The sequence below is a fragment of the Curtobacterium sp. MCSS17_015 genome, from assembly GCF_003234265.2.
In the GTDB taxonomy this organism is placed as follows: domain Bacteria; phylum Actinomycetota; class Actinomycetes; order Actinomycetales; family Microbacteriaceae; genus Curtobacterium.
Genome location: NZ_CP126256.1, coordinates 1,655,772 through 1,771,114, shown reverse-complemented (window position 1 = coordinate 1,771,114; position 115,343 = coordinate 1,655,772). Strand labels below are relative to the sequence as shown.

Sequence of the window (115,343 nt, the reverse complement as noted above, 5' to 3'; positions counted from 1 at the left end):
TGTCGACGCGGGACGACCTGCTGCCGGACGAGTGGACGGAGCGCCTCGCCCAGCTGCAGGGGAGCGTCCGTCCGGCCGCAGCCGACGAGGTCGCCGCGCTGCTCGAGGCCGAACTCGGTGCGCCGGTCACCGAGGTGTTCGCCGCCTTCGACCCCGACACGGTCGCGGCCGCCTCGATCGCGCAGGTGCACCGAGCCCGCCTCGCCGACGGCACCTCGGTGGCTGTCAAGGTGCAGCGGCCGGGCATCGACGCAGCGGTCCGCCGGGACGTCGACATCGCCCTGCGGCTCGTGCGCTTCCTCACCCGGACGTCCGTGCAGGCCCGACAGCTCGGCGTCGTCGAGGTCGCCGAGCAGTACGGCGCCGACCTCGTCCGACAGGTCGACTTCTCCGCCGAGCTGCGGAACCTCGAGTCGCTGCGGGCCGCGCAGGCCCGGAGTGCCCGTCCGGACGAGGTCCGGTTCCCCGAGCCGTACCGGCACCTGTCGAGTCGCCGCGTGCTCGTGATGGAGTTCCTGGAGGGCGACACGCTCAGCGCGATCCGCGCCGAGCGCTCCGCCCGCGACCTCGACGAGCCGATGCGGACGATCCTCCGCGCGTTCCTCCGGCAGGTCGTGTTCGACGGCGTCTACCACGCCGACCTGCACCCGGGGAACGTGCTGGTCCTGCCCGACGGGCGGCCGGCGCTCATCGACTTCGGTTCGGTCGGGAGGCTCGACCCGGGTCTCCGGGACACGGTCCAGGAACTCCTCGCCGCCTACCTGCAGGACGACACCTCGCGCATCGCCGACGCGGTGCTCCGGATGGCGCCGGTGCGGGACCCGGAGGACGAGGCCGACTTCCGTCGGGACCTGGCACGGTTCGTCGCCGAGGAACTCGGCCCGGGTGCGCGGATCGGGGTCGAGACGGTGGACGACGCGGTCGAGGTGTTCGGCCGCTACCGGCTGCGTGCTCCGGCCGACTTCGTGGCGGCCGCTCGCGCGCTGGCGATCTTCGAGGGCACGCTCCGCACGCTCGCACCGTCGTTCGACCTGCTCGAGGAGTCGCGCGGCCTCGCGGCGGAGCAGATCCGGGACCAGCTCCGGCCCGCCGCGGTGCGGACCGTCCTCGTCCGCGAGCTCTTCGGGCTGGTGGCCTCGGCGCGGCGGCTGCCGCGCCGCATCGACAAGATCACCGAGGCGGTCGAGGCGGTCGAGGCGGGGCGGCTGTCGGTGAACGTCCGGCTGCTCAGCGACCGACGCGACCGGCAGGCCGTCTCCGGCATGGTCCGCCGGGTGTTGCTCGTGCTCCTGGGAGCCGGGGCGGGCCTTGTGGCCGTGGTCTACTTGGCCGCGCCGGCCCGACCGACGGCCGTGATCAGCACGCTCGTGGCCGGGGCGTTGCTCGGCGGCACCTGCGTGGTGCTGCTCACGTGGGCTGCCGTCGACGCGTGGTTGGCGCGCCGACGGCAGTAGGCCGGTCCGGTCCGGTCCCGGCACGCCGGGCCCCGTCCGCTACACTCGTCCGGGGCTCCACGAGCCTGGACACCTTCACAACACCATCGAACGGAAGACCCATGGCGAGTACCACTGACATCAAGAACGGCGCCGTTCTCATCATCGACGGGCAGCTCTGGTCGGTCGTCGAGTTCCAGCACGTGAAGCCGGGCAAGGGCGGCGCGTTCGTGCGCACCAAGCTCAAGCAGGTCGTCACCGGCAAGGTCGTCGACCGCACGTTCAACGCCGGCGCGAAGATCGAGACCGCCACGGTGGACCGTCGCGACTTCCAGTACCTCTACGAGGACGGCGACTCGTACGTGTTCATGGACCAGGACACCTACGACCAGGTCAACGTGCCCGCAGCGGTCGTCGGCGACGCGCGCAACTTCCTGCTCGAGTCCGCGCAGGTCACCATCGCGATGAACGAGGGCAACCCGCTCTACGTCGAGCTCCCGACCTCGATCGTCACGACGATCGAGACCGAGCCGGGCCTGCAGGGCGACCGCTCCTCCGGTGGCACGAAGCCGGCGACGATCGTCACGGGCTACCAGATCCAGGTCCCGCTCTTCCTCGAGTCCGGCACCAAGGTCAAGGTCGACACCCGCGACGGCAACTACCTCGGCCGCGTCAACGACTAGGCGCTGACCGTATGAGTGCTCGTTCGAAGGCCCGCAAGCGCGCCCTCGACATGCTGTACGTCGCGGAGGTGCGCGAGCTGCCGATCGCGGACGTCCTCGCGACCGAGACCGTCCGTCACCTCGACCAGCCGGAGCGCGCCTCCAGCTGGGACTACGCGCGGCAGATCGTGACCGGCGTCGACGAGGCCCGGTACGAGATCGACGGCGTCATCTCGGACCACGCGCAGGGCTGGACGATCGCCCGGATGCCGGTCCTCGACCGCTGCATCCTGCGGATGGGCGTGTGGGAGATCCGGTTCAACCCGGAGGTCCCCGACGCGGTGGCGATCGCGGAGGCCGTCGAGCTCGCGCAGTCGCTCTCCACCGACGACTCGGCGAGCTTCGTGAACGGCGTGCTCGGCGCCGTCGCGGGTGGCCGTGGACCGTCCGGTCGGATTGTCGCGGAGGACCAGGAGTCCCGCTAGGCTCGAACGCAACCAGCATCCTTTGATGCCGTCCAGTGAGGCGGGGGTCGTCCAGAGAGACGAGGAAGGAGGTCGGCGTGGGTACCAGAACGGTCCTGCAGCAATCCGACATCACGCGTGCCGTGACACGCATCGCACACGAGATCCTCGAGGCCAACCACGGCGGCTCGGACCTCGTGCTGCTCGGCATCCCGACTCGCGGAGCCGTCCTCGCCGAACGGCTCGGGCGCATCCTTGCGGACATCGAGCCCGGCTGGGAGTCGGCCGCCGGTGGCATCGGCAGTGAACGGGTCGGCGCCCTCGACGTCACGATGTACCGCGACGACCTGCGCCGTGGCATGGGACGTGCACCGCACCCGACGGTCATCCCGGCGGGCGGCGTCGACGGCAAGGTCGTGGTCCTCGTCGACGACGTCCTGTACTCGGGCCGCACGGTCCGCGCCGCGCTCGACGCCCTGCAGGGCATCGGGCGACCGCGCGCCGTCCGCCTGGCGGTCCTCGTCGACCGCGGTCACCGCGAGCTGCCGATCCGTGCCGACCACGTCGGCAAGAACCTGCCGACGGCGGGGGACGAACGGGTCTCGCTGCACCTGACCGAGACGGACGGCGTCGACGACGTCGTCATCGAACAGGGCGGTGCGGCATGAGGCACCTGCTCTCCACCGCCGACCTGTCGCGCGACGACGCCATCGGGATCCTCGACGTCGCCGAGGAGATGGCCGAGGTGAACACGCGCGAGGTCCGGAAGCTGCCGGCGCTGCGTGGTCGGACGGTCGTCAACCTCTTCTTCGAGGACTCGACCCGCACGCGCATCTCGTTCGAAGCCGCCGCCAAGCGGTTGTCGGCCGACGTCATCAACTTCGCCGCGAAGGGCTCGAGCGTCTCGAAGGGCGAGTCCCTCAAGGACACCGTGCAGACCCTCGACGCGATGGGCATCGACGGCATCGTCATCCGGCACGGGGCGTCCGGCGCCCCTCGCGTCCTGGCCGAGGCCGATTGGATCGACGTGCCCGTCGTCAACGCCGGCGACGGTACACACGAGCACCCGACGCAGGCGCTCCTCGACGCGTTCACGATGCGCCGCCGGCTGCACGGCACGGCGAGCCGCGGGCAGGGCCTCGACGGCGTCCGCGTGCTCATCGTCGGCGACGTCCTGCACAGCCGGGTCGCCCGGAGCAACGCCTGGCTGCTCGGGGCCCTCGGCGCACACGTGACCTTCGCCGCCCCGCCGACGCTGCTGCCCGCGGTCGACCGCCCGTTCGGCGCCGCCGTGCACCACGACCTCGACGCCGCCCTCGCCGAGGACCCGGACGTCGTGATGACGCTGCGCATCCAGCAGGAGCGGATGAACGACGCCTTCTTCCCGAACCCGCGCGAGTACACCCGACACTTCGGGCTCACGGCCGCGCGCTTCGCCCGGTTGCCCGAGCGCACGCTCGTGATGCACCCGGGGCCGATGAACCGCGGCCTCGAGATCGCCGGTGTCGCCGCCGACGACCCGCGGTCGACCGTGGTCGAACAGGTCGCGAACGGCGTCTCGGTCCGGATGGCCGTGCTCTACCTCGCCCTCACCGGCGACCACCAGAAGGAGACCGTGGCATGACCGCACACCTCATCCGCGGCGCGCAGCTCGTCGACGGCTCGCGTGCCGACATCCGCCTCGAGGGTCCGCTGGTCACCGCCGTCGGTCCCGGTCTCGACGCCGCAGGTGCGACCGTGGTCGACGCGGACGGGCTGCTCGCCCTGCCCGGGCTCGTGGACCTGCACACGCACCTCCGGGAGCCCGGTCACGAGGAGTCCGAGACCGTCCTGTCCGGCTCACGGGCCGCGGCCGCCGGCGGCTTCACGGCCGTGAACGCGATGGCCAACTCGTCGCCGGTCGCCGACACCGCGGGCGTCGTCGAGCAGGTGCAGGCGCTCGGGGACGACGCCGGGTACGTCACGGTCCGTCCGATCGGCGCCGTTTCGCAGGGGCTGCAGGGCACGCACCTGTCCGAGATCGGTGCGATGGCGACCTCCCGCGCGAAGGTCCGGGTGTTCTCGGACGACGGCTCGTGCGTCGCCGACCCGCTGCTCATGCGCCGGGCGCTCGAGTACATCAAGGGCTTCGGCGGGGTGCTCGCGCAGCACGCCCAGGAGCCCCGCCTGACCATCGGTGCGCAGATGAACGAGGGCCGGCTGTCGTCGGAGCTCGGCCTGACGGGGTGGCCAGCGGTCGCCGAGGAGTCGATCATCGCGCGGGACGTCCTGCTCGCCGAGCACGTCGGTGCGCGCCTGCACGTCTGCCACGTCTCGACCGCCGGCAGCGTCGAGGTGATCCGGTGGGCGAAGACCCGTGGCATCGACGTCACCGCCGAGGTCACACCGCACCACCTCCTGCTCACCGAGGACCTCATCGCCGGACACGACGGCGCTCCGGGCTACGACGCCCGGTACAAGGTGAACCCGCCGCTCCGCCGGCGCGAGGACGTCGAGGCGCTCCGCGCCGCCCTCGCGGACGGCACGATCGACATCGTCGCGACCGACCACGCCCCGCACCCGGCCGAGGCGAAGCACTGCGAGTGGTCGGCGGCCGCGAACGGCATGGTCGGACTCGAGTCCGCGCTGCGCGTCGTGCACGCCGCCGTGGTCGAGGACGGCCGACTCGACTGGGCCGACGTCGCCCGGGTGCTCTCGAGCGCCCCGGCCCGGATCGGTCAGGTCGAGGGCCACGGCCACGCGATCGCAGAGGGAGCCCCGGCCGAGATCACGCTCTACGACCCCGCCGCAGGCCGCGAGTTCTCGGTGGCCGACCTGCACGGGCAGTCGCAGAACTCGCCGTACCTCGGTGTGCCGCTGCCGGGCCGGGTCGTGGCGACCTTCCACCACGGCATGCCGACGGTGCTCGACGGGCAGCTCCTCGACAGCGAGACCGTCGCCGCACGAGCGGCAGCGGCACGGGTGGCGACGGCATGAGCGGTGACGCGGCACGCTGGCTGCTGGGCGGGGTCGTCCTGCTCGCGGTGGCCGCGCTGTTCGTCGCGATGGCCCGCACGTGGCGGACGCGCAGCCGACGGCAGGCGGAGGCCGTGCCTCCCGTCCCGGTGCCGGCCGACCGCGGCGCCGCGACCGGTTCGTGGGACGGGTTCACCGTCGCGACGACGCGCGCCGACCAACCGCTCGAACGGATCACGGCCGGCGGGCTCGGGTTCCGCGGACGGGGCGGTGTGACCGTGCACGCGACCGGCGTCGTGCTGCACCACGCCGGTACGGACGACCGTTGGATCGCCCGCAGTGCCGTCCGCGGCGCCGACCGGGCCACGTGGGCGATCGACCGCGTGGTCGAGCCCGGCGGACTGGTCCGACTGCGATGGACGGCGACCGGCGCCGCAGCAGCGACGGACCTCGACACCTACTTCCGGTTCCCGGAGGGCGACGCGGAAGCGCTCACCGCCCTGCAGGCACTGGTGACGACGAACGACTCCCCGCAGACCGCGGGCGAAGGGACGAACTGATGACACGCGAACGGGCCGTACTGGTCCTCGAAGACGGCACCCGGTACGACGGCTGGGCCTACGGCGCCCGTGGGCGCACGCTCGGCGAGGTGGTCTTCGCGACCGGCATGACCGGGTACCAGGAGACGCTCACCGACCCCTCCTACGCCGGGCAGATCGTGGTGCAGACCGCACCGCACATCGGCAACACCGGGGTGAACGACGAGGACCCCGAGTCCCGCCGCATCTGGGTGGCCGGGTACGTCGTCCGCGACCCCAGCCGCGTCGTGTCGAACCACCGGGCGAACGCCTCGCTCGACGAGCACCTCGTGCGCGACGGCATCGTCGGGATCTCCGGCATCGACACCCGTGCCCTCACCCGGCGCATCCGGGACGCCGGTGCGATGAAGGGCGGCGTGTTCAGCGGTGCCGACGCCGCCCTCGACGCCGACGAGCAGCTCCGGATCGTCACCGAGCAGTCCGGCATGACGGGCAAGAACCTGTCCGCCGAGGTCTCCACCGCCCAGGAGTACGTCGTCGCGCCGGTCGGTGAGCGCATCGGCACACTGGCCGTCCTCGACCTCGGCGTGAAGGCGTCCACCACCCGGTACCTCTCCGAACGGGGGTTCGAGGTGCACGTGCTGCCCCAGGACGTCACGGTCGAACGGCTCCGCGAGCTCGACCCGGACGCCCTCTTCTACTCGAACGGCCCCGGTGACCCGGCCGCGTCCGACGCGCAGGTGTCCCTGCTGCAGGAGAGCCTCCGCGACGGTCGGCCCTTCTTCGGGATCTGCTTCGGCAATCAGCTCCTCGGCCGCGCGCTCGGTTTCGGCACGTACAAGCTGCCGTTCGGCCACCGCGGCATCAACCAGCCGGTGCTCGACACGACGACGGGCAAGGTCGAGATCACCAGCCAGAACCACGGCTTCGCGGTCGACGCCCCGGTCGGCGAGACCCTCGAGTCGCCGATCGGCTTCGGTCGGGTCGAGGTGTCGCACTACTCGCTCAACGACAACGTGGTGGAGGGCCTCCGCGCGCTCGACATCCCGGCGTTCAGCGTGCAGTACCACCCCGAGGCGGCCGCCGGACCGCACGACAGCATGTACCTCTTCGACCGCTTCCGGGACATGGTGGTCGCCCGTCGGCAGGGGGCGCCGCTCGACGCCGCCACCGCCGACGCCACCACGCCCGCCGCAGACCCGACGAACGGCTCCGACACCACGAAGGAGGGCAACTGATGCCCAAGCGCTCCGACATCAGCTCCGTCCTGGTCATCGGCTCCGGCCCGATCGTCATCGGGCAGGCCGCCGAGTTCGACTACTCCGGCACCCAGGCGTGCCGTGTCCTGCGCGCCGAGGGCGTCCGGGTCATCCTGGTGAACCCGAACCCGGCGACGATCATGACCGACCCGGACTTCGCCGACGCCACCTACATCGAGCCGATCACGAACGCGTCGCTCGAGGAGATCATCCGCATCGAGCAGCCGGACGCGGTCCTCCCGACGCTCGGCGGGCAGACCGCCCTGAACGCGGCGATCGCCCTCGACGAGGCCGGGATCCTCGCCGAGCACGGCGTCGAGCTCATCGGCGCCAAGGTCGACGCGATCCAGCGCGGTGAGGACCGCCAGCTCTTCAAGGAGCTCGTCCTCGAGTCCGGTGCGGACGTGGCCCGCAGCCACATCGCCCACACGCTGGAGGAGGCGAAGGAGTTCGCGAAGGACCTCGGCTACCCGCTGGTCGTCCGCCCGTCCTTCACCATGGGTGGCCTCGGGTCGGGCTTCGCGTACACCGAGGAGGAGCTCGTGCGCTTCGTCGGTGACGGTCTGCAGTCCAGCCCGACGACCGAGGTCCTGCTCGAGGAGTCGATCCTCGGCTGGAAGGAGTACGAGCTCGAACTGATGCGCGACAACGCGGACAACACCGTCGTCATCTGCTCGATCGAGAACGTCGACCCGGTCGGCGTGCACACCGGCGACTCGATCACGGTCGCCCCGGCGCTCACCCTGACCGACCGCGAGTACCAGAACATGCGGAACATCGGCATCGACATCATCCGTCGCGTCGGCGTCGACACCGGCGGCTGCAACATCCAGTTCGCCGTCGACCCGTCGAACGGTCGCGTGATCGTCATCGAGATGAACCCGCGCGTCTCCCGCTCCTCGGCCCTCGCGTCGAAGGCCACGGGCTTCCCGATCGCGAAGATCGCCGCGAAGCTCGCCATCGGGTACCGGCTCGACGAGATCCAGAACGACATCACGCAGGTCACGCCGGCGAGCTTCGAGCCGACGCTCGACTACGTCGTGGTGAAGACCCCGCGCTTCGCATTCGAGAAGTTCCCGGCCGCCGACGCCACGCTCACCACGACCATGAAGAGCGTCGGCGAGGCGATGGCCATCGGCCGGAACTACGCCACCGCGCTGCAGAAGTCGCTCCGCTCGCTCGAGAAGCGCGGGTCGAGCTTCCACTGGGACGTGTCGGCCGACGAGCTCGACAAGGCCGCCCTGCTCGAGAAGTCGAGCATCCCCACCGACGGCCGCATCGTCACGGTCCAGCAGGCGCTCGTCGCCGGCGCGACCACCGCCGAGGTCTTCGCGGCGACCGGGATCGATCCCTGGTTCATCGACCAGATCGTCCTCATCAACGAGGTCGCGGACGAGGTCCGTGCCGCCGACGCGCTCGACGCCGACACCGTCCGCTGGGCCAAGGAGCACGGCTTCAGCGACGCCCAGATCGCGGCGCTGCGCGGCATCACCGAGCAGGAGGCCCGCGACGCCCGGCACGCGCTCGGCATCCGCCCGGTCTTCAAGACCGTCGACACCTGCGCCGGCGAGTTCCCGGCGCTCACGCCCTACCACTACTCGTCCTACGACACCGAGACGGAGGTCGCCCCGAGCGACCGCAAGAAGGTCGTCATCCTCGGCTCCGGCCCGAACCGCATCGGCCAGGGGGTCGAGTTCGACTACTCCTGCGTGCACGCGTCCTTCGCGCTGAGCGACGCCGGGTTCGAGACGATCATGGTGAACTGCAACCCGGAGACGGTCTCGACCGACTACGACACCTCGGACCGGCTGTACTTCGAGCCGCTCACCACCGAGGACGTCCTCGAGGTCATCGAGGCCGAGCAGGCCTCCGGCGAGGTGGTGGGCGTCGTCGTGCAGCTCGGTGGCCAGACGGCGCTCGGGCTCGCGAAGCCGCTCGAGGCCGCCGGCATCCCGATCCTCGGCACCAGCCCGGACGCGATCGACCTCGCCGAGGAGCGCGGGGCGTTCTCGCGCATCCTCGAGGACGCGGGCCTGCTCGCGCCGAAGAACGGGACCGCGCACGACCTGGCCAGCGCCACCGAGGTCGCCGAGGGCATCGGCTACCCGGTGCTCGTCCGCCCGTCGTTCGTGCTCGGCGGTCGCGGCATGGAGATCGTCTACGACTCCGCCGCCCTCGCCGACTACTTCGACCGGATGGCCGACCAGGCGATCATCGGCCCGGAGCTGCCGCTGCTCGTGGACCGGTTCCTGGACGACGCGGTCGAGATCGACATCGACGCCCTCTACGACGGCGAGCGACTCTACGTCGGCGGCATCATGGAGCACATCGAGGAGGCCGGCATCCACTCCGGCGACTCGTCCTGCACCCTGCCCCCGGTCGGCCTCGGCCGCGCCGAGATCCAGGCCGTCGTCGACGCGACCGAGGAGATCGCGCGGGGAGTCGGCGTCCGTGGACTCCTCAACGTGCAGTTCGCCATCGCCGCGGGTGTGCTCTACGTCCTCGAGGCGAACCCGCGCGCCAGCCGGACGGTCCCGTTCGTCTCGAAGGCGCTCGGCATCGCCCTCGCGAAGGCCGCGTCGCGGATCATGACCGGCACGTCGATCGCCGCGCTGGTCGCCGAGGGGATGCTCCCGGAGCGCGACGGCGCGTTCGTGCCGGCGCAGGCCCCGGTCGCCGTCAAGGAGGCCGTGCTCCCGTTCCGCCGCTTCCGCACCACCGAGGGGCAGGTCGTCGACTCCGTGCTCAGCCCGGAGATGCGCTCCACCGGTGAGGTCATGGGCATCGACCGGGACTTCCCGCGGGCCTTCCTCAAGAGCCAGGAGGCCGCGTACGGCGGTCTGCCCACCGGCGGCACGGTCTTCGTGAGCGTCGCCGACACCGACAAGCGCGCCATCGTCCTGCCGGTGCACCGCCTGCAGCAGCTCGGCTTCCGGATCATCGCGACCGAGGGCACCGCCGAGGTGCTCCGCCGCAACGGCATCCTGGTGGGCACCGTCGGCAAGTACAGCCAGGGGCAGGAGAGCGTCGTCGACCTGCTCGCCCGCAACGAGGTCGACATCGTCATCAACACGCCGAGCGGCGCGTCCGGTCGCGCGGACGGGTACGAGATCCGCGCAGCCACCGTGGCGGCCGACAAGCCGCTGTTCACGACGATCTCGCAGCTCGGCGCGGCGGTCGCGGCGATCGAGACGATCGGGACGCCGCACAGCGTCCGGAGCCTGCAGGACTACGCGCTCGAGCGAGCCGGCTGGTGACGTCGGGACGTGACGGAGGCCCGGCTCCCTTCGGCGTGCGGCTCGCCGCCGCCATCGAGTCGCGGTCGGCGCTCTGCGTCGGTGTCGACCCCCACGCCGCCACCCTGGCGGCGTGGGGGCTCGGCCGTGACGAGGCGGGCCTGACCGCGTTCGGCGCGACGCTCGTCGACGCGGCCGCAGGACGGGCGGCGGTGGTGAAACCGCAGATCGCGTTCTTCGAGGCCGCCGGGGTGGCGGGCTTCCGTGCGCTCGGCGCGACGATCCGTCGGGCGCGCGATGCGGGCCTCCTGGTCGTGGCCGACGTCAAGCGCGGCGACATCGGGTCGACCGGGGACGACTACGCCCTCGCCTGGCTGGACCGCGACGGCCCGTTCGCTGCGGATGCGATGACGGTGTCGCCGTACCTCGGCTACGGCTCGCTCGGCGGCACGATCGGTGTCGCCCGCGCGAACGGTGCGGGCGTGTTCGTGCTCGCCGCGACGAGCAACCCGGAGGCGCGCGTGCTGCAGACGGCCGTGCTGGCGGAGGGCCCCCGTGCGGGGCGGACCGTGGCGGCCGGTATCGTCGTGGACGTGGCAGACGAGAACCGGACGACGGCCGACCAGGCCCTGGGTGACGTCGGGCTGGTGCTCGGCGCGACCCTCGACCTCGACGACTTCGGCATCACCGCTGACGAGATCGGCTCCGCGCCGGTCCTCGCACCGGGCTTCGGTGCCCAGGGTGCCCGGATCGAGGACCTCCGCGCGCTGTACGGCAGCCGTGCCGAGCAGGTCCTGGTGAACGAGTCCCGCGGGCTCCTCGGCGACGGGCCGGACGGGGTCGCCGCGCTCGTGGCGGACCGTGCCGACCGGATCGCGGTGGCACTGGGGACGGCCGCGTGAGCGAGCAGCGGGCCGGAGCGCCCGACGCCGGGGACCGCGCGGAGCTGCCGGCACACCGCAACCCGCCCGAGGTGGACCGCGTCGCCGCCGCCAAGGCCGCCGTCGCCGCCCGACGCGCGCGTGCCGCCGTGAAGGCCGCCGTCGCCTCGGGGGACCGGTCGCCACTCGAGGTGGCACGGTCGGCCTGGTCCGAGGACGCGTCCGTGGTCGAGGCGACCTCGGCCGAACGGTCGCTCCGCGTCCGCGACCTGCTGACGAGCCTGCCCGGCGTCGGACCGGCCCGCGCGGACGCCGTGATGGGAGCGCTGCGGATCGCGCCGTCGAAGCGTCTCGGCGGCCTCGGCAGCCGGCAGCGCACGGAGCTCGCGGACTGGCTCGCCGCCCGCGGCCGGAAGCGCGCGGCGTCGAAGCTCGTCGTGCTCGCCGGTCCGACGGCGGTGGGCAAGGGCACCGTGAGCGCGCACATCCGCGAGCAGTACCCCGAGGTGAACCTCAGCGTGTCGGCGACGACGCGCAAGCCCCGACCCGGTGAGGTCGACGGCGTGCACTACTACTTCGTCGACGACGACGAGTTCGACCGGATGATCCGCGACCGGGAGCTGCTGGAGTGGGCGACGGTGCACAACTCGTACCGCTACGGCACCCCGCGCCCGCCGATCGACCGGGCGCTCGACGCGGGTGAGAAGGTCATGCTCGAGATCGACCTGCAGGGCGCCCGCCAGGTGCGGGACGCGATGCCCGAGGCGGTCCTGGTGTTCCTGCTCCCGCCGACGTGGGACGAGCTCGTGCGTCGGCTCATCGGCCGCGGGACCGAGTCCGCCGAGGAACAGGCGCGTCGTCTCGAGACGGCGAAGGTGGAGCTCGCCGCGCAGGACGAGTTCGACGTGCGCATCGTGAACTCGGATGTCAGCACGGCGGCACGTGAGGTCGTAGACTTGTTCTCTGCGCCCTGACGGGTGCACCGACGACGAGGAGCAACCCCATGGCCAACCCCCAGGGCATCATCGACCCGCCCATCGACGACCTGCTCAGCAAGGTCGAGTCGAAGTACGCGCTCGTGATCTTCGCCTCGAAGCGCGCACGCCAGATCAACGACTACTACGCCGACCTGCACGAGGGCTCGCTCTTCGACAACGTCGGCCCGCTCGTCGACTCGACGATCGACGACAAGCCGCTCTCGGTCGCGCTCCACGAGATCAACGAGGACAAGCTGACCGTCACCAAGCAGCAGCAGCCCTCCGCCTGATCCGGTGACGAGCGCACTCCGTCTGTTCACGTCGGAATCGGTGACCGAGGGCCACCCCGACAAGATCTGCGACCAGATCTCCGATGCGATCCTGGACGCCCTGCTCACGGTCGACCCGCACGCACGCGTGGCCGTCGAGACGATGGTGACGACCGGACTCGTGCACGTCGCTGGAGAGGTCACCACCTCCGGCTACGTCGAGATCCCGCAGCTGGTCCGCGACGTCATCACCGGGATCGGGTACGACTCGTCCGACGTGAGCTTCGACGGCCGCACCTGCGGCGTCGAGATCTCGATCGGCGCGCAGTCGCCGGACATCGCCCAGGGCGTCGACGAGTCGCTCGACTCGCGCTCGGGTGCCGGCGTGGACCCGCTCGACCGCCAGGGTGCCGGTGACCAGGGCATCATGTTCGGCTTCGCGACGAACGAGACGCCCGAGTACATGCCGGTCGCCATCTGGCTCGCCCACCGCCTGGCCGAGAAGCTCGCCGCGGTGCGCAAGTCCGGTGAGCTCACGTACCTGCGCCCGGACGGCAAGACGCAGGTCACCGTCGGGTACGACGGTGTCACGCCGAAGACCGTCGAGACCGTGGTCCTGTCGACGCAGCACGCGCCGAGCGTCACGCTCGCGCAGCTGACCGCCGACATCACCGAGCACGTGATCCGTCCGGTCCTCGACCTCGTCGACCTGGACTCGTCGCACGTCGACGTCATCGTGAACCCGACCGGTCGGTTCGAGATCGGCGGGCCGCAGGGCGACGCCGGCCTCACCGGGCGCAAGGTCATCGTCGACACCTACGGCGGGGCCTCCCGGCACGGCGGCGGCGCGTTCAGCGGCAAGGACCCCTCGAAGGTCGACCGCTCGGCGGCGTACGCGCTGCGTTGGGTCGCGAAGAACGCGGTCGCGGCGGGGCTCGCCGACCGGCTGGAGGTCCAGGTCGCCTACGCGATCGGCCGCGCCGCCCCCGTGGGGCTGTACGTCGAGTCCTTCGGCACCGGCCACGTCGACGACGCGACGATCGAGGCCGCGATCCGCCAGGTGTTCGACCTGCGCCCGGCCGCGATCATCCGCGACCTCGACCTGCTGACCCCGAAGTACGCGCAGACCGCGACCTACGGTCACTTCGGTCGGGAGCTGCCGGGCTTCACCTGGGAGCAGCTGGACCGCGTCGAGGAGCTCCGCACCGCGGCAGGACTCGTCCCCGCCTCCGCCTGAGGCCCTCGTGGCCACCGTCGCGCGTGTCGTCCTCGACTCGCCGCTCCCGCAGCTCGACCGCCTGTTCGACTACCGGGTGCCGGCCGAGTTCGAGGACGACTGCGTGCCGGGCGTGCGCGTGAAGGTGCCCCTCCGATCCGGTGCCCGGATGACCGACGCCTACGTCGTCGAGGTCGTGCCGGACGACGCCCTGTCACCCGAGAACGACTTCCCGGGTGAGCTGAGCGCAATCGAGGAACTCGTCAGTCCGGTTCCCGTGCTCGCGCCCGAGGTCTGGCGGCTCGCCCGGGCGGTGGCCGACCGTGCCGCCGGGGTCGCGAGCGACGTGCTGCGGCTCGCCGTGCCGACCCGACAGGTGCGCCCCGAGAAGGCATGGCTGGCCCGGGACCCGGAGCACGTGCCCCCGCCGGTACCCGCCACGGCCGTCACGGGCTACGTCGACGGTGCGCTCGAGGCCGTCATCGACACGGGTGGCCGTGCGGCGGTCAGCGCGATCCCGCACCCGGTGTTCCTCCTCCCGACGGCCGAGGCACCGGCACCGGGCGCCGAGGACGACGCCCCTGCCGACATCGACGACGACGGCGACGGCGACGGCGACGGCAGCGCTGTCAGCTCCGCCGGTACGTCCGGGGCCGGCGACGAGACCGAGGTCCACGACGGCACCGCGGGCGTCGCCGCGCCCCGGTCGGACGCTGCCCGCGGTCCCGAGCCCACCGCCGGGGAGCGCTCCCCGGGTGTCTGGGTGCCGGGATGGGCCGCGACCCTGGCCCAGGCCGCGGCACACACCCTGGCAGGCGAGCGTTCCGCCGTCATCGCCGTGCCGGACTTCCGCGACGTCGCCGACCTCGAACGTGCCCTGCACGTGCTCGTGCCGGCCGAGCGGGTCGTCCGGTTCGACGCGAAGCAGACGAACGGGCAGCGGGCGCGAGCGCTGCTCACCGCCCGCACGCACCCGGTGGTCGCGATCGGCAGCCGGGCCGCCGTGTACGCCCCGGCGTCCGGACTCGGGCTCATCGCGCTGTGGGACGACGGCGACCCGTCCTTCGCCGAGCAGCGCGCGCCGTACGTGCACACCCGCGATGTCGCCCTGGTGCGGACCGCGCAGTCGGGTGCCGCGCTGCTCATGCTCTCGCACGCGCGGAGCACCGACGTGCAGCGGCTGGTCGAACTCGGGTGGTTGCAGGAGGTCGCGCCGCACCGGGCCCGCGTGCCGAAGGTGGTCCCGACCGCACACCAGACCAACGCCGACGGCTACGCCGCGCAGGCCCGGATCCCGAGCAGCGCATGGCGTGCGGCACGCGAGGCCAGCCGGGCGGGCCCGGTCCTGGTGCAGGTGTCGAACCCGGGCTTCGGCACGGGGCTGGTGTGCGCCGAGTGTGGGGAGCGGGCGCACTGTCGCGTCTGCGGTGGTCCGCTCGGCAGTCCGCACGCGGGTGCCACCCCGCAGTGCCGGTTCTGCGGGGCCCTGGCCGCCGGGTACCGCTGCCCGACATGCGGCAACGGGAAGCTCAAGCCCGTCGGGCAGGGCGCCCAGCGGACCGCCGACGAACTGGGCCGCGCGTTCCCGAACACCCGGATCGTGGTGGCGGACGGGTCCCGCCCGATCGACGAGGTGCCGGCGCGCCCCGCGGTCGTCGTCGCGACCCGCGGTGCCGAGCCGGACGTCGCCGGCGGCTACGCGTGCGTGCTGCTCCTCGACGGCGAGCGCATGCTCGCCCGCGAAGGGCTGCGCGTGCAGGAGGACGTCCTCCGGGTCTGGGCGAACGCCGCGGCGAAGGGCGCCGCGGGGGCTCCGGTCTACCTGGTCGGCATCGGTGGGAAGCTCGCGAACGCGATGGCGCTCTGGCGGCTCGACCTGCCCGCGCACGACGAACTGGCCGACCGCCGGGAGCTGTTCTTCCCGCCGGCGGTCCGGGTCGCCACCCTCACCGGCACGGACGAGGCCGTGACCGGCGCGGTCGAGGCCCTCGGCGACGCCCCGGTCGGCCCGGTCCTCGGTCCGGTGCCGGTGGAGGACCCGACGCCGGGCACCGTCCGCGCCATCGTGCGGTTCCCCTACGGCCACGGTGCCGAGGTCGCTGCGACGCTCAAGGCCGAGGTGATCCGGCGCTCGTCGACCCGTCGGGTGGTGGCGGGTGGCAACAAGCGCCGGGCAGCGCCGGCGCTCCGCGTCCGCATGGACGACGCCGAACCGTTCTCCGAGGTCTGACGCGCGCAGACGAGCGCGATGGTGCCGGCGGACACACGGGAGGCCCGTGGCGTTCCCGCCACGGGCCTCCCGTCCAGCCGCCGACCACGAGGTCGGCGATCCGGTCGCTACGCGCGCACCGGAGCGCGACGACCGCGCGACAGCACGACGCCGAGCGCGACCATGCCGATCGCGAGCACGAGGTGCAGCCAGTTGTCGGCCGAGTTGAGCGGCACGAAGTTCGCGGCGCTGTCGCTGCCCGCGGTGAAGAGGCCGTAGATCCAGAGGACGAAGTAGATGACGCCGCCGACCACGAGGTAGAGGCGGGAGCCGCTCGCGCGACGGGCCGCGAGGATCCCGACGACGCCGAACAGGAGGTGGACGATGTTGTGCAGCACCGACACCTGGAAGATGCCGAGCAGCATCCCCATGGAGTCGTTGCCGGCGCCGCCCAGGTCACCGGTGGTGAGACCGGGGATGAAGCCGGCGATGCCGACGACCAGGAAGACGATGCCGACGACGAGGGCGCCCTTCTGCACGGGCGTCTCGGCGAAGCTGGTGGGTGCGGGGGTGGACAGTCGGTCTGACATGGTTCGTTCCTTTCAGGGAATTGCCTGTGAAGGTACCCGTCCGGGGCACTGGGCGTTCGCGGTCTCCGCGCCGAACGGACGACGGCACGACACCGACGACATGAGGACGGCGGCTCGGAGGGCGACCGCCGGTGCTGCCGTCCTCCGTGACGACCGGGTCGTCAGCGCGGCTGCGCCGGGTTCGTCGGGTCGCCGTGCGACGGCGGGTTGATCGTCGGCCCGGCGGTCGCCGGGCTGACGGCGGGGGAGCCGGAGCCGCCCTGCTGGACCTCCGGCAGGTGGTCGGGGACGCTGCCGGCCGGTTCCGCCCCGGCTTCGAGCGCGGCGATCCTCGCGGTCAGGACCTCCACGACGGGCAACCGGTCGCCGTGCGCGTGCTCGTGCTCGAGCAGGGTCTGCAGCTGGCTCCGGTCGAGCGGCCGCACGTGTTCGGCGAGGTTGCCGAGCGGCAGGTGGTCGAAGTCCGGCAGGGGGAGTGCGTCGGTGGTCATGGTGCTCCTTCCGTCGAGGTGACCGTGACCGTAGGCACGGTGGCCTCAGCGTCCGTCCAGGAGCCGCGCCGTGGGAGACTGGAGCCCATGCGTCTCGTCGTCGCCGGCAGCCCCGCTGCTGCGGTCCCCACCCTCCGCCGTCTCGCGGCGTCCGACCACGAGATCGCGGCGGTCCTGACCCGTCCGCCGACGCCGCAGGGCCGGAAGCGCGTGCTGACACCCACCCCGGTCGCGCAGGTCGCCGCCGAGCTCGGGCTCCCGGTGATCGAGGCCGCTCGTGTCGACGACGCGGTCACGGCTCGCATCGCGGACCTCGGCGTCGACCTCGGCGTGATCGTCGCCTACGGCGCACTGCTCCGTCGTCCGGCCCTCGACGCGCCCCGACTCGGTTGGGTGAACCTGCACTTCTCCGACCTGCCCGCCCTCCGCGGTGCCGCTCCGGTGCAGCGCGCGGTGATGGCCGGTGCGACGACCACGGCTGCCACGGTGTTCCAGCTCGTCGAGGCCCTGGACGCCGGTCCCGTGTTCGCCTCCGAGCCCTTCGCCATCGACCCGGCGGCGACCTCCGGCGACGTGCTCGCCGCGATGGCCGAGAGCGGTGCCGGACTCGTCGCACGGGTCGTCGACGCCATCGCCGCCGGCACCGCGGTCGCCACCGAACAGGTCGGCGAGCCGACCACCGCGCCGAAGTTGACGCTCGAGGACGGCCGCGTCGACTTCGTCGCACCGGCCGCGGCCGTGCACGCGCGCCTCCGGGGCGTGACCCCGGAACCGGGAGCGTTCACACACCTCGGCGACACGCGGGTCAAGCTGCTGCGGGCCGAGCGGTCCCGACCGGGAGGCCCGGGGGACGACGCCCCGGCCCTCGCGCCCGGTGCGCTCCGGCTCGACGGCGGCACGCTCCTGGTGGGGACGGCGGACGAGCCGCTGGTCCTCCGCGAGGTGCAGCCGGCCGGCAAGAAGGCGATGGACGCCGCGGCCTGGGCCCGAGGGCTCGGACCGCTCGACGGGAAGGTGCTCGCATGAGCGCGGAACAGCCACGGTCTCGGGGCCAGCAGGGCGATGGCGGCGGTCACACCGGCGGTCGGCGTGACGTCGGCCGCCGCGACTCCGGGCCGCGCAGCGGCGGACCGGGCGGCGGCGGACGGCGCGCCGGTGGCCGCCCGCAGGCACCGCGCCAGGTGAGTGCCCGACGCGTCGCGTTCGACGTGCTCCGCGCCGTGCAGGTCGACGACGCGTACGCCAACCTCCTCCTGCCCACGCGCATCCGCCGCGCGGGGCTCAGCGCCCGCGACGCCGGCTTCGCGACCGAGCTGACCTACGGCACCATCCGGATGATCGGGCGGTACGACGCGGTCGTCGCGGTCGCCTCCGGACGGCGCGCGGACCTCATCGAGGCCGACGTGCTCGACGTGATGCGCCTCGGCGTCCACCAGCTGCTCGCGATGCGGACGCCCACCCACGCGGCGGTGTCCGCCACGGTCGAACTCGCGCGCGAGGTCGGCGTCGCCCGTGCCACCGGTTTCGTCAACGCCGTGATGCGGAAGGTCGCGGCGAAGACCCCGGAGGAGTGGGACGGCCTGGTCACGGCCGGGCTCGGCGGAGACGCCCTCCTGGCGACGCGCTGGTCGCACCCGGTGTGGGTCGTGTCCGCGCTCCGGGACGCCCTCGCCGCGGAGCGCTCCCGCGACGAACTCGTGGCGCTCCTCGCGGCCGACGACGAGGCACCCCGCGTGCAGCTCGCCGCGCTGCCCGGGCTCGCCACCGAGGACGACGTGGCGGCGGCGACCGCGCGGACGACGTCCGACGACCCGTCGGGTGCGGACGGGCCTCCCGGCGCGGAGGACGCGACCGCGGACGGCACCGACCCCGCGGACGGCACCGACCCGGCGGACGGCACCGACCCTGCGGACGGTGCCGAGCCCACCGTCGGCTCCACCTCCGTCGCCGGCGACGACCTGCCCGTCTCACCGGTCGGCATCCGTGGGGTCACCGGTGACCCGGCGCGCGTCCCCGGCGTCGTCGCCGGCCGGCTCCGCGTGCAGGACGAGGGCTCGCAGCTCGCTGCCCTCGCGCTCTCCCGCTCATCGGACGTCCGACCGGGCGAGCGGTGGCTCGACCTCTGCGCCGGTCCGGGCGGCAAGGCGGCGCTCCTCGCGGCCGAGGCCGCGCAGGCCGGTGCGACCCTCGTCGCGAACGAGCTCGTCCCGGCCCGGGTGGGGCTCGTCCGGGAGGCCCTCCGCGACTTCCGCGACACCGTCACGGTGGTCGAGGGCGACGGCCGCCGGTACGGCCAGGACGGCTCCGGCGTCACGTTCGACCGCATCCTCCTCGACGCCCCGTGCACGGGACTCGGCGCCCTCCGTCGTCGTGCCGAGGCGCGTTGGCGGAAGCAGCCCGAGGACGTCGCCGAGCTCGCCGCCCTGCAGGAGGAACTGCTCGAGGCCGCGGTCCGCGTCCTCGCCCCGGGCGGCACCCTGGCGTACGTGACGTGTTCCCCGCACCTGGCGGAGACGCGCGGCCAGGTCGACGCCCTGATGCGTCGACACGGCCACGAACTCGAGCAGCTCGACACGGCGTCCGTGGTCCGGTCGGTGGCCGCACGGGACCCGCAGGTCGCCGACGGTCGGACGGTGCAGCTGTGGCCGCACCGCATCGGCACCGACGCGATGTTCATCGCACTCGTCCGCCGAACGGCGTGAACCGCGGCCGGTAGGCTCGACGGGTGACGATCCGCATCTCGCCGAGCATCCTGTCCGCCGACTTCGCGAACCTCGAGCGCGAACTGCAGCGCATCGGGACCGCCGACATGGTGCACGTCGACGTCATGGACAACCACTTCGTCCCGAACCTGACCCTCGGCCTGCCGATCGTGCAGCGCCTGCAGCAGGTCTCGCCGGTGTCGCTCGACGTCCACCTGATGATCACCGACGCCGACACCGAGGCCCCGAAGTACGCCGAGACCGGGGCGTCCAGCGTGACGTTCCACTTCGAGGCCGCGACCGACCCGGTGGCCACCGCGGCCGCGATCCGGTCGAACGGGGCCCGCGCGGCCGTCGCCGTGAAGCCCGGCACGCCGATCACGCAGGTCCTGCACCACCTCGACGCCTACGACATGATCCTGCTCATGACCGTCGAGCCCGGGTTCGGCGGCCAGGCGTTCATGTCCGAGGTGATGCCGAAGCTCGCCGACGCCCGGGCCGCGGTCGACGCCTCCGGGCTCGACGTCTGGCTCGAGGTGGACGGCGGCATCGCGGTCGACACCGTGCCCGAGGCCGTCCGGAGCGGTGCCGACACCCTGGTGGCCGGGTCCGCGGTCTACGGCGGGGAACCGGCAGCACGGATCGCCGATCTCCGTTCGGCGGCGCAGCGTGCCCTCGCGGACCGGTAACCTGAGAGCGTGAAGACGTTCGACGACCTGTTCGCGGAACTGACCGAGAAGGCGCGGACGCGCCCGGACGGCTCCGGCACCGTCGCCGAACTGGATGCCGGCGTGCACCAGATCGGCAAGAAGATCGTGGAAGAGGCCGCCGAGGTCTGGATGGCGGCCGAGTACGAGGGCGACGAGCGCACCTCGGAGGAGATCTCGCAGCTCGTGTACCACCTGCAGGTGCTCATGATCACGAAGGGCCTCACCCCGGCGGACATCTGGCGACATCTGTAGGGAGCGCTGGTCCAGCGCGTCGCAGATCCGTCACCGACCCTCCTCCAGGAAGCAGACCTGATGCTCCGCATCGCCGTGCCCAACAAGGGCTCCCTGTCCGAGACCGCCTCCGAGATGCTGCGGGAGGCCGGGTACGCCGGTCGCCGTGACCCGAAGGCGCTGCACCTGCTCGACGAGCGCAACGGGGTGGAGTTCTTCTTCCTCCGGCCGCGCGACATCGCCACCTACGTCGGCTCCGGCGCGCTCGACGTCGGGATCACCGGCCGGGACCTGCTGCTCGACTCCGGGTCGGCCGCGCACGAGGTCGACGCGCTCGGGTTCGCCGACTCGACGTTCCGCTTCGCCGGCACCCCCGGCCGCTACGCCAGCCTGCAGGACCTCGAGGGCGTCCGGGTCGCGACCAGCTACCCCGGCCTGGTCGGGGAGTTCCTCGCGCAACACGGCGTCTCCGCCACGCTCGTGAAGCTCGACGGCGCGGTCGAGAGCGCGGTCCGGCTCGGTGTCGCGGACGCCGTCGCGGACGTGGTGTCGACCGGTAGCACCCTCCGCGCCGCGGGACTCGAGATCTTCGGCCCGGTCATCCTCGAGTCGACCGCGCTCCTCATCACCACCGACGAGACGATCGCCGGGATCGACGTGCTCCGTCGTCGCCTGCAGGGCGTCCTCGTCGCCCGCGGGTACGTCATGCTCGACTACGACATCCCGTCCGCGCTGCTCGATCAGGCGACGGCGATCGCCTCGGGCATCGAGTCGCCGACCGTCTCACCGCTGCACGACCGCGACTGGTCCGCCGTCCGCGTGATGATCCCGCGCGAGGACGCGAACCTCATCATGGACGCGCTCTACGACCTCGGCGCGCGGGCCATCCTCGTCAGCCCGATCCACGCCGCACGCCTGTGACCGACGCGCCCGTCGCGACCGCCCTCGGCGGCGTGTCCGTCCGTGTCATCCCGTGCCTCGACGTCTCCGGCGGCCGCGTCGTCAAGGGCGTCAACTTCCTCGACCTGCAGGACGCCGGCGACCCGGTCGAACTCGCCGCCCGGTACTACGAGCAGGGCGCCGACGAGTTGACCTTCCTCGACGTCGGCGCCACGGTCGAGAACCGGGCGACGATGTGGGACACCGTGACCCGCACCGCCGAGCAGGTCTTCATCCCGCTCACCGTCGGGGGCGGGGTCCGGAGCGTCGACGACGTCTCGCGCCTGCAGCAGTGCGGTGCCGACAAGATCGGCGTCAACAGCGCCGCCATAGCCCGCCCGGAACTCGTCACCGAGATCGCCGACCGGTTCGGTTCGCAGGCGGTCGTGCTGTCGCTCGACGTGAAGCGGTCGCCCAGGACGGCGTCCGGCTTCGTCGTCACCACGCACGGTGGACGCACCGAGACCGACATCGACGCGATCGCCTGGGCGCGGGACGCGGTCGAGCGCGGCGCGGGGGAGCTGCTCGTCAACTCCATCGACGCGGACGGCACGAAGAACGGGTTCGACCTCGAGCTCGTCACCGCGGTCCGCGCGGTGTCCTCGGTACCCGTGATCGCCTCGGGAGGCGCGGGCCGTGTCGAGCACTTCGCCCCGGCCATCGACGCGGGAGCCGACGCCGTCCTCGCGGCGAGCGTGTTCCACCGCGGCGAGATGACCGTCGGCGACGTCAAGGACGCGCTGCGCGCCACCGGTCACGTCGTCCGCTGAGCCGACGCGACCGAGCGGGGCGGGCCTCCCGGCCGCACGGGCGACGGACGGGCGGTGCGCCGGATGCGCACCGCGCCGGGCCGTAGGCTGGTGGTCTCATGACCGACAGCACCAGCACCAGCACCGAAGCGGTCCTCGACCGCGCGCGCTTCGGTGCGGACGGACTGCTCCCCGCCATCGTGCAGGAGGAATCGTCGAAGGACGTCCTCATGCTCGGCTACATGGACCGGGAGGCCCTCCGCCGCACCCTGACCGAGGGCCGGGTGACCTTCTGGTCGCGGTCCCGGCGCGAGTACTGGCGCAAGGGCGACACGTCGGGACACGCGCAGTACGTGCGGGGCGCCGCCCTCGACTGCGACGACGACACGCTGCTCGTCACGGTGCACCAGGTGGGGGCCGCCTGCCACACCGGCGCGCACCGGTGCTTCGACGTGGACCCGCTCGACCCGGTGACCGCCTCGGCGCCGGAGGACCTGGCCGACCCGGCCTCGGGAGCGGACCGATGAGCGACGCGCCCCGCACCACCGTCCGCGCCGACTTCGACGACCGGATCGGCGCCGGTCACCGGGTGCTCCCCGTCGTCCGCGCGCTCTTCGCGGACAGCGAGACGCCCGTCGGTGTCTACCGCAAGCTCGCGGACGGACGAGCCGGGTCGTTCCTGCTCGAGTCCGCCGGGCAGGGCGGGCTGTGGTCGCGCTGGTCCTTCGTCGGTGTCCGCAGCTTCGGTGTCCTGACGCAGGAGGGTGACCGGGCGGCGTGGATCGACACCGGGCTGTCGGTCGAGCGTGCCGTCGGGTCGCTCGAGGGCGCTCCGCTCGACGTCCTCGCCCGCCTGCACGAACGGTGGGCCACACCCCGCGTGCCGGGCACCCCGCCGCTCGTCGGCGGCACCGTCGGGTTCATCGGCTGGGAGGCAGTCCGGCAGCTCGAGCACCTCCCCGCCGCGCCGCCGGCCGACTTCGAGGTGCCGGGGCAGGCGCTGTCCTTCGTCTCCGAGCTCGCCGCGCTCGACCACCGCACCGGGCTGGTGCTCCTCGTCGCGAGCGTGCTCAACGACGGCACCGACGACGCCGACACGCTCTGGACGGACGCCCAGGCCCGGCTCGACCGGATGCAGGCCGACCTCGTGCAGCCGAGCATCGCCACGGTCGCCGAGGCGTTCGACATCGCCGAGCCGACGGCCCGCTCCCGCTCGACGCCGGAGGAGTACGCCGCGGCGATCGAGCGCTCGAAGCGGTACATCCGCGACGGCGACGTCTTCCAGGTCGTCATCTCGCAGCGGTTCGACCACGACGTGACGGCGGACCCGCTCGACGTGTACCGGGTCCTGCGGACGCTCAACCCGAGCCCGTACATGTACTTCCTGTCCCTCGAGGGCACGGACGGCGGCGCCTTCTGGATCGTCGGCGCCTCGCCCGAGGCCCTGGTCAAGGTGCAGGACGGCCGGGCGATGACGCACCCGATCGCCGGATCCCGTCCTCGTGGCGCCACCACGGAGGAGGACGTGCGACTCGGCGAGGAACTCCTGCAGGACCCGAAGGAGCGGGCCGAGCACCTCATGCTCGTCGACCTGGCACGCAACGACCTCCAGAAGGTGTGCGAGCCGGGCACCGTCGCGGTGACCGAGTTCATGACGGTCGAGCGGTTCAGCCACATCATGCACCTGGTGTCGAGCGTCGAGGGCGCCGTCCGCCCGGGAGCATCGGCGATCGACGTGTTCCGCGCGACCTTCCCGGCCGGCACGCTGTCGGGCGCGCCGAAGCCGCGGGCGCTGCAGATCATCGACGAGTTGGAACCCGCGAAGCGCGGGGCCTACGCCGGCGTGGTCGGGTACTTCGACTTCGCCGGGGACGCCGACGTCGCGATCGCGATCCGTACCGCGCTGATCAAGGACGGTGTCGCCCGGGTCCAGGCCGGCGCCGGACTCGTCGCGGACTCCGACCCGACGAGCGAGCACCTCGAGTCCGTCAACAAGGCGGCGGCACCGCTCCGAGCCGTCGCGACCGCGAACCGGATGACCGGGGTCGCACGGTGAAGCGCTCCCGCCCGCTCGTCGTCGTCATCGGGCTCGCCGTCGCGGGCCTCGTGATGCTCGCGTGGACGCAGACCTGGTTCACCGTGCACCTCGACCACAGCGCGGCGGTCGTGAAGACCGTCGACGCCGACGGGGCGACCGTCGTGCCGCAGTACACCGCGGTCGCGATCGCCAGCCTCGCGCTCTTCCTCGCCCTGACCATCGCCGGCCGGGTCGTCCGTGTCGTGCTCGCGGTCGTGCAGGTCCTGCTCGGCGTGGCGGTCGTGGTGACCGGCGCCGCCGCGCTCTCCGACCCGGTCGCCGCCGCGCGGAGCGCCGTCGGCTCGGTCGCCGGCGTGAGTGACATCGGCGCGGTCCGCCAGGTCGTCACGAGCGTCGACGTCAGCGTCTGGCCCGTGGTCGGGATCATCGGCGGCGTGCTCGCGGCGCTGCTCGGTGTGGCGGTCCTGTTCCTGCAGCGGTCGTGGCCCGGGCCGAGCCGCAGGTACGGCGACGCCGCCACGCCCGGCAGCGCGTCCGCCACCGACGTGACCGCGACGCACCCGGACGGCGGCCCGACACTCGTCGGCACCGGAGCGCGGACGCCCGTCGTCCGCGACGCCGTCGTCGACTGGGACGACCTCAGTGCCGGTGTCGACCCGACCGCCGTGGACGTCGTCGACGGGCGGGTCCGGACCACGGACGCGGTAGGATCGTCGGAGCGCCGTCCGACCGGCGACGCCATCGACCACGAGGAGCACCGTGAGCAACACTGAGCCCGCAGAACTCGGCGAAGGCCACTCGCCGGCGGCCTGGACGGCCGTCGTCATCATGCTGATCGGCTTCGCCGCCGGGACGCTCTTCTTCTGGTTCGACATGGCTTGGGGTGTGTGGGCGTCCGCCGCCGTCGTGGTGATCGGCCTCGTCGTGGGTGCCGTCATGGGCAAGGCCGGCTACGGCGTCAACGGCCCGAAGTTCGTCCCCAAGCACCACGGCGAGTGAGCGCGTGACCGCTGCGTCCGTCCCGAACCTGCTCGAGAGCCTGGTGGCCGGCGCGCTCGAGGACGCCGCGGCCCGCCGTCTGGACCGGCCGTACGCAGACGTCGAACGCGGCCTCGACCGGGTCGCGTCGCCGCTCGACGCACTGGAGTTCCTCGCACCGGGGGACCGCGTCAAGGTCCTCGCCGAGGTCAAGCGTGCGAGCCCGTCCCGTGGGTCGATGGCGCCCATCGAGGACCCGGCCTCCCTGGCGGCCGACTACGAGCGCGGCGGCGCCTCGGCGATCAGCGTCCTGACCGAGGGCCGGAAGTTCCTCGGCTCGCTCGCCGACCTCGAAGCGGTCAAGGCCCGGGTCTCCGTGCCCGTGCTGCGCAAGGACTTCATCGCCGACCCGTACCAGGTGGTCGAAGCGCGCGCGGCGGGTGCGGACGTCGTCCTGCTCATCGTCGCGGCGCTCGACCAGCCGACGCTCGTCGAGCTCCACGGTCTCGCCGAGGAGCTCGGCATGCGCGTGCTGGTCGAGGCGCACTCGGCGGACGAGGTCTCGCGCGGGCTCGACGCCGGCGCCAGGATCCTCGGTGTGAACGCCCGCGACCTCACCGACTTCTCGCTCGACCGTGACCTCTTCGGCTCCCTCGCCGAGCGCATCCCCGACGGGGTCGTGCGCGTCGCCGAGTCCGCCGTCAAGACCCCTGCCGACGTCGCCCACTACCGGTCCGCCGGGGCAGACGTCGTCCTCGTCGGGGAAGCGCTCGTCACCGGCGCCGACCCCGCCGCCACGCTCGCGTCGTTCATCGACGGCTGACAACCCGTCCGGCCCTGGGCCGGGCACCTCCCGGGAGCACCACCGTGACCTCACTCCGTGACCTGCAAGGCCCGTACTTCGGCGACTTCGGGGGCCGGTTCGTCCCCGAGTCGCTCGTCCTGGCACTCGACGAGCTCGAGTCCGCCTTCCGGGAGGCCTGGGCCGACCAGTCCTTCCGCGACGAGCTCGACAGGCTCCACCGTGAGTACACCGGGCGGCCGTCGATCATCACCGAGGTGCCGCGCTTCGCCAAGCACGCCGGCGGTGCCCGGGTCGTCCTCAAGCGCGAGGACCTGAACCACACCGGCTCGCACAAGATCAACAACGTGCTCGGGCAGGCGCTCGTCGCCCGTCGCCTCGGCAAGACCCGCCTCATCGCGGAGACCGGGGCGGGGCAGCACGGTGTCGCCACCGCGACGGCCGCGGCGCTGTTCGGCATGGACTGCGTGGTCTACATGGGCGCGGTCGACACGGAGCGTCAGGCGCTCAACGTCGCCCGGATGCGGTTGCTCGGCGCGCAGGTCATCCCCGTCGAGACGGGGTCCCGCACGCTCAAGGACGCCATCAACGAGGCCCTGCGCGACTGGGTCGCGAACGTCGACTCGACGCACTATCTGCTCGGGACCGTGGCCGGTCCGCACCCGTTCCCGGAGATGGTCCGGCAGTTCCACAAGGTGATCGGGGAAGAAGCCCGCCAGCAGGTGCTCGACCGCGTGGGGCGCCTGCCGGACGCCGTCGCCGCATGCGTCGGTGGCGGATCGAACGCGATGGGCATCTTCGAGGCGTTCCTCGACGACGAGTCCGTCCGTCTGCACGGATTCGAGGCCGGGGGCGACGGCGTCGAGACCGGACGGCACGCGGCGAGCATCACCCTCGGGCGGGAGGGCGTGCTGCAGGGTGCGAAGTCCTACCTCATGCAGGACGAGGACGGCCAGACCATCGAGAGCCACAGCATCTCCGCCGGCCTCGACTACCCGAGCGTCGGCCCGGAGCACGCCTACCTGGCCTCGATCGGCCGGGCGGAGTACGAGCCGATCACGGACACCGAGGCGATGGAGGCCTTCCGTCTCCTGAGCCGCACCGAGGGCATCATCCCGGCCATCGAGTCGTCGCATGCCCTGGCCGGCGCGATCAAGCTCGGCAAGGAGCTCGGGCCGGACGGCGTCGTGCTCGTGAACCTGTCCGGCCGCGGGGACAAGGACGTGGCCTCGGCCAGTCGGTACTTCGGCATCCTCGACGAGACGGCGGTGCAGTCGTGAGCACGATCAACACGGTCGCGGCGACCATCGACCGCACGAACACCGAGCGCGCCGGCGCCGTCGTCGGGTACCTCCCGGCCGGTTACCCCGACCTGCGGACGAGCGTCGACGCGGCCGTCGCCCTCGCCGAGAACGGCGTGGACGTCATCGAGCTCGGGCTGCCGTACTCCGACCCCGTGATGGACGGGCCCGTCATCCAGCGGGCGGCTGAGGAGAGCCTGGCGAACGGCTTCAAGGTCGCCCAGGTCTTCGACGCCGTGCAGGCGATCACCGAGCGAGTCGACACCCCGGTCCTCGTGATGACCTACTGGAACCCGGTGCTGCGGTACGGCGTGGACCGGTTCGCCGACGACCTCGTCGCCGCCGGTGCCGCCGGGCTCATCACGCCCGACCTCATCCCCGACGAGGGCCAGCAGTGGATCGACGCCTCGGAACGCACCGGGCTCGACCGGGTGTTCCTGGCGGCGCCGTCGTCCACCGACGTCCGGATGAAGCAGGCTGTGGACCGGAGCCGCGGCTTCGTGTACGCGGTCTCGACGATGGGTGTCACCGGTGCGCGGACCGGTGTCGACAGCGCCGCCCGCACGGTGGTGTCACGACTGCGCGACGCCGGGGTGGAGCGCACCTGCGTCGGGCTCGGCATCTCGACCGCCGACCAGGTCGCCGAGGTGCTCGAGTACGCGGACGGGGCGATCATCGGGTCGGCCTTCGTCCGGGCGCTGGCGGACCTCGGGGTCTCCGGCGTCGCGGACCGCGCGGCCGACCTGTCGTCGGGCGCCGTGCGACGCTGATCGTCGCCGACCCGCGCTACAGTGATCGGGGCCGACCGGCCCCCGGCACCACCAGGACCGGCGACTCCCAGCCCCCGTGAAAGGCGACAGCACCCACATGTCCCTCCTGAGCATCCCGAGCCCGAGCACGGCGTGGCAGTACTTCGACCTGTCCGCCTGGCTGCAGAGCGCGTTCGGTCTCACGCTGCCGCTGGACTTCCGGATCCACGCGTACGCGATCTGCATCCTCGTCGGGATCGTCATCTGCGTGCTGCTCACGAACAGCCGACTGAACGCCCGCGGTGCCGAGCGCTGGATCATCATCGACATCGCCATCTGGGCGGTGCCGGCCGGCATCATCGGTGGCCGACTGTTCCACGTCGTCACCCACGCCAGCGACTACTTCGGACCGGGGATCGACCCGCTGTCGTTCCTCTACGTCTGGGAGGGTGGGCTCGCGATCTTCGGCGCGCTGATCCTCGGGTCGCTCGGTGCCTGGATCGGGTGCCGTCAGGCGGGCCTGCGGTTCTCGGCCTTCATCGACGCCGCCGCCCCCGGGGTGCTGCTCGCCCAGGCCGCCGGGCGGCTCGGCAACTACTTCAACCACGAGCTGTTCGGCATGCCGACGAGCCTGCCGTGGGGTCTGCAGATCGAGGCGACGAACCCGGCGTACCCGGTGGGCCTGCCGGAGGGCGTCCTGTTCCACCCGACGTTCCTGTACGAGATCATCTGGAACGTCGTCGGTGCGGTGCTCATCCTGCTCATCGACCGACGGTTCCGGCTGCAGTGGGGCCGCGTCATGGCGTTGTACCTCGTCTGGTACGGCATTGGCCGTTCGGTCCTCGAGTCGATCCGCGTGGACACGAGCGAGACCTTCGCCGGCATCCGCACGAACGTCTGGATGTCGTTCGCGGCGATCCTGCTCGGCCTCGTCATCTTCTGGGTGCAGTCCCGTCGACACGTGGGCAAGGAGCCGAGCCCGTATCTGCCGGGTCGCGAGCCCCGCTCGAAGTCCGATGTAGACTCGGACGACACCTACTCGGAGCACGACACCACGACCGGTGTCGCCGATCCGGAGCCGGTCGCCACAGTCGCCGACCGACGCTGAGGTCCCCAGCCTCTCCCGAACGCAGCACCACACCGCGCTTGCGGTCCGCCACAAGCGGACCCCACTCCTCGCACGCCGCCAGGACACCTCCTGGCGGCGAGCACGGGCACCAGTCCCGCCCGCTCGGGCGGAACGCACCACCGGGCCACCGCTGTCCCTGTTCCACTTCCTCGTGAGGACGGTTCCCCATGGCGCTCCTGCCACCCCAGCCCTCTGCTGTCCCGAACGGCGCGACGGACTCGTCGACCCGGACCGGGCTCCGCTCGCCGCACCGACGGTTCTCGGCGATCCCCGACGCCGCCGGCATGTACGACCCGGCGAACGAGAAGGACGCCTGCGGTCTCGCGATGGTCGCGACGCTCCGCGGCACGCCGGGACACGACATCGTCGACGCCGCACTCGGCGCGCTCCGGAACCTCGAGCACCGCGGTGCCGTCGGGTCCGACGCGGGCACCGGCGACGGGGCCGGCATCCTCTGCCAGGTCCCGGACGCCTTCTTCCGTGACGTCGTCCCGTTCGACCTGCCCGACGCCGGGCAGTACGCGGTCGGCACCGCATACCTGCCGCTCGACGCGGACGCCCGTGCCGCCGTCAAGGCCAGGGTCGAGGAGCTCGCGGCGGACGAAGGCCTGCGTGTCCTCGGGTGGCGCGACGTCCCGGTGCGCCCCGAGGTCCTCGGCACGCTCGCCCGTGCGGCGATGCCGGCGTTCGAGCAGGTCTTCGTGCAGTCGACGCACCACGACGAGCAGGGTGCGTCGCGGTCCGGCATCCAGCTCGACCGTCAGGCGTTCCGACTCCGGAAGCGTGCGGAGCAGGGCACGGAGCTCTACTTCATGTCGCTGTCGAGCCGCACCATGGTCTACAAGGGCATGGTGACGACGCTCCAGCTCGAGCCGTTCTACCCCGACCTCAGTGACGAGCGCTTCGCGTCGCGCCTGGCGATCGTGCACTCGCGCTACTCGACGAACACCTTCCCGTCGTGGCCGCTCGCGCAGCCCTTCCGCTCGCTCGCGCACAACGGCGAGATCAACACCGTCCGCGGCAACCGGAACTGGATGCGTGCGCGGCAGTCGCAGCTCGAGAGCGAACTGCTCGGGGACATGACACCCCTGCTGCCGATCGTCAGCCCGGGTGCGAGCGACTCGGCGTCGTTCGACGAGGTCCTCGAGCTCCTCACCCTCACCGGGCGGTCGTTGCCGCACGCGATGTCGATGATGGTGCCGGAGGCCTGGGAGAACCAGACCGACATGGACCCGGAACTCCGGGCGTTCTACGAGTACCACTCGATGCTCATGGAGCCGTGGGACGGCCCCGCTGCGATCACCTTCACCGACGGCACGCTCGTCGGCGCGACGCTCGACCGCAACGGCCTCCGCCCCGGACGCTTCCTGGTCACGGACGACGGCCTCATCGTGATGGGCAGCGAGACCGGTGTCATCGACGTCCCGGCGTCCAAGGTCGTCCGGAAGGGTCGGCTGCGCCCCGGCCGGATGTTCCTCGTCGACACCGAGAACGGCCGGATCATCGAGGACGACGAGGTCAAGCGCGAGCTCGCCGCCTCGGGTCCGTGGGCCGAGTGGCTCGAGTCCGGTCGGATCAACCTGAACGACCTGCCGGAGCGCGAGCACATCGTGCACACGCCGGCGTCGGTCACCCGCCGTCAGCGGGCGTTCGGGTACACCGAGGAAGAGGTCCGGATCCTGCTCCGCCCGATGGCGCAGACCGGTGCCGAGCCCCTCGGTGCGATGGGTTCCGACACCCCGATCGCGGTGCTGTCGCAGCGCCCGCGCCTGCTGTTCGACTACTTCACCCAGCAGTTCGCGCAGGTGACGAACCCGCCGCTCGACTCGATCCGCGAGCAGGTCATCACGTCGATGGGCCTCGGGCTCGGCCCGGAGCGGAACCTGCTCACGGCCGGTCCCGAGCACGCGAAGCAGATCGTGCTCGACTTCCCGGTGATCGACAACGACGAGCTCGCCAAGATCCAGCACTTCGAGACGGCGTCCGGCCGGCACCTCACGGTGACGATCCGCGGGCTGTACCGCGTCGACGCCGGCGAGACGGCGATGGAGCAGCGGATCAAGGCCGTCTGCGACGAGGTCGACGCGGCCATCGAGTCCGGCAAGCAGTTCATCGTCCTGTCGGACCGCGACGGCAACGCCGAGTCCGCGCCGATCCCGAGCCTGCTGCTGCTCGCTGCCGTGCACCACCACCTCATCCGCACCGAGCAGCGCATGAAGGTCGGCCTGATCGTCGAGGCCGGGGACGTCCGCGAGGTCCACCACGTCGCCACCCTCATCGGGTACGGCGCCTCGGCGATCAACCCGTACCTGGCCATGGAGACGTGCGAGAACCTCGTGCGTTCCGGCATGATCACCGGGATCACCCCGGAGCAGGCGGTCCGGAACGTCATCAAGGCGCTCGGCAAGGGCGTGCTCAAGATCATGTCGAAGATGGGCATCTCGACGGTGTCCAGCTACGCCGGCGCGCAGGCGTTCGAGGCGGTCGGACTGAGCCAGGAGTTCGTCGACCGGTACTTCACCGGGACGAGTTCGATCCTCGGGGGCGTCGGCGTCGACGTCATCGCCGCCGAGAACGCCGAGCGGCACGCCCAGGCGTACCCGCAGGACGGTGCCGTGCTCTCGCACGAGCGACTGCAGACCGGCGGCGAGTACCAGTGGCGTCGCGAAGGGCCGCCGCACCTCTTCAACCCGGACACCGTGTTCCGCCTGCAGCACGCGACGCGCGCTCGACGGTACGACGTGTTCCGCGAGTACTCGAAGGCGGTCGACGACCAGTCCGAGCAGCTCATGACGCTGCGCGGTCTGTTCGGTTTCCGGCACGGCGCGCGCCCACCGGTGCCGCTGGACGAGGTCGAGTCGATCGCCGAGATCGTGAAGCGCTTCAACACCGGCGCGATGTCCTACGGATCGATCTCGCAGGAGGCCCACGAGACCCTCGCGATCGCGATGAACCGTCTCGGCGGCCGGTCGAACACCGGTGAGGGCGGCGAGGACGTCGAGCGGTTGCTCGACCCGGAGCGCCGCAGCGCGATCAAGCAGGTCGCGTCCGGTCGGTTCGGTGTGACGAGCATGTACCTCACGCACGCCACCGACATCCAGCTGAAGATGGCCCAGGGCGCGAAGCCCGGTGAGGGCGGTCAGCTGCCCCCGCAGAAGGTCTACCCGTGGGTGGCGCGGACGCGGCACGCGACGGCGGGCGTCGGTCTCATCTCACCGCCGCCGCACCACGACATCTACTCGATCGAGGACCTCAAGCAGCTGATCTTCGACGTCAAGCGCGCCAACCCCTCGGCCCGTGTGCACGTCAAGCTCGTCAGCCAGTCCGGCATCGGCGCCGTGGCGGCCGGGGTGACGAAGGCCTTGGCCGACGTCGTGCTCGTGTCCGGCCACGACGGCGGTACCGGCGCCAGCCCGCTGAACTCGCTCAAGCACGCGGGTACGCCGTGGGAGATCGGCCTCGCCGAGACACAGCAGACCCTCATGCTCAACGGCATGCGGGACCGCGTCACGGTGCAGGTCGACGGGCAGATGAAGACCGGGCGCGACGTCGTCGTGGCCGCGTTGCTCGGTGCCGAGGAGTACGGCTTCGCGACGGCGCCGCTCATCGTCGAGGGCTGCATCATGATGCGCGTGTGCCACCTGGACACCTGCCCGGTCGGCGTCGCCACGCAGAACCCGGAACTGCGCGCACGGTTCTCCGGCAAGCCGGAGTTCGTCGTGAACTTCTTCGAGTTCATCGCGCAGGAGGTCCGCGAGCTGCTGGCCGAGCTCGGCTTCCGCAGCCTCGACGAGGCCATCGGTCGCGCCGACGCCCTGGACGTCGACCGTGCCGTCGAGCACTGGAAGGCATCGGGGCTCGACCTCGAGCCCGTCCTCAGGGGCCCGGACTTCGGCGACGACGAGCCGCGCATCCGTCACCGCGCGCAGGACCACGAGCTCGAGCAGCACTTCGACGTGCGGCTCATCGCCGAGGCGTCCGACGTGCTCGAACACGGCGGCACGCTGGCGCTCGACCTCCCGATCCGCAACACGGAGCGTGCGGTCGGCACGATGCTCGGGCACGAGGTCACCCTCCGGCACGGCGAGAACGGCCTGCCGACCGGTTCGATCGACATCACCCTGCGGGGGTCGGCCGGCCAGTCGCTCGGGGCCTTCCTGCCGGCGGGCATCACCCTCCGTCTCGTCGGCGACAGCAACGACTACGTCGGCAAGGGCCTGTCCGGTGGGGACATCGTCGTGCGTCCGTCCTCCGACGTCGGCTTCGACCCGTCCGAGAACGTCATCGCCGGCAACGTCATCGGCTACGGCGCCACCCAGGGCAGCATGTTCATCCGCGGCATCGTGGGGGAGCGCTTCCTGGTCCGGAACTCCGGTGCGACGGCCGTGGTCGAGGGCGTGGGCGACCACGCGCTCGAATACATGACCGGTGGGTTGGCACTCATCCTCGGTGAGACCGGCCGGAACCTCGGCGCGGGCATGTCCGGCGGGACGGCGTACGTCCGCGGGCTCCGCACCGAGCTCGTCAACACCGACGCCCTGGCATCCGGGGAGCTCCGGCTGGAGCCGCTCGACAGCGCGGACGTCGAGATCGTCACGGACCTGCTCCGTCGCCACGCCGACGAGACGGGCTCGACCATCGCCAGCGGGCTGCTCGACTCCGGTGACCTCTCCGAGTTCGTCAAGGTGCTGCCGCGCGACTACGCAGCGGTCCTCGAGACCCGGAAGCAGGCCGTCGACGAGGGTCTCGACCCCGACGGCACCGTCGTGTGGAACCGCATCATGGAGGTCACCGGTGGCTGAGCAGCGCATCACGACCCCCCGCACGACCACGCAGCAGATGACAGCAGGAACGGAGGTGACCCGTGGCTGACCCGAAGGGCTTCCTCAAGGTCCAGGAACGTGAACTCCCGCCACGCCGGCCGGTCCCCGTCCGGCTCATGGACTGGAAAGAGGTCTACGAGCAGCAGGAGTCGGGCGCGCTCAAGCGACAGGCCGGTCGCTGCATGGACTGCGGCGTGCCGTTCTGTCACCAGGGCTGCCCGCTCGGCAACCTCATCCCCGAGTGGAACGACCTCACGTGGCGCGGCGAGGGCCGTCAGGCGATCGAGCGGCTCCACGCGACGAACAACTTCCCGGAGTTCACGGGTCGGCTCTGCCCGGCCCCGTGCGAGTCCTCGTGCGTGCTCGGCATCAACCAGCCGCCGGTGACCATCAAGCAGGTCGAGGTCTCGATCATCGACGAGGCCTACCAGAACGGGTGGGTCACCCCGCACCCGCCCGAGCGCCTCACCGGCAAGACCGTCGCGGTGGTCGGTTCCGGCCCCGCCGGGTTGGCCGCTGCGCAGCAGCTCACCCGTGCCGGCCACACGGTCGCCGTCTACGAGCGCGACGACCGCATCGGCGGGCTGCTCCGGTACGGCATCCCGGACTTCAAGATGGAGAAGCGGCAGATCGACGCCCGTCTCGCCCAGATGCAGGCCGAGGGCACCCGCTTCCGCGCCGGCGTCGAGATCGGCCGTGACATCACGTGGGACGACCTCAAGTCCCGCTACGACGCGGTCGTGGTCGCCACGGGCGCGACGGTGCCGCGCGACCTCCCGATCCCGGGGCGCGACCTGTCCGGCGTGCACTTCGCCATGGAGTACCTGGTCCAGCAGAACAAGGCGAACGCGGGCACGGTCGTCGACAACCAGATCAGCGCCGAGGGCAAGCACGTCGTCGTCATCGGCGGCGGTGACACGGGCGCCGACTGCATCGGCACCGCGCACCGCCAGGGTGCGCTGAGCGTGACGAACCTGGCGATCGGCAAGCAGCCGCCGCTGGAGCGTCCGTCGGACCAGCCGTGGCCGATGTTCGCCACGGTGTTCGAGGTCACCAGCGCGCACGAGGAGGGCGGCGAGCGGCAGTACCTCGCCACCACGGTGGAGTTCCTGCCGAACGAGGCCGGCGAGGTCCGCGCCCTCCGGGTGGCCGAGACCGAGTACGTCGACGGGCGCCGCGTCCCGAAGGCCGGCACCGAGCGGGAGATCCCGGCGGACCTCGTGCTCATCGCGATGGGCTTCACGGGCCCGGAGACCGACACGCTCGAGCCGCAGCTCGGTCTGCCGACCACCGTGTCCGGTGCCGTGTCCCGCCAGGCGGACTACACGACGAACGAGCCGGGCGTGTTCGTCGCCGGTGACGCCGGTCGTGGCCAGTCCCTCATCGTCTGGGCCATCGCCGAGGGCCGTGCAGCCGCGGCGAAGGTCGACGAGTACCTCGAGGGGTCGACGATCCTGCCGGCTCCGGTCAAGGCGACGGACCGGGCGATCTCGGTCTGATGGTCCCCTCCCCGTAGACGAGAGGCCACCAGCACTCGATAGGGTGCTGGTGGCCTCTCGTCGTTCCGCGAAGCCACCTCCACCACACGAAGGAATCCATTGAGACGCGCAAAGATCGTTTCGACGCTCGGACCTGCCACCTCGGACTACGAGGTCGTCAAGGAGATCATCGAGGCCGGGGTCGACGTGGCCCGCCTGAACCTCAGCCACGGTGACTACAGCGTGCACGAGGCCAACTACGCGAACGTCCGCCGTGCTGCCGACGAGCTCGGCAAGCCGGTCGCGATCCTCGTCGACCTGCAGGGTCCGAAGATCCGCCTGGCCAAGTTCGCCGACGGCCCGCACGAACTGGCCGTCGGTGACGTCTTCACGATCACGACCGAGGACGTCCCGGGCTCGAAGGAGATCTGCGGGACGACCTTCAAGGGCCTGCCGCAGGACGTCAAGCCGGGCGACCCGCTGCTCATCGACGACGGCCGGGTGCGTCTCCGGGTCCTCGACACCGACGGCGTGCGGGTGCGCACCGAGGTCGTCGTCGCCGGCACCGTGTCGAACAACAAGGGCATCAACCTCCCGGGGGTGGCGGTGAACGTCCCCGCACTGAGTGAGAAGGACGAGGCCGACCTCCGTTGGGCGATCCGTCAGGGCGCGGACCTCATCGCGCTCTCGTTCGTCCGCAACGCAGCCGATGTCGACCGAGCCCACGAGATCATGGACGAGGAGGGCAAGCGCCTCCCCGTGATCGCCAAGGTCGAGAAGCCGCAGGCCGTCGACGCGCTCGAGGAGATCATCGACGCCTTCGACTCGATCATGGTCGCGCGCGGTGACCTCGGCGTCGAGCTGCCGCTCGAGGCGGTCCCGATCGTGCAGAAGCGCGCGGTCGAGCTGTCCCGCCGGATGGCGAAGCCGGTCATCGTCGCGACCCAGATGCTCGAGTCGATGATCTCGTCGCCGATCCCCACGCGCGCCGAGACCTCCGACGTCGCCAACGCGGTGCTCGACGGCGCCGACGCGGTGATGCTCTCCGGTGAGACGAGCGTCGGCGAGTACCCGGTGCAGACCGTGCGCACGATGGCCCGGATCGTCGAGTCGACCGAGGACCACGGTCTCGAGCGCATCGCTCCGCTCGGCACCAAGCCGCGCACCCTCGGCGGTGCGATCACGCTGGCCGCCGTCGAGATCGCCGAGTTCACCGAGGCGTCGTACCTCTGCGTGTTCACCGAGTCCGGCGACTCCGCACGCCGCATGTCGCGCCTCCGCCACGGTCTGCCGATCATCGCGTTCACCCCGAACGAGGCCACCCGTCGTCGCCTGGCGATGACGTGGGGCGTCCGGTCGTACCTGGTGGACCGCAAGACGCACACCGACGAGCTGTTCTCGCAGGTCGACGACGTCCTCATCGGCGAGGGCCTCGCCGTCCCCGGTGACCGGGTCATCGTCACGGCCGGTTCGCCTCCCGGACTCGAGGGGTCGACGAACGACCTCCGGGTGCACCGGGTCGGGGACGCCCACGCCGAGGCCGCGCCGGCGTACGTCCGCGACTGAGCACGTCCGACGCGGTCCCGCGGGATCGACGCCGGGCGGAGGCCGTCACCCGTCACGGGTGGCGGCCTCCGTCGTCCCCGGCCGGGAGGCCCGACACCGGTCCCGCCTCGCGCACCACGTCCGCCTCGACCACCCGGACTACCGTGGTGCCGTCCCGTTCCGTCCCGTCCGACCCGAGCACGCGAGGAGCGTCACATGGGTGATCCGAGCCTCCGGTCCGACACCGCGTCGCGGTCCCGCGCCGACGTCCAGCGGTGGCGCCGGTACCTCGCCGACGAACGCGCCGAGGCCGCGGTGTACCGGAACCTGGCGGACCGCCGCACCGGCGAGGAGCGCGCCATCCTCGTGGCCCTGGCCGAGGCGGAGGGCCGTCACGAGCAGCACTGGCGAGACCTGCTCGGCGACGACGTCGGCCGTCCGCGCGCCGGCAGCCTGCGGACGCGGGTGCTCGCCGCGCTGGCGAAGCGGTTCGGGTCGGTGTTCGTCCTCGCCCTCATGCAGCGCGCCGAGGACCGCTCGCCGTACGCCGACGACGCCGACGCGACCGCGCAGATGGCCGCCGACGAGCGCATCCACGGGGAGGTCGTCCGGGGGCTCGCGAACCGCGGACGGATGCGTCTGTCCGGGACGTTCCGCGCGGCCGTCTTCGGCGCCAACGACGGGCTCGTGTCGAACCTGGCCCTCATCATCGGGGTGAGCGCTTCGGGTGCGGATCGGCACTTCGTGCTGCTCAGCGGCATCGCGGGCCTCCTGGCCGGTGCGCTGTCGATGGGGGCAGGGGAGTACGTGTCGGTCCGGTCCCAGCGGGAGCTGCTCGACGCGTCGACGCCGCACCCGGAGGCGCAGCGCGCCGTGGCGGACCTCGACGTGGACGCGAACGAGCTCGCGCTCGTCTACCGGGCACGGGGGATGTCCGAGGACGAGGCCGCCGCGCACGCCGACGAGGTCATCGCCGCCCTGCTGTCCGGACCGGCCACCGGAGGTGTGCCCGTCGTCCGGTCCCGTTCCGCGGTGCCGCGTCCGGCTGCGGAGGAGCCCGCCGACCACGAGGCGATCGGTACCGGTACGGGCGCTGCGCTCTCCAGCTTCTGCTTCTTCGCCTCCGGTGCGGTCATCCCGGTGCTGCCGTACCTCGTCGGCCTCGACGGGTGGGCCGCGATCGGCGTGGCGTCGGCCCTCGTGGGCCTGGCCCTGCTCGGCACGGGTGCCGTGGTCGGCGTCCTCAGCGGTGCGTCGCCCCTCCGTCGGGCGCTCCGACAGCTCGGCATCGGCTTCGGGGCCGCCGCCGTGACGTTCGCGCTCGGCCTGCTCTTCGGCACCGGCTCCGCCTGAGCGCCACCGCCACGACCGGGAGGCCCGTGGCGCCTCGCTCGTGCTGGCTCGTGCTCAGCGGCGGGCGGCCGCCCGAGCGGGCAGGAGGAGCAGGGCTGCGCTCCCCACCCCGACGAGGGCGATGCCGGCCAGGACGGTGAAGACCTCGAGCGCGAGCGTCGGCGCGAGCAGCACGGCGACACCGCACAGCAGGGACAGCACGCCGCTCACGACGGACGGTACGCGAGAAGAGCCCGCATGTCCGACGAGTGCCCCGACGAGCGCCGCGACGCCCTCGACGAGGAACGCGACCCCGGCCAGGACCGCGTACACCACGAGCGGCACCGCGGGGTCGATGAGCGTCACGAGTCCCGCGACGCCCACGAGTGCCCCGACCACGCCAGACGTCCAGCGCCAGACGGGCGACGTGCCGTGCCCACGGGCGGCGGCGAAGACGCGCATGGCGCCGGCGACGACGAGGTAGACCCCGAACAGGAGCGCGACGAGCACGAGCGTCGGCCGCGGCCAGACCACGGCGACGATGCCGGCCACGATCGCGACGACGGCGGTGACGATGACGAACGCTCGGAACGTGCGGACGGCACGTGAGTCCACGGGGCTCCTCCCTGACTGGTCTGCCGGACCTCCGACCGTACCGCGCGCCGTCGGGCTCCGTCCGCGGCAGGTCGTCGGTGGTGGTGGCTGCTACGCTGGCTGCGCTCGCGAGTGTGGTGGAATGGTAGACACGGGGCACTCAAAATGCTCTGCCTCTGGCGTGCGGGTTCGAGTCCCGCCACTCGTACACGAACCCCCGGGACCTGTCGTGGGTCGGTTGGTCCACGTCGTTGCCGGTGCCGACCCCGGTGTCCGTCCGCCCGGTTGCCGCCGTCGGATCGAGCGTCTAGTAGGCTCTCCGTCGTGAGTGACACAGAAGCAACCGCAGCCGCACCCCGTCGCGTCGTCGTCGCCGAGGACGAGTCGCTCATCCGCCTCGACATCGTCGAGATCCTCCGCGACAACGGGTTCGACGTGGTCGGTGAGGCCGGCGACGGTGAGACCGCGGTGCAGCTCGCCACCGACCTGCGCCCCGACCTCGTGATCATGGACGTCAAGATGCCCCAGCTCGACGGCATCTCGGCAGCCGAGAAGCTGTCGAAGAACCACATCGCGCCGGTCGTCCTCCTCACGGCGTTCAGCCAGAAGGAGCTCGTCGAGCGTGCGACCGAGGCCGGTGCGCTCGCCTACGTCGTGAAGCCCTTCACCCCGAACGACCTGCTCCCCGCGATCGAGATCGCCCTCTCGCGGCACCAGCAGATCATCACGCTCGAAGCCGAGGTCGCGGACCTCGTGGAGCGGTTCGAGACCCGCAAGCTCGTCGACCGTGCCAAGGGCCTGCTCAACGAGAAGATGGGCCTCACCGAGCCCGAGGCGTTCCGCTGGATCCAGAAGGCCTCGATGGACCGCCGGCTGACCATGCACGACGTCGCCAAGGCGATCATCGAGCAGCTCAGCGCCAAGAAGTAGTCGCTCTCCTCCGTTCTCCGGAGCGCTGCTCGTCGCCCGACCACGTGGCAGGCTGAGGGCATGGACGACGTGGTGATCCGGGCCTCCCGGCCGGCCGACATGCCGGTGGTGGCCGACCTCCGATGGCGGTGGAGCGTCGACGAGGGCGGAGCGACACCGGCGGCGACGACCGCGGAGTACCGCGCTGCGATGTCCGCGTTCGCCGCCGCGCACCCCGGGACGCACCGGTGCGTCGTCGCCGAGCAGGACGGGACCGTGCTCGGGATGGCCTGGCTCGCCCTGACCGAACGGCCGCCGACGCCCGACCGGCCGCAGCGCCGTCTGACGGCCGACGTGCAGACGGTCTACGTGCACCCGGACCTCCGCGGTGGGGGAGTCGCGCGACGGCTGGTGACGGCCCTGCTCGACGTCGCCGACGGACTCGGCGTCGAGCGGACGTCGGTGCACTCGAGCGCCGACGGCGAGACGCTCTACCGGCGGCTCGGTTTCGGGGACGCACGGCTCCTGCTGCAGCGGCCGCCGGAGGCCTGACCACCACCGGGCCGCACGGACCCGACGGGGCGACGAGCGGCTCAGCGGGCGTCGCGGATGATGTTCGTGATGCGCACCGTCGAGCAGCGGCGACCCTCGTCGTCGGTGAGGACGATCTCGTGCGTCGTGAGCGTGCCGCCGAGGTGGATCGCCGTACACGTCCCGGTGACCCGCCCGCTCGTGGCGCTGCGGGTGTGCGAGGCGCTCAACTCGATGCCGACCGCGTACCGACCCGGCCCGGCGTGGATGTTGGCGGCCATCGACCCGAGGCTCTCGGCGAGGACGACGTAGGCGCCGCCGTGCAGCAGCCCGGCGGGCTGGCGGTTGCCCTCCACCGGGATGGAGGCGACGGCACGGTCGGCCGAGAGCTCGGTGACGACCATGCCCATCTTGTCGGCGAGCTGGCCCATGCCGCGCTCGGCGTACCGGGCGAGGCCCTCCGGGGAGCCGGTGACGCCGTCCGCCGTGGTGGTGTGGTCGTCGGTCACGTCGCGCCGGCCTTCCGCGTGGTCGTCCCGCCCACCTGACCTGCGCCCGTCGGGCTGGTCGGGCCGCACCCTGTCGGGGGCCGTCGGTAGGCTGTCCGGGTGTCGGACTCCGCAAAGCCTACCCTCATGGTCATCGACGGCCACTCGCTCGCCTTCCGGGCCTTCTACGCGCTCCCGGTCGACAGCTTCGTGAACCGCGAGGGGCAGCACACGAACGCCATCCACGGCTTCATCTCGATGCTGCTCATGCTCCTGCAGCGCGAGAAGCCGACGCACCTGGCGGTCGCGTTCGACATCTCCCGCTTCTCGTTCCGCACCCGCGAGTACGAGGACTACAAGGGCACCCGCTCCGAGACCCCGGCCGAGTTCAAGGGACAGATCCCGCTCCTGCAGCAGGCGCTCGAGGCGATGGGCATCACCACCGTCACGAAGGAGGACTTCGAGGCGGACGACATCCTGGCGACGCTGTCGAAGCAGGGTGCCGAGCAGGGCTTCCAGGTCTTCGTCGTCTCCGGCGACCGTGACTCGATCCAGCTGGTCAACGACGACGTCACCCTGCTCTACCCGTCGGTCCGCGGCGTCTCCGAGCTGACCCGCTACGACCGCGACAAGGTCTACGAGCGCTACGGCATCGAGCCGCACCAGTACCCGGACATCGCGGCGCTCGTCGGCGAGACCAGTGACAACCTGATCGGCATCGACAAGGTCGGCGAGAAGACCGCGGTGAAGTGGATCACGCAGTACGGCTCGCTCGACGGCGTACTCGAACACGCCGACGACATCAAGGGCGTGGTCGGCAACAACCTGCGCGAGCAGAAGGACCGGGCGATCCGGAACCGCAAGCTGAACCGCCTGGTCACCGACGTCGAGCTGCCGGTCGGCCCCGCCGACGTCGCCCTCCGCCCGCTCGACGAAGCCGCGGTGCGTGAACTGTTCGCGACCCTGCAGTTCCGCACGCTGCTCGACCGCGTCTTCAAGGTGGTGGGCAGCGGCGAGCCGACCGACCCCTCGACGACCGAGGGCAGCGTCGAGGACGCCGGCCCCACCCCGCCACCGGTGAAGACCCTGATCGACGAGGAGCTCGGCTACTGGCTCGAGCGGAAGAACGCCGCCGACGCCGAGAACGGGTACGGCGTGGCGGTCGAACTCATCGACGGTCGCCTCAGCGCGATCGGCATCGCCACGCACGACGACGCCGTGCTCGTCCCCGGCGGTAGCGGCATGCAGGACTACGAGCAGCTCTCGGCCTGGTTCGCCTCGGACGCGCCGAAGCACTTCCACGACGCCAAGGCCGCGGTGAAGGCGCTCGGGACCGCGGGTTTCACGGTCGCCGGCATCGCGGGAGACGCCCGCATCACCGGCTGGCTCGCGAACCCGGGCAGACAGGGCCAGCCCCTCGCCGACCTCGTCTACCAGGAGCTCAGTGAGACGCTGCCGACGGCCGACCCGAACCAGCTGGTGCCGGAGACCGACCCGGTCAACGTCGGCGTGCACGCCTGGTACGTCCTCCGTGTCACCACGGCGCTCCGTGCCCGGATCGACCCGAGCTCGCTCACGGTGCTCGACGACATCGAGTTGCCGCTGACGTCGGTGCTCGCCCGGATGGAGACGACCGGGGTCGGCATCGACCGACCCGTCCTCACCGGCCTGTCGCACGAACTGGGTGAGCGTGCCGCGGACCTCGCGCAGCAGGCGTTCGCCGAGATCGGGCACGAGGTCAACCTCGGATCCCCGAAGCAGCTGCAGGAGGTGCTGTTCACCGAACTCGCGATGCCGAAGACCCGCAAGACGAAGACGGGGTTCTCGACCGATGCCGCCAGCCTGGCCGACCTGCAGGAGCAGCACCCGCACCCGTTCCTCGGCCTGCTGCTGCAGCACCGTGACGCGACCAAGCTGCGGCAGATCGTCGACGCGCTCGACGCGGCGGTCGTCGACGGCCGGATCCACACCCGCTACGAGCAGACCGGGACGAGCACGGGCCGGGTCTCCTCGACCGACCCGAACCTGCAGAACATCCCGGTGAAGACGGCCGTCGGGCGTCGGATCCGGTCCGCGTTCGCGGTCGCCGAGCCGTACACGACGCTCCTCACGGCCGACTACTCGCAGATCGAGATGCGCATCATGGCGCACCTGTCCGGTGACCCGGGGCTCATCCAGGCGTTCAACGAGGGCGAGGACCTGCACCGCTTCGTGGGCGCGCGCGTGTTCGGCGTCGAGCCGTCGGACGTCAGCCCCGAGATGCGCACGAAGGTCAAGGCGATGTCCTACGGCCTGGCGTACGGCCTCAGCGCGTTCGGCCTGTCCAAGCAGCTCCGCATCGAGCAGAGCGAAGCCCGCACCCTGATGACCGAGTACTTCGCCCGCTTCGGCGCGGTGCGGGACTACCTCCGCAACGTCGTCGAGCAGGCGCGCGAGGACGGCTACACCGAGACGATCTTCGGTCGTCGTCGGCCCTTCCCCGACCTGAAGAGCCCGAACCGGGTGCTGCGGGAGAACGCCGAGCGTGCCGCCCTCAACGCGCCGATCCAGGGGTCCGCCGCCGACATCATGAAGATCGCGATGCTCGGCGTCGACGCCGACCTGCGGGACGGCGGTCTCGGCTCGCGGCTGCTGCTGCAGGTGCACGACGAACTCATCCTCGAGGTCGCGCCCGGCGAGCAGGACCGCGTCGAGGAGATCCTGCGCACCCGGATGGGCGGGGCCGCCGACCTCAGCGTCCCGCTCGACGTCCAGGTGGGCACGGGCGCGAACTGGGAGGCCGCGGCGCACTGACCGCGGCCGCGGTGCTCGGTAGGGTCGGAGCATGAGCGATGACCGTCCCGTGCGCCAGCCGTCCGCCGTCGACCAGGTCGCCGAGCAGTGGGTGACCACACTCGTCGACCTCGACCCGACCATCGCCACCTACATCGGTGCGCCCGGCCGGACCGACTCGTACGGCGACACCTCACCCGCCGGGGCCGCGGCCCTCGCTGACGCAGCCCGTACGACGAAGCGGGCACTGGACGTCGCGGACGCCCGGGACGACGTGGACCGGGTGACGAAGACCGACCTGGGCGCCGAACTCGACCTCGTCGTCGAGTCGTACGACCGGCAGCTGCACCTGCGTGACCTCAACGTGATCCAGAGCCCGGCGCAGTCGCTGCGCGAGGTGTTCGACCTCATGCCGACCGCCACGGCCGACGACTGGCAGGACGTCGCTGGTCGACTCCGGGCGTTGCCGGACGCCCTGGAGGGGTACCGCGAGACCCTGCTCGAGGGCACCCGTGCGGGCGTGACCGCGGCGAAGCGCCAGGTGGAGCTCATCGCGGAGCAGGCCGCCCGGAACGGGGCGCCTGACGGCTTCTTCCGGCAGCTGGTCGACGGCGCCGTGCTCGAGGGCGGTGCGCCGGTGCCCGAGCAGCTGCGTTCCGAGCTCGCCCGCGGTGCCGAGGTCGCCGCCGCCGCGTACCGGTCCTTCGGACGCTTCCTCCAGCACGACGTCCTGCCGCTCTCGACCCCGGTCGACGCGGTCGGGCGTGACGACTACGCGCTGCACTCCCGTCGGTTCCTCGGCGCCGTCGTGGACCTCGACGAGACCTACGAATGGGGCATCGAGGAACTCGCCCGGATGCGTGACGAGCAGGAGCGCATCGCCGACCGGATCGAGTCGGGCGCGAGTGTCGCCCGGGCGATCGAGGTGCTCGACGCGGATCCGGCGCGGGTCCTCCACGGCACGGACGCGCTGCGCGCATGGATGCAGGAGACCAGCGACGAGTCGATCCGTGCGATGGACGGGGAGTACTTCGACATCGCCGACCCGATCAAGCGCCTGGAGTGCCGCATCGCCCCCACGCAGGAGGGCGGGATCTACTACACCGGCCCGTCGGACGACTTCTCGCGAGCCGGCCGGATGTGGTGGTCCGTGCCGCAGGGCGTCACCGAGTTCGGCACCTGGCGTGAGAAGACCACCGTCTACCACGAGGGCGTCCCGGGGCACCACCTGCAGATCAGCCAGGCGGTCTACAACCGCGGCGAGCTGAACACGTGGCGCCGGCAGCTCGCCGGTCCGTCGGGACACGTCGAGGGGTGGGCCCTGTACGCCGAGCGCCTCATGGAGCAGCTCGGGTTCCTCGACGACGACGGCGACCGTCTGGGCATGCTCGACGGGCAGCGGATGCGGGCGGCGCGCGTGGTGCTCGACATCGGCGTGCATCTGCAGAAGACCAACCCGGACGGCGGCGGCTGGACCTGGGAGTACGCGCTCGACTTCATGGGCCGGAACGTCAACATGGACCCGGCGTTCGTGCGCTTCGAGGTCGCTCGGTACTTCGGCTGGCCGGGACAGGCGCCGTCGTACAAGGTCGGTCAGCGCGTCTGGGAGTCCATCCGCGACGAGGTGGCGGCACGCGAGGGGGCGGCGTTCGACCTCAAGGCCTTCCACCACCGGGCCCTGGCGCTCGGCGGCGTGGGGCTCGACACCCTGCGGAGTGCGCTCGTCGGCTGACGGCGACACGCCCGGTTGTGGGCACCGGGCCCGCTGGATAGACTTGTGCGGCGCAATCCGCGCCAACAACACACATCGCCATGGTGGCTCGCACCGAGCCCGGCAGGTCGCAACGCCTGCGGGACCGGCTCGCGGACCGGGGGTCGCTCCCTCGCCGCCACGGCCCGACTCATGTCCGTTCGGAGCAATCTCTACATGACAACCACCACGACCAAGGCTCCCAAGCAGGTCGCCATCAACGACATCGGCTCGGCTGATGACTTCCTGGCCGAGGTCGAGAAGACCCTGAAGTTCTTCAACGACGGAGACCTCATCTCCGGCACCGTCGTGAAGATCGACCGCGACGAGGTCCTCCTCGACGTCGGTTACAAGACCGAGGGCGTCATCCCCTCGCGCGAGCTCTCGATCAAGCACGACGTGGACCCCAACGAGGTCGTCAACGTCGGTGACGAGGTCGAGGCCCTGGTCCTCCAGAAGGAGGACAAGGAAGGCCGCCTGATCCTGTCGAAGAAGCGCGCACAGTACGAGCGTGCGTGGGGCGACGTCGAGAAGATCAAGGAGTCCGACGGCGTCGTGACCGGCACGGTCATCGAGGTCGTCAAGGGCGGTCTGATCGTCGACATCGGCCTCCGCGGCTTCCTCCCGGCCTCGCTCATCGAGCTCCGCCGCGTCCGCGACCTGACGCCGTACCTCGGTCAGGAGCTCGAGGCGAAGATCCTCGAACTCGACAAGAACCGCAACAACGTGGTCCTCTCGCGTCGCGCCCTGCTCGAGCAGACGCAGTCCGAGTCGCGCACCACCTTCCTCAACAACCTCCACAAGGGCCAGGTCCGCAAGGGCGTCGTCTCGTCGATCGTCAACTTCGGTGCGTTCGTCGACCTCGGCGGCGTCGACGGCCTCGTCCACGTCTCCGAGCTCAGCTGGAAGCACATCGAGCACGCCAGCGAGGTCGTCGAGGTCGGTCAGGAAGTCACCGTCGAGATCCTCGAGGTGGACCTGGACCGCGAGCGCGTGTCGCTCTCGCTCAAGGCCACGCAGGAAGACCCGTGGCAGGTCTTCGCCCGCACCCACGCGATCGGTCAGATCGCGCCGGGCAAGGTCACGAAGCTCGTGCCGTTCGGTGCCTTCGTCCGCGTCGCGGACGGCATCGAGGGCCTCGTGCACATCTCGGAGCTCTCGAACAAGCACGTCGAGCTCGCCGAGCAGGTCGTGTCCGTGGGCGACGAGGTGTTCGTCAAGATCATCGACATCGACCTCGACCGTCGCCGTATCTCGCTCAGCCTCAAGCAGGCCAACGAGGGCGTCGACCCGGAGAGCACCGAGTTCGACCCGGCGCTCTACGGCATGCCGACCGAGTACGACGAGAAGGGTGACTACAAGTACCCCGAGGGATTCGACCCGGAGACCAACGAGTGGCTCGAGGGCTACGACACCCAGCGCGAGGAGTGGGAGCGTCAGTACGCTGCCGCCCAGGCCCGCTGGGAGGCCCACAAGGCCCAGGTCGCCAAGTCGCTCACCGAAGAGGCGCAGGGTGGCTTCGACCTCCCGGCCGCGGCCTCCTCGTTCACGAGCGAGACGACCGGCGCCGGCACCCTCGCCGACGACGCGTCCCTCGCGGCACTCCGCGAGAAGCTCAGCTCCAGCAACTGAGTCAACCCGCGCGAGCGGCCTGAGTCGCACGACCGGCAGCCCGGTCCTGATCGTCCCGCAGGGGACGAGCGGGGCCGGGCTTCGGGCGTTCGTGGAGACGTCCGTGCCACGCTGTCGTCGTGCGCATCATCGGACTCACGGGCGGCATCGCCGCGGGCAAGTCGACGGTCTCCAGGCGGTTCGCGGAGCACGGGGCGGTGGTGGTCGACGCCGACCAGCTCGCCCGGGATGCCGTGGCCCCGGGCAGCCCGGGCCTCGCTGCAGTCCGGGCACGCTTCGGCGACGCCGTGATCGCGGACGACGGCTCGCTGGACCGGCCGGCCCTCGGTGCCGTCGTGTTCGCTGACCCGGCTGCGCGGAAGGACCTCGAGCAGATCACGCACCCGGAGGTCTGGCGGCTCGCACAGGAGCGCTTCGACGCCGCCGAGTCCGCCGACCCGGACGCGGTCGTGGTCTACGACGTGCCGCTCCTGGCCGAGGCGCAGGGGTCGCGGCCGCTGCGGTTCGACTCCGTCGTGGTCGTCGACGCCCCGGCGGCGGTCCGCGTCCAGCGCCTCGTCGACCATCGCGGCATGGCGCGTGAGGACGCCGAGCGCCGGGTCGCGGCCCAGGCGACGGACGCCGATCGTCTCGCCCTCGCCGACCACGTGGTCGACGCCACGCGGTCCCTCGCCGAGACCATCCGCTCGGCGGACGAGGTCTGGGCGCGACTCGTCCGATGAGGGCGCACCACCGCCTGGTCGTCGTCGCGGTGCTCGTCCTCGTCGCGATCGGGCTGGCATCGCTCGTCGGGGCGAACGTGCTCGGTGGGCAGCGGGTCGCGGAGGGCGGACGGCCCGGGCAGCCCCACCGGACGCTCCAGCCAGGGGAAGCACCGCACAGCCAGTTCCACCGGTTCCGGCTCGGCGCGATCGACGGCGAACGACTGTCGCCGAACCGGGACGACTTCGCTGCGCGGACCTCGCCGGACGGTCCGCTCCTGCTGTTCCTGCCGGCGACCCGGTCGAAGCCCGCCGACTACCAGCGGTTCCTGACGACGGCGCTCGGTGACGGGTACCACGTGCTCGGACTCGACTACTGGAACCTCGGCAAGACCCTGTCGGCGACGTGCGAGGCCGACGCCCGGTGCTACGGACAGGTCCAGCGGAACCGGTTCGACGGCACCCGGAGTTCGGCGTACAGCAGCGTCAGCCCCGCGGGCTCCATCGTGTCCCGCTTCCGCGACGCCGTGGCCCACCTCGACGAGGTCGACCCGGCCGGTGGTTGGGGGCGCTTCGTGCAGGCCGACGAGGACATCCTGTGGTCGGACATCGTCGTCGCCGGGCACTCGCAGGGCGGGGGAGAAGCGGCGTACATCGCGCACATCCGCCCGGTCCTCGGCGCCCTCATGTTCTCGGCGCCGGTCGAGTCCGTCGGTCCGGTGCACGCGGCCTGGATGGACCACCCCGGCCAGACACCGGCAGACCGGATGTACGCGATCGACGACGTCCGGGACCACTACCGGCCGCGCATCACCGGTTCGTGGACGGCCCTCGGCCTCGACGGGACCCCCGGTGACGGCAGCGTGACCGATCCGTGGCGCACCGACACCGCGCCTCCGCTGCCCGGAGCCGACCCGCACGCGATCCTGACCGACCTGCCCGTCGACGACCCGCGTCACGCCCACTCCCGCATCATCAAGGACTCGACCCCGCTCGACGTGCGCGGCGACCCGCAGATGCTGCCCATGTGGCAGTGGCTGTTGCACCGCTTCCCCACCCCGGTCGTTCCCTCCGCGCGGTCATAGCCAGCGGAAATACGATGGGGTGGTGCAGCACCTCGGCGACTCCACCCCTTCCGCCACCACGGACGTGCCCGACCACGGGAGCGGCTCCGCGACGCCCGACGACGGGGGCGGGGTCCCGCCCGCGCTCGGTGGACTCATCCGCCTCCACGCCGAGCAGCACGGCGACCGTGCCTACCTCGAGGACGCCCGCTCCGACCGCGTCCTGACGTACGGGGCGCTGCACGACGCCGTGACCTCCTGGTCGCGGACCTTCGACGCGATCGGGGTCCCGCCGTCCGGCGGGGTGCTCGTCGACGTCGGCGACCCGCTCGCCTTCGCCGTCGTCCACCTGGCCGCCGTCGCGTCCGGGCGTCGCGCCGTCCCGGTCGACACCGGCCAACCGGTGACCGAACCGGCGCGGCTCGCCGCGCTCCTCGGCGGTGCGGCCATGGTCGTGTCCGACCGCGCCGAGGACGCGACCGTCGCGGGGGCGCCGGCCGCCGGGATCGACGCGGCCACGTTCCTCCCGGTCGGTGTCCGCGACGGCGACGTGCCGGATGCGGCACCCGACGCACCGGGCCAGGGCTCGGTCGTCCTGTTCACCTCGGGCTCGACGGGCACGCCCAAGGGCGTCGAACTGCCGGAGTCGCAACTGTTGTCCGTCGCTCGGGCCGTCGCCGCGCACAACCGGTTGACCGAGCGCGACCGGGGCTTCAACTCACTGCCGCTGTTCCACGTCAACGCCGAGGTCGTCGGTCTCATCGCCACCCTGGTCGCCGGCGCGACGCTCGTGCTCGACCGGCGGTTCCGTCGGACCGGGTTCTGGGAACTGCTCGAGGAGCGCCGGATCACCTGGCTCAACGCCGTGCCGGCGGTCTTGGCGGTCCTGGCGAAGACCGGGCCGATGGTGTTCCCGGAGACGCTGCGTTTCGTCCGGAGCGCGTCGGCACCCCTGCCCGATCCGGTGCGCGCCGCGCTCGGCGACGTCCCGCTCGTGGTGAGCTGGGGCATGACCGAGGGTGCCAGCCAGATCACCGCGACGCCGCTCGACGCCCCGCCCCGCCCCGGCACCGTCGGGCTGCCCGTCGGGTCCGAGGTCCAGGTCCGCGGCGAGGACGGCGGCGTCCTGCCCGCCGGCGAGGTCGGCGCGCTCTGGGTGCGCGGACCGGGTATCGTCCGCTCGTACCTCGGCGGTCGCGCCGCCGAACGGTTCGACGACGAGGGGTGGCTCGCGACCGGCGACCTCGGGTCCGTCGCGGCGGACGGGTGGGTGTCGCTCGCCGGGCGGTCCGACGACGTCATCAACCGCGGCGGCGAGAAGGTGTACCCGTCCGAGGTCGAGGACGTCCTGCTGCGGGACCCCCGCGTGCTCGAGGCCGTCGTCGTGGGGCGACCGGACGACGTGCTCGGTGCCGTCCCCGTGGCGTACGTCATCGCACAGGACGACGTCGACGCCGACGAGCTCGTCGCCGACCTCACCGCGCTGGCCGCTTCCGCCCTGACCCGGTTCCGCCGCCCGGCCGAGATCTCCCTCGTGCCGGACCTGCCGCGTGCGCCGACCGGCAAGGTGCAGCGCGCCCGCGTCCGAGCCATGACCGAGTCGCGGTGAGCGCCCGACCCACCCCGGCCGCCGTGGCCGTCACGCCGGGTGCGAGCCCGTCGTCGCCCGACGGGAGCGCGACCGGCACGAGCGGGACCGGCGTGCAGACCCCGACGCGCACGGCCGCCGGGCGCCCGCGGCACCTGTACGAGGTCGACGTCCTCCGGATCCTGACCTTCGCGTGCGTCATCGGCGTGCACACGACGAGCCACACCGTCGCGGACGACGACGTCCCGCTCAACGCCCTGCTCGGACTGCTGCACTTCACGCGCCTGGTGTTCTTCTCGCTGACCGCGTTCGTCCTGGTCTACAGCTGGTCGCTCCGCCCTCGACCGCTGGCGCAGTTCTGGCCCCGACGGTTCCTGCTCGTCGGCGTGCCGTACCTGGCGTGGTCGTTCGTCTACGTCGGCGCCGCGTGGTTGTTGAGCGGCACGACCCGTGGCGACGTGCCGGCCCTCGTGACGACGTACGCCGAGGGGATCGTCACCGGGACGTCCTGGTACCACCTCTACTTCCTGCTCGTGACGATGCAGGTGTACCTGCTCCTGCCCGTGATCGTGTGGCTCGTCCGGGTGACCCGCCGACACCACGTGACGCTCCTCGTGCTCGCGTTCCTGGTCCAGGTCGCGGTGTTCGCCTGCTACAAGTACCTGCCCGACTCCATCGACTGGTTGCACGGGTACCAGAAGCAGTTCTTCTTCTCGTACGTCTTCTTCATCGTGGCGGGAGCGGTGGCCGCCGACCACGCCGACCCGTTCCTCCGCTTCGTCCGTGAGCACCGTCGGGCCGTCCTCTGGGCGTTCGCCGGCACCGGTGCGCTCACGCTCGGCGTGTGGTGGGTGCAGGTCGGGCTCGGGCAGTCCCTCTACGCGGCGGGCACTCCGCTCCAGCCCGTCCAGGTGCTGTGGAGCGCGGCGGTCTTCGTCGGCTTCCTGACGATCGGCGCCGCGTGGGCTGACCGACGTCGTGCCGGCAGCGTCGTGGCCCGCATCGTCGACTACGCCTCCGACCGGTCGTTCGGGATCTTCCTCAGCCACCCGTTCATGATCTGGATCCTGCTGTACGGCGACAGCTGGCTCGAGGGCGTCGTGCCCGAGCCGTGGCTGACGCTCGTCACGTACGTGCTGGTGCTCGTGCTGTCGGTCGCGGTGACCGAGGTGTTCCGGTGGTCACCGCTCAGCGTGCCCCTCACCGGCCGGCCGTCACGCGCCCGGTGGCGGTCGGGTGGCGCGTCAGCGTGAGGGGCAGCGGTCCCGCCGACGGCCTGACGGCCGCCGAGCGGGAGGGCTGACGGGCCGACCGGCAGACGGACGGCGGCGGTCCGCGCGACGTGGTGCGGGCCTCCAGGCCGGGAGGCCCGCCTCCCGCTCGCGGTGAGGGGCTGTCGGTCATCGCATCGCGTGACGCCCCGGCGGCGGTCAGCTGGCCGCGTCGCGCTCCGCTGCGGGCACGCCGATCTCGAGGACGCCGTCGGTCATGGTCAGACGCTGCGGCTTCATCACCCACGCGACGACGGCGGCGGCCGCGAGCAGGACGCAGGAGATCCCGAACGGCACCTGCCAGCCCGAGGCCTCGATGAGCGCGCCGAACACGATGGGGGAGACCACGCCGGCGACGCCGAAGCCGGTGTTCATGAAGCCGGACGCGGTGCCCGACCACTGCGGAGCGACGTCCATCGGGATCGCCCACAGGTTGGCGTTGCACAGCTCGAGGAAGAAGAACGAGAGCGCGAGCGACACCGTGGCCACGGTGAGGCTCTGCCCGGCGACGATCAGGGGCAGCAGGCAGAGCAGGGACCCGCCGAGCCCGATGACCAAGATCACCCGCCGCGCGTGTCGGGTGTCGCCACCGCGGTGGATGATCCGGTCGCTGAGCATCCCACCGACGGTGTCCCCGACGACGCCGGCGAGCAACACGGCGGTCGTGAACCAGGCGAAGGCACTGATCTCGAGGTCGTACTCGTCGCTGAGGAAGGTCGGGATCCAGGTGAGGAACACCCAGAGCGTCCACCCGTAGCCGAAGTCGACGAAGGAGACCGGCAGGATCTGCCGGGCGAGGGCCCGCCAGGGGACCGGAGGCCGGGTCGCGCGTGTCTCGACGGGCGGCAGTTCGGCCAGTTCCGACTTCGTGATGCCCCTGGCGTCCTCCGGCCGGTCCCGGAAGGCGACGAACCAGACGACGCCCCAGACCACGGACAGGAGGGCCGTGGCGAAGAACGCGAGTCGCCACCCGCTGATCGCGATGAAGTACGCCACCAGAAGCGGCGCGAGCGCGTTGCCGAGCCGGGCGGCGGAGTGCACGACGCCCTGCGCGAAGCCGTTCCGGTCGCGCGGGATCCAGCGGCTCATCGCCTGGGTGGCGGACGGGAACGCGGCGGCTTCGCTCAGCCCGAGCAGGAGCCGCGCGGCGAACAGCGTCCAGAAACCGATCGCCAGGCCGGACCAGAGCGTCGCGACGCCCCAGACCACCGTGATCACGAAGAGCGCCCGGCGTGGGCCGAACTTCTCGCTGATCGTCCCGCCGAACACCTGGAGGAGCGCGTACGGCAGCGAGAACGCCGCGACGATGAACCCGGCGTCGGTCTCGGAGAGACCGAACTCGTCGGTGATGTGCGGGAGAGCGGTGGAGATGTTCGTGCGGTCGATGTACGAGATGGCGTACATGAAGCACAGGAGCAGGAGGACCCGTCCGCGGATGCGTCCGCGGAACGGGGTCCCCGTGGTCGGTGCCGGGGCGGGGGCAGGGGCCGTGGTCATGGGGTCTCTTCGGTCGGGTTGCTGAACGGACCGGAGGTTACGACCGTTGCCGATCAGGACCCTCTGAGACCGCTATCAGCGGAGAGTACGCCGTGGGCGAGCAGAGCCCTCCGATGTCAGGGGCCGCGCCTACTGTTGCAGGCATGGGAGTTGCCATCGAGCCCACGCGCGCCATCCGACCCTTCGAGGTCATCAGCGAGTACTCACCGAGCGGCGACCAGCCCGCCGCGATCGCCGAACTGGCAGGGCGCATCAACGCGGGTGAGACCGACGTCGTGCTGCTCGGCGCGACCGGTACCGGCAAGTCGGCGACCACCGCCTGGCTCATCGAGCAGGTGCAGCGGCCCACCCTCGTGCTCGCGCACAACAAGACGCTGGCGGCTCAGCTCGCGAACGAGTTCCGCGGTCTCCTGCCGAACAACGCCGTCGAGTACTTCGTGTCGTACTACGACTACTACCAGCCCGAGGCGTACGTCCCGCAGACCGACACCTTCATCGAGAAGGACTCGTCCGTCAACGCCGAGGTCGAGCGGCTCCGGCACTCGACGACGAACTCGCTGCTCAGCCGTCGCGACACCGTGGTGGTCTCGACCGTGTCGTGCATCTACGGTCTCGGCACGCCGGAGCAGTACATGAACGCCTCGGTCGCGCTGCACGTCGGTCAGACGATCTCCCGTGACCAGCTCGTCCGCAAGTTCGTCAGCATGCAGTACCAGCGCAACGACGTCGACTTCGCCCGTGGGACGTTCCGGGTGCGCGGAGACACGCTCGAGATCATCCCGATGTACGAAGAGCACGCGATCCGCATCGAGATGTTCGGCGACGAGATCGAGGCGCTCTCGTCCCTGCACCCGCTGACTGGCAACGTCATCGACGACCTGCCCGCCGTCTCGATCTTCCCGGCGTCGCACTACGTCGCCGACACCGACGTCATGCACCGGGCCATCGGATCGATCAAGGAGGAACTGGCCGAACGCCTCGCCGAGCTCGAGGGCCAGGGCAAGCTGCTCGAAGCCCAGCGGCTCCGGATGCGCACGACGTTCGACATCGAGATGATGGAGCAGATCGGCTTCTGCTCGGGCATCGAGAACTACTCGCGGCACATGGACGGCCGTGGGCCGGGCGAGGCCCCGCACTGCCTCATCGACTACTTCCCGGACGACTTCCTCATCGTCATCGACGAGTCGCACGTCACCGTGCCGCAGATCGGCGCGATGTACGAGGGCGACGCCTCCCGGAAGCGCACGCTCGTCGAGCACGGGTTCCGCCTGCCGAGCGCCATGGACAACCGACCGCTGAAGTGGGAGGAGTTCCTCGACCGCGTCGGGCAGAAGGTGTTCCTGTCGGCGACCCCGGGCAAGTACGAGCTGGGCATCACGGACAGCGTGGTCGAGCAGATCATCCGTCCGACCGGCCTGGTCGACCCCGAGATCATCGTCAAGCCGAGTGACGGCCAGATCGACGACCTGCTCGAGGAGATCACGCAGCGGGTGGACAAGGACGAGCGCGTGCTCGTCACCACGCTCACCAAGCGGATGGCCGAGGAGCTCACCGACTTCCTCGGCAACGCCGGGGTCCGGGTACGGTACCTGCACTCCGACGTCGACACCCTCAAGCGCGTCGAGCTCCTCACCGAGCTGCGACAGGGTGTGTACGACGTGCTCATCGGCATCAACCTGCTGCGTGAGGGCCTCGACCTGCCGGAGGTCTCGCTCGTCGCGATCCTCGACGCCGACAAGGAGGGCTTCCTCCGGTCGTCGACGTCCCTCATCCAGACCATCGGTCGCGCCGCCCGCAACGTGTCGGGCCAGGTGCTCATGTACGCCGACAAGATGACCGACTCCATGAAGCAGGCCATCGAGGAGACCGACCGCCGTCGCGAGAAGCAGGTCGCGTACAACCTGGAGCACGGCATCGACCCGCAGCCGCTCCGCAAGAAGATCGCGGACATCACCGAGGTCCTCAACCGCGAGAGCGACGACACCCGTGAGCTCCTCGAGCGTCGGGGTGGTGGCGTGCGGGACGGCCGACGGGCGCCCACGCCGTCCCTCCGTCGCGAGGGCATCGCGGGCGAAGGCGCGACGCAGCTCGAAGCGACGATCGCGGATCTCAACGACCAGATGCTGCAGGCTGCCGCCGAGCTCAAGTTCGAACTGGCGGCGCGGCTCCGGGACGAGGTGCAGGACCTCAAGAAGGCGCTGCGGCAGATGGAGTCCGCCGGACATGTCGTCTGAGTCGAGCCCGTCCACCGCGGACGGTGCCGTCTCGGGCGACCGGCAGCGGACGGTGGTGGTCACGGGTGCGAGCGCCGGGCTCGGGTACCAGGCGGCGGAGCAGCTCGCCGCGGCCGGCCACCGGGTCGTCCTCGCCACCCGGAACCGCGAGAAGGCAGCCGCCGCGGAGCGCAGCATCCGGCAGCAGGTACCCGCGGCGACGCTCGACCACCTGCACCTCGACCTCGCGGACCTCGACTCGGTCCGGGCGGCCGCGGCCGAGCTGGCCCGACGGGGAGCGGTCGACGCGGTCCTCAACAACGCCGGAGTGGTCGGGTCCCGCCAGCGCCGCTCAACCGCGCAGGGGCACGAGCTGCAGGTCGGGACGAACCACCTGGGCCACTTCGCCTGGACGGCCTTGGTGCTCCCGCTCCTGCAGGAGACCGGAGGTCGCGTCGTGCACCTCGGCTCGATCTCGCACCGCTGGGTCACCCTCGACCGACACGATCCGCTCGCCGCCGGGCACTACTCCGGATACCGCCAGTACGGGCGCAGCAAGCTCGCGGTGATGCTCTTCGGGTTCGAGCTCGCGCAGCGTCTCGCCGACGCCGGGTCGCCGGTGTCGAGCGTCGTGGCGCACCCCGGACTCGCGCTCGACTCGCTGACGCCGGCCCGACCAGAGGTGAGCGTCGCGCGGACCGAGCCGGGCTGGGTCCGTCCCGGTCAGCGGTGGATCGCCCAGGGCAAGGACGCCGGGGCCGTGCCGCTCGTGCGCGCGGTGGTCGGTGGCGACGTGCGGTCGGGTGAGTACTGGGGGCCGGACGGCTGGTTCCAGCTCCGGGGTGGGCCTGCCGTCGTGCCGGCGGAACCGCGGGCGCACGACCGGACCGAAGCCGCGCGGTTGTGGGCCGCCAGTGAAGCCGCCTCCGGGGTCGCGTTCGCTCTGGACGCACTCGGCTGAGTCGTCGGGGCGGGCGTTTGTCGGAGTCGGTTCGTAGAATCGTCTGCGATGACCATCACCTCTGACCGCGGAACCGCCATGCCCGGACCCGACGACTTCGACGAGCCGTCGGACCTGCACCTGCCCGGCGGTACGGCACCCCACGACACGTCGACGCTGAGCGTCCGCGGCGCGCGGGTGCACAACCTCCGAGACGTCGACCTCGAGATCCCGCGCGACTCCCTCGTCGTGTTCACCGGCCTGTCCGGATCGGGCAAGTCCTCGTTGGCCTTCGACACCATCTTCGCCGAGGGACAGCGCCGGTACGTCGAGTCCCTGTCGGCGTACGCGCGCCAGTTCCTCGGACAGGTCGACCGACCCGACGTCGACTTCATCGAGGGGCTGTCGCCCGCCGTGTCGATCGACCAGAAGTCGACGAACCGGAACCCGCGGTCGACCGTCGGCACCATCACCGAGGTCTACGACTACATGCGTCTGCTCTGGGCGCGCATCGGCATCCCGCACTGCCCCGTCTGTGGCGAGGTGATCAGCAAGCAGAGCGTGCAGCAGATCGCCGACCAGCTCATGACGCAGGAGACCGGTACCCGGTTCCAGGTGCTCGCGCCGATCGTGTCGAAGAAGAAGGGCGAGTTCGTCGACCTCTTCCAGGAGCTCGCGGCGTCCGGCTACTCCCGTGCGATCGTCGACGGAGAGCGCATCCAGCTCAGCAACCCGCCGACGCTCAAGAAGCAGGTCAAGCACGACATCTCGGTCATCGTCGACCGCTTGGTCGCCAGCGACGACATCCTCGGCCGACTGACCGACTCGCTCGAGACGGCTCTGCGCCTCACGAACGGCACGGTCGCGATCGACCTCGTCGACCACGAGGGCCCGGGTGCGGTGCGGACGTACTCCGAGAACCTCTCCTGCCCGAACAACCATCCGCTGGCCCTCACCGAGATCGAGCCGCGGACCTTCTCGTTCAACGCCCCGTTCGGCGCCTGCCCGGAGTGCTCCGGCCTCGGGACCCGCATGTCGGTCGACCCGGACCTCGTGCTCGGCGACCCCGAAGCGTCCCTGGCAGACGGCGTCCTGCTGCCCTGGACCGGGACGAGCGGCCTGTACTCCTACTTCGAGAAGCTGCTCGCCGGCCTCGGCAAGGAGCTCGACTTCCGTCTCGACACCCCGTGGAACCAGCTGCCGTCGTCGGTGCAGGCCGCCATCCTCACCGGCAAGGACTTCGAGGTCTCGGTGTCGTGGAAGAACCGCTTCGGCCGCGAGATGCGGTACACGAGCGGGTTCGAGGGCGTGATGCCCTACATCGAGCGCAAGTTCGCCGAGGCCGAGACCGACTCGCAGCGCCAGCGGTTCCAGGGATACCTGCGCGAGGTGCCGTGCCCCGTGTGTGACGGCACCCGTCTCAAGCCCGAGGTCCTGGCGGTCACGGTCGACGGCCGGAGCATCGCGGACGTCACGGACATGGCCCTCGACGAGGCCTACGGGTTCATGGCGGACATCACGCTCACGGCGCGCGAGGCGCACATCGCCGCGGCCGTCCTGCGCGAGATCCGGGCGCGGCTCGAGTTCCTGCTCGAGGTCGGCCTCAACTACCTCACCCTGGCACGTGGCGCCGGTGGTCTCTCCGGTGGCGAGGCGCAGCGCATCCGGCTCGCGACCCAGATCGGTTCCGGGCTGACCGGCGTGCTGTACGTCCTCGACGAGCCGAGCATCGGGTTGCACCAGCGCGACAACCGTCGGCTCATCGACACGCTCGTGAAGCTCAAGGACCTCGGCAACACGCTCATCGTGGTCGAGCACGACGAGGACACGATCCGCACGGCGGACTGGGTCGTCGACATCGGACCCGGCGCGGGCGTCAACGGCGGCAACGTCGTGCACTCGGGCTCGTACGACGACATGATCGAGAACCGCGAGTCCATCACGGGTGACTACCTCGCCGGGCGCCGGGCGATCGAGATGCCGTCGGAGCGTCGGAAGGTCAACCGCAAGCGGGTCATCAGCGTGCAGGGCGCGCGGGCGAACAACCTCAAGGACGTGGACGTCGACTTCCCGCTCGGGGTCTTCACCGCGGTCACCGGGGTCAGCGGCTCCGGCAAGTCGACGCTCGTCAACGACATCCTGTACAAGGTGCTGGCCAACCAGCTCAACGGTGCCCGGCACATCGCGGGCAAGCACACCCGGGTGAAGGGCCTCGACCAGCTGGACAAGGTCGTGCACGTCGACCAGGCCCCCATCGGACGGACGCCGCGCTCGAACCCGGCGACCTACACGGGTGTCTTCGACCGCATCCGTCAGCTGTTCGCGGAGACCCCCGAGGCGAAGACCCGCGGGTACCAGCCCGGACGCTTCAGCTTCAACGTCAAGGGCGGCCGCTGCGAGAACTGCTCGGGCGACGGCACCATCAAGATCGAGATGAACTTCCTGCCCGACGTCTACGTCGCGTGCGAGGTCTGCGGCGGCGCCCGGTACAACCGCGAGACGCTGCAGGTGCACTACAAGGGCAAGAGCATCTCCGAGGTGCTCGACATGCCGATCAGCGAGGCGGCCGAGTTCTTCGAGCCGATCTCGGCGATCCACCGCTACATGCAGACCCTCGTCGACGTCGGCCTCGGCTACGTGCGACTCGGGCAGAGCGCGGCGACGCTCTCCGGCGGGGAGGCACAGCGGGTCAAGCTCGCGACCGAGCTGCAGCGTCGTTCGAACGGCCGCACGGTCTACGTGCTCGACGAGCCGACCACGGGTCTGCACTTCGAGGACGTCCGGAAGCTGCTCCTCGTGCTGCAGAGCCTGGTCGACAAGGGCAACACCGTCATCACCATCGAGCACAACCTCGACGTCATCAAGTCCGCCGACTGGCTCATCGACATGGGCCCGGAGGGCGGGTCGGGCGGCGGCACGGTGCTGGCCACGGGCACCCCGGAGCACGTCGCCGACGTCCCGGAGAGCCACACCGGCGTCTTCCTCCGCGAGATCCTCGACGCGCAGGACGCCCGCGTGGGCAAGGAGCGGTCCGTGGGTGCTCGTCGAGCAGGTGCACAGCAGGCAGGTGCTCGCTAGGTGGCGGACACCGTCCCGTGGCGGCCGAAGGCGGGGGAGATCCCGACCGACCCCGGCGTGTACCGGTGGCGTGACGGCAACGGCCGCGTGCTGTACGTCGGCAAGGCGAAGAACCTCCGCGCCCGGCTGAGCAACTACTTCGCGCCGCTGCACACCCTGCACGAACGGACCCGGCGCATGGTCCTCACGGCGCAGAGCGTCGAGTGGACCACGGTCGGCTCGGAGATCGAGGCGCTCCAGTTGGAGTACACCTGGATCAAGGAGTTCGATCCGCCCTTCAACGTCAAGTTCCGTGACGACAAGTCGTACCCGTACATGGCGATCACGATGGCCGACGAGGCGCCGCGGGTGATGGTCACGCGCAACCGGAAGATCAAGGGCGCGAAGTACTTCGGCCCGTACCCGAAGATCTGGGCCGTGCACGACACCATCGACCTGATGATCAAGGTCTTCCCGATCCGCACCTGTTCGGAGTCGTCCTACAAGCGCGCCATGCAGACCGGCAAGCCGTGCTTCCCGGGGCAGATCGGCAAGTGCGGCGGGCCGTGCTCGCAACGCGTCACGATCGAGGAGCACCGTGCGCTCGTCGAGGAGTTCGTGCGGTTCATGGGCAGCTACGACCGTCGCGTGATCACGCAGCTCCGGCAGCGGATGGCGGCCTCGGCCGACGCCATGCAGTACGAGCAGGCAGCCCGGTACCGCGACCAGGTCGAGGCCCTCGAAGCCGTGCTCGAGAAGTCCGCGGTCGTGCTCAAGGACTCGGTCGACCTCGACCTGTTCGGCATCGCGGAGGACGAGCTGGCCGCCGCCGTGCAGCTGTTCTCGGTGCGCGGCGGACGCATCCGCGGTGTGCGCGGCTGGGTCGTCGACAAGGAGCTCGACATCAGCACGGGCGACCTCGTCGAGCAGATCGTGCAGGGCGTCTACACCGGCAGTGAACTGCCCGCCGGGGCCGGCGGCGAGGAACCGCCGCGTGAGGTCGTCGTGCCGGTCCTGCCGGACGACGCCGATGCCCTGCAGCAGTGGCTCAGCGACCGCCGGGGTGGCCGTGGCACGAAGCTCAGCACCGCCCAGCGCGGTGACCGGGCGGGTCTCGCCCGGACGGCTTCGCAGAACGCCCAGCAGGCGCTCATGCTCTACAAGACGAAGCGCTCAGCCGACTACACGACCCGGGCGGCGGCCCTCGCCGACATCCAGGAGGCGCTCGGCATGACCGAGGCGCCCCTGCGGATGGAGTGCTACGACATCTCGCACCTGCAGGGGACGAACGTCGTCGCGTCGATGGTCGTGTTCGAGGACGGCCTGCCGCGCAAGGACCAGTACCGGCGTTACACGATCGCCGAGACCACCGACGACACCGACAGCATGTACCAGGTGCTGACCCGTCGACTGGCGCGTCTCGACGAGGACGCGGCCGTGCCGGACGTGCCCGACGTGACCGGCGACGCCGTCGTCGAGGGGTCGAAGCCGACGAAACGCTTCGCGTACCGGCCGCAGCTCCTCGTCGTCGACGGCGGGCAGCCCCAGGTCGCCGCGGCGAAGCGCGCGCTCGACGAGGCCGGGGTCGGCGACATCGCCCTGGTCGGCATCGCGAAGCGTCTCGAGGAGCTCTGGCTGCCGGATGACGACTTCCCGGTCATCCTGCCGCGCAACTCCGAGGCGCTCTTCCTCATCCAGCGTCTCCGCGACGAGGCCCACCGCTTCGCCATCTCGCACCAGCGGACGCGACGGAAGCGGGACGTCAAGTCGCAGCTGTCCGAGATCCCCGGGCTCGGACCGAACCGCGTGGCCGCGCTGTTGAAGCACTTCGGCTCAGTGGCCCGCCTCCGCCAGGCCACAGCGGAAGAGGTCGCCGAGGTGCCGGGCGTCGGGCCCGCGACGGCGGCCGCCGTGGTGCGCAAGCTCACGACGGTCCCGGTGGACACCCCCGAGTCGGCCAGCGCGCCCACCCCGGCCAGTGCACCCACCCCGGCCAGTGAACCCACCCCGGCCAGTGCACCCACCCCGACCAGTGCGCCCGGCGCGCATGACGCCCGCACGGCCCCGGCGACCGGACGGTAGCCTGGTCCTCGACCTGGGCCGGCGGCGCTCGAACCGGCCGGGCGACCCGCCCGGCCACACCACGACGGAGCTCCTTCGCAGATGACCGAAACCACCTCGCAGCAGCAGCACGACGTCCTCATCGTGACCGGCATGTCCGGCGCCGGGCGGTCGACGGTGGGGAAGGCGCTCGAGGACCTCGGCTGGTACGTGGTCGACAACCTCCCGACGCAGATGCTCGGGCCGCTGACCGACCTGGCGGACCGGGCGGGGGAGTCGATCCCGAAGATCGCGACCGTCGTCGACGTGCGCGGCGGGCGGTTCTTCACGGACCCCGAGCACGCCGTCCAGCAGCTGCGCGAGAGCACCAGCGCCCGGGTCCGGGTGCTGTTCCTCGAAGCGACCGACCAGGTCCTGGTCCGGCGCTTCGAACAGGTCCGACGGCCCCACCCGCTGCAGGGCGAGGACACGCTGCTCGACGGCATCGCACGGGAGCGCACCCGCCTGCTCGGCCTGCGCGAGGCGTCGGACATGATCGTCGACACGTCCGACCTGAACATCCACCAGCTCGCGAACGCCGTCACCGAGAAGTTCGCCGAGGACCGCTTCGTCGGCGTCCAGGTCACCCTGATGAGCTTCGGGTTCAAGTACGGCCTGCCCGCCGACGCCGACATGGTCGCCGACGTGCGCTTCATCCCGAACCCCTACTGGGTGCCGGAACTGCGGCCGCACACGGGGCTCGACAAGCCGGTGTCCGACTACGTCCTGGAGCAGCCCGGGGCGCGTCCGTTCGTCGACCGCTACGCCTCCGTCCTCGAGCCGGTGTTCGAGGGGTACCAGCGGGAGAACAAAAGACACGCTACGATCGCCATCGGCTGTACCGGCGGCAAGCACCGTTCGGTCGCCATCGTCGCCGAGCTGGCGAGCCTCCTCCGCGGGATGCCCAACGTCGCCGTGCGTGTGAAGAACCGAGATCTCGGCCGGGAGTGACCGTCCCACCGGCCGTCTCGACACGCGTGCGCCCCGGGGCCGCGGAACCCCACCCCGAAGAACGTAAGGAATGATGCCGTGCCGTTGACTGCCGAGGTGAAGGACGAACTGGCCAGGGTCGTCGTCAACCGGAACACGGTCCGCGCCGCCGAGCTCGCGACCGTGCTCCGGTTCGCGGGGGGCCTGCACGTCATCTCCGGCCGGATCGCCGTCGAGGTCGAGCTCGACACCCGGATCATCGTGCACCGCGTCCGGAAGGACCTCGCCGAGCTGTACGGCGTGCGGAGCGAGGCCTCGGTCGGGTCGACCGCGTCGTCGCGGCGCGGGACCCGGTACCTCGTCCGCGTCCTCGAGGCCGGTGAGACCCTGGCCCGCCAGACCGGGCTCATGGACGCCCGGCGGCGTCCGGTGCGCGGGCTGCCGAACCGCCTGACGACCGGCACCCGCGAGGACCTCGCCGCCATCTGGCGTGGCGCGTTCCTCGCCTCCGGCACCCTGACCGACCCGGGTCGTGCCGCAGCGCTCGAGGTGACCTGCCCCGGCAACGAAGCGGCGATGGCGCTCGTCGGCGCTGCCTCCCGCCTCGGCATCGCCGCGAAGGGCCGCGAGGTCCGTGGGGTCCACCGGGTCGTCATCCGCGACGGCGAGGCCATCGGACAGATGCTCACCGCGATGGGCGCCGCCCGGACGACGGCCGACTGGGAGGAGATGCGCCAGCGCCGGGAGGTCCGTGCCACCGCCAACCGCCTCGTGAACTTCGACGACGCGAACCTGCGTCGTTCGGCGCAGGCCGCGGTCGCCGCGTGCGCCCGGGTCGAGCGGGCGCTGGAGATCCTCGGCGACGAGGTCCCCGACCACCTGCAGTACGCCGGCACCCTGCGGCTCGAGCACCGCGACGCGTCGCTGGACGAGCTCGGCCAGCACGCCGACCCGCCCATGACGAAGGACGCCATCGCCGGTCGGATCCGCCGACTGCTGGCGATGGCCGACAAGCGTGCCGCCGACCTCGGCGTCCCCGGCACCGAGGCGAGCGTGCCCGAGGAACTCGAAGGGGCCTGACCGACTCGTCCCCTCCGGACCCCCGCGGCCACTGCGCGCCGACCCGCCCCGGGTCGGCGTCATGCAGGTGGTCCGTGGGGGTCCGACTGCTAGGGTCGTGAGGGCGACGTCACGGGCGTATCGTCCACGACACGTGGGCCGGCCGTCGTCCCCGACGACACCTCCACACTCCGAAAAGCAGTGCCTCCCCGAGGCGCTCCACACCCAACAGGAGAACCATTGACCGTCAAGATCGGTATCAACGGCTTCGGCCGGATCGGCCGTAACTTCTTCCGCGCCGCTCTGGCCAAGGGCAGCGACCTCGAGATCGTGGCGGTGAACGACCTCACCGACAACGCCGCGCTCGCGAACCTGCTCAAGTACGACTCGATCACCGGCAAGCTCGGCGTCTCCGTCGAGCTCGACGGCGACAACATCGTCGTCGACGGCAAGGCCATCAAGGTCCTCGCCGAGCGCGACCCCGCCAACCTCCCCTGGGGCGAACTGGGCGTCGACATCGTCATCGAGTCCACGGGCTTCTTCACCAAGGCCGCCGATGCGCAGAAGCACATCGACGCCGGTGCCAAGAAGGTCATCATCTCCGCCCCGGCGACCGGTGACGACGTCACCATCGTCCTCGGCGTGAACGAGGACACTTACGACGCGGCGAACCACCACATCATCTCCAACGCCTCGTGCACCACGAACAGCCTCGCGCCGCTCGCCAAGGTGTTCCACGACGCGTTCGGCATCGAGCGCGGTCTCATGACCACGGTCCACGCCTACACCGCCGACCAGAACCTGCAGGACGGCCCGCACAAGGACCCGCGTCGTGCCCGTGCCGCGGCCCTGAACATCGTCCCGACCTCCACGGGTGCGGCGAAGGCCATCGGCCTGGTCCTCCCGGAGCTCGCCGGCAAGCTCGACGGCTTCGCGCTCCGCGTGCCGGTCCCGACCGGTTCGATCACGGACCTCACGCTCGAGACCAAGTCGGACGTCACGGTCGACGAGATCAACGCCGTCTACAAGGCCGCCGCCGAGGGCCCGCTGAAGGGCATCCTGCTCTACAGCGAGGACCCGCTGGTGTCGACCGACATCACGACGGACCCGCACTCCTCGATCTACGACTCCGGCCTGACCAAGGTCATGGGCAACCTCGTCAAGATCACCTCGTGGTACGACAACGAGTGGGGCTACTCGAACCGCCTGGTCGACCTGACCGAGTTCGTGGGCGAGAAGCTCTGACCTGATGGCTCTCCGCACCCTCGAGGACCTCGGCGACCTCGCCGGCAAGCGTGTCGTCGTCCGCTGTGACCTGAACGTCCCGCTCAAGGACGGCACGATCACGGACGACGGCCGTGTGCGCGCGTCGTTGACCACGCTCAACACGTTGATCACCGCCGGCGCGCGCGTGATCGTCGTGTCGCACCTCGGCCGACCCGACGGCACACCGACGCCGGAGTACTCGCTCGCGCCGGTCGCCCAGCGGCTGTCCGAACTGCTGGCCAAGCCGGTGGCGTTCGTCGGCGAGACCGTCGGCGACGAAGCGACCGCGGCCGCCGAGGCCCTCGAGGACGGTGACGTCCTGCTGCTCGAGAACCTCCGGTTCAACCCGGAGGAGACCTCGAAGGACGCCGCCGAACGCGGAGCCTTCGCCGACCGCATCGCAGCGCTCGGGGACGCCTTCGTCTCCGACGGGTTCGGTGTCGTGCACCGCAAGCAGGCTTCGGTCTACGAGCTGGCATCGGCCCTCCCGAGTGCCGCCGGTCAGCTCATCGAGCAGGAGCTCACGGTGCTCGAGCGCCTGACCGAGGAACCCGAGCGGCCCTACACCGTCGTCCTCGGCGGCTCGAAGGTCAGCGACAAGCTCGGGGTCATCGACCACCTGCTGCCGCGCGTCGACACCATCTGCATCGGTGGCGGCATGCTCTTCACCTTCCTCGCGGCCCAGGGCCACGGGGTGGGGAAGTCGCTGCTCGAGCAGGACCAGCTGGACACCGTCCGGGAGTACCTGTCGCGAGCGAGCGAGCTCGGCGTGACCATCGACCTGCCGACCGACGTCGTGGTGGCCTCCGGCTTCGCCACCGACGCCGAGCACGAGACGGTGGCCGCCGACGCCATCGAGTCCTCGTCGTTCGGAGCGGACGGCATCGGGCTCGACATCGGCCCGGAGACGGCGGAGCGGTTCGCCGCAGCGGTGTCCTCGTCGAAGACCGTGTTCTGGAACGGCCCGATGGGCGTGTTCGAGTTCCCGGCCTTCGCCGCGGGCACGAAGACCGTCGCGCAGGCGCTCACCGAGGTCGACGGCCTCGGCGTCGTCGGCGGTGGTGACTCGGCAGCCGCCGTCCGGTCTCTCGGCTTCGCCGACGACCAGTTCGGCCACATCTCCACCGGTGGTGGGGCGAGCCTCGAGTTCCTCGAGGGCAAGTCGCTCCCCGGCCTCGAAGCGCTGGGGTGGTCCGCATGACCCGCACGCCGCTCATCGCGGGCAACTGGAAGATGAACCTGGACCACCTCCAGGCCATCGCCACCGTCCAGAAACTCGCGTGGACCCTGAAGGACGCCCGTCACGACCACGCCGACGTCGAGGTCGCGGTGTTCCCGCCCTTCACGGACCTGCGGAGCGTGCAGACGCTCATCTCCGCCGACAAGCTGCCCATCGCGTTCGGCGCCCAGGACCTGTCGCAGTACGACTCCGGTGCCTACACCGGTGACGTCTCGGGCGCGTTCCTCGCCGCACTCGACGCGAAGTACGTGATCGTCGGCCACTCCGAGCGTCGCACCATGCACGGTGAGACCGACGAGATCGTGGCCGCCAAGACCGCAGCTGCCGTGAAGCACGGGCTGGTGCCGGTCGTCTGCGTCGGGGAGACGGGCGAACAGCGTGAGCAGCGCGGCGCCGGGGTCGTCCCGGTCGAGCAGTTGCAGGTCGTCCTCGCTGCCGTGCAGCCGGCCGAGATCGTCGTGGCGTACGAGCCGGTGTGGGCCATCGGCTCCGGCCAGGCGGCCACGGCGGAGCAGGCGCAGGACGAGTGTGCTGCCCTGCGTCGCGGCATCGCTGCTGCCTGGGGTGACCAGGCCGCTGCCGACACGCGCGTCCTGTACGGCGGATCGGTGAAGTCGGGCAACATCGCGGGCTTCCTCCGTGAGCCCGACGTCGACGGCGCGCTCGTCGGTGGCGCGTCCCTCGACGTGCAGGAGTTCGCCGCCATCGCGCGGTTCCAGCAGCACGTCGGTCTGTAGACCAGCACCGCCGAGGCGCGACGGGCACCGCCCGTCGCGCCTCGTGCTGTGCCCCTCCCGCACCGCTCAACCCGCCCGGTTCCCGAGCGCGCGCCGCGCGACCGGTATACTCGGATGGCTGACTGACACGAAAGGTACGTCGTGGCGATACTCTCCGTCGTGCTGCAGGTCCTGCTCGCGATCACGAGCCTCCTGCTCACGCTCCTCATCCTCCTGCACAAGGGTCGCGGTGGCGGCCTCTCCGACATGTTCGGCGGTGGTGTGACGAGCAACCTCGGGGCATCCGGCGTCGCCGAGCGCAACCTGAACCGCATCACCGTGATCCTCGGGCTCCTCTGGATCTCGAGCATCATCGTGCTCGGTCTCATCAACAAGTTCACGGCAGGGAGCTGACATGGCATCCGGAGGAAGCGCCATCCGCGGGTCGCGTGTGGGCGCAGGCCCGATGGGCGAACAGGACCGCGGGGTCCAGGCCGAACGCGTCGCGATCTCCTACTGGGACGCGATGGGCAACGAGGTCGTACGGTACTTCGCCGCGAACCTCCCCGACGAGGAGATCCCCGAGACGGTCGACTCCCCGTCCACGGGTCTCCCGGCCGGCCGCGACAAGGAGAACCCGCCGCAGGTCGCCAAGACCGAGCCGTACAAGACGCACCTGGCGTACGTGAAGGAACGGCGTACCGAGGAAGAGGCAGCGCAGCTCCTCGAGGACGCACTGCAGCAGCTCCGCCAGCGCCGCGGTACCGCCGCCAAGTAGCGCTCGACGTCCGAAGGCCCCCGCACCGTTGGTGCGGGGGCCTTCGTCATGGGTCAGGTCGTCAGCCCTGCGCGCGCGGTCGGGTGACACGTCCGGCGGGTCTCCCACGGCCGACGCCGGGCGCAGACAGACGGGAGGCGCGGTGCCAGCTGGCACCGCGCCTCCCGTCCGTGAGTGATCGCGTCTAGTAGGTCGACGCGATGAGGTTCTCCGGAACGTCGCGCGCGGCGTCCTGGTCGACGAAGAAGACGGTGCGCTTCCGGCCCTGCACACCACCGACCGGTACCTCGTCCACCGCGGCACCCGCCAGGGCGAGCCCGAGCACGGACGCCTTCTCGGCGCCGGAGAGGATGACCCAGACCCGCTGCGACGCGTTGATCACCGGGTAGGTGAGCGTCAGGCGCTGGGCTGGCGGCTTGGGGGAGTCGTCCACGGACACGACCATGCGGTCGGTGACGCGCAGCTGCGGGAACTCCGGGAACAGCGACGCCGTGTGGCCGTCCGGTCCGACGCCGAGGAGCGTGATGTCGAACCGCGGTGCATCGGCGGAGTCCGGCGCGGCGTCGTGCAGCTCGCGCTCGTAATGGTCCGCGGCCTCGTCGATCGTCAGACCGGCGTCGGACGCGGCCATGGGGTGGATGTTCTCGACCGGGATGCTGACGTGGTCGAGGAAGTCGGTCTGCGTACCGGCGTCGTTGCGGTCGGCGTCACCCGCGGGCACCCAGCGCTCGTCGACCCACCAGACGTGCACCTTCGACCAGTCGACGCTCTCCTGCGCCTGCGATTGCCCGATCGCCGCGAGCACCAGGGTCGAGACCGAGCCACCGCTGATCGCGATGTCGGCCCGCCCCTGCTCGTCGAGCACGTCGATGATCTTCGTGATGAAGCGTGCGGCGACGGAGGCGCCGAGGGCCTGCTTGTCGGGGTGCACCAGCACCCGCCGTTCGTTGGTCACGTGACTCCCGTGTTCGTGATGCGGCCACCCATGTGACCGCGGTCGGTCCGGCCGGCCGTCCGGCCCGCCCGACCTGACGGGCAGGGCGGGGGAGGACGGACGGTCGGACCGTGGCGGTGGTCAGCCCGCGATGCGTTCGCGGAGCTTGGCCACCCCGTGCTTGACGACGTCTCCGAAGAGGACGTCCGGGTCGAGTCTACGGAGTTCCTCGGCCAGGCAGTCGCGCAGGTTCCGGCGCGGCAACGACAGGTCGTGCGTCGGTTGCCCCGGCATCGACAGGGTCGCGACGTCGACCAGGGAACGCTCGAGTTCGATCGTGCCGGAGTCGCGCAAGAGCTTCACGCCGTGGATGCCGCTCGAGCCCGTCGCCCGCGGTGAGGTGGTGACCTCCACGGGGACCTTGAGCTGGAGGCCGAGCCACGCGGCGAGGAGCACCGTCGACGGGCTGTCGAACGCACCGGAGACCTCGACCGCGGTGATCGGCTCGAACGGCGGCTGGTCGAGCGCGGCCGCCAGCTGGTTCCGCCACAGCGTGAGGCGCGTCCAGGCGAAGTCCGTGTCACCGGGCGCGTAGGAGTCCGCGAGCGCCATGATCGCGGCGTTCGGGTCCTTCTGCGCCGCGGCGTCGGTGATCCGCCGCTGGGCGATCCGGCCGAGCGGCGAGACCGACGGCTTCTCCGGCGCGGCTTCCGGCCACCAGGCGACGACGGGCGCGTCGGGGAGGAGCAGTCCGGTGACCAGGCTCTCCTCGTCCGCAGCGGTCTCGCCGTAGGCGCGGAGGACGATGACCTCGCTGGCGCCCGCGTCGCTGCCGACGCGGATCTGCGCGTCGAGACGACCGGGGGACGCGACATCACCCTCGTTCTTCGACACGATGACGACGCGCATCGGGTGCTCGCGGGACGCCTGGTTGGCGGCCTCGATGGCCTCTTCCTCGCGACCGAGGGCGGTCGAGACGATGAGGGTGAGCACGCGGCCGAGAGCGACGGCCCCGCCCTCCTCGCGGATGTGCACCAGGGTCTTCTGGATCTTCGAGACCGTGGTGTTCGGCAGGTCGATCTTCATGGACGCCTCCAGGTCCGACCGTCGCGGGCGAGGAGTTCGTCGGCCGATGCCGGACCCCACGTGCCAGGACGGTACTGTTCGGGCTGGCCCTGTGTCCGCCAGAACTCCTCGATCGGGTCGAGGATCTTCCAGGACAGCTCGACCTCCTGGTGCCGCGGGAACAGCGGCGGGTCACCGAGGAGCACGTCGAGGATGAGCCGTTCGTAGGCCTCGGGGGAGGCCTCGGTGAACGCGTGGCCGTAGCCGAAGTCCATCGTGACGTCGCGGACCTGCGTCCCGACGCCCGGGACCTTCGAGCCGAAGCGGAGCGTGACGCCCTCGTCCGGCTGCACGCGGATGACGAGCGCGTTCTGACCGAGCGGTGACTGTTCGATGCCGAACACGTCCTCGGGGACGCGCTTGAACACGATCGCGATCTCGGTGACGCGGCGGCCGAGACGCTTGCCGGCCCGCAGGTAGAAGGGCACGCCCTGCCAGCGGCGGGTCGCGATGTCGAGGCGGATCGCGGCGTAGGTCTCCGTCGTGGACTCGGGGTTCATGCCCGCTTCCTCGAGGAACCCGAGCACCTTCTCGCCGCCCTGCCAGCCGCCGGCGTACTGCCCGCGGGCGGTCGCCGTGGACAGGTCCTCCGGCAGCCGGACCGCCGAGAGCACCTTCTCCTTCTCGGCGCGGAGGTGTCCGGCCTTGAACGAGACCGGCTCCTCCATCGCCGTGAGGGCGAGGAGTTGCAGCAGGTGGTTCTGGATGACGTCGCGTGCCGCACCGATGCCGTCGTAGTACGCGGCCCGACCGGCGACGCCGATGTCCTCGGCCATCGTGATCTGCACGTGGTCGACGTAGTTCGAGTTCCAGATGGGTTCGTACATCTGGTTCGCGAACCGGAGCGTCAGGAGGTTCTGGACGGTCTCCTTGCCGAGGTAGTGGTCGATGCGGAAGACGTCGTCCGGCGCGAAGACGCTCTCGACGATCGCGTTGAGTTCGCGGGCGGTCCGCAGGTCGGAGCCGAAGGGCTTCTCGACCACGACCCGGCTCCACGACCCGTCACGCTTCTCGGTGAGCCCGGAGAGCTTGAGCTGCTCGGTGACGACCGGGAACATCTTCGGCGGGATCGAGAGGTAGAAGGCGTGGTTGCCGAGCGTCCCACGCTCGGCGTCGAGGGTGTCGACGGTCTCCTTGAGGAGCGCGAACGCCTCGGGGTCGTCGAACGACCCCTGGACGAAGCGGATCCCCTGCTCGAGCTGACGCCAGACGTCCTCGTCGAACGGGGTCCGCGAGTGCTCCTTGACGGCGTCGTGGACGAGCTGGGAGAAGTCCTGGTCCTCCCAGTCGCGCCGAGCGAACCCGACCAGCGCGAAGCCCGGGGGCAGGAGCCCCCGGTTCGCGAGGTCGTAGACCGCGGGCATCAACTTCTTCCGGGAGAGGTCTCCCGTGACGCCGAAGATGATGAGGGTGCTGGGACCCGCGATCCGGTTCAGTCGACGGTCCGTGGGCAACCGGAGCGGGTTGTGCTCCGGGGTGATCGCCACCGGTGACATGTCGGTGAACTCCTTTGATCAGGTGGTGAGTGCGGCCGTGATGACCGATGCCGCCGCCGGGAGGTCCCGGGTCGACAGGGTCAGCACCGGGCGACCGTGCTCCGCGAGGACACTCGCGTCGCCGGCGGCCTGGGCCCGGAGGAGTCGGCCGAACGTGAACGGGCGGCCGGGGACGGCGAGGTCGTCCTGCTCGTCGGAGACGATCTGCAGGAACACGCCGTTCGCGGGGCCGCCCTTGTGGTACTGGCCCGTCGAGTGCAGGAACCGGGGTCCGTACCCGAAGGTGGCGGGGCGGCCCGTGCGCGTGGCGAGGAGGTCGCGGAGGGCCTCCAGGTCGTGGTCCGCGGTGCGGTCCACGTACGCGTGCACCGCGACGTACCCGTCCGGACCGAGAGCGGCCAGGAGGCTCGACACGGCCTGGGTGAGGGTCGCTCCGGGCTCGAGTCCACCGGTCGCGGAGACGGCGATGCCGTCCTCGTCGAACGCGGGGACGACGTCCGCGGAGGAGGTGCCGTCGAGCAGGGCGCGAGCGGCGACCTTGGCGGCCTCGACGTCGGGCTGGTCGAACGGGTTGATCCCGAGCAGACGCCCGGCGACCGCGACGGCGTACTCCCACACGAGGAACTGGCCGCCGAGCGTGCCGGTGATCTCGACTTCGCCGGCGGCGACGTGCCGCTCGTCGTCCCGCGAGCCGACGAGCCGGACGATCTGCATGTCGGTCAGGCCTGCGGTGACCTCGGGGGAGTCGACGTCGAGGACGACGGGGAGGAGTCCGCGGCCGTCCTTGCCGGTCGACTCGGCGATGAGCTGCTCGGCCCAGTCGCCGAAGCCGAGGATGTGGGTGCCGTCCGCGACGATGCCGATCTTGTCCCGCAGGGGAGCGGTACCGGCGAGGACGGCGCCGAGCACCAGCCCGGGGTTCTCGTCGGTGTCGACGGCGAGCAGCACGCTGATCGCGTCGGCCTCGTCGAGGAGTTCGGCGATGTCGGCGCCCGCGAGCCCGGCCGGGACCAGCCCGAAGGCCGTCAGCGCGGAGTAGCGGCCGCCCACCGTCGGGTCGGCGGTGAAGACGCGGTACCCGGCCTGCCGCGCGGACGACTCGAGCGCTGAGCCCGGATCGGTCACGACGACGACGCGTCCGGCCGGGTCGATGCCGGCGTCCTGGAACGCCTGCTCGAACACCCGGCGCTGTGCGTCGGTCTCGAGGGTGGAGCCCGACTTCGACGAGACGACGAGCACGGTGCGCTCGAGCTCGGTCAGCGCGGCGCGGACCTGCGCGGGGTCGGTCGAGTCGAGGACGACCAGGGGGACACCGGCGGTGCGGGCGATGACCTCCGGAGCGAGGGACGAGCCGCCCATGCCCGCGAGCACGACCCGGTCGACGCCCTCCGCGAGCAGCTGCTCGCGGAGCGCGGCGACCTCGGCGACGAGCGGACGGGAGACGGAGACCGCCTCCACCCAGCCGAGACGCTTCGACGCCTCGACCTCGGCGTCCGGACCCCAGAGAGCGGCGTCCTGTGCCGTGATCCCGGACGCCACCAGGTCGGTGACGAGGCGCGGGACCACCGTGTCGATGGCCCGCGCCGCGTCACCGCTGGCGGCGATGGAGACGGTCACTCCTACTTGGCGTTCTCGAGTGCGGTCTTCACGGTGTCGACGAGCTCACCCCAGGAGACGTTGAACTTGTCGACGGCCTCCTTCTCGAGGAGCGCGACGACGTCGTCGTAGTCGACACCGACGGCGGCGAGCTGGTCCATGACCTGGTTCGCGTCGTCGAAGGTGCCGGCGATGGCGTCGCCGTGGACCTCGCCGTGGTCGAAGGTCGCCTCGAGGGTCTTGCCCGGCATGGTGTTGACGGTGTTCGGGGCGGCGAGCTCGGTCACGTAGAGCGTGTCGGGCAGCGACGGGTCCTTGACACCGGTCGAGGCCCACAGCGGGCGCTGCGTGTTGGCGCCGGACTCGAGCAGGCCGAGCGCGCGCTCGGTCGCGAAGGCCTGGGTCCAGACCTGGTAGGCGAGCTGCGCGTTGGCGATGCCGGCCTTGGACTTGAGCGCGGTGGCCTCGTCGGTGCCGATCGTGTCGAGACGCTTGTCGATCTCGGAGTCGACACGCGACACGAAGAACGATGCGACCGAGTGAATCTTGGAGAGGTCGTGGCCGGCGGCCTTGGCCTTCTCGAGCCCGCCGAGGTAGGCGTCGATCACGGCGCGGTAGCGCTCGAGCGAGAAGATCAGGGTGACGTTGACCGAGATGCCCGCACCGATGACCTCGGTGATGGCCTCGAGGCCGTCGACCGTGGCCGGGATCTTGATGAGGACGTTCTCCTTGCCGACCTTGTCGAACAGGAACTTCGCCTGCTCGATGGTCTTCGCCGTGTCGTGGGCGAGACCCGGCTCGACCTCGATCGACACGCGGCCGTCGAAGCCCTTCGTGGACGCGTAGAGCGGAGCGAAGACGTCGCAGGCGTTCGCGACGTCCTGCGTGGTGATCTCGAAGATCGCGTTCGTCACGTCGGTGCCGGCGGCGGCCAGCTCCTTGACCTGCGCGTCGTAACGCTCGCCCTTGGCGAGGGCCGAGGCGAAGATCGTCGGGTTGGTCGTGACGCCGACGACGTTGCGGTCGGCGATGAGGTTCTCGAGACGACCGGTCTCGAGGAGCTCACGGGAGAGGTCGTCGAGCCAGATGCTCACGCCGACGGCGGAGAGGGCTTCGGTGGGAGTGGTGTCAGTCATTCGCTTCTTCTCTTCTTCGTTTCGTTCGTCGGCCGCTGGGGCCGGGGTCTGTGCGGGGGCGTGCCCCCGGGACGGGAGGTCCGTGGCGGAGTCGCTGCGGGCCTCCCGTGCGGAAGGGCCGGGCCCGGATGTCCGGACCCGGCCCAGGGGGTCAGGATGCTGCTGCGATCGATTCCTTGGCGGCCGAGATCACGTGCTCGGTGGTGAAGCCGAACTCCTCGAACAGCTTCTGGTAGTCGGCCGAGGCACCGAAGTGCTCGATCGACACGCTGCGGCCGGCGTCCCCGACGATGTCGCGCCAGCTCATCGCGATGCCGGCCTCGACGGAGACGCGCGCCTTGACGGCCTTCGGCAGGACCGACTCGCGGTACGCCTCGTCCTGCTCGTGGAACCACTCGAGCGACGGAGCCGAGACGACGCGGGCGTTGATGCCCTCGCCCTTGAGCTGCTCACGCGCGTCGAGCGCGATCTGCACCTCGGACCCGGTGCCGATGAGGATGACGTCCGGCGTGCCGTTCGGGGCTTCGGCCAGGACGTAGGCGCCCTTGGCGACGTTCTTCGCGGAGGCGAGCGTCTCGCCGGAGGCGTCGCTCTCCCCACGCTCGAAGACCGGGAGGTTCTGGCGGCTCAGCGCGATGCCGGCCGGGCGGTCCTGGTGCTTGAGCATCTCGAGCCAGGCGTACGCGACCTCGTTGGCGTCCGCGGGGCGGACGACGTCGAGACCCGGGATCGCGCGGAGCGAGCTGATCTGCTCGATCGGCTGGTGCGTCGGGCCGTCCTCGCCGAGGGCGATGGAGTCGTGCGTCCAGACGTAGATCGCCGGCGCCTTCATGAGCGCGGCGAGACGGACCGCCGGACGCATGTAGTCGCTGAAGATGAGGAACGTGCCGCCGAAGGGACGGGTGTTCCCGTGCAGGACGATGCCGTTGAGGATCGAGCCCATGGCGTGCTCGCGGATGCCGAAGTGCAGGACGCGGCCGAACGGGTCGGTGGTCCAGGTCTTCGTCGTGGCCTCGGCCGGACCGAAGGACTTGCCGTCCTCGATCGTGGTGAGGTTCGACTCGGCGAGGTCGGCCGACCCACCCCAGAACTCGGGCATGAGCGGCGCGATGGCGTTGATGACCTTGCCGGAGGCGGCACGGGTCGAGACGGCCTTCTCGGAGGTGAAGACCGGCAGCGCGGCCTCGAGGCCCTCCGGGAGCTCCTTCGCCTGGACGCGGTCGAACAGCGCCTTCTTGTCGGCGTTGGCAGCGGCCCACGCGTCGAACGACTTCTGCCACTCGGCGTGCTCGGCCTGGCCCTTGGCGATCGCGCCGCGGGTGTAGTCGAGGACCTCGGGGTCGACGTCGAAGGTCTTGTCGGGGTCGAAGCCGAGGACCTCCTTGAGGCCCTTCAGCTCGTCGGCACCGAGCGCGGAGCCGTGGATCTTGCCGGAGTTCTGCTTGGTCGGCGACGGCCAACCGATGATCGTCTTGAGGACGATGAGCGACGGCTTGTCGTGGACCTGCTTGGCGGCCTCGACGGCGGCGTGGAGCGCTTCGGCGTCCTCGCTGTACTCACCGGTCTTCTTCCAGTCGACGACCTGGACGTGCCAGCCGAGCGCCTCGTAGCGCGCGTGGACGTCCTCGGAGAACGCGATGTCGGTGTCGTCCTCGATCGAGATCTGGTTCGAGTCGTAGAACGCGATGAGGTTGCCGAGCTGCTGGCGACCGGCGAGGCTCGCGGCCTCGTTGGTCACGCCCTCCTGCATGTCGCCGTCGCCGGCGATCACGTAGGTGTAGTGGTCGAACGGCGACTGGCCGGCCGGGGTCTCCGGGTCGAACAGGCCGCGCTCGAAGCGCTGCGCGTAGGCGAAGCCCACGGAGGACGCGAGGCCCTGGCCGAGCGGACCGGTGGTGATCTCGACGCCGTCGGTGTGGCCGTACTCCGGGTGCCCCGGGGTCTTCGAGCCCCACTTGCGCAGGTGCTGCAGGTCATCGAGCTCGAGGCCGTAGCCGTGCAGGTAGAACTGCACGTACTGCAGGATCGAGGCGTGGCCAGCCGAGAGGATGAAGCGGTCGCGGCCGATCCACGTGGAGTCGCTCGGGTCGCGACGCATCACCTTCTGGAAGAGGAGGTGAGCCAGCGGCGCGAGGCTCATCGCGGTGCCGGGGTGACCGTTGCCGGCCGCCTCGACAGAGTCGGCGGCGAGGACGCGGGCCGTGTCGACGGCCTTCCGGTCGATGGCGTCCCAGGTGAATTCAGCCACTTGGATGTTGACCCTTCATTGATGCGACATGTGCGAGGGCTCGTGCCATCGCACGGACATGTTGCCGACCCGGGGCTCCGTCGCGGTGCCGTTGCCGGCAGCCGACCGGCTCGAACGCGGCCGACGTCATCGGGGCACGCTGCGGGAGGGCCTCTCCAGCATAGTGAACCGGCACTCAGAAGGTGTCCAGGCGACCGGCGGGGCTCGATGACGATCCCGTGGTCGGACGACCTCCGGGCGTGTCCGACTCGGCCGTCGATCGGGGTCCCGACGGGGGAGCGGACGGGATGTCCGGATCGGGGTGGACAGCGGCGGGACATCGTCGTGGCGCCGTCCATCGCGTAAACTGCAGGAAGACCGCGACCATTCCGCGGACACGCATGCCCCGACGCCGACGGTGACGTCCACCCGAGTGTGCGAACTGCAGCGAAACAGACTGAGGTTCCCTTGCCGACTGCCACCGTGACCAGGCCAGACACCGTTCGTCGGTCGATGCTGTCCCGCAAGGTCCGGGCGTACGTCTCACTCACCAAGCCGCGCGTCATGGAGCTCCTGCTCGTGACGACGGCGCCCACGATGTTCCTGGCCGAACGCGGCGTGCCCGACCTGTGGCTCGTCTTCTGGACGATGCTCGGCGGCGCGATGTCCGCTGGTTCGGCGTCGGCCTTCAACTGCTACATCGACCGTGACATCGACCGCCTGATGAAGCGGACGAGCACCCGGCCGCTCGTGACCGGTGAGCTCTCCGACCGCGAGGCGCTGGTGTTCTCGTGGGTGCTCGGCATCGCGTCCACGGTCGTCCTCGTCGTCTTCGTGAACTGGCTCGCTGCGGCCCTCAGCATCGCCGCGATCCTCATCTACGTGTTCGTCTACACGCTCTGGCTCAAGCGCCGCACCCCGCAGAACATCGTCTGGGGCGGTTCGGCCGGGTGCATGCCCGTGCTCATCGGGTGGGCCGCCGTCACCGGGTCGCTGACCTGGGCGCCGGTGATCCTCTTCATGGTGATCTTCCTCTGGACGCCGCCGCACTACTGGCCGCTGTCGATGAAGTACCGCGACGACTACGACGCCGCCGACGTGCCGATGCTCGCCGTCGTCCGTGGTCGCACCGTGGTGGGTCTGCAGGTCGTGCTGTACGCCTGGGCCACCCTGGTGTGCTCGCTGCTCCTCGTCCCCGTCGCGAACATGGGACCGCTGTACACGGTCGTCGCGCTGGCCGCCGGCATCTGGTTCGTGGTCGAGTCACACCTGCTCTACAACCGGGCGATCCAGCACATGGAGCAGGTGCAGCCGATGCGCGTCTTCCGCAGCTCGATCACCTACCTGACGCTGCTCTTCATCGCGGTGGGCATCGACCCGTTGCTGCCGCAGGTGTTCACCTTTTCGATCTGACGCGTCTCGTCCGACGACGGGCCCGGTCTCTCCACGTGGAGACCGGGCCCGCCGTCGTCGTGGTGCCGCCGGCGGGGGACGCCCGTGCCGCGCTCCTTCCGCCGAGGACGCGGGGCGCCTCCGGACGGGAGGCGTGGGACGCGGTGCCGGGTCGAGCCTCCCGTCCGGCCGCGGTACCGCACCCGGCGGCCACCCGCGAGGTGACGCTTCAGCGTGGGACACGGAGCGGGCGCAACGAGACGCCCGAGGCGCAGATGGACCCGACGGGCTCGTGCGGACAGCCGTTCGTCCGCCGGAGCGACGGCGTCGGTCGACCAACGGTGGGTGGGCTGGTGCGGACGCCTGGGCGTCAGTCCGGAACGGCGGTGTCGACGGAGGCACCACCGACGGTCTCACGGGCGGCCGCCGGAGCGTTCCGACACGCCCGCTCGACTCAGGCGCGGACGGCGTCCCGACCCGCGCTGGAACGGGTCGACAGGACCACCGCGGTCATGGCCGCCACGAGGAGTCCGGCGAGCACCATGTGCGCGCCGACGAGGCCGACGGGCAGACCGGTCTTCGCCTGCGTGAGCCCGACGGCGATCTGGACGAACTCGACCACGAGCAGCAGGAGCACCGCGCGGCTCGACATCCGCATCCGGACGGCGCTGACCACCAGGACGAGCGTGAGGGCGAAGGTGGCGTAGGCCGGGATCGCGTGCAGGTGCTGCAGGAGTTCCGTGTCGAAGCCCGTCCGGTGCAGGGCGCCGCCGTCCACGCGCTCGCTCGCGCCGGCGTGGGGCCCGCTGCCGGTGGTGAGGATGCCGACGAGCACGGTCAGTGCGACGGCGACCACGGTGCCCCGGACGACCCCGAGGTACCAGGGCGGGACGATCCGGTCGCGGAGACGGGGGCCGTTGACCGAGCGGACGACGAGTGCCGCGGTGACGCTCGTGAGCACGGCGGACACGACGAAGTGCAATCCCACGACGTACGGGTTGAGGTTCGTGATGACCGAGATGCCGCCGATGACGGCCTGTGCCGGGATCGCCGCACCCTGGGCGAAGGCGAGCCAGAACAGCTCGGGCCGGCTCCGACGCATGCGGACCACGGCCAGGAACATCGCGATCGCGACGATGACCAACACGAAGGTGAGCAGACGGTTGCCGAACTCGATCACCCCGTGGATGCCCATCTCCGGCGTCGACACCAGGGAATCGGTCGTGCACTTCGGCCACGTCGGGCAACCGAGCCCCGATGCCGTCAGCCGTACCAGGCCACCGGTGCCGATGAGCACGACCTCGACCACGAAGGACGCCCAGGCGAGGACGACGACACGGCGGTCGACGGCCCGCGGCAGGGACCACCAGCGGGTCGGGGTCCGGACGTCCTGCTCGACGGGAGGTGCGACGCGAGTCACGAGGGTGGTGCCTTCCTGTTGTTCCGGGCCCTGGACCTGTAGGATTCGAGGGTTCAGCAGCAGTCAAGTCTAGGCAGGCGCCGGCTCCGAATGGGCCGAGATCGCCGATCGATGCCGGCGCTGCGTGCAAGCATCGACGTTGCGAGGCAGCAACACCCGGTCCGCCGTGTCGGCGGCCCGCGGTGGAATGGTGTCCGACACCACCGGGTTGTACCGGAGACGCTGTTGCGAGAAGGAAACGAGGAGACCATGTCCGACGTGCTCATCGACCGTCCCGAGCTCGAAGGGCTCGGCCAGTACGAATTCGGCTGGGCCGACTCCGACGTGGCTGGCGCCTCCGCGCGCCGAGGCCTGTCGGAAGAAGTCGTCACCGACATCTCCGAGCGCAAGGGCGAACCGGAGTGGATGCGAGCGAACCGCCTCAAGGCGCTCAAGCTCTTCGACCGCAAGCCCATGCCGTCCTGGGGTGCCGACCTGTCGGACATCGACTTCGACAACATCAAGTACTTCGTGAAGTCGACGGAGCAGCAGGCGCAGTCGTGGGAGGACCTCCCCGAGGACATCCGCGCGACCTACGAGCGTCTGGGCATCCCGGAAGCCGAGCGTCAGCGCCTGGTCGCCGGTGTCGCCGCGCAGTACGAGTCCGAGGTCGTCTACCACCAGATCCGCGAGGACCTGGAGCAGCAGGGCGTCATCTTCATGGACACCGACACGGCGCTGCGTGAGCACCCGGAGCTGTTCGAGGAGTACTTCGGCACCGTGATCCCGGCCGGCGACAACAAGTTCGCCGCCCTGAACACGGCCGTGTGGTCCGGCGGCTCGTTCGTCTACGTCCCGAAGGGCGTGCACGTCGAGATCCCGCTCCAGGCCTACTTCCGCATCAACACCGAGAACATGGGCCAGTTCGAGCGCACGCTGATCATCGCGGACGAGGACTCCTACATCCACTACATCGAGGGCTGCACCGCCCCGATCTACAAGTCGGACTCCCTGCACTCGGCCGTCGTCGAGATCATCGTGAAGAAGAACGCCCGCGTTCGGTACACGACGATCCAGAACTGGTCGAACAACGTCTACAACCTCGTGACCAAGCGTGCGATCGCGCACGAGGGCGCGACGATGGAGTGGATCGACGGCAACATCGGGTCCAAGGTCACGATGAAGTACCCGTCGATCTACCTCGCCGGTGAGCACGCCAAGGGCGAGACCCTGTCCGTCGCCTTCGCCGGCCCGGGGCAGCACCAGGACGCCGGCGCGAAGATGATCCACATGGCGCCGTACACGACGTCCTCGATCGTCTCGAAGTCGATCGCACGCGGTGGCGGCCGCGCCGGCTACCGCGGCGAGGTCCGCGTGGACCCGGCGGCGCACCACTCGGCCAACACGGTCCGCTGCGACGCCCTGCTCGTCGACACCGTCTCGCGGAGCGACACCTACCCGGCGATCGACATCCGCGTCGACGACGTGCAGCTCGGCCACGAGGCCACCGTCTCCCGCGTCAGCGAGGAGCAGCTGTTCTACCTCATGTCCCGCGGCATGCCCGAGGACGAGGCCATGGCGATGATCGTGCGCGGGTTCATCGAGCCGATCGCCCGCGAACTCCCGATGGAGTACGCACTCGAACTCAACAAGCTCATCGAGATGAGCATGGAAGGATCCGTCGGCTAGATGTCCAGCACCACCCCTCCTCCCCACATCGACCAGCCGACGGAGCCCGCGAGCACGCTCACGTCGGGCGGTACGGACCAGCACGGCGCCCGGGCGCACTCCGACGGCGGCTGGGACACCAAGGTGCCGGTGCAGACGCGTTCCGAGCGGTTCCGCTCGGGTGACGTCGACGCCTTCCCCGCCGTCACCGGCCGAGAGGTCAACTGGAAGTTCGCGCCGCTCGACAAGATCTGGCCGCTCCTCGAGAGCGCGTTGGACGGGTCGGCGTACCCCTTCCTCGCGACGCAGTCCGCCGGCGCCGACGTCGAGTGGGGTCGCAGCGACGACCCCCGCGTCGGTGGTGCCGGCCTGCCGGAGGACCGGGCGGCAGCTGCTGCCTGGAGCGCTCGGGACGCCGTCCTCGCGATCACCGTGAAGGCCACGGACGAGCACGAGTTCATCACCGTGACCCGGTCGGACTTCGGCACCCAGCCACGCGCCGCCCACACCGTGATCACGGCGGAACAGCACGCCGAGGGCATCGTCGTGATCGACAACCGTGGGTCGGCGCTCCTCAGCGAGAACCTCGAGGTCGTCGTGCAGGACGGTGCGCGTCTGACCGTCGTCACCGTGCAGGACTGGGACGACGACGCCGTGCACGTGTCCACCCACTTCGCCGAGGTCGGGCGTGACGCCTTCCTCAAGCACGTCGTGGTCTCGCTCGGCGGCGACGTCGTCCGCGTGAACCCGTCCACGCACCTCGGCGCACCGGGTGCCGACGCGGAGATGTACGGCGTGTACTTCGCTGACGCGGGGCAGTACATCGAGCAGCAGGTCTACGTCGACCACGACGCTCCGAACACCCGGAGCCGGGTCAACTACAAGGGCGCGCTGCAGGGCGACGGCGCGCACACCGTCTGGATCGGTGACGTCCTGATCGGGCGGACCGCTCCGGGGACGGACTCGTACGAGCAGAACCGCAACCTCGTGCTGACCGACGGCACCCGCGCGGACAGCATCCCGAACCTCGAGATCGAGACCGGCGACATCGAGGGTGCCGGGCACGCCAGTGCCACCGGTCGCTTCGACGACGAGCAGCTGTTCTACCTGCAGGCCCGCGGGATCCCCGAGGAAGAGGCCCGCCGCCTCGTCGTCCTGGGGTTCCTGGTCGAGGTCATCCAGAAGATCGGGGCCCCGGCGCTCGAGGAACGACTCATCGCGGCGGTCGAGCAGGAGCTCGCCGAGGGCCGGACGGTCCTGGCCGGGCCTGCAGCCGACCTCGTCGGTGTCGAGTCCACGGGGACCGACACCTGATGGCCGAGAAGGTCTGTGCCGAGGCCGACATCGCGGTCGACAGCCCGATGCGTGTCGTCGTCGACGGCACCGCGGTTGCCATCGTGAAGGACTCGGCCGGCACGGTGCACGCGATCGGCGACACCTGCACCCACGGAGAGATCTCGCTGTCCGAGGGCTTCGTCGAGGACGACTCGTTGGAGTGCTGGGCGCACGGCTCGCAGTTCTCGTTGACGACGGGCAAGCCGAAGAACTTCCCGGCGTACGAGCCGGTCCCGGTCTTCCGGGTCGAGGTCCGCGACGGCGACGTCTACGTCGACGTGCACGACCCCGTCCCCGTCGACTGACCCGTCCACTTCTTCCGCGGCTGACGCCGCACCACAGCCACGACCGAAGGAACGCAATGTCCACTCTCGAAATCCGTGACCTGCAGGTCTCGATCGACACCGACCAGGGCACCAAGGAGATCCTCAAGGGCGTCGACCTGACGATCAACGAGGGCGAGATCCACGCGATCATGGGCCCGAACGGGTCCGGCAAGTCCACGCTCGCCTACACGATCGCCGGTCACCCGCGGTACCACGTGACCGGCGGTTCGATCACGCTCGACGGCGAGGACGTCCTCGCCATGAGCGTCGACGAGCGGGCGCGCGCGGGCATGTTCCTCGCCATGCAGTACCCGGTCGAGATCCCCGGCGTGACGGTGTCGAACTTCCTCCGGACGGCGAAGACGGCGATCGACGGTGAGGCGCCGGCGCTCCGCGGGTGGGTCAAGGACCTCCGGACGTCGATGGCGGACCTCAAGATGGACCCGTCGTTCGCAGAGCGCAACGTCAACGAGGGCTTCTCCGGCGGCGAGAAGAAGCGCCACGAGATCATGCAGCTCGAGCTCCTCAAGCCGAAGTTCGCCGTGCTCGACGAGACCGACTCCGGCCTCGACGTCGACGCGCTGAAGATCGTCTCCGAGGGCGTCAACCGCGCCAAGGCGGCCACCGGCCTCGGCGTGCTGCTGATCACGCACTACACGCGCATCCTCCGCTACATCACGCCCGACTTCGTGCACGTGTTCGTCGCGGGCAAGGTCGCCGAGCAGGGTGGACCGGAGTTGGCCGAGCGCCTCGAGAACGAGGGCTACGACCGCTACGTGCAGGCCGCGGCTGCGGCCACGGCGGAGTGACGATGATCACCACACTCGCCCCCGAGAAGTTCGACGAGGTCGTCGAGGGCCTCAAGGAGGTCCAGGACCCGGAACTCGGCGTCAACATCGTCGACCTGGGACTCATCTACGACCTGGCCTGGGACGACGAGGCGAGCGCGCTCATCATCAGCATGACGCTGACGAGCGCCGGCTGCCCGTTGACCGACGTCATCGAGAACGACACCGCGAATGCCCTCGACGGCATCGTCGACGCGTTCCGCATCAACTGGGTCTGGATGCCACCGTGGGGTCCGGAGCGGATCACCGACGACGGTCGCGAGATGATGCGGGCGCTCGGGTTCTCGATCTAGCCCACGCCACCACACGACGGACGGGAGGCCCGGTACCAGTGGGTACCGGGCCTCCCGTCCGTCGTCCCGCGTGCGCCTGCGTCACGTGGTCGGGGTCGGGCACGCCTGGCGCGTGTGCCGGGTGGGGAGTGGACAGGGACGCCCAGCACGCACGAGGGCCCCGCAGCCTGTCGGTGCGGGGCCCTCGTGCGAGCGTGCGGGGTCAGCGGCGGCCGACGGCCGTCCAGATCAGGGGCAGCACGCCCGCGGCGATGAGCGCCTTGGCGATGCCACCGACGATGAACGGGTACAGGCCCGCCGCCAGGACCGCCTGCAGGTCGTTCGGGAGGCCGAGCTGACCGAGCGCGACGGCGAGGTAGGGCAGCCCGGTCACGAACGGCACCGCGCTGGCGAGCGTGAACGCGACCACGGCGCGTCCCACCTTGCGGTCCCAGTTGCGGCGGGCGAGCCAGCCGATGAGCCCCGCGGCGGGGATGAAGCCGATGACGTAGCCGAAGCTCGGCAGGGTGAGGGCCTGCAGGCCGCCCTGCGCGTCGGCGAAGAACGGGGCACCGGCGAGTCCGACGATCGCGTAGACGAGCATCGAGAGCACACCGCGGCGAGCTCCGAGGGTCGCGCCGACGAGGACGACGGCCAGGGTCTGACCGGTGACGGGGACCGGCCACATCGGGACCTCGACCTGCGCGAGCGCGGCGGTGAACAGCGCGCCTCCGGCGACGAGCGCGGCATCGGTGGCGAGGCCGTGCGTCCGCAGACGGTCGGCGAGGACTGCGCGGGGAGCGAACCCGGTGGCGTTCGTCATGGATTCTCCTAGAATGGACTGCTGGTCCGTTTCGGACCATCGGTCCCGTCAGCGTAGCGGTGCACCTCCCGCACACACCGTTGTGCACATCCACCAACTGATTGGACGACCTCTGTGCTTGCCGTGCACGACCTCGAGATCCGCGTCGGGGCTCGCCTCCTGATGGAGAACGTGTCCTTCCGCGTCGAGCGGGGTGACAAGATCGGCCTCGTCGGCCGGAACGGCGCCGGGAAGACCACCATGACCAAGGCACTGGCGGGGGAGAGCACTCCCACCGGTGGCAAGATCGACCGATCCGGCGAGATCGGCTACCTGCCGCAGGACCCGCGGTCCGGGAATCCCGAGGACACCGCTCGGAAGCGCATCCTCGACGCCCGCGGCCTCGGAGAACTGGTCGACGGCATCCGCAAGGCGACGCTCGACATGGCCAGCGAGGACCCGGTCGTCGCCGAGAAGGCGATGAAGCGGTACTCCCGCCTGGACGACGAGTTCAACGCGCTGGGGGGCTACGCGGCCGAGGCCGAGGCGGCGTCGATCGCCTCCAACCTCAAGCTGCCGGACCGGATCCTCGACCAGCAGCTGAAGACCCTGTCCGGTGGACAGCGCCGCCGCATCGAGCTCGCGCGCATCCTGTTCTCCGACGCGGACACGATGATCCTCGACGAGCCGACGAACCACCTCGACGCCGACTCGGTGGTGTGGCTCCGGGAGCACCTCAAGACCTACGCCGGCGGCGTCATCGTCATCTCCCACGACGTCGAACTCGTCGACGAGGTCGTGAACCGCGTGTTCTACCTCGACGCGAACCGTCAGACGATCGACATCTACAACATGGGCTGGAAGCTGTACCAGCGGCAGCGCGTCGCCGACGAGGAGCGCCGCCGCAAGGAACGCGCCAACGCCGAGAAGAAGGCCGCGACGCTGAAGGACCAGGCCGCGCGCTTCGGTGCGAAGGCGTCGAAGGCCGCGGCGGCGCACCAGATGGTCGCGCGAGCCGACAAGCTGCTCGCCGGCCTCGAGGACGAGCGCGTCGCCGACCGGGTCGCCAAGCTGCGCTTCCCGACGCCGGTCGCCTGCGGGCGCACCCCGCTCATGGCCGAGGGGCTGTCGAAGTCCTACGGGTCGCTCGAGATCTTCGCCGGCGTCGACCTGGCGATCGACCGCGGCTCGCGCGTCGTCATCCTCGGCTTCAACGGTGCCGGCAAGACGACGCTGCTCCGCATCCTCGCGGGCGCGGACCAGCCGGACACGGGCGAAGTGCAGCCCGGGCACGGCCTGCGCATCGGCTACTACGCCCAGGAGCACGAGAACATCGACGTCAACCGGACCGTCATCGAGAACATGGTGTCGGCGTCGACGGAGCTCAACGAGACCGAGGCCCGACGCGTCCTCGGGTCGTTCCTGTTCACCGGTGACGACGGCTACAAGAAGGCCGGGGTCCTCTCCGGTGGCGAGAAGACCCGCCTGTCACTGGCGATGATCGTCGTGTCCGGCGCGAACGTGCTCCTCCTCGACGAGCCGACGAACAACCTCGACCCGGCGTCGCGCGAGGAGATCCTCGGTGCGCTGGCCGGCTACGAGGGCGCCGTCGTCCTCGTCTCGCACGACGCGGGTGCCGTCGAGGCGCTCAACCCGGAGCGTGTCCTGCTGCTCCCGGACGGCACCGAGGACCACTGGAACAAGGAGTACGCGGAGCTCATCGAGCTCGCGTAGGCCGTCAGGCCGACGGACGGGAGGCCCGTGGCGACACCGCCACGGGCCTCCCGTCCGTTCGCTCCGTCGGGCGCTCCGTCAGCGTCGTCCGCCGATCAGCGCCGCGACTCGAGCAGTTCGTCCTCGACCTCGGCGTCGGACTTCGGCTTGGCGTCCTTGCGCCGCTGCCGGTCGAGGGCGCGCTCGCGTTCCTCGGGGTCGTCCTGGTTGAGGTTCCGGTACTCCTGCACCATCACGTAGGCGAGGAAGCCGAACCCGCCGATCGCGAAGAGGAACCACTGGATGAAGTAACTGAGGTGCAGGCCGGTGTCGGCGCTCGGCCGCTCCCAGCCCAGCGGTCGTGCCTCGGTCGGAGCGGGGGACTCGCTGTCGAGCTGGCCGTACGCGCCGGTCCAGATCGGGTGCCCCGCCTTGTCGGCGACGTCGGCGAGGGTGACGGACTGCACCTGGTCGGAGTCCGCCGGGTCGCTGCGCCCGGGGATGCGCGGCTCGGACTCCTGCAGCCGGACCACGACGGTGACGGTGCCGCTCGGGGGAGCCGGGACACTGTCGGGGCTGTCCTGACGGTTGCCGGTCGGCACCCACCCCCGGTCGACGACGAACGCGCGGCCGTCAGCGGTGACGAGCGGTGTGAGGACCTCGAAGCCGGGCTGACCGTTGTGCACCCGGTTCCGGACGAGCAGCTGGTGGTCGGCGTCGTACCGGCCGGTGACGCTGACACGCAGCCACGTGAGGTCGTCGCTCCAGGTACCGGCACGGGGCAGGACGCCGTCGACCGGGACGGGGGCGTGGTCGTAGTTGGCGGCGATCTGGGCGTTCTGGCGGACGGCTTCGTTGCGACGGTCCCACTGCCACATGCCGAACAGCGCGCACACGATCGCGAACGCGACGGCGATGGCGAAGTAGCCGAGCCATCGACGGCTCCGGACGAACCCCCAGCCGACGACCCGGTCGTCAGGGTGTCGTCCGACGGTGGTGTCGGAGTCGTCGTCGCGCGCAGCGGCCCGGCGGAGTCGCTCCGCGTGACGACGACCGTACCGGGAACCGGGGTCGAAGCCGTCCGTCATCGCCCCTCACCCGCGACGCGGGCGGCGGAGTCGTCGAGGGCTTCGACGTCCTCGTCGATGCCCGTGACGCGGACGGGGAAGGAGCGCGACCGGAGGTAGTCGGCGAGGAAACCGCAGTGCTCGTCGCAGGCAGCCCAGATCTTCACGCGGTCGGCGGCGTGGATGCGTGGATTGCGCCAGTTCACCCGCCACGCGGCCGTCGACCTGCACCCGGCACGTGAGCAGATCGGCGTCGCGCCGGGTTCGGTGAACAGGTCGAACGTCGCTCCCATCAGCGGCGGCTGCCGTTCCTGGTCGGCCAGACGCGGGAGCGGTCGCCGTTCCGCTGCCAGTCCTCCTGTGCCCGCTGCGCCTCGTCGCGGAGACGCTCCTGCTCGGAGCGGTACGCCTGGGCCCTGGCTTCCTCCTGCTCGTCGCGGATCCGTGGGTCGACCGCGTCGTACAGCTCGATCGCCCCGCCGGGACGGACCACGTCCCCGCCGGTCCGGTTGCCGGCGTTCGCGAGCACGACCGCCACCCACGGCACGACGGCCGCGGCGAGGATCGGCACGACCGCGATCCAGGTGTGCCAGGCACTCCAGATGAGCACCGCGGCGACGAAGCAGACCACGCGGAAGGCCATCTGCCAGACGTAGCGGGAGAGGCGGTGCGCGCGGTCGATCTCGGGGTTGTCCGGGAGGGTCGTCACGTTCTGCGCGGCCATCGGACGCGCGGTGACGTGCTCCGGGGTCGAGCGCTGGAGCTGGATGCGCTGCGTGCTCTGCGTCTTGCGGTTCATGCGGTGGGGTCTCCGTCTGCCGGCCTCCAGTTTACGCCCGGGGTGCGACATCCGGGAGGCGCTGCGGGCACCGGCCGTTCGCCGGGAGCGCACCGGTAGGCTCGTGCGGGCGTGTCCGGGCCGACGTCCGGAGGTGCCAGCGACCACCAGCGAACGGAGCGACCATGACCACCCCCCGTACCGTCCTCATCACCGGCGGCAACCGCGGCATCGGCCACGCGTTGGCCGAGCGGTTCGTCGCAGCCGGTCACCGGGTCGCCGTGACGTCGCGCAGCGGTCGGGGCGGACCCGAGGGAGCACTCACGGTGCAGGCCGACATCACCGACACGGCCTCCGTCGACGCGGCGTTCTCGCAGGTGGAGGCCGCTCTCGGCCCGGTCGAGGTGCTCGTGGCGAACGCGGGCATCACGAACGACCAGCTCCTGCTCCGCATGTCGGAGGAGGACTTCACGAGCGTGGTGGACACCAACCTCACCGGCACGTTCCGCGTGGTGAAACGCGCGACGAAGGGCATGATGAAGGCCAAGTTCGGCCGCATCGTCCTGATGTCGAGTGTCGTGGGCGCGTACGGGCAGGTCGGACAGGTGAACTACGCCTCGTCCAAGGCCGCACTGGTCGGCATGGCCCGCTCGATCACGCGGGAGCTCGGCTCGCGCGGCATCACGGCCAACGTCGTGGCGCCGGGCTTCATCCAGACCGACATGACGGCAGCGCTGTCCGACGAGCTGCAGGCGGAGTTCAAGAAGGCGATCCCGGCGGCACGGTACGGCAGCGTCGACGACGTCGCGGAGGCGACGCTGTTCCTGGCCGGGGACGGTGCCGGGTACATCTCGGGCGCGGTCATCCCGGTCGACGGCGGACTCGGTATGGGGCACTGACGCACTGACGCACCGACGCGCTGACAGCCGGTCAGCCGGCTGGCCGGCTGGCGGTCAGCCGCGCAGGCCGAGCGCCGCGAGCACGACGGACAGGTCGCGGTCGACGACGGCCAGGTCCGCCTGGGCGCGGACGAGGGGCTTCGCGTCGAACGCGACCGACAGTGCGGCGACGGCCATCATCCCCAGGTCGTTCGCACCGTCGCCCACGGCGACCGTGCGATCGGGCCCGACGCCGTCGTCGGCCGCCCACTCCTGGAGCGCCACCGCCTTCGCTGCGGCGTCGACGACGTCGCCGAGCACCAGCCCGGTCAGGGCGCCGTCCCGCACCTCGAGCCGGTTCGCCCGACAGTGGTCGAGCCCCAGGGTGGCGGCGAACGGGTCGAGCACCTCGTGGAACCCGCCCGAGACGACGCCCACCGTGCCGCCCGCGGCGTGCACGCCCCGGACGAGGGCATCGGCCCCCGCGGTGACGCGGACCGCCTGCTGTGCACGGGCGAACACCTCGACAGGCAGGCCCGCCAGCGTCGCCACCCGCTCGCGGAGGCTCGCCGCGAAGTCGATCTCACCGCGCATCGCCCGTTCGGTGACGGCCTGCACGCGCGCCCGGGTCCCGGCGGCGTCGGCGAGGAGTTCGATGACCTCGTCCTCGAGCAGGGTCGAGTCGGCATCGAGGACGACGAGGAAGCGCGGCACCCGACCACGGTAGCGGGAGGACGGGCCGTGTGACGCAGCGGGGCCGACACCGGGCGACGCTCGTGGCCGTGGCGCGAGCGGGGCCGACACCGAGCGGGCTGGATCGGCACTGCTCGACCCGGACGCCCGGACGAACGACGTCCCCGCCGCCCGGACCGGGGCGACGGGGTCGTGTCCGCGGGGGGCCGGCAGCTCCGGCCTGACGGGTCAGGCCTCGACGCGCACGCCCTTGCCGACGACGGTGATGCCCGAGTCGGTGACGGTGAACCCACGGGCCTCGTCGGCTTCGCGGTCGAGTCCGACGGAGGCACCGGGTGCGAGGACGACGTCCTTGTCGAGGATCGCCCGGTTCACGATCGAGCCGGCACCGATGGTCGCGCGCTCGAACACGATCGAGTCGAGGACCTTCGCCTGCGAATCTATCGTGGCCCAGGGGCCGATGACACTGCGCTCGACCTGTGCGCCGGAGAGCAGACAGCCGAGCGACACGATGGAGTCGACCGTCGCGCCGGTGTTCCCGTTCGCGTCGCGCACGAACTTCGCCGGCGGCAGGTTCGTCTGCTGGTTGAAGATCGGCCAGTCCTGGTTGTACAGGTTGAAGACGGGCACCGGGGCGATGAGGTCCATGTGCGCGTCGAAGAACGAGTCGATCGTGCCCACGTCGCGCCAGTAGTACTTGTCGCGGTCGTTCGACCCCGGCACCTCGTTGCGCTGCAGGTCGTACACGCCGGCGTCGCCGCGCGCGACGAAGTCCGGGATGATGTCGCCGCCCATGTCGTGGTTCGACGTCTCGATCTGCCCGTCGCGGAGCACCGCGTCGACGAGGGCGTCGGCGTCGAAGACGTAGTTGCCCATCGAGGCGAGGACCTCGCCGGGTGAGTCCGGCAGGCCGGTGGCGTCCTTCGGCTTCTCGAGGAAGGCCTCGATCCGCGTCGGGTCGGCGTCGTCCACCTTGATGACGCCGAACTGGTCGGCCAGTTCGATGGGCTGGCGGATCGCGGCGACGGTGGCGCTGCGGCCCGAGGCGATGTGCGCCTCCACCATCTGGGAGAAGTCCATCCGGTACACGTGGTCGGCGCCGACCACGACGACGATGTCGGGTCGCTCGTCACGCATTAGGTTGAGGGACTGCAGGATCGCGTCGGCGGAACCGGCGAACCACCGCTTGCCGAGCCGCTGCTGCGCGGGGACCGAGGCGACGTAGGAGCCGAGCAGCCCCTCCATGCGCCAGGTCTGCGAGACGTGCCGGTCCAGCGAGTGCGACTTGTACTGCGTCAGGACGACGATCCGCTGGAGCCCGGAGTTGACCAGGTTCGACAGCGCGAAGTCCACGAGGCGGAAGTTCCCACCGAACGGCACGGCCGGCTTCGCACGGTCCGCGGTGAGCGGCATGAGTCGTTTGCCCTCGCCGCCGGCGAGGACGATGCCGAATACCTTCTTCGTTGCCATGTCGTTCACAGTAGGCGTCAGCACTGGGAAACCGTTACCGTGAACGCGTGCGAGTCGATCTACTGACCAGGGAGTATCCGCCAGAGGTGTACGGCGGAGCCGGTGTCCACGTTGCCCAGTTGACCGCGGCGCTGCGGTCGGGAACGGACACCGACGTCCGTGTCCGCGCGTTCGGCGGGTCCCGCGACGAGGAGGGCGTGTCGGCCTACCGCACGCCCGCGGGCCTCGAGCAGGCGAACGGGGCGCTGCAGGCGCTCGGCACCGACGTGCAGATCGCCGCCGACGTCGAGGGCGCGGACCTCGTGCACTCGCACACCTGGTACGCGAACTCCGCGGGCCGGTTGGCGCAGTTGACGCACGGCATCCCGCACGTCGTCACCGCGCACAGTCTGGAGCCGCTCCGCCCGTGGAAGGCCGAGCAGCTCGGCGGCGGGTACCGCCTGTCGAGCTGGATGGAGCGCGAGGCGTTCACGAACGCCGACGGCGTCGTCGCGGTGTCGAAGGCGATGCGCGCGGACATCCTCCGCTCGTACCCGTCGATCGACCCGGACCGCGTGAAGGTGGTCTACAACGGCATCGACATCGACGACTGGAAGCCCGAGCGCGACGACGACGCCGTCCGTGCGCTCGGCATCGACCCGGACCGTCCGAGCGTCGTCTTCGTCGGCCGCATCACCCGGCAGAAGGGACTGCCGTACCTGCTCCGCGCGGTGGCTTCGCTGCCCGAGGACGTCCAGGTGGTGCTCTGCGCCGGCGCGCCGGACACACCCGAGATCCTGGCCGAGGTGACCGGCCTCGTCGAGGACCTCCGGACCCGCCGGAACGGCGTGATCTGGATCGACCGGATGCTCGAGCACCGCGAGATCGTGCACGTGCTCTCGAGCGCGACGGTGTTCGTCTGCCCGTCGATCTACGAGCCGCTCGGCATCGTGAACCTCGAGGCCATGGCGTGCGGCATCCCCGTGGTCGGCACGAAGACCGGCGGGATCCCCGAGGTCGTCGCCGACGGCTTGACGGGTCGCATCGTGCCGATCGACCAGGCGACCGACGGCACCGGGACCCCGACGAACCCGGAGCAGTACGTGGCCGACCTCGCGGCGACCCTCAACGAGGTGCTCGACGACCTCGGGCTGGCGAAGCTCATGGGCCGCGCCGGCCGTCTGCGTGTCGAGAGCGAGTTCACATGGGGCGCCATCGCCACGAAGACACGCGCTGTCTACGACGAGGTCCTCGCCGGCCGCTGACGGCACACGGACGACGGTCCGGAGGCCCGGTGCCGGTCCACGCGACCGGCACCGGGCCTCCAAGCCGTCCCGGTCCTGCGCCTCGAGCGCGGCGCTGACGGGGGAGCGCACGCCCCTCGCGTAGGCTGAGGACATGCCCTCGGTCGTGCGCTTGTCAGACGTCTCCGTGGTCCGCAACGGGGCCACCATCCTCGACGGGATCTCGTGGGAGGTGCAGGACGACGAGCGCTGGGTGGTGCTCGGTGCCAACGGTGCCGGCAAGACCACGCTCCTGCAGGTCGCGGGCGCGCAGACCTTCCCGACCTCGGGTGAGGTCGAGGTGCTCGGCACCGGACTCGGCGGCGCGGACCTGTTCGATCTCCGACCGCGGATCGGCTTCGCGTCGACGGCCCTGGCCCGCCGGATCCCGGTGACCGAGAAGGTCATCGACGTCGTGCTCACCGCCGCGTACTCGGTCACGGGACGCTGGAACGAGGAGTACGAGGAGCTCGACGTCCGCCGGGCGCAGCGCGTGCTCGAGGAGTGGGGTCTCGGCGCCTTCACCGACCGGACGTTCGGCGAGCTGAGCGACGGCGAGCAGAAGCGTGTGCAGATCGCCCGAGCCGTGATGACCGACCCCGAGGTGCTGTTCCTCGACGAGCCGGCCGCCTCGCTCGACCTCGGTGCCCGTGAGAGCCTCGTGCGCACCCTCGGCGGCTACGCGCAGAGCGAGGACTCGCCGGCGATCGTCATCGTCACCCACCACGTCGAGGAGATCCCCGCGGGCTTCACGCACGCCCTGGTCCTGTCCGACGGCCACGTGCAGGCGTCCGGCCCGATCGACGAGGTCCTGACCGCCGAGACGCTCACGACCGCCTTCGGCGTCGAGCTCACGGTGTCGAAGGACTCCGGGCGCTGGACCGCCCGCGCGGCCTGACACGCCCGAACCCGGCGCTCCCGATCCGTCCCGCCGTCTGGTAACGTGGACGGCTGGCGTCCGCCACCGACTTCCCATCTTCCGTCATCGCGATCCACCGAGGAATCCCCATGAAGACCGACACCCACCCCGAGTACCGCGCCATCGTCTTCCGTGACCTGGCTTCCGGTGAGACGTTCCTGACGCGTTCGACCGCGAACAGCGACAAGACCATCGAGCTCGACGGTGCGACCTACCCGGTCATCGACGTCGAGATCTCGTCCGCGTCGCACCCGTTCTACACGGGCAAGCAGCGCATCCTCGACTCGGCCGGTCGCGTCGAGAAGTTCAACCAGCGCTTCAAGGGCTTCAGCAAGTAAGCAGCCGGCGCGCTGACGAACGGGCGGTCCTCCTCCGGGAGGGCCGCCCGTTCGTCGTTCCGGGCCGGCACGGTCGCCCGGGTCCGCTCCGGACCCGAACGGTCCGCGGCGGACGCGGTCGTCGTCCTCGGCATCGGGGGCGGGCCCGAGGCACCTGCTGCTCAGGCGCGTGCCGGCAGGTCCGCCACGGCCGCGGCTGCCAGGCCGATCAGCTCCTCGCCCGCCAGGACGCCCTGGGCCGCGGTGACGGTCAGGTTCGGTGCCGTCCACCCGACGGCGTGCAACTCGCCGTGCGCCGGCCGGATCGCGACGTCGGCCCAGGCGAGCATCTCCCGGTCGAGCAGGGAGTCCCCGGCAGCGACGGTCCTCGTCGCGCCGACCCGTTCGGCCACGGCCGCCAGGGCACGTTCCTTCCGGATCGGCATCGGGACCGCGTAGAGCTTCCGCCCCTGCACGGACACGCGCCACCCGAGGCCGGCGAGGTCCGCGGCGAACGACTCGACCGCCGCGGCCGGCAGCTCGGCGCGTTCGACGATGGCGTACACGAACAGGTCCTCGGCCCGACGGGTGCGCAGGACCGCTCCGGCCGGGAGGTCCGAGGCCAGACGCTGTTCGACCTCCGGCAGCGGTGCCGAGGAGTCCGTGATCTCGTCGCGGAGCGTCCCGGTCCACGCGGCGTCCGGTTCGCCGTCGTGGAGCACGACGGCGCCGTTCGTGGTGACCGCCCATCCGGTCTCGGGCAGCGGGAGGTGGATCCGTCGGTACTGCGCGACGGTCCTGGTGGTGACGGGCACGACGACGGCGTGCGCGGCGAGGTCCGCCAGGGCACGTTCGGCGGTCCGGGTCATGAAGGACAGCGGCAGGCCCTGGTACACCTCGGTGACGACGAGGGAGGGGGCCTGCTCGTCCGGACCGTCGAGCATCAGCGCGGCCGAGGAGTAGACGACGGTCCGGTCGAGGTCGAACCCGACGAGGGCGCTCATGCTCCGGCCCCGGTCGTCGCGGCTGGCGCCTCGGTCGTCGGAGCAGCGGCCTCGCTCACCCGGCTCCCGAGCGGGTGGATGAGCCCGACGCAGCTGTAGGACAGGTCGGGCCGGACCACGACCGGCACCCCGCGCTCCCGGGCGAGGGCGACGACGTGCGCGATGTCGACGTCGTCCGGGTCCCGGACGAGCACCTGCCAGGGCACCCGGCGCAGCAGCACCCTCGTGGTCTCACCGACCCCCGGTTTGACGAGGTGCAGGTCCTCGATGCCGTACTCGGCACCGATCGCCTCGACGCTCCGCATGCCGCGCCAGTCGACCGTGCGGGATGCAGGACCGCCGTCGGTAGCGACGGCGGCGTCGACCCGCGGCCGCACGGCGTCGAAGCGGGCCGCGATCGTCGCGACGAAGGACCGGGAGCGGTCCCGATCGGCGAGTTCGCGGTACTGCTTCGCGCCGTGCAGGGTCCCCTCGGGCGTCCAGGCGCGGTTGAACACCGTCCGGGAGACCAGGCCCGAGACGGTGGAGTTGAGGCAGGCCGACGGCACGAGGTAGTCGTCGCGCGTGCCGTGCAGCGGCGTGCAACCGGCCGGGTCGGCGAGGACGGCGAGCTCGTCGCCGAAGCGGACCCCGTCGGACGCTGCGAAGCGGTCGAGCGCGTCGGTGAGTTCGCGCGTGATGGCCCCCTTGCCGGTCCACCCGTCGACGAAGACGACCTGCGCCGGGTCGTGGTGCGCCGCGAGCCACCGGAGCGCGGTCTCGTCGATGCCGACACCCCGGACGATGCTCGCCGTGTAGTGCTGGAGACGCACGCCGCGCTGGTCGGCGGCCCACCGACGCATGAGGATGCCGACGGGGGTGCCGGCCCGGGCGAGCGAGACGAGGACGGCGCGCGGCCGGTCGCGTAGCACGAGGTCCGTGACGACGCCCACCGATTCGGCGATGCGGTCGGCGGATCGGGCGAGTGCGTCGCGGTAGAGCGCCTCGTACGCCTCGGACGGCACGTACTCGACCGGCAGCGACTCGGCGTAGTTCGCGCCCTCGAGTTGGATCGCGCGCTCCCGGTCGGCGGTGTCCGCCTCGAGGGCGGCGTCGGCGAGGTCCTGCAGCAACCAGGTGACGTCGTCCGGCTCGTACGACCCGAAGGACGGACCGGTGAGCGGCCGCGGTTGCTGGGGGGCGTCGGCGCGCGCCGTGTCGGCGGCGTCGAGGGCGCTCGACACGAGCACCACGTGCGACGTCACGGCGGACAGGGCCGTGAGGAGCCCGTCCGCGCCCTCCAGGCGGGCCCGGTCGGTGCCGGGCTCCGGGACGACGACGATCGCGTCGAACCCGCGAACGTTGTACGCGTACCGCTCGCCCGGACCGTCCACGGTGTCGTCGTGTGACCGGTGGCGGACACCGGACCGGATCGGCCATGCGGGGTCGTCGAGCACGGCGACGGGGGAGCGCGTGCTCGTGGAGGACCGGACGTCGGCTCCGGTACGACGGCGGAGGGCGTCCGCCAGTGCGAGCGGCGTCGCCATGTGCTCCTCGGTGCCGAGGACGAGGACCCGGCTCGGTACGTCGCCGAGCACGGCCGCGAGGTCGGCGGCCGTGCCCTCGACGTCGGTGCGCGGCGTGCGGACCCGCGATGCGGATGTGCCCCTCCGGTCCACGGCGGTCGGCGCTGCGGTCAGCACGGTGACCGCGTCCGGACGGGAGGTGCGCGCCGGGTCCGGAGCGGGCCTCCCGTCCGACACGACCCCGCCGGGCGCGGTGTCCGGACCGAGCGGGGTGGCCAGCGTGGCGACGACGTCCGCGGCGGTCTCGGTGAGGCCCGCCGGCAGCGTCACCCGGCCGCGGCCGAGCGCGACGACGTCCACCGGCGCGCCGAGCTCGACGGCGAGGGCTTCGGTGGCGGCGACGTCCGCGTCGGACCGGAGGTCGACGAGCGCGGCGACCACCCACCGCCGCTGCCGCGCGATCGCGTGGAGGGCGCGGATGGTGGCGCGCGCCGTCGCACCGGTGCTCAGCTCGTCGTCGACGAGCACGACCGTGCCGTCCGTCGGCAACCAGTCGTCGTGCGCCGGCAGCAGACGGTGCGCGGTGGCGTGGGAGTGCGCTTCGTCGAAGCCGGCGGCGGCGGTCGCACCGGCGAGTTCGTGCCGGGTGGAGTGCAGGGTCGCGGCGCCGAGCGTCTCGGCGACCATCGCGCCGAGGGCGGTCGCGGTCTCCGCGAACCCGAGCACGAGGGCGTCGGGGCGCGTCGGACGGGACGACGCCAGGTCCGTCCGGAGGGTCGTCGCGGCACGGTGCAGCGTGTCGTGCGCGTCGGCGTCCGGCCGGGTCGCGTCGGCGCCGTTCTGCGCGTCGAGGACCGCGCGGAACCGTGCCGCTGCGGTGGCGTCGAAGCGCGCGCCGCCGTCGAGCACGTCGGCCACGCGGGCACCGAGCGCCTCCCCGGCCAGGAGCGCCACGGCCGGCACGGTGGGCACGTGCTTCGCGAGCACCGTCGACACGAGCAGGTGCGCCCGCTTCGGGTTGCGGCGGAGCGCGAGCCGCACGAGCGACGACAGCGGGACGGCGAGCTCGCCGTCGGCGTCGTCCACGAGCGCGACGCCGAGGTCGGCGGGGGTGGGCATCGTGGTCGTGGTCGTGGTCACGGGAGGCTCCGCTCGAGCAGGTCGACGTAGGTCACGTCCGGGGTGGCCACACCGAACGCCCGGGCGCGGAGCATGGTGCGCTCCGCCCAGGCGTGGTGCGGTTTCATCTCGTTCATCTTGTTGCCGTACCGGGAGGCGGCGACCCCGCCCGTCGCGTTCGCGAGCACGTCCGAGGCGTCCGAGAACTCCTCATCGCTCACCACCGACATGGCGTGCACGAGCGGCACGTGGCGCGGGTGGATGACCGTCTTGCCGGTCAGGCCGTTCGCCCGGTCGAGGGTCACCTCGCGCAGCAGCCCGTCGAAGCCCTCCAGGAGCAGCTGGCGGCGGAGTGCCAGGTCCCCGGCCTCCTGGAACGGCGTCGTGCGGAGCTGCGTGCGGAACACCCGGTCGGAGTCCGGGTAGTGCTCCCACACCGGTCCGGAGACGACGAAGCCGTCCTGTGCGCGGCCGAGGACGTTCACCACGTCGCCGATCACGGACGCGAGCACCTGCACGTCGTACGCGGTCAGGTGCGACGGGCGCCGCAGGCCGTAGACGCTCGACAGGTCGGTCGCGCCGATGCGGACCGCGAGGACGTCGGCCCGCCGGTCGAGCAGCAGGTCGTGCACGTCGGCGAGGGCCTCGGTGCGCGACTCTCGGTGCATGATCGCGGGGGACTCCAGGATCGGCATGACGAGCAGCCGCCGGGCAGCGTCACGGCTGGCGTTCACCGCGTCGAGGACCTCGAACCAGCGGGCGCCGACACCGTCACCGTTCTCGAACTTCGGCAGGACGATCCCGCTCAGCACGTCGAGGGCGCGGTCGCCGAAGCGGTCGAGGAGCCGCGCGAAGTGGTCGGGGGTCCGGACGCGCAGGAACAGCTGCGGCAGCGTCGACGGGTCGAGGTGCTCGGTCAGTGTCCGGAGCGCCGTCTCGACGTTCGCCTCGGCCCGGGGCAGGTCGTCGTCCGCGACGGAGTCCTCGAGGCACAGCACGATGGAGCCGGCACCGAGTTCCGTCTGACGGCGCACGTCGCGGACGAGGTCCGGCCGGATCCCCGGCGTGTAGAGCGTCGCGCCGAGGGCCACCGCTCGCAGGTCCTGGTCGCTGTCCCGCGTGACGTCCTCGGGTGGGCGGAGGAACAGCGGTTCCTGGTCGGTGGTGTTGGCGAAGTGGCGCACGGGTCAGACTCCGACGGTCGGGGCGGACAGGACGAACCCGAACGCGGCGAAGACGTCGCCGTCGTGGGACGCCCGGGGGAACGGCTCGGCCCGGAGTTCGACCTCGCCGTCGACGACGGAGAGCGCGAGGACCACGGTGGTGTCGGCGTCGCCCGGGTCGACCGCGAGCGTCGTGCCGTCGTGCAGCGCGACGACGAGCCGCTCCGCACCGCGACCCATGACGAGGGCGCGTCGCAGGTCGCGGACGTGCCGGAGCGCGACGAGGACGTCACGATCGTCGTACCCGACGAGCGGACGGTTGCCGGGGGTCGTCACCGACCGTCCGGCCGTGGCACCGTCGACGGTCCTCGCACCCACCACCCGGTCGACGGACTCCCAGGCCGCGCTCGTGGAGCCGGTGACGCGGAGTGCCCCGACCGCGGAGCGGCGGCGATCGAGGCGGACGACCGGCGTCTCGGCGTCGAGGACGCGGACGTCGCGTGGGTCCGGTGCGGGGAAGGGACGGATCCGGGAGGCCCGGAGCGCCAACCGACGGGCGACGCGGTCCGAGGGCCCGGCACCGGCGACGGGCGCGGATCCGCTCCCGCTTCCGCCGCGGAGGGCCGGGCCGTTCCCGGACGGAGGACCGGCGGTGGCCGTCGTGCCGGTGCCGGACGGCGTGGCCGTCCCGGGGGAGGCGGCGGGGGCCGGCCGACCGAAGGACAGACTCAGCCCGCCGCCGCCCGTGCTCGCGCCACTGCTGCCCGTCGCACCGGTCCCCGTGACCCCGGTGCCCGCCGGGGCGCCCGTGGGCGGGGGGAGGACGGTCGTGGCGGGCGCGACCGACGTGGGGCGGGCCTCCTGGCCGGGCGGCGTGGGACGGACGCGACGGCGGAGGAACGGGTGCCCGGTCGTCATCGCGCGCGGCCGATGCCGTGGTCGGTGCGCAGTCCCGTCAGCCCGGTCGTGTAGCCCTGGCCGACGGCGCGGAACTTCCACTCGGCGCGGTGACGGTAGAGCTCGCCGAGGATGACCGCGTCGATGGTGTGGTTGCGCTCGGACGGCAGCGGGAACACGACGAGCTCCCGGCCGTCGGGGGCGCAGACCCGCACGGTCATCGAGCGGACCGAGCCGAGGTCCTTCGGCGATCGCGGATCCGGGTCGAGGTAGACCGCGAAGACGATCTTGTCGACCGCGTCCGGCACCGACGCGAGGTCGACGTCGATCTCCTCCTGGTCGGACTCGTCGAGGTACCGCACCGAGGCGTCGGCGCTCTCGAGCTGGTTGAAGAACACCAGGTCGTCATCGGAGAGCACGCGTCCGTCGGGACCGCAGACGATCGCGACCGGGACGAGCTCGGCGGACGGACCGCGGCTGGCGATCTGGTCCCAGGAGATCCCGACGACGACCGCCGTGAGGCCCGGGTTCTCCGCGGTGATCGCGGCGTTCGCTCCCGGGACGAGCCGACCCGTCACGAGCCCGCTCCGCGGAGGCGCAGGCCCTCGTCGCCCTCGCCGAGGCGGTCCCGCAGGAACCGCCCGTGCGAGGAGAGCTCGGCGATGGCGCCGCTCCTGATCTGTTCGTGCATGTCCTCCACCGTCTCCGCGACGACGTCGAGTTGGCCGGCGAGGGTCGCCGTGGCGGTGCTGTCCGCGGTCCGGTCCGACGCGGGGAGGGACCGGTAGGTGCGGACGGGCGTGGGCAGGTAGTCGTTGACGATCGCCTGGAAGAGGTACCGCTGCTCGGTCGATGCGCCGCGCGCGATCACCGTGCCGGCAGCCTCACGCAACAGGTCCTCGACGTGCCGGACCCGTGATGACACGACCGTCGGCAGCTCGGCCCCGGCCGCTCGGACGTAGGCGCGGAGGTCGTCGAGCCCGGCTGCCGCAGCGGCGTCGTCCGCGGCCCCGCCGGACCCGCGCACGTCGATCCGCGCCGCCGCGGCGGCAGCGGCCGACGCCGGCGTCTCCGCGTCCGGATCGGTGACCCGGTGGTCCTGGTCGTCGTCGTCGCGGCCGAACAGCGCGCGCAGACGATCACGCACGGAAGCCGACCGCGGTCGTCATCGCGTGACCGATCGCTGGTCGCCCTCGCCCTGTCGGGCACGCTCCAGGTACGGCTTGGCGCGCTGGATGCCCGACTCGAGCGCCGACACGGTCGAGGACATGTTCTGCGCGGCCTGCGACCGGAAGGAGTCGATGGCGTCCATCGTCTGGAAGACGTTGTCGAACGCCTTCTGCAGGGTCTCGACGCTCACGCCGGAGTTCGTCGCCTGCTCGTGGATCCGGGTGGTCTGGTCGCGCAGCATCTCGCTCGTCTGCAGGATCATCGCGTTGGTGGTGTTGTTCACCGCGTCGATCTGGTCGAGGACCATCTTCTGGTTCGCCAGGGCCTGCGCCACGACGACGGCCGTGCGAAGCGCCGCGATCGTCGTCGTGCGGGCACGCTCGACGCCCTTGATGAGCTCGGTGTTGTTCTTCCGCACGAGGTCCATCGCCAGGTAGCCCTGCACCGAGACGGCGAGCTGCGTGAGGATGTCCTGGTGCCGCTGACGCACCGGGAAGAGCACGTCCGACTCGAGCTTCTGCGCCTCGTCGACCCGGCCGCCGTTGCGCAGGGCCTCGATCTTCGCGACGGTCGCCGCGTCGAGGGCCTTCGCGAACACCGCGTACTCGCTCAGCTGCTGCATGGTCTCCCACAGCTGGACCTTCTCGTCGGCGAGGGTCGCGTTGTCCTTGCGGAGTTCGTCCTGCCCGGCCATGAGCGACTTGATGATCTTGTCGAGCTGGGTCTGCGCCGACTCGTAGCGCTGGAAGTACTTCGCGAGCTTGTTGCCGCCCGGGATCATGCCGAGGATCTTCCGACCCGTGCTGAGGTCGGCCTGGTTCGGCGTGAGGTCCTCGACCGTGGAGCGCAGGTCGCCGAGCGTCGTCGCCACCTTCACCTGCGCGTCGTCGCCGGAGCGCTTGGCGCCGGACACGGACGACTGCGAGCGCTCGAGCATCCGTGAGGAGAAGCCGCCGGAGCGGGCGATCTCGGAACCGGCGATGGCGTTGATGCCGTCAACCTTCTCGGTGAACGCCGGTGACCGCGGGTCGAGGGACGCGACCTCGTCGACGAACTCCCGGGCCTGCGCGGCGATCTGCGACTGCCGCTCGGCGTCGACGGGCACCATCCCCGGGGCGTCGTCCGGGGTGACGACCTCGGCGGCGTCGGCAGCGCGGAGGACGAGGGCGTCCTGGGACGGGTCGGTGGGCTCCGGCGGAGCGAGCGGTCCGGGCATCGGTGGTCTCCTGTGACTGGTGGGACGGCTGCGTGGTGCGAGGGCGCTCGGGCGGAGCGGAGGTCTTCGTACCGGTGGAGGTGGTGCCCGGCCGTCCAGGCGGCCGACCGGGCACCGATCGGCGTCAGCCGAGCTGGACGCCGAAGTCGGTCGCGACACCGGCGAGACCAGACTGGTAGCCCTGCCCGACGGCACGGAACTTCCACTCGGCACCGCTGCGGTAGATCTCCGAGAAGATCATCGCGGTCTCCGGAGCGGCGTCCTCGGACAGGTCGAAGCGCACGATCTCCGCGCCCTCCTGGTCGAGCACTCGCGAGTAGGCGCTGCGCACCTGCCCGAAGTTCTGGCGGCGGGCCTCGCCCTGGTCGATCGAGACGACCACGACGACCCGCTCGACGTCGGCCGGCAGGGTCTGCAGGTCGATGACGATCTGCTCGTCGTCACCGTCGCCCTGACCGGTGCGGTTGTCGCCCTTGTGCTCGACCGAGCCGTCGGCGCTCTTCGGCTGGTTGTAGAAGATGAAGTCCGCGTCCGAGCGCACCTTGCCGTCCGCGCCGACGAGGAGGGCCGACGCGTCGAGGTCGAAGGCCTCGCCGGCGGTCGTGCGCGGGTCCCAGCCGAGGCCGACGGTGGCCACGGTGAGCCCGGGGCTCGTCTTGGTGAGGGAGAGGTTGTTGCCCTTGGAGAGGGAGAGTCCGGCCATGATCGGTCCTTTCGGGTGGTCGTGCGCGGTCAGTCGAGCACGGGAGTCGTTCGGGCGGTGCCGTCAGTCGAGGACGACGCCGTAGTCGGTCGCCACGCCCCGGAGCCCGGTGGCGTAGCCCTGACCGACGGCGCGGAACTTCCACTCCCCGTCGTACCGGTAGATCTCGGAGAAGATCATCCCGGTCTCCGACGCGGCGTCCTCGGTGAGGTCGAAGCGGACCACCTCGTTGCCGGTCTCGTCGTTCACGACGCGGCAGAAGGCCCCGCGGACCTGTCCGAAGTTCTGGTGTCGGGCGTCCGCCTGGTCGATCGTCACGACGAAGACCACGCGGGCGACGTCGGGCGCGACGAGGTCCAGGTCGACGAGGATCTGCTCGTCGTCCCCGTCGCCGTCGCCCGTCCGGTTGTCGCCCTGGTGGACGACCGAGCCGTCGACCGACTGCAGCTGGTTGTAGAAGACGAAGTCGTCGTTCGACCGGACCTTGCCGTCGGCGCCCACGAGCAGGGCCGAGGCGTCGAGGTCGAACTGCTCCCCGGCGGTCGTGCGCGGGTCCCAGCCGAGCCCGATCATGGCCTTGCGCAGGCCCGGGTCGGTCTTGGTGAGGGACAGGTTCGTCCCCTTCGAGAGCGAGAGGGTCGCCATCGGTCGTCCTTCCGTCGGTGCCGGTGGTACGCGGGTCAGAGCGCCGCGGCTGCGGGACCGACGAGGTCCTGCACGGTCCGGCCGTCCGCCCGCTCACCGATCGCGGTGAAGCTCCATCCTGCTCCGGTCCGGGACACCTTCGCCATCACCATGGCGGTCTGCGGGCCGGAGTCGGTGAGCTGGTAGCGGGCGACCTCGGGTGCACCGGCCGTCGAGTCATCGACCACGCGGCAGAAGGCGTTCTGCACGTTGTCGAACGTCTGCCGGCTGTAGCTGCTGATCACGAAGACGATCTGCTGCACCGCGCCGTGGACCGCACCGAGGTCGATGCGGATCACCTCGTCGTCGCCGTCCCCGGCGCCGGTGAGGTTGTCACCGGTGTGCTGGGCGGAGCCGTCCTTGCTGCGGAGCTGGTTGAACCAGACGTAGTCGACCGGCTGGCCGTCGGCGCCGAAGAAGATCGCGGAGGCGTCGAGGTCGACGTCGGCGCCCTTGCGGCCGCCGAACAGCCCGCGCTTCGTCGCGACGGCGTCCCAGCCGAGGCCGAGGCGGACGCGCGACAGTGCGCTGCCGTCGTTCTTGGTGAGCGAGAGCGCTTGGCCCTTCTGGAGGCTGAGACCCATGGCGGTGAACCCTTCGTCGTGGTGCGGTCGGGGAGTCGACCCCGTTGTCAGGTGGCGCCGTCGCTGCGGTGCCGAGCCGGGAGGCGCGGTGTCAGGAGGCGACGGTGGCGCGCTGGTCGGCGGGCTGGTGCTCGCCGGCCTTGCGCTTGTTGCGGACCACCGACGAGACGAACGCGGCGATGATGAAGACGACGCCGATGAGGCCGGTGACGACCTCGTTCACCTCGGTGGTGATCGTGACGAGCAGGATCGCCGCGAGCGCACCGATCGCCCAGTGCGCACCGTGGTCGAGGTACTCGAACTCGTCCAGCGTGCCCTGCCTGACCAGGAAGACGGTGAGAGAGCGGACGAACAGGGCGCCGATGAGGCCCAGACCGAGCGCGATGATGATCGGGTCGGCGGTGATCGCGAAGGCCCCGATGACGCCGTCGAACGAGAACGAGGCGTCGATGACCTCGAGGTAGAGGAACAGCAGGAACGCGGCCTTGCCCGCGACGTTCCCGACCTTGCGCTTGGCGCTCATCCGGTTCGCCTCGGCGACCATCTCGCCGGTGTTCTCGAACGAGTTGCCGTCGTCGTCCGGGTCGTCGACGTCGAACAGGCCGCCGAGTCCGGTCACCAGGAAGTAGGTGACGAGACCGGAGATCCCGGCGATGAGGACCGTCGACTGGTGGTCACCAGCGGTCGTTCCCGCGATGGCGAGGACGGCGAGTGCGACGACGACGTTGACCATCGGGAGCTTGCCGATGAAGAGCAGCAGGCGCTCGAGCCACGTGAGCCACAGGATCTCGCGCTCCTCGAACATGAAGTCGAGGAAGATCATGAGCAGGAACATGCCACCGAAGGCGGCGATCTGCGGGTGCGCCTCGTGCAGGAGGTAGGCGTACGTGCCGGGCTCGTCGATCGGGCCCTTCTCGAGCGCGAGCTGGACCGCCTCGATCGGGTTGAGCGACGCCGTCACGCCGACGATGAGCAGCGGGAACAGGATGCGCATGCCGAACACGGCGATGATGATGCCCACGGTGAGGAACATCTTCTGCCAGAACGGGTTCATCCGCTCGAGAATGCGGGCGTTGACGACCGCGTTGTCGAAGCTGAGGCTGATCTCGAGGATGCCGAGGATGGCGGTGATGATGACCGCGCTCCACCCGCCGTAGACGAGGGCCACGGCCAGGGCGAGCACGGTGATGGCCAGGGACCACCCGAAGGTCTTCAGGAACACGTGCGCGGATCTCCCCTTGGTGCATGGTGCGGTCGTCGAGGGGACGGCAACGTCGAGCACGCCCCGTTCGGGATGCTACATGCTCGGGGCCGAGTGGCGACGAGGCCAGCGCCCGTCGGCGGTGAACGTCGGGTCACGCTTCGCCCGCATGTACTCCTGGAACGACGTGGCCTGCTCGGAGCACCACACCACCTGCTTGCGGTGGAGCTCCTCGGCGCTGATGCCGAGTTCGTCCGGGTACTTCGCAGCGATGGCCTGCGCGACCCGGCCGGCGGCGATCGCGTCCGCACCGGCGTCGTGCGCGTCGTCGAGCTGGACGCCGTAGAGCTGCGACGCCGCCTCGAGCGTCCGCTTGCCCTTCCGGTAGGTGTCGAGCGCCTTGTCCATGACGAGCGGGTCGACGACGTTCCCGATGACGGGGGACGCGATGCCGTGGCGCTTCGCCTCGCGGTCGAGGACGGTGAGGTCGTACGGGGCGTTGTAGATGACCAGGGGGATGCCGCGCGCGAACACGGCTTCGACCGCGGCGACGATCTCGGCCACGACCTCGCCGGCGGGGCGGCCCTCGGCCTGCGCCTGCTCCGTCGTGATGCCGTGCACCGCGGACGCCTGCTCGGGGATGGCCACGCCGGGGTCGGCGAGCCAGGTGCCCTCGACGATGGACCGTCCGGTCATGTCGATCAGCCCGACGTGTGCGGTGACGATCCGGGCGGTCTCGACGTCGATGCCCGTCGTCTCGAGGTCGAACACGCCGAGCGCGTGCCACCACGGGCGGGTCGTCAGGTCCTGCGGGGGCCGGGTCGTCGGGTCGATCGCGGCAGCGGGGGAGGTCACGGTCGTCAGGCTAGCCAACCGCACCGACACCGCGACACGACGCGCGCGGCGGACGGGGGACGGGCCTCCCGGGCAGTCGGCGCGTCGCCGGGCGTCAGACCGCCGCCGACGTCACGACCGGTGCCGGCGTCGCGGCGCCCTGCCCGACGTGCAGCCAGTAGAAGGCCTGCGTGCCGAGCGTCAGGGTGACGTTCCCGTCCTCGTCGAACGAGGGGAACGCACCGCCGCCGAACAGGTCGACCAGCGGCCGGCCGGCGTACTCGGGTGCCGAGACGGTGACCGAGGTCGGGTTGTGCGCGAACGAGAACACGCACAGCACGTCCTCGGCGCTCGGCCCGAACTGCTGCGTCGAACCGCCCCACGACCGGACGAAGGCGAGCACGCTCTCGTTCGAGGTCCGCTGCACGGCGAGCGACCCCATCCCGAAGACCGGGTGTGCCTTGCGGACGTGGATGACGTTGCGGATCCAGTGCAGCAGCGACCGCGACTGGGCGAGCTGCGCCTCGACGTTGACCTGCGCGTAGTTGTAGACGAGCGACTGCACGACCGGCAGGTAGAGCTTGCCCGGGTCGGCGGAGGAGAACCCGGCGTTGCGGTCCGGGGTCCACTGCATCGGGGTGCGGGAGGAGTCGCGGTCCGGCAACCAGATGTTGTCGCCCATGCCGATCTCGTCGCCGTAGTAGAGGAACGGCGAGCCGGGCAGCGAGAAGAGCAGCGCGTGCACGAGTTCGAGTTCCGCGCGCGAGTTGTCGAGCAGGGGCGCGAGGCGCCGTCGGATCCCGATGTTCGACCGCATCCGCGGGTCGTAGCCGTACCAGCCGTACATCGCCTGCCGGTACTCCTCGCTGACCATCTCGAGCGTCAGCTCGTCGTGGTTGCGGAGGAAGACGCCCCACGCGGCGGTCTCCGGCACGTCGAGGGTCTCCGACAGGATCGCCGCCAGCTCCTTGGCGTGCTGCGCGCGGAGCGAGTAGAAGATGCGCGGCATCACCGGGAAGTCGAAGGCCATGTGGCACTCGGGCTCCTCGTCGGTGCCGAGGAAGGCCGCGGTCTCGCGGGGCCACTGGTTCGCCTCGGCGAGCAGCACGCGGCCGGGGTACTCGTCGTCGACCATGGCCCGCAGCTGCTTGATGAACTCATGCGTCTCGGGCTCGCCCTCGCCGTTGCCCTCCTCCGACTGGAACAGGTACGGGATCGCGTCGAGCCGGAGTCCGTCGACGCCCAGGTCCAGCCAGTGCCGGACGACGTCGTACACCGCCTCGACGACGGCCGGGTTCTCGTAGTTGAGGTCGGGCTGGTGCGAGAAGAACCGGTGGAAGAAGAACTGGCGTCGGACCGGGTCGAACGTCCAGTTCGAGTCCTCGGTGTCGACGAAGATGACCCGGATGTTCTGGTACTCCTGGTCGGTGTCGCGCCAGACGTAGAAGTCGCCGTAGGGACCGTCCGGGTCCTCCCGGGACTGCTGGAACCACTCGTGCTGGTCGCTCGTGTGGTTGATGACCATGTCGATGACGATCCGCATGTTCCGCTCGTGCGCCTTCGTGACGAGTTCGCGGAACTCCTCGAGCGTGCCGAACTCGGGCAGGATCGCCTTGTAGTCGGAGATGTCGTACCCGCCGTCACGGAGGGGCGACCGGAAGAACGGCGGCAGCCAGAGCGCGTCGACGCCGAGCCACTGCAGGTAGTCGAGGCGGCTGATGAGGCCCTGCAGGTCGCCGGTGCCGTCCCCGTTCGAGTCCACGAACGACCGGATCATGCACTCGTAGAAGACCGATCGCTTGTACCAGAGCGGGTCGAGCGTGAGTCCGGGCTGCTGGATCGGGGCTGTGAAGGACACCGTGCTCCTCGTCGTGGTCGGCGGGCCGCCGATCGGGCGGGCCGCCCCGGACACGGTAGACGCGGCACGCCGGACACGCACGCCGGATCGTCTTCCCTAGACTGACGCGGATGCAACCGCCCGTGCTGTCCCCGTACCAGTCGCTCATGGCGGCGACCCCCGTCGTGCACCGCGCGGTCCAGGTCGACGGCCGGACCACCCACTACTGGGAGTACGGCCCCGGTGACGACGCCACCCTCGGCACCGGCACCGGCACCGGCACCGGCACCGGCACCGGCACCGGCACCGGCACCGGCACCGGCACCGGCACCGGCACCGGCACCGCATCCGGCGCCACCGTGCGGCTCGGCGGCCCGGGCGGACCGGCGGCGACCGTGCTCGCCGTGCACGGATTCCGGGGGGACCACCACGGCCTCGAGTCGATCGCGGCGCACCTCGTGTCGGGCCATCCGGAGGGCGTGCGCGTCATCGTGCCCGACCTGCCCGGCTTCGGCGTGTCCGACCCGCTCCCGACGTCGGACCTCGACGCCTACGTCCACTGGCTCGACGGCTTCCGGGCCGCGCTGGGCCTCGGCCGTGACACCGTCGTCCTCGGTCACTCCTTCGGCTCCATCGTCGTCGCGGCCGCGGTGGCCGACGGACTCGACACCCGGCTGCTCGTGCTCGTCAACCCGATCGCGGCCCCGGCCCTGCAGGGTCCCCGCGCTGTCGGTACCGGCATCGCGATCGCGTACTACCGTCTCGGCGCCCGACTGCCGCGCGCGCTCGGCCTCGGGTTGCTGCGGAACCGGGGGATCGTGCGCGCGATGAGCGTCGCGATGCTCAAGTCAGCCGACCCGGCCCTCCGACGGTGGGTGCACGACCAGCACGACCGGTACTTCTCGGCCTTCGCGGACCGGACGAGCGTGCTGCAGGCGTTCCGGACGTCCGTCACCCACGACGTCGCACAGTTCGCCGACCGGATCACGGTCCCGGTGCTCATGGTCGCCGCCGAACACGACGACATCACCGCGGTCCCCGAGCAGCGCGCCCTGGCGGCCCGGCTCCGGGACGCCGAACTCGTCGTCGTGCCCGGCGTCGGGCACCTCGTGCACTACGAGACGCCTGCCGAGGCATCCGCCGCGGTGCTGCGGCGGATGCGGGACACCACGGCCGCGCCGACCAACCGTGGGCGGAAGCGAGCGGGTCCCGCGCGTCGCGCCTCCGGCCGGACCGGCCCCGACCGGACCACCGGCGAGCCCGACCGCACCACCGGGCGCGACGCGTGACGCGCCTGCGCATCGGCATCGACTGCCGCTACGTCCGGATCGGCCGGCACGACGGGATCAGCCGCTTCACGGCGGGCGTCGCTGCGCACCTGCCGGACCGTCACGACCACGTCCTGCTCGTCTCCGACGAGCGCCAGCTGGCGTCCCTGCCCGAGGGGCTACCGTGGGAGCTCGTCCCCGCCCCGACGGACCCGGGCGAGCCCCTCGTGGCCCGACACGTCAACCGACTCGGTCTCGACGCGGTGTTCTCGCCGATGCAGACGATGGGCTCGCGCGGCCGGCGGTACGCGCTCGTGCTCACGCTGCACGACCTCATCTACTACCGGAACCGCACGCCGCCCCGCGAGTTCTCGTGGCCCCTGCGCCTCGGCTGGCGCGCGTTCCACCTGGCGTGGTGGCCGCAGCGTCTCCTGCTGAACGGGGCCGACGGCGTCGTCACGGTGTCCGGGACGACCGCCGGGCTCATCGCCGAGCACCGCCTGACGACCCGACCGGTGACCGTCGCGTACAACGCCGCCGACCCGGCGGCACCGCGCTCCCCGGGGGGCGGGCGGACGACGTCGCTCGTGTACATGGGCTCGTTCATGCCGTACAAGAACGTCGAGACGCTCGCCGCGGCGCTGCCCCTGCTCGGGCCGGACTGGACACTGCACTGCATGTCGCGCGTCTCGGACGCCGACCGTACCCGACTGCAGCGGCTCGCCCCGACGGGCTCGCTCGTGTTCCACGACGGTGCCACGGACGACGAGTACCTGGCCGTCCTCCGCTCCGCCACGGCGCTCGCGACCGCCTCGCTCGACGAGGGGTTCGGCATCCCGCTCGTGGAGGCGATGGGTGTCGGCACCCCGGTCGTCGTCAGTGACATCCCGATCTTCCGGGAGATCGGTGGGGACGCCGCCGAGTACTTCGACCCGTCGTCGCCGTCCGCCGTCGCTGCCGCCGTCCGCCGCCTGGAGGCCCGCTGGGACGCCGCGTCGACGGCCTCCCTCGAGCAGGCCGGCCGGTTCCGGTGGCAGGACTCCGCCGAGCGCGTCACGCAGGCCGTCGAGCGTGCCGTGGCGGACCGGGCGGCGAGCCGCCGCGGCTGAGCCCCGTGGACGCGGCGCCCGTTCAGGGTCGGCGGGTCTGCACCTGGACACCCGGGAAGACGTCCGCGCCGACCGCTTCGGCAGCCGCCGCCACCGCGTCGAACGCCACACCCCTGCCGGTCGTGGTGACGACGACCTGCTGCGCACCGGCCTCGTCGGAGCGTCCGCCCGAGCGTGCGGCGAGGGTGCAGTCGACGGCGACGACCCCGCCGATCGCCGCGAGCCCGTCCGCCAGCTCGAGCCGGCGCTGGCTCGTCTCCGGGGAGTCCGACACCCCGACCTGCACGGGGCCGAGGTCGAGCGTGGCCCAGATCCGGACGCCCGATCCGGACGAGTCGGCCGCCGCGGTGCTCAGCGCGGTCACGAGCGTGCGTCGATCGGCAGCGGGGAGGTCGGGCTCGGCGTGCACCACCGCCGTGACGTCGTACCCGGCGAACGAGGTCTTCTCGGTCCGGGCCGTGTCCACGTCGGCGACGCCGGGCAGCGCCGAGGCGGCCGCGACGAACGCGCGGCGGTCGGCCTCCGGGCGGGGGAACACGCCGCCGACCCCGCGCTGCACCTGGGACAGGATGACGCCGAGCACGACGACGATGACCACGGCGACCGCGACCACGCCGAGCACCACCGCGGTCCACGCACGGAGCCGTTCGGGACGCGTCCGGGTCGGGACGGACGCGGTGTCCGGGCCGAACGCGGCATCGAGGTCGTCGTCGTCGTCCCACGGACCCCGCCGGAGGGCGTCGACTCCGCGGGCACGGCCGTCGGCGTGCCGTCCACCAGCGCCCACTGCATCACCTCGCAGCGACGGTCCCGTGCGTCGGGCCGCCGTGCACCGGAGGCTAGTCGGCCGAGGCCTCGGGCGCTCCCCGGGTGGGCGGTGTCAGCTGCGGCGCTCGAGCGGGTTCTGGTACTCGAAGGCGTACCGGCCCGGGGCGTCCGAGAGCTCGTCGATGGGGTCGTCGGAGCGGACGAGTTCGGCCCGGAAGCGGTCGGGGTCCCAGCGGAACGTGTGCACCGAGCCGTTGCGGATGGGGACGGTGGAGCGCTCGACGGTGCCGGGGGCCGCTGCGTCGACGACGGTCCGGATCACGGCGCCGTGGGTCGCGACGACGACCGCGCCGGCGTCGTACCGGACGGCGATCTCGGCGAGGGTCTCGGTGACCCGGTCGAGGAGCGCGGCCCGGGACTCTCGTCCGGGGACGGCGTCGTGCGGCCACCGAGCGGCGATGTCCTCGTGGGTGAGTCCCTCGGCCTCGCCGTAGGCCCGTTCGCGGAGCCCGTCGTAGCCGTCCGGTGTCGGCAGACCGAGGTGCGAGGCGATGATCGTGCCCGTCTCGAGGGCGCGGGAGAGCGGCGACGAGACGACGGCGTCGAAGGACCGACGCGCGAGCAGGACGGCGGTCTCGGCGGCCTGGCGGCGTCCGGTGTCGTTCAGGGGCACGTCCGTCGAGCCCTGGATCCGCCGTTGCCGGTTCCAGTCGGTCTCGCCGTGTCGGACCAGGGAGAGGAGCGTCGTCACCCGTCGATCATCGCAGACGCTGTGAGTCGCGCCGCGAGTTCGACGAGGGTCTCGGTGGTGCCGGCGTCGAGCTTCACCGCGGCGCGTCGGTCACTGCGGGTGGCGCCGCGGTTCACGATGACGACCGGGTGCTTCCGGCGCGTGGCGTGGTCGAGCAGTCGGACGCCGCTGTTGACGGTCAGCGAGGACCCGACGACGAGCAGCGCGTCGGCCTCGGCGACGATGGACACGGCCTCGCGGAACTTCTCGGCGGGCACGAACTCGCCGAAGAACACCACGTCGGGTTTGAGCACGCCGCCGCACACCGTGCAGTCCGGAACTCGGAAACGTTCGACGTCGGCGATCTCGACGTCCCCGTCCGGCTGGAGCTGCACGGTGCCCGGCTCGTCGATCCAGGGGTTCTCGCGGTCGAGGACGGCGGCGAGGTCGGCGCGGGAGAACACCTGTCCGCACGTCAGGCACACCGCGCGGTCCATCGAACCGTGGACCTCGACGACCCGGCGGGAACCGGCGCGGAGGTGCAGGCCGTCGACGTTCTGGGTGACGACGCCGGTCACGACGCCGGCTCGTTCGAGTGCGGCGAGCGCCCGGTGTCCGTCGTTCGGCCGTGCGGCGGCGAACGTCCGCCAGCCGAGGTGCGACCCGGCCCAGTACCGCTGCCGCTTGGCGGGGTCGGCGAGGAACTCCTGGAAGGTCATCGGCTTGCGGACCACCCGGCCGGCGCCGCGGTAGTCGGGGATCCCGGAGTCGGTGCTGACGCCCGCGCCGGTGAGCACGGCGACGCGCTTGCCCTGCAGCACCGCGACCGCGCGTTCGAGGTCGGTCGCCGGGCCGTCCGTCAGCGCCGGGCCGTCCGACGGTGCGGATCGGTCCGTCGCGGTGCCGTCCGTCGCAGTGCCGTCCCTCGTCGCCATCGTGTCCACGGTACCCTCAACCGCCGAGCGTCCCCGGGCCTTCCCCGAGTGGTCGCCGACCCCGGAGCGGGCCCCGGACCACGAGCCCGGACCTCCGGACCGCCCATCGACCTCCCGACCGGAACGAGCACCGTGCACCCCGTCCGCATCGACTCCCTCGACGACCCGCGCCTCGACGACTTCGCCCGGCTGACCGACGTGGCGCTCCGCCGGGTCTCCGAGCCCGAGGGCGGGCTGTACATCGCCGAGTCGAACACCGTCATCGAGCGCGCGGTCCGCGCTGGTCACGTCCCGCGGTCCGTGCTCGTGCAGGAGAAGTGGCTCGACACCGTGCTGCCCCTCGTCGCCGAGCACGACGGCCCGGTGTTCGTCGGCTCGGACGCGCTGCTCGAGGAGCTCACCGGGTTCCGGATGCACCGGGGCGCGATCGCCGCCGTGCACCGGCCGGAGCTGCCGACCGTCGCGGACGTCGTCCGGGACGCCCGCCTCGTCGTCGTGCTCGAGGACGTCGTCGACCACACGAACGTCGGTGCCGTCTTCCGGAGCGTCGCCGGGCTCGGTGCCGACGCGGTGCTCGTCAGCCCCCGCTGCGCGGACCCGCTGTACCGCCGCAGCGTCCGGGTGAGCATGGGGACGGTCCTGCAGGTCCCGTGGACCCGGATCGGCGAGTGGCCGGCGGCGGGGGAGGACCTCCGAGCCCAGGGCTTCCACGTCGCCGCGATGGCCCTGACCGACCGCTCGGTGGACCTCGAGGACTTCGTCGCAGACGTCCCCGACCGCGTCGCGCTGGTGATGGGCACGGAAGGGCAGGGGCTGACGCCCGCCGCCGTCGCCGCGGCGGACACGACCGTGCGCATCCCGATGCACCACGGTGTGGACTCGCTCAACGTCGCCGCGGCGAGCGCCGTCGGCCTGTGGGCGGTCGCCGACGCGCAGCGCCGGCGCTGACGAGCAGGTTCCGTCGACGCCGCTGGGCGTGTCGGTCCGGCCCGGCCGGGAGGCCCGACACGGCCCGACGCCGAGGGTGGCCGTCCCAGGGTCGCGGGCCGGGCCTCCAGTACGATCCGGTCTCGTGCCGAACGTCGTCCGCCGCCCCCGCTCCGCGCTCCGGAGGCCCGTGACGGTCGCCGTGGTCGCCGTCCTCCTGCTCGTCGTCGCGTTCCTCGCCGCCGCCGCGCTCGTGCCGTTCGCCCCGGCGACGGCGAGCACCGCCACGTACCGGGCGCCCACGGCGAGCGCACCGGAGCTGCAGTTCCCCGACTACGGGGCCACCGCCGTCGAGGCGGAGGGGTTCCCGCAGAGCCTCACGACCAGCGGCGACCGGCAGCAGCGGTCGATCGCGAGCATCTCGAAGATCGTGACGGCGCTCGTCGTGCTCGAGCAGGAGCCCCTCCCGGTCGGTGAGCAGGGACCGTCGGTGCGGTTCACGCCGGCGATGGAGGCGCTGTACGCCGAGTACGCGGCGCAGGACGGCGAGGTCGCGCCGCTGCCGGCGGACCGACGGATGTCCGAGTACCGGGTGTTGCAGGTGACCTTGATGGAGTCGGCGAACAACTACGCCGGGTCCCTGGCCCTCTGGGCGTTCGGGTCGATGGACGCGTACCGGGAGGCCGCCGGTGACTGGCTCGACGACCACGGTCTGGACGACACGACGATCGTGGAACCGACCGGCCTCGACGCCCGGAACCGGTCGACGGCGACCGACCTCGTGGACCTCGGGAAGCTCGCGCTCGCGGAACCGGTCGTCAAGGAGATCGTGGGCACGGCGTCGGTGACGATCCCCGGCGTCGGCGAGATCGAGAACTCGAACAAGCTGCTCGGCATGGACGGCGTCGAGGGGATCAAGACGGGCACGCTGGACGAGGCCGGGGCGTGTCTGCTGTTCGCGGCGACGTACGAGCGCGGCGGCCGACCGGTGACCGTGATCGGCGCGATGCTCGGCGGGGAGGACCACGACGCGCTCGACGTCGACGTCCGACGGTTGCTGCACTCGGTCGCGGACGACTTCCACGTGGTGACCCTGACGAACGAGGGGCAGACCTTCGGGACGTACGCGGCCCCGTGGCAGGACGAGGTCGACGCGACCGCGAGTCGTGCGGCGTCGGTCCTGGTGTGGGGGAGCACGACCGTGACCGCGAAGACGACGCTCGAGCCGGTGACGCTGGGGACGGCCGGCGAGCGGGTGGGCCGCGTCCGGTTCGCGGTGGAGCACCACGATCCGGTCACGGTGCCCCTCGAGCTCGACGGGGCGATCGAGGACCCGGGCGTCTGGTGGCGCTGGGCGAACCCGTTCCGGGGCGTGGAGTTCGACCCGGCTGCAGCGACGGGCTAGCGCCGACGACGGGCGGCTGACCGGGGTCGAGCGGCCGACCGGGGTCGAGCGGTCAGGGGACCCGCGTTCCGGCAGCGGCGGGGACCGCGGCGTCGAGCGCGTCGAGCGCCCAGGTGGTGTCCTCGGTGGGCGCCGCGTGGACGAGGTGCAGCGCGAGCCCGTCGACGAGGGCGTGCAGGCGCCGGGCGGCGGTGTCGAGCTCGCCCGGATCGGCGTCCGGCCTGAGGAGCGCGAGCAGCGAGCGACAGGCGCGCGCGAGTGTCCGGGTGGAGTCGTCGTGCGCGGCACGGGCGTCGGCGTCGGTCAGGGCCAGCGAGCCGAGGGTGAGCCACACCTCCATCTCGGTGCGCCGTCCCGTGTCGAGCGGGAGCAGCTCGGCGAGGCAGGCGAGCACGAACGCCCGTGGGTCGGCGTCGCGGTCGGTGGCCTCGGCGACGGCGTCCATCCGGGCCTGCACCCGCTCCCCGACGAGTCGCAGGCAGTAGGAGCGGAGCGCCACCTGGGTCGGGAAGGCGCGACGGAGCGAGGCCGTGGCGAGGCCGGCCTCCTCGGCGACCCGACGGACCGAGAAGCCGGGCAGACCGTCGCGGCTGAGGACGCGCCAGGCGGCTGCGGCGATGACGGCGTCCCGTTCGCTGTGGTCGATGAGACGGGGCACGTGCTGATCGTACACACTCGTACTAGCATCGCCGTTGTGAACACACTCGTACTCAAACCGTTCCCCGTCGCGCCGACGGCAGGAGCGGCCTCGTGATCGTCCTCATCGTCGCCTGCGAGGTCGGGTTCTGGGTCGCGGTCCTCGGCGGACTGACCCTGCGCTCGGTCGCCGACATGCCGCGCACGGGAGC

103 protein-coding genes and 1 tRNA gene (2 of these 104 cut by a window edge) are annotated in these 115,343 nt (G+C 71.3%); 69 read left to right on the top strand and 35 right to left on the bottom strand.

Annotated elements, in window-relative coordinates; genetic code table 11:
- From DEJ18_RS08325 to DEJ18_RS08260, 14 genes are all read left to right on the top strand, one after another.
- Positions 1 to 1,454: the 3' portion of an ABC1 kinase family protein gene (locus tag DEJ18_RS08325; protein WP_111210739.1), read on the top strand. The gene continues 247 nt to the left of window position 1, outside the view; only the last 1,454 of its 1,701 coding nucleotides appear in the window; its start codon lies beyond the left edge, outside the window; its stop codon occupies positions 1,452 to 1,454.
- A gap of 101 nt (positions 1,455 to 1,555) precedes the next feature.
- Entirely contained in the window at positions 1,556 to 2,116 is a 561-nt protein-coding gene (gene efp, locus DEJ18_RS08320) for an elongation factor P (RefSeq protein WP_111080712.1), read from the top strand.
- A gap of 11 nt (positions 2,117 to 2,127) precedes the next feature.
- A complete protein-coding gene (gene nusB, locus DEJ18_RS08315; RefSeq protein ID WP_111210738.1) occupies positions 2,128 to 2,580 on the top strand; it encodes a transcription antitermination factor NusB in 453 nt (150 codons plus the stop codon).
- Positions 2,581 to 2,657: 77 nt separating this feature from the next.
- Complete coding sequence (pyrR, locus tag DEJ18_RS08310) at positions 2,658 to 3,227, top strand: bifunctional pyr operon transcriptional regulator/uracil phosphoribosyltransferase PyrR (RefSeq protein ID WP_111210737.1); 570 nt, start codon at positions 2,658 to 2,660, stop codon at positions 3,225 to 3,227.
- The gene (locus DEJ18_RS08305; protein WP_111210736.1) at positions 3,224 to 4,183 is read left to right on the top strand and encodes an aspartate carbamoyltransferase catalytic subunit; all 960 of its coding nucleotides are present in this window, start codon (positions 3,224 to 3,226) and stop codon (positions 4,181 to 4,183) included. Before pyrR ends, DEJ18_RS08305 begins: the two co-directional genes overlap by 4 nt.
- Positions 4,180 to 5,535: a dihydroorotase gene (locus DEJ18_RS08300; protein ID WP_111210735.1), complete on the top strand. Its 1,356-nt coding sequence runs from the start codon at positions 4,180 to 4,182 to the stop codon at positions 5,533 to 5,535. Before DEJ18_RS08305 ends, DEJ18_RS08300 begins: the two co-directional genes overlap by 4 nt.
- Positions 5,532 to 6,074 carry a PH-like domain-containing protein gene (locus DEJ18_RS08295; RefSeq protein ID WP_111210734.1) on the top strand — a complete coding sequence of 181 codons (543 nt, stop codon included), beginning with the start codon at positions 5,532 to 5,534 and terminating at the stop codon, positions 6,072 to 6,074. Before DEJ18_RS08300 ends, DEJ18_RS08295 begins: the two co-directional genes overlap by 4 nt.
- Complete coding sequence (gene carA, locus DEJ18_RS08290; protein WP_111210733.1) at positions 6,074 to 7,291, top strand: glutamine-hydrolyzing carbamoyl-phosphate synthase small subunit; 1,218 nt, start codon at positions 6,074 to 6,076, stop codon at positions 7,289 to 7,291. Before DEJ18_RS08295 ends, carA begins: the two co-directional genes overlap by 1 nt.
- Positions 7,291 to 10,569 carry a carbamoyl-phosphate synthase large subunit gene (gene carB / locus DEJ18_RS08285; RefSeq protein WP_111210732.1) on the top strand — a complete coding sequence of 1,093 codons (3,279 nt, stop codon included), beginning with the start codon at positions 7,291 to 7,293 and terminating at the stop codon, positions 10,567 to 10,569. The genes carA and carB overlap by 1 nt, the downstream gene beginning before the upstream one ends.
- On the top strand, positions 10,566 to 11,450 hold the full coding sequence (gene pyrF / locus DEJ18_RS08280; RefSeq protein WP_111210731.1) for an orotidine-5'-phosphate decarboxylase: 885 nt from the start codon (positions 10,566 to 10,568) through the stop codon (positions 11,448 to 11,450). The genes carB and pyrF overlap by 4 nt, the downstream gene beginning before the upstream one ends.
- Before the next feature lie 44 nt (positions 11,451 to 11,494).
- Positions 11,495 to 12,403, top strand: coding sequence for a guanylate kinase (gmk, locus tag DEJ18_RS08275; protein ID WP_111210846.1), 909 nt, complete (start codon positions 11,495 to 11,497; stop codon positions 12,401 to 12,403).
- Positions 12,404 to 12,432: 29 nt separating this feature from the next.
- A complete protein-coding gene (rpoZ, locus tag DEJ18_RS08270) occupies positions 12,433 to 12,696 on the top strand; it encodes a DNA-directed RNA polymerase subunit omega (RefSeq protein ID WP_110902190.1) in 264 nt (87 codons plus the stop codon).
- Positions 12,697 to 12,700: 4 nt separating this feature from the next.
- Complete coding sequence (metK, locus tag DEJ18_RS08265) at positions 12,701 to 13,912, top strand: methionine adenosyltransferase (RefSeq protein WP_111080721.1); 1,212 nt, start codon at positions 12,701 to 12,703, stop codon at positions 13,910 to 13,912.
- Positions 13,913 to 13,919: 7 nt separating this feature from the next.
- Positions 13,920 to 16,121 (top strand): primosomal protein N' family DNA-binding protein, encoded by a 2,202-nt coding sequence (locus DEJ18_RS08260; RefSeq protein WP_111210730.1) that lies wholly within the window; start codon positions 13,920 to 13,922, stop codon positions 16,119 to 16,121.
- A gap of 107 nt (positions 16,122 to 16,228) precedes the next feature.
- Here the strand turns inward: DEJ18_RS08260 and DEJ18_RS08255 are convergent, their stop codons facing one another.
- Both DEJ18_RS08255 and DEJ18_RS08250 read right to left on the bottom strand, forming a co-directional pair.
- A complete protein-coding gene (locus DEJ18_RS08255; protein WP_181431075.1) occupies positions 16,229 to 16,690 on the bottom strand; it encodes a DUF4383 domain-containing protein in 462 nt (153 codons plus the stop codon).
- Positions 16,691 to 16,851: 161 nt separating this feature from the next.
- On the bottom strand, positions 16,852 to 17,181 hold the full coding sequence (locus DEJ18_RS08250; protein WP_111210729.1) for a DUF8129 domain-containing protein: 330 nt from the start codon (positions 17,179 to 17,181) through the stop codon (positions 16,852 to 16,854).
- Positions 17,182 to 17,268: 87 nt separating this feature from the next.
- Between DEJ18_RS08250 and DEJ18_RS08245 the strand changes: the two genes are divergently transcribed.
- From DEJ18_RS08245 to DEJ18_RS08160, 18 genes are all read left to right on the top strand, one after another.
- Positions 17,269 to 18,207 carry a methionyl-tRNA formyltransferase gene (locus DEJ18_RS08245; protein WP_111210728.1) on the top strand — a complete coding sequence of 313 codons (939 nt, stop codon included), beginning with the start codon at positions 17,269 to 17,271 and terminating at the stop codon, positions 18,205 to 18,207.
- Positions 18,204 to 19,883: an RsmB/NOP family class I SAM-dependent RNA methyltransferase gene (locus DEJ18_RS08240; RefSeq protein ID WP_111210727.1), complete on the top strand. Its 1,680-nt coding sequence runs from the start codon at positions 18,204 to 18,206 to the stop codon at positions 19,881 to 19,883. The genes DEJ18_RS08245 and DEJ18_RS08240 overlap by 4 nt, the downstream gene beginning before the upstream one ends.
- 23 nt (positions 19,884 to 19,906) lie before the next feature.
- Entirely contained in the window at positions 19,907 to 20,572 is a 666-nt protein-coding gene (gene rpe / locus DEJ18_RS08235; protein ID WP_111210726.1) for a ribulose-phosphate 3-epimerase, read from the top strand.
- Positions 20,573 to 20,581: 9 nt separating this feature from the next.
- Positions 20,582 to 20,845 carry a phosphoribosyl-ATP diphosphatase gene (locus DEJ18_RS08230; RefSeq protein WP_111210725.1) on the top strand — a complete coding sequence of 88 codons (264 nt, stop codon included), beginning with the start codon at positions 20,582 to 20,584 and terminating at the stop codon, positions 20,843 to 20,845.
- Positions 20,846 to 20,905: 60 nt separating this feature from the next.
- Complete coding sequence (hisG, locus tag DEJ18_RS08225) at positions 20,906 to 21,745, top strand: ATP phosphoribosyltransferase (RefSeq protein ID WP_111210724.1); 840 nt, start codon at positions 20,906 to 20,908, stop codon at positions 21,743 to 21,745.
- Complete coding sequence (hisF, locus tag DEJ18_RS08220; protein ID WP_258376941.1) at positions 21,742 to 22,533, top strand: imidazole glycerol phosphate synthase subunit HisF; 792 nt, start codon at positions 21,742 to 21,744, stop codon at positions 22,531 to 22,533. Before hisG ends, hisF begins: the two co-directional genes overlap by 4 nt.
- Before the next feature lie 98 nt (positions 22,534 to 22,631).
- Positions 22,632 to 23,039, top strand: coding sequence for a phosphoribosyl-AMP cyclohydrolase (gene hisI, locus DEJ18_RS08215; RefSeq protein WP_111210723.1), 408 nt, complete (start codon positions 22,632 to 22,634; stop codon positions 23,037 to 23,039).
- Entirely contained in the window at positions 23,036 to 24,568 is a 1,533-nt protein-coding gene (locus DEJ18_RS08210; protein WP_111080730.1) for an anthranilate synthase component I, read from the top strand. Before hisI ends, DEJ18_RS08210 begins: the two co-directional genes overlap by 4 nt.
- A complete protein-coding gene (locus DEJ18_RS08205; RefSeq protein WP_111210722.1) occupies positions 24,565 to 25,323 on the top strand; it encodes a Trp biosynthesis-associated membrane protein in 759 nt (252 codons plus the stop codon). Before DEJ18_RS08210 ends, DEJ18_RS08205 begins: the two co-directional genes overlap by 4 nt.
- Complete coding sequence (locus DEJ18_RS08200) at positions 25,310 to 25,549, top strand: DUF6704 family protein (protein WP_110825049.1); 240 nt, start codon at positions 25,310 to 25,312, stop codon at positions 25,547 to 25,549. Before DEJ18_RS08205 ends, DEJ18_RS08200 begins: the two co-directional genes overlap by 14 nt.
- 28 nt (positions 25,550 to 25,577) lie before the next feature.
- On the top strand, positions 25,578 to 26,351 hold the full coding sequence (trpC, locus tag DEJ18_RS08195) for an indole-3-glycerol phosphate synthase TrpC (protein WP_111210844.1): 774 nt from the start codon (positions 25,578 to 25,580) through the stop codon (positions 26,349 to 26,351).
- A gap of 44 nt (positions 26,352 to 26,395) precedes the next feature.
- A complete protein-coding gene (gene trpB / locus DEJ18_RS08190; protein WP_111210721.1) occupies positions 26,396 to 27,610 on the top strand; it encodes a tryptophan synthase subunit beta in 1,215 nt (404 codons plus the stop codon).
- A gap of 5 nt (positions 27,611 to 27,615) precedes the next feature.
- The gene (gene trpA, locus DEJ18_RS08185; protein ID WP_502866267.1) at positions 27,616 to 28,401 is read left to right on the top strand and encodes a tryptophan synthase subunit alpha; all 786 of its coding nucleotides are present in this window, start codon (positions 27,616 to 27,618) and stop codon (positions 28,399 to 28,401) included.
- Positions 28,402 to 28,498: 97 nt separating this feature from the next.
- Positions 28,499 to 29,488 (top strand): prolipoprotein diacylglyceryl transferase, encoded by a 990-nt coding sequence (gene lgt / locus DEJ18_RS08180; RefSeq protein WP_111080734.1) that lies wholly within the window; start codon positions 28,499 to 28,501, stop codon positions 29,486 to 29,488.
- Positions 29,489 to 29,793: 305 nt separating this feature from the next.
- Positions 29,794 to 34,311 (top strand): glutamate synthase large subunit, encoded by a 4,518-nt coding sequence (gltB, locus tag DEJ18_RS08175; protein WP_111210843.1) that lies wholly within the window; start codon positions 29,794 to 29,796, stop codon positions 34,309 to 34,311.
- Between the two features lie 62 nt (positions 34,312 to 34,373).
- Positions 34,374 to 35,831 carry a glutamate synthase subunit beta gene (locus DEJ18_RS08170; RefSeq protein WP_111080735.1) on the top strand — a complete coding sequence of 486 codons (1,458 nt, stop codon included), beginning with the start codon at positions 34,374 to 34,376 and terminating at the stop codon, positions 35,829 to 35,831.
- Between the two features lie 99 nt (positions 35,832 to 35,930).
- On the top strand, positions 35,931 to 37,376 hold the full coding sequence (gene pyk / locus DEJ18_RS08165; RefSeq protein WP_111080736.1) for a pyruvate kinase: 1,446 nt from the start codon (positions 35,931 to 35,933) through the stop codon (positions 37,374 to 37,376).
- Positions 37,377 to 37,571: 195 nt separating this feature from the next.
- Positions 37,572 to 38,708, top strand: a complete 1,137-nt coding sequence (locus tag DEJ18_RS08160) for a VIT1/CCC1 transporter family protein (protein ID WP_111210719.1) — start codon at positions 37,572 to 37,574, stop codon at positions 38,706 to 38,708.
- Positions 38,709 to 38,762: 54 nt separating this feature from the next.
- Here the strand turns inward: DEJ18_RS08160 and DEJ18_RS08155 are convergent, their stop codons facing one another.
- The gene (locus DEJ18_RS08155) at positions 38,763 to 39,302 is read right to left on the bottom strand and encodes an HdeD family acid-resistance protein (protein ID WP_111210718.1); all 540 of its coding nucleotides are present in this window, start codon (positions 39,300 to 39,302) and stop codon (positions 38,763 to 38,765) included.
- Positions 39,303 to 39,409: 107 nt separating this feature from the next.
- Between DEJ18_RS08155 and DEJ18_RS08150 the strand changes: the two genes are divergently transcribed.
- The 3 genes from DEJ18_RS08150 (at position 39,410) to DEJ18_RS08140 (ending at position 40,742) form a co-directional block, all read left to right on the top strand.
- Positions 39,410 to 39,489 (top strand) — tRNA-Leu (locus DEJ18_RS08150).
- 116 nt (positions 39,490 to 39,605) lie between these two features.
- Positions 39,606 to 40,211, top strand: coding sequence for an ANTAR domain-containing response regulator (locus DEJ18_RS08145; protein ID WP_111080739.1), 606 nt, complete (start codon positions 39,606 to 39,608; stop codon positions 40,209 to 40,211).
- A gap of 60 nt (positions 40,212 to 40,271) precedes the next feature.
- On the top strand, positions 40,272 to 40,742 hold the full coding sequence (locus DEJ18_RS08140) for a GNAT family N-acetyltransferase (RefSeq protein ID WP_111210717.1): 471 nt from the start codon (positions 40,272 to 40,274) through the stop codon (positions 40,740 to 40,742).
- Between the two features lie 41 nt (positions 40,743 to 40,783).
- Here DEJ18_RS08140 and DEJ18_RS08135 read toward each other — a convergent pair whose 3' ends face one another.
- Complete coding sequence (locus DEJ18_RS08135) at positions 40,784 to 41,152, bottom strand: PaaI family thioesterase (protein ID WP_111080876.1); 369 nt, start codon at positions 41,150 to 41,152, stop codon at positions 40,784 to 40,786.
- 177 nt (positions 41,153 to 41,329) lie between these two features.
- On the opposite strand from DEJ18_RS08135, the gene polA reads away from it, so the two are divergent.
- The 7 genes from polA to DEJ18_RS08100 all read left to right on the top strand — a co-directional run bounded on the left by polA (position 41,330) and on the right by DEJ18_RS08100 (position 51,969).
- Positions 41,330 to 44,002, top strand: coding sequence for a DNA polymerase I (gene polA, locus DEJ18_RS08130; RefSeq protein ID WP_111210716.1), 2,673 nt, complete (start codon positions 41,330 to 41,332; stop codon positions 44,000 to 44,002).
- Between the two features lie 31 nt (positions 44,003 to 44,033).
- A complete protein-coding gene (locus tag DEJ18_RS08125) occupies positions 44,034 to 45,713 on the top strand; it encodes a DUF885 domain-containing protein (protein ID WP_111080742.1) in 1,680 nt (559 codons plus the stop codon).
- 195 nt (positions 45,714 to 45,908) lie between these two features.
- Complete coding sequence (gene rpsA / locus DEJ18_RS08120; protein WP_111080743.1) at positions 45,909 to 47,363, top strand: 30S ribosomal protein S1; 1,455 nt, start codon at positions 45,909 to 45,911, stop codon at positions 47,361 to 47,363.
- Between the two features lie 119 nt (positions 47,364 to 47,482).
- Complete coding sequence (coaE, locus tag DEJ18_RS08115; RefSeq protein WP_111080744.1) at positions 47,483 to 48,085, top strand: dephospho-CoA kinase; 603 nt, start codon at positions 47,483 to 47,485, stop codon at positions 48,083 to 48,085.
- On the top strand, positions 48,082 to 49,149 hold the full coding sequence (locus tag DEJ18_RS08110; RefSeq protein WP_111210715.1) for a BPSS1187 family protein: 1,068 nt from the start codon (positions 48,082 to 48,084) through the stop codon (positions 49,147 to 49,149). Before coaE ends, DEJ18_RS08110 begins: the two co-directional genes overlap by 4 nt.
- A 22-nt stretch (positions 49,150 to 49,171) precedes the next feature.
- Complete coding sequence (locus DEJ18_RS08105; RefSeq protein ID WP_181434212.1) at positions 49,172 to 50,737, top strand: class I adenylate-forming enzyme family protein; 1,566 nt, start codon at positions 49,172 to 49,174, stop codon at positions 50,735 to 50,737.
- A complete protein-coding gene (locus tag DEJ18_RS08100; protein ID WP_111210713.1) occupies positions 50,734 to 51,969 on the top strand; it encodes an acyltransferase in 1,236 nt (411 codons plus the stop codon). The genes DEJ18_RS08105 and DEJ18_RS08100 overlap by 4 nt, the downstream gene beginning before the upstream one ends.
- A gap of 177 nt (positions 51,970 to 52,146) precedes the next feature.
- Here the strand turns inward: DEJ18_RS08100 and DEJ18_RS08095 are convergent, their stop codons facing one another.
- Positions 52,147 to 53,484: an MFS transporter gene (locus tag DEJ18_RS08095; protein ID WP_111080748.1), complete on the bottom strand. Its 1,338-nt coding sequence runs from the start codon at positions 53,482 to 53,484 to the stop codon at positions 52,147 to 52,149.
- Between the two features lie 143 nt (positions 53,485 to 53,627).
- Here DEJ18_RS08095 and uvrB point away from each other — a divergent pair, with 143 nt between their 5' ends.
- The 11 genes from uvrB (at position 53,628) to DEJ18_RS08040 (ending at position 67,783) form a co-directional block, all read left to right on the top strand.
- Entirely contained in the window at positions 53,628 to 55,718 is a 2,091-nt protein-coding gene (uvrB, locus tag DEJ18_RS08090) for an excinuclease ABC subunit UvrB (RefSeq protein ID WP_181431077.1), read from the top strand.
- On the top strand, positions 55,708 to 56,658 hold the full coding sequence (locus DEJ18_RS08085; protein WP_111080749.1) for an SDR family NAD(P)-dependent oxidoreductase: 951 nt from the start codon (positions 55,708 to 55,710) through the stop codon (positions 56,656 to 56,658). The genes uvrB and DEJ18_RS08085 overlap by 11 nt, the downstream gene beginning before the upstream one ends.
- Before the next feature lie 48 nt (positions 56,659 to 56,706).
- A complete protein-coding gene (gene uvrA / locus DEJ18_RS08080; RefSeq protein ID WP_258376940.1) occupies positions 56,707 to 59,715 on the top strand; it encodes an excinuclease ABC subunit UvrA in 3,009 nt (1,002 codons plus the stop codon).
- Positions 59,716 to 61,776 carry an excinuclease ABC subunit UvrC gene (gene uvrC / locus DEJ18_RS08075; protein WP_284177144.1) on the top strand — a complete coding sequence of 687 codons (2,061 nt, stop codon included), beginning with the start codon at positions 59,716 to 59,718 and terminating at the stop codon, positions 61,774 to 61,776. It begins immediately after the preceding gene.
- 81 nt (positions 61,777 to 61,857) lie between these two features.
- Positions 61,858 to 62,745, top strand: a complete 888-nt coding sequence (rapZ, locus tag DEJ18_RS08070; protein ID WP_111211465.1) for an RNase adapter RapZ — start codon at positions 61,858 to 61,860, stop codon at positions 62,743 to 62,745.
- Between the two features lie 78 nt (positions 62,746 to 62,823).
- Positions 62,824 to 63,804 (top strand): DNA-binding protein WhiA, encoded by a 981-nt coding sequence (gene whiA / locus DEJ18_RS08065; RefSeq protein WP_111080752.1) that lies wholly within the window; start codon positions 62,824 to 62,826, stop codon positions 63,802 to 63,804.
- A gap of 219 nt (positions 63,805 to 64,023) precedes the next feature.
- Positions 64,024 to 65,028: a type I glyceraldehyde-3-phosphate dehydrogenase gene (gene gap, locus DEJ18_RS08060; protein ID WP_110825025.1), complete on the top strand. Its 1,005-nt coding sequence runs from the start codon at positions 64,024 to 64,026 to the stop codon at positions 65,026 to 65,028.
- A gap of 4 nt (positions 65,029 to 65,032) precedes the next feature.
- The gene (locus DEJ18_RS08055) at positions 65,033 to 66,250 is read left to right on the top strand and encodes a phosphoglycerate kinase (protein WP_111211466.1); all 1,218 of its coding nucleotides are present in this window, start codon (positions 65,033 to 65,035) and stop codon (positions 66,248 to 66,250) included.
- Positions 66,247 to 67,026, top strand: a complete 780-nt coding sequence (gene tpiA / locus DEJ18_RS08050; protein ID WP_111211539.1) for a triose-phosphate isomerase — start codon at positions 66,247 to 66,249, stop codon at positions 67,024 to 67,026. The genes DEJ18_RS08055 and tpiA overlap by 4 nt, the downstream gene beginning before the upstream one ends.
- 141 nt (positions 67,027 to 67,167) lie before the next feature.
- Positions 67,168 to 67,419 carry a preprotein translocase subunit SecG gene (gene secG, locus DEJ18_RS08045; protein ID WP_110825023.1) on the top strand — a complete coding sequence of 84 codons (252 nt, stop codon included), beginning with the start codon at positions 67,168 to 67,170 and terminating at the stop codon, positions 67,417 to 67,419.
- Between the two features lies 1 nt (position 67,420).
- The gene (locus DEJ18_RS08040) at positions 67,421 to 67,783 is read left to right on the top strand and encodes an RNA polymerase-binding protein RbpA (RefSeq protein WP_110825022.1); all 363 of its coding nucleotides are present in this window, start codon (positions 67,421 to 67,423) and stop codon (positions 67,781 to 67,783) included.
- Positions 67,784 to 67,967: 184 nt separating this feature from the next.
- Here the strand turns inward: DEJ18_RS08040 and pgl are convergent, their stop codons facing one another.
- The 6 genes from pgl to tkt form a co-directional block, all read right to left on the bottom strand.
- On the bottom strand, positions 67,968 to 68,738 hold the full coding sequence (pgl, locus tag DEJ18_RS08035; protein WP_111211467.1) for a 6-phosphogluconolactonase: 771 nt from the start codon (positions 68,736 to 68,738) through the stop codon (positions 67,968 to 67,970).
- 120 nt (positions 68,739 to 68,858) lie between these two features.
- Positions 68,859 to 69,803, bottom strand: a complete 945-nt coding sequence (locus tag DEJ18_RS08030; RefSeq protein WP_111211468.1) for a glucose-6-phosphate dehydrogenase assembly protein OpcA — start codon at positions 69,801 to 69,803, stop codon at positions 68,859 to 68,861.
- Positions 69,800 to 71,338 (bottom strand): glucose-6-phosphate dehydrogenase, encoded by a 1,539-nt coding sequence (gene zwf, locus DEJ18_RS08025; RefSeq protein WP_111080756.1) that lies wholly within the window; start codon positions 71,336 to 71,338, stop codon positions 69,800 to 69,802. Before zwf ends, DEJ18_RS08030 begins: the two co-directional genes overlap by 4 nt.
- A gap of 18 nt (positions 71,339 to 71,356) precedes the next feature.
- A complete protein-coding gene (locus DEJ18_RS08020) occupies positions 71,357 to 72,955 on the bottom strand; it encodes a phosphoglucose isomerase-related protein (protein ID WP_111211469.1) in 1,599 nt (532 codons plus the stop codon).
- Positions 72,956 to 72,957: 2 nt separating this feature from the next.
- Positions 72,958 to 74,070: a transaldolase gene (gene tal, locus DEJ18_RS08015; RefSeq protein WP_111080758.1), complete on the bottom strand. Its 1,113-nt coding sequence runs from the start codon at positions 74,068 to 74,070 to the stop codon at positions 72,958 to 72,960.
- 151 nt (positions 74,071 to 74,221) lie between these two features.
- Entirely contained in the window at positions 74,222 to 76,318 is a 2,097-nt protein-coding gene (gene tkt / locus DEJ18_RS08010) for a transketolase (RefSeq protein ID WP_111211470.1), read from the bottom strand.
- A gap of 462 nt (positions 76,319 to 76,780) precedes the next feature.
- Between tkt and DEJ18_RS08005 the strand changes: the two genes are divergently transcribed.
- A complete protein-coding gene (locus tag DEJ18_RS08005) occupies positions 76,781 to 77,710 on the top strand; it encodes a heme o synthase (protein WP_181431078.1) in 930 nt (309 codons plus the stop codon).
- Between the two features lie 433 nt (positions 77,711 to 78,143).
- Here DEJ18_RS08005 and DEJ18_RS08000 read toward each other — a convergent pair whose 3' ends face one another.
- Positions 78,144 to 79,109, bottom strand: a complete 966-nt coding sequence (locus DEJ18_RS08000; protein WP_111211471.1) for a COX15/CtaA family protein — start codon at positions 79,107 to 79,109, stop codon at positions 78,144 to 78,146.
- A 249-nt stretch (positions 79,110 to 79,358) separates the two neighbouring features.
- Here DEJ18_RS08000 and sufB point away from each other — a divergent pair, with 249 nt between their 5' ends.
- Genes sufB through DEJ18_RS07975 form a run of 5 tightly spaced genes read left to right on the top strand, consistent with a single transcriptional unit; the run spans position 79,359 to position 83,558 of the window.
- On the top strand, positions 79,359 to 80,777 hold the full coding sequence (gene sufB / locus DEJ18_RS07995) for a Fe-S cluster assembly protein SufB (RefSeq protein ID WP_111080762.1): 1,419 nt from the start codon (positions 79,359 to 79,361) through the stop codon (positions 80,775 to 80,777).
- On the top strand, positions 80,778 to 82,070 hold the full coding sequence (gene sufD / locus DEJ18_RS07990; protein WP_111211472.1) for a Fe-S cluster assembly protein SufD: 1,293 nt from the start codon (positions 80,778 to 80,780) through the stop codon (positions 82,068 to 82,070). It abuts the gene before it with no gap.
- Positions 82,070 to 82,396 carry a non-heme iron oxygenase ferredoxin subunit gene (locus DEJ18_RS07985; RefSeq protein ID WP_111080764.1) on the top strand — a complete coding sequence of 109 codons (327 nt, stop codon included), beginning with the start codon at positions 82,070 to 82,072 and terminating at the stop codon, positions 82,394 to 82,396. Before sufD ends, DEJ18_RS07985 begins: the two co-directional genes overlap by 1 nt.
- A gap of 56 nt (positions 82,397 to 82,452) precedes the next feature.
- Positions 82,453 to 83,226 carry a Fe-S cluster assembly ATPase SufC gene (gene sufC / locus DEJ18_RS07980; RefSeq protein ID WP_111080765.1) on the top strand — a complete coding sequence of 258 codons (774 nt, stop codon included), beginning with the start codon at positions 82,453 to 82,455 and terminating at the stop codon, positions 83,224 to 83,226.
- 2 nt (positions 83,227 to 83,228) lie between these two features.
- Entirely contained in the window at positions 83,229 to 83,558 is a 330-nt protein-coding gene (locus tag DEJ18_RS07975) for a metal-sulfur cluster assembly factor (protein WP_110825214.1), read from the top strand.
- 202 nt (positions 83,559 to 83,760) lie between these two features.
- Here DEJ18_RS07975 and DEJ18_RS07970 read toward each other — a convergent pair whose 3' ends face one another.
- The gene (locus DEJ18_RS07970; protein WP_111211473.1) at positions 83,761 to 84,360 is read right to left on the bottom strand and encodes a biotin transporter BioY; all 600 of its coding nucleotides are present in this window, start codon (positions 84,358 to 84,360) and stop codon (positions 83,761 to 83,763) included.
- A gap of 114 nt (positions 84,361 to 84,474) precedes the next feature.
- Between DEJ18_RS07970 and DEJ18_RS07965 the strand changes: the two genes are divergently transcribed.
- Entirely contained in the window at positions 84,475 to 86,073 is a 1,599-nt protein-coding gene (locus tag DEJ18_RS07965; RefSeq protein WP_111211474.1) for an ABC-F family ATP-binding cassette domain-containing protein, read from the top strand.
- Positions 86,074 to 86,168: 95 nt separating this feature from the next.
- Here DEJ18_RS07965 and DEJ18_RS07960 read toward each other — a convergent pair whose 3' ends face one another.
- From DEJ18_RS07960 to DEJ18_RS07950, 3 genes are read right to left on the bottom strand one after another with little or no spacing between them, the layout of a single operon-like run.
- Complete coding sequence (locus DEJ18_RS07960) at positions 86,169 to 87,140, bottom strand: SURF1 family cytochrome oxidase biogenesis protein (protein ID WP_111211475.1); 972 nt, start codon at positions 87,138 to 87,140, stop codon at positions 86,169 to 86,171.
- On the bottom strand, positions 87,137 to 87,412 hold the full coding sequence (locus tag DEJ18_RS07955) for a hypothetical protein (RefSeq protein ID WP_111211476.1): 276 nt from the start codon (positions 87,410 to 87,412) through the stop codon (positions 87,137 to 87,139). The genes DEJ18_RS07960 and DEJ18_RS07955 overlap by 4 nt, the downstream gene beginning before the upstream one ends.
- A complete protein-coding gene (locus DEJ18_RS07950; RefSeq protein ID WP_181434283.1) occupies positions 87,412 to 87,918 on the bottom strand; it encodes a DUF3099 domain-containing protein in 507 nt (168 codons plus the stop codon). Before DEJ18_RS07950 ends, DEJ18_RS07955 begins: the two co-directional genes overlap by 1 nt.
- A gap of 164 nt (positions 87,919 to 88,082) precedes the next feature.
- Here DEJ18_RS07950 and fabG point away from each other — a divergent pair, with 164 nt between their 5' ends.
- Complete coding sequence (gene fabG / locus DEJ18_RS07945) at positions 88,083 to 88,796, top strand: 3-oxoacyl-ACP reductase FabG (RefSeq protein WP_111211478.1); 714 nt, start codon at positions 88,083 to 88,085, stop codon at positions 88,794 to 88,796.
- Between the two features lie 54 nt (positions 88,797 to 88,850).
- Here the strand turns inward: fabG and serB are convergent, their stop codons facing one another.
- Both serB and glgC read right to left on the bottom strand, forming a co-directional pair.
- Entirely contained in the window at positions 88,851 to 89,489 is a 639-nt protein-coding gene (gene serB, locus DEJ18_RS07940; RefSeq protein WP_111211479.1) for a phosphoserine phosphatase SerB, read from the bottom strand.
- A 207-nt stretch (positions 89,490 to 89,696) separates the two neighbouring features.
- Positions 89,697 to 90,938, bottom strand: a complete 1,242-nt coding sequence (glgC, locus tag DEJ18_RS07935; protein WP_111080773.1) for a glucose-1-phosphate adenylyltransferase — start codon at positions 90,936 to 90,938, stop codon at positions 89,697 to 89,699.
- Between the two features lie 47 nt (positions 90,939 to 90,985).
- Here glgC and glgA point away from each other — a divergent pair, with 47 nt between their 5' ends.
- The 3 genes from glgA (at position 90,986) to DEJ18_RS07920 (ending at position 93,457) form a co-directional block, all read left to right on the top strand.
- Positions 90,986 to 92,182 (top strand): glycogen synthase, encoded by a 1,197-nt coding sequence (glgA, locus tag DEJ18_RS07930; protein WP_111080774.1) that lies wholly within the window; start codon positions 90,986 to 90,988, stop codon positions 92,180 to 92,182.
- A 133-nt stretch (positions 92,183 to 92,315) separates the two neighbouring features.
- Positions 92,316 to 93,098 (top strand): ABC transporter ATP-binding protein, encoded by a 783-nt coding sequence (locus DEJ18_RS07925; RefSeq protein ID WP_111211480.1) that lies wholly within the window; start codon positions 92,316 to 92,318, stop codon positions 93,096 to 93,098.
- Positions 93,099 to 93,208: 110 nt separating this feature from the next.
- Positions 93,209 to 93,457 (top strand): type B 50S ribosomal protein L31, encoded by a 249-nt coding sequence (locus DEJ18_RS07920; protein WP_017887280.1) that lies wholly within the window; start codon positions 93,209 to 93,211, stop codon positions 93,455 to 93,457.
- Between the two features lie 161 nt (positions 93,458 to 93,618).
- Here DEJ18_RS07920 and DEJ18_RS07915 read toward each other — a convergent pair whose 3' ends face one another.
- The 13 genes from DEJ18_RS07915 to treS form a co-directional block, all read right to left on the bottom strand.
- Positions 93,619 to 94,440, bottom strand: a complete 822-nt coding sequence (locus DEJ18_RS07915; RefSeq protein ID WP_111211481.1) for an HAD family hydrolase — start codon at positions 94,438 to 94,440, stop codon at positions 93,619 to 93,621.
- On the bottom strand, positions 94,437 to 97,085 hold the full coding sequence (locus DEJ18_RS07910; protein ID WP_111211482.1) for a phosphoribosyltransferase domain-containing protein: 2,649 nt from the start codon (positions 97,083 to 97,085) through the stop codon (positions 94,437 to 94,439). Before DEJ18_RS07910 ends, DEJ18_RS07915 begins: the two co-directional genes overlap by 4 nt.
- Positions 97,082 to 98,248: an HpcH/HpaI aldolase/citrate lyase family protein gene (locus DEJ18_RS07905; RefSeq protein ID WP_111211483.1), complete on the bottom strand. Its 1,167-nt coding sequence runs from the start codon at positions 98,246 to 98,248 to the stop codon at positions 97,082 to 97,084. The genes DEJ18_RS07910 and DEJ18_RS07905 overlap by 4 nt, the downstream gene beginning before the upstream one ends.
- A gap of 3 nt (positions 98,249 to 98,251) precedes the next feature.
- Positions 98,252 to 99,145, bottom strand: coding sequence for a hypothetical protein (locus tag DEJ18_RS07900; protein ID WP_111211484.1), 894 nt, complete (start codon positions 99,143 to 99,145; stop codon positions 98,252 to 98,254).
- Positions 99,142 to 99,702: a TerD family protein gene (locus tag DEJ18_RS07895; protein WP_111080780.1), complete on the bottom strand. Its 561-nt coding sequence runs from the start codon at positions 99,700 to 99,702 to the stop codon at positions 99,142 to 99,144. Before DEJ18_RS07895 ends, DEJ18_RS07900 begins: the two co-directional genes overlap by 4 nt.
- Positions 99,699 to 100,271: a hypothetical protein gene (locus DEJ18_RS07890; protein WP_111211485.1), complete on the bottom strand. Its 573-nt coding sequence runs from the start codon at positions 100,269 to 100,271 to the stop codon at positions 99,699 to 99,701. Before DEJ18_RS07890 ends, DEJ18_RS07895 begins: the two co-directional genes overlap by 4 nt.
- An 18-nt stretch (positions 100,272 to 100,289) precedes the next feature.
- On the bottom strand, positions 100,290 to 101,510 hold the full coding sequence (locus DEJ18_RS07885; RefSeq protein ID WP_111080782.1) for a toxic anion resistance protein: 1,221 nt from the start codon (positions 101,508 to 101,510) through the stop codon (positions 100,290 to 100,292).
- Between the two features lie 124 nt (positions 101,511 to 101,634).
- Positions 101,635 to 102,213: a TerD family protein gene (locus tag DEJ18_RS07880; RefSeq protein WP_111080783.1), complete on the bottom strand. Its 579-nt coding sequence runs from the start codon at positions 102,211 to 102,213 to the stop codon at positions 101,635 to 101,637.
- 63 nt (positions 102,214 to 102,276) lie between these two features.
- Positions 102,277 to 102,858, bottom strand: coding sequence for a TerD family protein (locus DEJ18_RS07875; protein WP_111211486.1), 582 nt, complete (start codon positions 102,856 to 102,858; stop codon positions 102,277 to 102,279).
- 35 nt (positions 102,859 to 102,893) lie between these two features.
- Positions 102,894 to 103,481, bottom strand: coding sequence for a TerD family protein (locus tag DEJ18_RS07870; protein WP_111080785.1), 588 nt, complete (start codon positions 103,479 to 103,481; stop codon positions 102,894 to 102,896).
- A 91-nt stretch (positions 103,482 to 103,572) separates the two neighbouring features.
- Positions 103,573 to 104,703 (bottom strand): DUF475 domain-containing protein, encoded by a 1,131-nt coding sequence (locus tag DEJ18_RS07865; protein WP_111211487.1) that lies wholly within the window; start codon positions 104,701 to 104,703, stop codon positions 103,573 to 103,575.
- A gap of 75 nt (positions 104,704 to 104,778) precedes the next feature.
- Entirely contained in the window at positions 104,779 to 105,537 is a 759-nt protein-coding gene (locus DEJ18_RS07860) for a 3'-5' exonuclease (RefSeq protein WP_502866234.1), read from the bottom strand.
- A gap of 94 nt (positions 105,538 to 105,631) precedes the next feature.
- Positions 105,632 to 107,374 (bottom strand): maltose alpha-D-glucosyltransferase, encoded by a 1,743-nt coding sequence (gene treS / locus DEJ18_RS07855; RefSeq protein WP_111211541.1) that lies wholly within the window; start codon positions 107,372 to 107,374, stop codon positions 105,632 to 105,634.
- A 110-nt stretch (positions 107,375 to 107,484) separates the two neighbouring features.
- Here treS and DEJ18_RS07850 point away from each other — a divergent pair, with 110 nt between their 5' ends.
- Positions 107,485 to 108,642 (top strand): alpha/beta fold hydrolase, encoded by a 1,158-nt coding sequence (locus DEJ18_RS07850; RefSeq protein WP_258377014.1) that lies wholly within the window; start codon positions 107,485 to 107,487, stop codon positions 108,640 to 108,642.
- A 5-nt stretch (positions 108,643 to 108,647) separates the two neighbouring features.
- Positions 108,648 to 109,730, top strand: a complete 1,083-nt coding sequence (locus DEJ18_RS07845; RefSeq protein ID WP_111211543.1) for a glycosyltransferase family 4 protein — start codon at positions 108,648 to 108,650, stop codon at positions 109,728 to 109,730.
- A gap of 22 nt (positions 109,731 to 109,752) precedes the next feature.
- On the opposite strand, the gene DEJ18_RS07840 is transcribed toward DEJ18_RS07845, so the two are convergent.
- The 3 genes from DEJ18_RS07840 to DEJ18_RS07830 form a co-directional block, all read right to left on the bottom strand.
- The gene (locus tag DEJ18_RS07840) at positions 109,753 to 110,517 is read right to left on the bottom strand and encodes a hypothetical protein (protein WP_111211488.1); all 765 of its coding nucleotides are present in this window, start codon (positions 110,515 to 110,517) and stop codon (positions 109,753 to 109,755) included.
- A 93-nt stretch (positions 110,518 to 110,610) separates the two neighbouring features.
- Positions 110,611 to 111,249, bottom strand: coding sequence for a histidine phosphatase family protein (locus DEJ18_RS07835; protein ID WP_111080788.1), 639 nt, complete (start codon positions 111,247 to 111,249; stop codon positions 110,611 to 110,613).
- A complete protein-coding gene (locus DEJ18_RS07830; RefSeq protein WP_111211489.1) occupies positions 111,246 to 112,163 on the bottom strand; it encodes an NAD-dependent protein deacetylase in 918 nt (305 codons plus the stop codon). Before DEJ18_RS07830 ends, DEJ18_RS07835 begins: the two co-directional genes overlap by 4 nt.
- 132 nt (positions 112,164 to 112,295) lie before the next feature.
- Between DEJ18_RS07830 and DEJ18_RS07825 the strand changes: the two genes are divergently transcribed.
- Positions 112,296 to 113,111 (top strand): TrmH family RNA methyltransferase, encoded by an 816-nt coding sequence (locus DEJ18_RS07825; RefSeq protein WP_111080884.1) that lies wholly within the window; start codon positions 112,296 to 112,298, stop codon positions 113,109 to 113,111.
- Between the two features lie 124 nt (positions 113,112 to 113,235).
- Entirely contained in the window at positions 113,236 to 114,495 is a 1,260-nt protein-coding gene (locus DEJ18_RS07820; protein WP_146241634.1) for a D-alanyl-D-alanine carboxypeptidase family protein, read from the top strand.
- A gap of 52 nt (positions 114,496 to 114,547) precedes the next feature.
- Here the strand turns inward: DEJ18_RS07820 and DEJ18_RS07815 are convergent, their stop codons facing one another.
- Entirely contained in the window at positions 114,548 to 115,153 is a 606-nt protein-coding gene (locus DEJ18_RS07815; protein ID WP_181434284.1) for a TetR/AcrR family transcriptional regulator, read from the bottom strand.
- A 92-nt stretch (positions 115,154 to 115,245) separates the two neighbouring features.
- On the opposite strand from DEJ18_RS07815, the gene DEJ18_RS07810 reads away from it, so the two are divergent.
- Positions 115,246 to 115,343 carry the start of a hypothetical protein gene (locus tag DEJ18_RS07810; protein WP_111211492.1) on the top strand. 436 nt of this gene lie beyond the right edge of the window, so 98 of the gene's 534 nt are visible here — the first part of the coding sequence; it begins with the start codon at positions 115,246 to 115,248; its stop codon lies beyond the right edge, outside the window.

Excerpts from the sequence above, each read along its gene's own strand:
- sufD (WP_111211472.1), top strand. The coding sequence starts at position 80,778 with ATGTCCAGCACCACCCCTCCTCCCCACATCGACCAGCCGACGGAGCCC.
- DEJ18_RS07985 (WP_111080764.1), top strand. The coding sequence starts at position 82,070 with ATGGCCGAGAAGGTCTGTGCCGAGGCCGACATCGCGGTCGACAGCCCG.
- DEJ18_RS08110 (WP_111210715.1), top strand. The coding sequence starts at position 48,082 with ATGAGGGCGCACCACCGCCTGGTCGTCGTCGCGGTGCTCGTCCTCGTC.
- efp (WP_111080712.1), top strand. The coding sequence starts at position 1,556 with ATGGCGAGTACCACTGACATCAAGAACGGCGCCGTTCTCATCATCGAC.
- tpiA (WP_111211539.1), top strand. The coding sequence starts at position 66,247 with ATGACCCGCACGCCGCTCATCGCGGGCAACTGGAAGATGAACCTGGAC.
- DEJ18_RS07915 (WP_111211481.1), bottom strand. The coding sequence starts at position 94,440 with ATGAGCGCCCTCGTCGGGTTCGACCTCGACCGGACCGTCGTCTACTCC.
- DEJ18_RS08245 (WP_111210728.1), top strand. The coding sequence starts at position 17,269 with ATGCGTCTCGTCGTCGCCGGCAGCCCCGCTGCTGCGGTCCCCACCCTC.
- tal (WP_111080758.1), bottom strand. The coding sequence starts at position 74,070 with ATGACTGACACCACTCCCACCGAAGCCCTCTCCGCCGTCGGCGTGAGC.
- DEJ18_RS08135 (WP_111080876.1), bottom strand. The coding sequence starts at position 41,152 with ATGGGCCAGCTCGCCGACAAGATGGGCATGGTCGTCACCGAGCTCTCG.
- DEJ18_RS07870 (WP_111080785.1), bottom strand. The coding sequence starts at position 103,481 with ATGGGTCTCAGCCTCCAGAAGGGCCAAGCGCTCTCGCTCACCAAGAAC.
- DEJ18_RS07970 (WP_111211473.1), bottom strand. The coding sequence starts at position 84,360 with ATGACGAACGCCACCGGGTTCGCTCCCCGCGCAGTCCTCGCCGACCGT.
- DEJ18_RS07900 (WP_111211484.1), bottom strand. The coding sequence starts at position 99,145 with ATGACGACCGGGCACCCGTTCCTCCGCCGTCGCGTCCGTCCCACGCCG.
- glgC (WP_111080773.1), bottom strand. The coding sequence starts at position 90,938 with ATGGCAACGAAGAAGGTATTCGGCATCGTCCTCGCCGGCGGCGAGGGC.
- rpsA (WP_111080743.1), top strand. The coding sequence starts at position 45,909 with ATGACAACCACCACGACCAAGGCTCCCAAGCAGGTCGCCATCAACGAC.
- DEJ18_RS07920 (WP_017887280.1), top strand. The coding sequence starts at position 93,209 with ATGAAGACCGACACCCACCCCGAGTACCGCGCCATCGTCTTCCGTGAC.
- DEJ18_RS08295 (WP_111210734.1), top strand. The coding sequence starts at position 5,532 with ATGAGCGGTGACGCGGCACGCTGGCTGCTGGGCGGGGTCGTCCTGCTC.
- DEJ18_RS07925 (WP_111211480.1), top strand. The coding sequence starts at position 92,316 with ATGCCCTCGGTCGTGCGCTTGTCAGACGTCTCCGTGGTCCGCAACGGG.
- uvrB (WP_181431077.1), top strand. The coding sequence starts at position 53,628 with ATGGGAGTTGCCATCGAGCCCACGCGCGCCATCCGACCCTTCGAGGTC.
- uvrA (WP_258376940.1), top strand. The coding sequence starts at position 56,707 with ATGACCATCACCTCTGACCGCGGAACCGCCATGCCCGGACCCGACGAC.
- DEJ18_RS08125 (WP_111080742.1), top strand. The coding sequence starts at position 44,034 with ATGAGCGATGACCGTCCCGTGCGCCAGCCGTCCGCCGTCGACCAGGTC.
- DEJ18_RS07885 (WP_111080782.1), bottom strand. The coding sequence starts at position 101,510 with ATGCCCGGACCGCTCGCTCCGCCGGAGCCCACCGACCCGTCCCAGGAC.
- DEJ18_RS08040 (WP_110825022.1), top strand. The coding sequence starts at position 67,421 with ATGGCATCCGGAGGAAGCGCCATCCGCGGGTCGCGTGTGGGCGCAGGC.
- DEJ18_RS08140 (WP_111210717.1), top strand. The coding sequence starts at position 40,272 with ATGGACGACGTGGTGATCCGGGCCTCCCGGCCGGCCGACATGCCGGTG.
- rapZ (WP_111211465.1), top strand. The coding sequence starts at position 61,858 with ATGACCGAAACCACCTCGCAGCAGCAGCACGACGTCCTCATCGTGACC.
- hisI (WP_111210723.1), top strand. The coding sequence starts at position 22,632 with ATGACCGACAGCACCAGCACCAGCACCGAAGCGGTCCTCGACCGCGCG.
- DEJ18_RS07830 (WP_111211489.1), bottom strand. The coding sequence starts at position 112,163 with ATGGCGACGAGGGACGGCACTGCGACGGACGGCACCGCGACGGACCGA.
- hisG (WP_111210724.1), top strand. The coding sequence starts at position 20,906 with ATGCTCCGCATCGCCGTGCCCAACAAGGGCTCCCTGTCCGAGACCGCC.
- DEJ18_RS07875 (WP_111211486.1), bottom strand. The coding sequence starts at position 102,858 with ATGGCGACCCTCTCGCTCTCGAAGGGGACGAACCTGTCCCTCACCAAG.
- DEJ18_RS07950 (WP_181434283.1), bottom strand. The coding sequence starts at position 87,918 with ATGAACCGCAAGACGCAGAGCACGCAGCGCATCCAGCTCCAGCGCTCG.
- DEJ18_RS08030 (WP_111211468.1), bottom strand. The coding sequence starts at position 69,803 with ATGAAGATCGACCTGCCGAACACCACGGTCTCGAAGATCCAGAAGACC.
- zwf (WP_111080756.1), bottom strand. The coding sequence starts at position 71,338 with ATGTCACCGGTGGCGATCACCCCGGAGCACAACCCGCTCCGGTTGCCC.
- DEJ18_RS07850 (WP_258377014.1), top strand. The coding sequence starts at position 107,485 with ATGCAACCGCCCGTGCTGTCCCCGTACCAGTCGCTCATGGCGGCGACC.
- DEJ18_RS08250 (WP_111210729.1), bottom strand. The coding sequence starts at position 17,181 with ATGACCACCGACGCACTCCCCCTGCCGGACTTCGACCACCTGCCGCTC.
- DEJ18_RS08240 (WP_111210727.1), top strand. The coding sequence starts at position 18,204 with ATGAGCGCGGAACAGCCACGGTCTCGGGGCCAGCAGGGCGATGGCGGC.
- DEJ18_RS08300 (WP_111210735.1), top strand. The coding sequence starts at position 4,180 with ATGACCGCACACCTCATCCGCGGCGCGCAGCTCGTCGACGGCTCGCGT.
- fabG (WP_111211478.1), top strand. The coding sequence starts at position 88,083 with ATGACCACCCCCCGTACCGTCCTCATCACCGGCGGCAACCGCGGCATC.
- sufC (WP_111080765.1), top strand. The coding sequence starts at position 82,453 with ATGTCCACTCTCGAAATCCGTGACCTGCAGGTCTCGATCGACACCGAC.
- DEJ18_RS07960 (WP_111211475.1), bottom strand. The coding sequence starts at position 87,140 with ATGACGGACGGCTTCGACCCCGGTTCCCGGTACGGTCGTCGTCACGCG.
- rpoZ (WP_110902190.1), top strand. The coding sequence starts at position 12,433 with ATGGCCAACCCCCAGGGCATCATCGACCCGCCCATCGACGACCTGCTC.
- DEJ18_RS08055 (WP_111211466.1), top strand. The coding sequence starts at position 65,033 with ATGGCTCTCCGCACCCTCGAGGACCTCGGCGACCTCGCCGGCAAGCGT.
- DEJ18_RS08095 (WP_111080748.1), bottom strand. The coding sequence starts at position 53,484 with ATGACCACGGCCCCTGCCCCCGCCCCGGCACCGACCACGGGGACCCCG.
- DEJ18_RS07880 (WP_111080783.1), bottom strand. The coding sequence starts at position 102,213 with ATGGCCGGACTCTCCCTCTCCAAGGGCAACAACCTCTCCCTCACCAAG.
- carA (WP_111210733.1), top strand. The coding sequence starts at position 6,074 with ATGACACGCGAACGGGCCGTACTGGTCCTCGAAGACGGCACCCGGTAC.
- DEJ18_RS08210 (WP_111080730.1), top strand. The coding sequence starts at position 23,036 with ATGAGCGACGCGCCCCGCACCACCGTCCGCGCCGACTTCGACGACCGG.
- DEJ18_RS07955 (WP_111211476.1), bottom strand. The coding sequence starts at position 87,412 with ATGGGAGCGACGTTCGACCTGTTCACCGAACCCGGCGCGACGCCGATC.
- lgt (WP_111080734.1), top strand. The coding sequence starts at position 28,499 with ATGTCCCTCCTGAGCATCCCGAGCCCGAGCACGGCGTGGCAGTACTTC.
- gltB (WP_111210843.1), top strand. The coding sequence starts at position 29,794 with ATGTACGACCCGGCGAACGAGAAGGACGCCTGCGGTCTCGCGATGGTC.
- nusB (WP_111210738.1), top strand. The coding sequence starts at position 2,128 with ATGAGTGCTCGTTCGAAGGCCCGCAAGCGCGCCCTCGACATGCTGTAC.
- carB (WP_111210732.1), top strand. The coding sequence starts at position 7,291 with ATGCCCAAGCGCTCCGACATCAGCTCCGTCCTGGTCATCGGCTCCGGC.
- DEJ18_RS08255 (WP_181431075.1), bottom strand. The coding sequence starts at position 16,690 with ATGTCAGACCGACTGTCCACCCCCGCACCCACCAGCTTCGCCGAGACG.
- sufB (WP_111080762.1), top strand. The coding sequence starts at position 79,359 with ATGTCCGACGTGCTCATCGACCGTCCCGAGCTCGAAGGGCTCGGCCAG.
- DEJ18_RS08305 (WP_111210736.1), top strand. The coding sequence starts at position 3,224 with ATGAGGCACCTGCTCTCCACCGCCGACCTGTCGCGCGACGACGCCATC.
- DEJ18_RS08160 (WP_111210719.1), top strand. The coding sequence starts at position 37,572 with ATGGGTGATCCGAGCCTCCGGTCCGACACCGCGTCGCGGTCCCGCGCC.
- DEJ18_RS07975 (WP_110825214.1), top strand. The coding sequence starts at position 83,229 with ATGATCACCACACTCGCCCCCGAGAAGTTCGACGAGGTCGTCGAGGGC.
- DEJ18_RS08085 (WP_111080749.1), top strand. The coding sequence starts at position 55,708 with ATGTCGTCTGAGTCGAGCCCGTCCACCGCGGACGGTGCCGTCTCGGGC.